General features: G+C 62.4%; 97 protein-coding genes and 3 pseudogenes (2 of these 100 running past the window's edge). 69 read left to right on the top strand and 31 right to left on the bottom strand.

The features are described from left to right. The 7 genes and pseudogenes from FFM81_RS30680 to FFM81_RS30650 form a co-directional block, all read left to right on the top strand. Positions 1 to 1,217: the 3' portion of a glycosyltransferase family 4 protein gene (locus FFM81_RS30680; RefSeq protein ID WP_138385815.1), read on the top strand. The gene continues 31 nt to the left of window position 1, outside the view; 1,217 of the gene's 1,248 nt are visible here — the last part of the coding sequence; its start codon lies off the left edge, out of view; the stop codon is at positions 1,215 to 1,217. Next, positions 1,214 to 2,362 carry a glycosyltransferase family protein gene (locus tag FFM81_RS30675; protein WP_138385816.1) on the top strand — a complete coding sequence of 383 codons (1,149 nt, stop codon included), beginning with the start codon at positions 1,214 to 1,216 and terminating at the stop codon, positions 2,360 to 2,362. The genes FFM81_RS30680 and FFM81_RS30675 overlap by 4 nt, the downstream gene beginning before the upstream one ends. A gap of 72 nt (positions 2,363 to 2,434) precedes the next feature. Continuing rightward, complete coding sequence (locus FFM81_RS30670; RefSeq protein ID WP_128397608.1) at positions 2,435 to 3,130, top strand: helix-turn-helix transcriptional regulator; 696 nt, start codon at positions 2,435 to 2,437, stop codon at positions 3,128 to 3,130. A gap of 66 nt (positions 3,131 to 3,196) precedes the next feature. Next, positions 3,197 to 3,571: a VOC family protein gene (locus tag FFM81_RS30665; protein ID WP_025419034.1), complete on the top strand. Its 375-nt coding sequence runs from the start codon at positions 3,197 to 3,199 to the stop codon at positions 3,569 to 3,571. A 3-nt stretch (positions 3,572 to 3,574) separates the two neighbouring features. Beyond that, positions 3,575 to 4,027: pseudogene (locus FFM81_RS30660) on the top strand (EVE domain-containing protein). 378 nt (positions 4,028 to 4,405) lie between these two features. Next, positions 4,406 to 7,120: an ABC transporter ATP-binding protein gene (locus FFM81_RS30655; RefSeq protein WP_025419036.1), complete on the top strand. Its 2,715-nt coding sequence runs from the start codon at positions 4,406 to 4,408 to the stop codon at positions 7,118 to 7,120. 98 nt (positions 7,121 to 7,218) lie between these two features. After that, the gene (locus FFM81_RS30650) at positions 7,219 to 7,686 is read left to right on the top strand and encodes a cyclic nucleotide-binding domain-containing protein (protein ID WP_003563501.1); all 468 of its coding nucleotides are present in this window, start codon (positions 7,219 to 7,221) and stop codon (positions 7,684 to 7,686) included. An 8-nt stretch (positions 7,687 to 7,694) separates the two neighbouring features. Here FFM81_RS30650 and FFM81_RS33025 read toward each other — a convergent pair. Together FFM81_RS33025 and FFM81_RS30640 are read right to left on the bottom strand one after the other, a co-directional pair. Further along, positions 7,695 to 7,847 (bottom strand): annotated as a pseudogene (locus FFM81_RS33025) (type II toxin-antitoxin system RelE/ParE family toxin); the annotation flags it as partial. A gap of 264 nt (positions 7,848 to 8,111) precedes the next feature. Continuing rightward, on the bottom strand, positions 8,112 to 9,443 hold the full coding sequence (locus FFM81_RS30640) for an MFS transporter (RefSeq protein WP_138385817.1): 1,332 nt from the start codon (positions 9,441 to 9,443) through the stop codon (positions 8,112 to 8,114). 388 nt (positions 9,444 to 9,831) lie between these two features. Here FFM81_RS30640 and cyoA point away from each other — a divergent pair. The 6 genes and pseudogenes from cyoA (at position 9,832) to FFM81_RS30610 (ending at position 16,185) form a co-directional block, all read left to right on the top strand. Then, positions 9,832 to 11,003: pseudogene (gene cyoA / locus FFM81_RS30635) on the top strand (ubiquinol oxidase subunit II). 42 nt (positions 11,004 to 11,045) lie between these two features. Next, entirely contained in the window at positions 11,046 to 13,049 is a 2,004-nt protein-coding gene (gene cyoB / locus FFM81_RS30630; protein ID WP_097534364.1) for a cytochrome o ubiquinol oxidase subunit I, read from the top strand. 5 nt (positions 13,050 to 13,054) lie between these two features. Continuing rightward, positions 13,055 to 13,675, top strand: coding sequence for a cytochrome o ubiquinol oxidase subunit III (cyoC, locus tag FFM81_RS30625; protein WP_097534362.1), 621 nt, complete (start codon positions 13,055 to 13,057; stop codon positions 13,673 to 13,675). Next, positions 13,672 to 14,073: a cytochrome o ubiquinol oxidase subunit IV gene (gene cyoD, locus FFM81_RS30620; RefSeq protein ID WP_097534359.1), complete on the top strand. Its 402-nt coding sequence runs from the start codon at positions 13,672 to 13,674 to the stop codon at positions 14,071 to 14,073. Before cyoC ends, cyoD begins: the two co-directional genes overlap by 4 nt. A gap of 46 nt (positions 14,074 to 14,119) precedes the next feature. Then, positions 14,120 to 14,875 (top strand): SURF1 family protein, encoded by a 756-nt coding sequence (locus tag FFM81_RS30615; protein ID WP_097534357.1) that lies wholly within the window; start codon positions 14,120 to 14,122, stop codon positions 14,873 to 14,875. Between the two features lie 110 nt (positions 14,876 to 14,985). Continuing rightward, positions 14,986 to 16,185, top strand: coding sequence for an acyltransferase family protein (locus FFM81_RS30610; RefSeq protein ID WP_138385877.1), 1,200 nt, complete (start codon positions 14,986 to 14,988; stop codon positions 16,183 to 16,185). Positions 16,186 to 16,199: 14 nt separating this feature from the next. On the opposite strand, the gene FFM81_RS30605 is transcribed toward FFM81_RS30610, so the two are convergent. From FFM81_RS30605 to FFM81_RS30595, 3 genes are all read right to left on the bottom strand, one after another. Continuing rightward, positions 16,200 to 18,128, bottom strand: coding sequence for a hybrid sensor histidine kinase/response regulator (locus FFM81_RS30605; protein WP_025419040.1), 1,929 nt, complete (start codon positions 18,126 to 18,128; stop codon positions 16,200 to 16,202). 69 nt (positions 18,129 to 18,197) lie between these two features. Then, positions 18,198 to 19,604 (bottom strand): FAD/NAD(P)-binding protein, encoded by a 1,407-nt coding sequence (locus tag FFM81_RS30600; protein WP_138385819.1) that lies wholly within the window; start codon positions 19,602 to 19,604, stop codon positions 18,198 to 18,200. A 302-nt stretch (positions 19,605 to 19,906) separates the two neighbouring features. After that, entirely contained in the window at positions 19,907 to 20,524 is a 618-nt protein-coding gene (locus tag FFM81_RS30595; protein ID WP_003563524.1) for a flavodoxin family protein, read from the bottom strand. Between the two features lie 277 nt (positions 20,525 to 20,801). Here FFM81_RS30595 and FFM81_RS30590 point away from each other — a divergent pair, with 277 nt between their 5' ends. Together FFM81_RS30590 and FFM81_RS30585 are read left to right on the top strand one after the other, a co-directional pair. Beyond that, positions 20,802 to 22,610: an ABC transporter ATP-binding protein gene (locus FFM81_RS30590; RefSeq protein WP_138385878.1), complete on the top strand. Its 1,809-nt coding sequence runs from the start codon at positions 20,802 to 20,804 to the stop codon at positions 22,608 to 22,610. Between the two features lie 87 nt (positions 22,611 to 22,697). Then, positions 22,698 to 24,605 (top strand): ABC transporter ATP-binding protein, encoded by a 1,908-nt coding sequence (locus FFM81_RS30585; RefSeq protein WP_138385820.1) that lies wholly within the window; start codon positions 22,698 to 22,700, stop codon positions 24,603 to 24,605. A 135-nt stretch (positions 24,606 to 24,740) separates the two neighbouring features. On the opposite strand, the gene FFM81_RS30580 is transcribed toward FFM81_RS30585, so the two are convergent. Both FFM81_RS30580 and FFM81_RS30575 read right to left on the bottom strand, forming a co-directional pair. Continuing rightward, positions 24,741 to 26,009 carry an RNA polymerase sigma factor gene (locus FFM81_RS30580; RefSeq protein WP_138385821.1) on the bottom strand — a complete coding sequence of 423 codons (1,269 nt, stop codon included), beginning with the start codon at positions 26,007 to 26,009 and terminating at the stop codon, positions 24,741 to 24,743. Positions 26,010 to 26,040: 31 nt separating this feature from the next. Further along, positions 26,041 to 26,433 carry a YciI family protein gene (locus FFM81_RS30575; protein ID WP_025418725.1) on the bottom strand — a complete coding sequence of 131 codons (393 nt, stop codon included), beginning with the start codon at positions 26,431 to 26,433 and terminating at the stop codon, positions 26,041 to 26,043. Between the two features lie 229 nt (positions 26,434 to 26,662). Between FFM81_RS30575 and FFM81_RS30570 the strand changes: the two genes are divergently transcribed. From FFM81_RS30570 to FFM81_RS30550, 5 genes are all read left to right on the top strand, one after another. Next, entirely contained in the window at positions 26,663 to 27,076 is a 414-nt protein-coding gene (locus FFM81_RS30570) for a hypothetical protein (protein ID WP_244597503.1), read from the top strand. A gap of 207 nt (positions 27,077 to 27,283) precedes the next feature. Beyond that, positions 27,284 to 27,610 (top strand): hypothetical protein, encoded by a 327-nt coding sequence (locus FFM81_RS30565; RefSeq protein ID WP_003563535.1) that lies wholly within the window; start codon positions 27,284 to 27,286, stop codon positions 27,608 to 27,610. Positions 27,611 to 27,987: 377 nt separating this feature from the next. Beyond that, positions 27,988 to 28,308 carry a hypothetical protein gene (locus tag FFM81_RS30560; protein ID WP_003563537.1) on the top strand — a complete coding sequence of 107 codons (321 nt, stop codon included), beginning with the start codon at positions 27,988 to 27,990 and terminating at the stop codon, positions 28,306 to 28,308. A gap of 313 nt (positions 28,309 to 28,621) precedes the next feature. Then, a complete protein-coding gene (locus FFM81_RS30555) occupies positions 28,622 to 29,662 on the top strand; it encodes a LacI family DNA-binding transcriptional regulator (RefSeq protein ID WP_138385822.1) in 1,041 nt (346 codons plus the stop codon). 81 nt (positions 29,663 to 29,743) lie between these two features. Then, a complete protein-coding gene (locus tag FFM81_RS30550) occupies positions 29,744 to 30,781 on the top strand; it encodes a LacI family DNA-binding transcriptional regulator (RefSeq protein ID WP_003563540.1) in 1,038 nt (345 codons plus the stop codon). Between the two features lie 10 nt (positions 30,782 to 30,791). Here the strand turns inward: FFM81_RS30550 and FFM81_RS30545 are convergent, their stop codons facing one another. Then, positions 30,792 to 32,084 carry an MFS transporter gene (locus tag FFM81_RS30545; RefSeq protein WP_138385823.1) on the bottom strand — a complete coding sequence of 431 codons (1,293 nt, stop codon included), beginning with the start codon at positions 32,082 to 32,084 and terminating at the stop codon, positions 30,792 to 30,794. A 138-nt stretch (positions 32,085 to 32,222) separates the two neighbouring features. After that, complete coding sequence (locus FFM81_RS30540; protein ID WP_138385824.1) at positions 32,223 to 33,422, bottom strand: multidrug effflux MFS transporter; 1,200 nt, start codon at positions 33,420 to 33,422, stop codon at positions 32,223 to 32,225. A gap of 227 nt (positions 33,423 to 33,649) precedes the next feature. Here FFM81_RS30540 and FFM81_RS30535 point away from each other — a divergent pair, with 227 nt between their 5' ends. Continuing rightward, positions 33,650 to 34,384 (top strand): TetR/AcrR family transcriptional regulator, encoded by a 735-nt coding sequence (locus tag FFM81_RS30535; RefSeq protein WP_128397593.1) that lies wholly within the window; start codon positions 33,650 to 33,652, stop codon positions 34,382 to 34,384. Here the strand turns inward: FFM81_RS30535 and FFM81_RS30530 are convergent, their stop codons facing one another. Then, the gene (locus FFM81_RS30530; protein WP_128397592.1) at positions 34,385 to 34,825 is read right to left on the bottom strand and encodes a response regulator; all 441 of its coding nucleotides are present in this window, start codon (positions 34,823 to 34,825) and stop codon (positions 34,385 to 34,387) included. A 274-nt stretch (positions 34,826 to 35,099) separates the two neighbouring features. On the opposite strand from FFM81_RS30530, the gene FFM81_RS30525 reads away from it, so the two are divergent. Then, a complete protein-coding gene (locus tag FFM81_RS30525; protein ID WP_128397591.1) occupies positions 35,100 to 35,639 on the top strand; it encodes a L,D-transpeptidase family protein in 540 nt (179 codons plus the stop codon). 6 nt (positions 35,640 to 35,645) lie between these two features. Here the strand turns inward: FFM81_RS30525 and msrA are convergent, their stop codons facing one another. Then, the gene (msrA, locus tag FFM81_RS30520) at positions 35,646 to 36,347 is read right to left on the bottom strand and encodes a peptide-methionine (S)-S-oxide reductase MsrA (protein WP_128397590.1); all 702 of its coding nucleotides are present in this window, start codon (positions 36,345 to 36,347) and stop codon (positions 35,646 to 35,648) included. 209 nt (positions 36,348 to 36,556) lie between these two features. Between msrA and FFM81_RS30515 the strand changes: the two genes are divergently transcribed. The 5 genes from FFM81_RS30515 (at position 36,557) to cueR (ending at position 49,841) form a co-directional block, all read left to right on the top strand. After that, positions 36,557 to 42,025, top strand: a complete 5,469-nt coding sequence (locus FFM81_RS30515; protein ID WP_138385825.1) for an alpha-2-macroglobulin family protein — start codon at positions 36,557 to 36,559, stop codon at positions 42,023 to 42,025. Continuing rightward, entirely contained in the window at positions 42,025 to 44,106 is a 2,082-nt protein-coding gene (pbpC, locus tag FFM81_RS30510; RefSeq protein ID WP_138385826.1) for a penicillin-binding protein 1C, read from the top strand. Before FFM81_RS30515 ends, pbpC begins: the two co-directional genes overlap by 1 nt. A gap of 83 nt (positions 44,107 to 44,189) precedes the next feature. After that, positions 44,190 to 46,799: a malto-oligosyltrehalose synthase gene (treY, locus tag FFM81_RS30505; protein ID WP_138385827.1), complete on the top strand. Its 2,610-nt coding sequence runs from the start codon at positions 44,190 to 44,192 to the stop codon at positions 46,797 to 46,799. Between the two features lie 123 nt (positions 46,800 to 46,922). Then, positions 46,923 to 49,442 carry a heavy metal translocating P-type ATPase gene (locus FFM81_RS30500; RefSeq protein WP_138385828.1) on the top strand — a complete coding sequence of 840 codons (2,520 nt, stop codon included), beginning with the start codon at positions 46,923 to 46,925 and terminating at the stop codon, positions 49,440 to 49,442. Positions 49,443 to 49,451: 9 nt separating this feature from the next. Next, positions 49,452 to 49,841: a Cu(I)-responsive transcriptional regulator gene (gene cueR, locus FFM81_RS30495; protein ID WP_003563555.1), complete on the top strand. Its 390-nt coding sequence runs from the start codon at positions 49,452 to 49,454 to the stop codon at positions 49,839 to 49,841. A gap of 28 nt (positions 49,842 to 49,869) precedes the next feature. Here the strand turns inward: cueR and FFM81_RS30490 are convergent, their stop codons facing one another. After that, positions 49,870 to 50,178 (bottom strand): hypothetical protein, encoded by a 309-nt coding sequence (locus FFM81_RS30490; RefSeq protein WP_138385829.1) that lies wholly within the window; start codon positions 50,176 to 50,178, stop codon positions 49,870 to 49,872. A 187-nt stretch (positions 50,179 to 50,365) separates the two neighbouring features. Between FFM81_RS30490 and FFM81_RS30485 the strand changes: the two genes are divergently transcribed. Genes FFM81_RS30485 through FFM81_RS30475 form a run of 3 tightly spaced genes read left to right on the top strand, consistent with a single transcriptional unit; the run spans position 50,366 to position 52,390 of the window. Then, positions 50,366 to 50,905, top strand: coding sequence for a sigma-70 family RNA polymerase sigma factor (locus FFM81_RS30485; protein ID WP_138385830.1), 540 nt, complete (start codon positions 50,366 to 50,368; stop codon positions 50,903 to 50,905). Beyond that, on the top strand, positions 50,892 to 51,659 hold the full coding sequence (locus FFM81_RS30480) for an anti-sigma factor family protein (RefSeq protein ID WP_025418735.1): 768 nt from the start codon (positions 50,892 to 50,894) through the stop codon (positions 51,657 to 51,659). Before FFM81_RS30485 ends, FFM81_RS30480 begins: the two co-directional genes overlap by 14 nt. A gap of 20 nt (positions 51,660 to 51,679) precedes the next feature. Continuing rightward, a complete protein-coding gene (locus FFM81_RS30475) occupies positions 51,680 to 52,390 on the top strand; it encodes a Bax inhibitor-1/YccA family protein (protein WP_138385831.1) in 711 nt (236 codons plus the stop codon). Positions 52,391 to 52,532: 142 nt separating this feature from the next. Here FFM81_RS30475 and FFM81_RS30470 read toward each other — a convergent pair whose 3' ends face one another. From FFM81_RS30470 to repA, 4 genes are all read right to left on the bottom strand, one after another. Next, complete coding sequence (locus tag FFM81_RS30470; protein ID WP_025418736.1) at positions 52,533 to 53,666, bottom strand: RHE_PE00001 family protein; 1,134 nt, start codon at positions 53,664 to 53,666, stop codon at positions 52,533 to 52,535. A gap of 180 nt (positions 53,667 to 53,846) precedes the next feature. Then, positions 53,847 to 55,058, bottom strand: coding sequence for a plasmid replication protein RepC (repC, locus tag FFM81_RS30465; protein ID WP_025418737.1), 1,212 nt, complete (start codon positions 55,056 to 55,058; stop codon positions 53,847 to 53,849). 153 nt (positions 55,059 to 55,211) lie between these two features. Then, positions 55,212 to 56,207, bottom strand: a complete 996-nt coding sequence (gene repB / locus FFM81_RS30460) for a plasmid partitioning protein RepB (RefSeq protein WP_025418738.1) — start codon at positions 56,205 to 56,207, stop codon at positions 55,212 to 55,214. Next, a complete protein-coding gene (gene repA / locus FFM81_RS30455) occupies positions 56,204 to 57,400 on the bottom strand; it encodes a plasmid partitioning protein RepA (RefSeq protein ID WP_025418739.1) in 1,197 nt (398 codons plus the stop codon). The genes repB and repA overlap by 4 nt, the downstream gene beginning before the upstream one ends. Before the next feature lie 201 nt (positions 57,401 to 57,601). On the opposite strand from repA, the gene cobF reads away from it, so the two are divergent. The 5 genes from cobF (at position 57,602) to FFM81_RS30430 (ending at position 61,946) form a co-directional block, all read left to right on the top strand. After that, positions 57,602 to 58,366, top strand: a complete 765-nt coding sequence (gene cobF / locus FFM81_RS30450) for a precorrin-6A synthase (deacetylating) (protein ID WP_138385832.1) — start codon at positions 57,602 to 57,604, stop codon at positions 58,364 to 58,366. Positions 58,367 to 58,439: 73 nt separating this feature from the next. Then, positions 58,440 to 59,822: a precorrin-3B synthase gene (cobG, locus tag FFM81_RS30445; RefSeq protein ID WP_138385833.1), complete on the top strand. Its 1,383-nt coding sequence runs from the start codon at positions 58,440 to 58,442 to the stop codon at positions 59,820 to 59,822. Positions 59,823 to 59,824: 2 nt separating this feature from the next. Beyond that, the gene (locus tag FFM81_RS30440; RefSeq protein WP_003563566.1) at positions 59,825 to 60,457 is read left to right on the top strand and encodes a precorrin-8X methylmutase; all 633 of its coding nucleotides are present in this window, start codon (positions 59,825 to 59,827) and stop codon (positions 60,455 to 60,457) included. After that, positions 60,454 to 61,185, top strand: a complete 732-nt coding sequence (locus FFM81_RS30435; RefSeq protein WP_003563567.1) for a precorrin-2 C(20)-methyltransferase — start codon at positions 60,454 to 60,456, stop codon at positions 61,183 to 61,185. Before FFM81_RS30440 ends, FFM81_RS30435 begins: the two co-directional genes overlap by 4 nt. Further along, positions 61,182 to 61,946 (top strand): precorrin-3B C(17)-methyltransferase, encoded by a 765-nt coding sequence (locus tag FFM81_RS30430; protein WP_128397580.1) that lies wholly within the window; start codon positions 61,182 to 61,184, stop codon positions 61,944 to 61,946. The genes FFM81_RS30435 and FFM81_RS30430 overlap by 4 nt, the downstream gene beginning before the upstream one ends. Here FFM81_RS30430 and FFM81_RS30425 read toward each other — a convergent pair. Continuing rightward, positions 61,910 to 62,680 (bottom strand): cobalt-precorrin-6A reductase, encoded by a 771-nt coding sequence (locus tag FFM81_RS30425; RefSeq protein WP_138385834.1) that lies wholly within the window; start codon positions 62,678 to 62,680, stop codon positions 61,910 to 61,912. The genes FFM81_RS30430 and FFM81_RS30425 overlap by 37 nt on opposite strands. Between FFM81_RS30425 and cbiE the strand changes: the two genes are divergently transcribed. Together cbiE and cobM are read left to right on the top strand one after the other, a co-directional pair. Further along, a complete protein-coding gene (gene cbiE / locus FFM81_RS30420; RefSeq protein ID WP_138385835.1) occupies positions 62,679 to 63,911 on the top strand; it encodes a precorrin-6y C5,15-methyltransferase (decarboxylating) subunit CbiE in 1,233 nt (410 codons plus the stop codon). The genes FFM81_RS30425 and cbiE overlap by 2 nt on opposite strands. Before the next feature lie 4 nt (positions 63,912 to 63,915). Further along, positions 63,916 to 64,674, top strand: coding sequence for a precorrin-4 C(11)-methyltransferase (cobM, locus tag FFM81_RS30415; protein ID WP_138385836.1), 759 nt, complete (start codon positions 63,916 to 63,918; stop codon positions 64,672 to 64,674). Between the two features lie 96 nt (positions 64,675 to 64,770). Here cobM and FFM81_RS30410 read toward each other — a convergent pair whose 3' ends face one another. Together FFM81_RS30410 and FFM81_RS30405 are read right to left on the bottom strand one after the other, a co-directional pair. Next, entirely contained in the window at positions 64,771 to 65,583 is an 813-nt protein-coding gene (locus tag FFM81_RS30410) for a TIM barrel protein (RefSeq protein WP_138385837.1), read from the bottom strand. Positions 65,584 to 65,747: 164 nt separating this feature from the next. Next, a complete protein-coding gene (locus FFM81_RS30405) occupies positions 65,748 to 66,776 on the bottom strand; it encodes a LacI family DNA-binding transcriptional regulator (RefSeq protein WP_025418749.1) in 1,029 nt (342 codons plus the stop codon). Positions 66,777 to 66,910: 134 nt separating this feature from the next. Between FFM81_RS30405 and FFM81_RS30400 the strand changes: the two genes are divergently transcribed. The 13 genes from FFM81_RS30400 (at position 66,911) to FFM81_RS30340 (ending at position 79,823) form a co-directional block, all read left to right on the top strand. Then, positions 66,911 to 67,999, top strand: a complete 1,089-nt coding sequence (locus tag FFM81_RS30400) for a fatty acid desaturase family protein (RefSeq protein ID WP_003563582.1) — start codon at positions 66,911 to 66,913, stop codon at positions 67,997 to 67,999. A 21-nt stretch (positions 68,000 to 68,020) separates the two neighbouring features. Next, positions 68,021 to 68,335: a MocE family 2Fe-2S type ferredoxin gene (locus FFM81_RS30395; RefSeq protein ID WP_138385838.1), complete on the top strand. Its 315-nt coding sequence runs from the start codon at positions 68,021 to 68,023 to the stop codon at positions 68,333 to 68,335. An 11-nt stretch (positions 68,336 to 68,346) separates the two neighbouring features. Next, entirely contained in the window at positions 68,347 to 69,573 is a 1,227-nt protein-coding gene (locus tag FFM81_RS30390; protein WP_138385839.1) for an NAD(P)/FAD-dependent oxidoreductase, read from the top strand. Between the two features lie 28 nt (positions 69,574 to 69,601). After that, a complete protein-coding gene (locus tag FFM81_RS30385; protein ID WP_173883892.1) occupies positions 69,602 to 70,414 on the top strand; it encodes a 3-methyl-2-oxobutanoate hydroxymethyltransferase in 813 nt (270 codons plus the stop codon). Positions 70,415 to 70,544: 130 nt separating this feature from the next. Next, positions 70,545 to 71,438 (top strand): NUDIX hydrolase, encoded by an 894-nt coding sequence (locus FFM81_RS30380; protein WP_138385841.1) that lies wholly within the window; start codon positions 70,545 to 70,547, stop codon positions 71,436 to 71,438. 69 nt (positions 71,439 to 71,507) lie between these two features. After that, a complete protein-coding gene (gene nadA, locus FFM81_RS30375) occupies positions 71,508 to 72,479 on the top strand; it encodes a quinolinate synthase NadA (RefSeq protein ID WP_138385842.1) in 972 nt (323 codons plus the stop codon). Then, complete coding sequence (locus FFM81_RS30370; protein ID WP_138385843.1) at positions 72,476 to 74,053, top strand: L-aspartate oxidase; 1,578 nt, start codon at positions 72,476 to 72,478, stop codon at positions 74,051 to 74,053. Before nadA ends, FFM81_RS30370 begins: the two co-directional genes overlap by 4 nt. A 1-nt stretch (position 74,054) precedes the next feature. Then, positions 74,055 to 74,954: a carboxylating nicotinate-nucleotide diphosphorylase gene (nadC, locus tag FFM81_RS30365; protein ID WP_097534313.1), complete on the top strand. Its 900-nt coding sequence runs from the start codon at positions 74,055 to 74,057 to the stop codon at positions 74,952 to 74,954. A gap of 224 nt (positions 74,955 to 75,178) precedes the next feature. Continuing rightward, positions 75,179 to 77,131 (top strand): AfsR/SARP family transcriptional regulator, encoded by a 1,953-nt coding sequence (locus tag FFM81_RS30360; protein ID WP_003563598.1) that lies wholly within the window; start codon positions 75,179 to 75,181, stop codon positions 77,129 to 77,131. 104 nt (positions 77,132 to 77,235) lie between these two features. Next, positions 77,236 to 77,379 carry a hypothetical protein gene (locus FFM81_RS30355; RefSeq protein ID WP_003563600.1) on the top strand — a complete coding sequence of 48 codons (144 nt, stop codon included), beginning with the start codon at positions 77,236 to 77,238 and terminating at the stop codon, positions 77,377 to 77,379. 13 nt (positions 77,380 to 77,392) lie between these two features. Beyond that, positions 77,393 to 78,751 carry a YcaO-like family protein gene (locus FFM81_RS30350; RefSeq protein WP_246401415.1) on the top strand — a complete coding sequence of 453 codons (1,359 nt, stop codon included), beginning with the start codon at positions 77,393 to 77,395 and terminating at the stop codon, positions 78,749 to 78,751. After that, positions 78,748 to 79,491, top strand: a complete 744-nt coding sequence (locus FFM81_RS30345; RefSeq protein WP_025418759.1) for a TfuA-like protein — start codon at positions 78,748 to 78,750, stop codon at positions 79,489 to 79,491. Before FFM81_RS30350 ends, FFM81_RS30345 begins: the two co-directional genes overlap by 4 nt. Positions 79,492 to 79,556: 65 nt before the next feature. Beyond that, positions 79,557 to 79,823: a hypothetical protein gene (locus tag FFM81_RS30340; RefSeq protein WP_025418760.1), complete on the top strand. Its 267-nt coding sequence runs from the start codon at positions 79,557 to 79,559 to the stop codon at positions 79,821 to 79,823. A 154-nt stretch (positions 79,824 to 79,977) separates the two neighbouring features. On the opposite strand, the gene FFM81_RS30335 is transcribed toward FFM81_RS30340, so the two are convergent. From FFM81_RS30335 to FFM81_RS30325, 3 genes are all read right to left on the bottom strand, one after another. Next, positions 79,978 to 80,382, bottom strand: a complete 405-nt coding sequence (locus tag FFM81_RS30335; protein WP_025418761.1) for a helix-turn-helix domain-containing protein — start codon at positions 80,380 to 80,382, stop codon at positions 79,978 to 79,980. Positions 80,383 to 80,587: 205 nt separating this feature from the next. Continuing rightward, positions 80,588 to 81,424: an amidohydrolase family protein gene (locus FFM81_RS30330; RefSeq protein WP_003563606.1), complete on the bottom strand. Its 837-nt coding sequence runs from the start codon at positions 81,422 to 81,424 to the stop codon at positions 80,588 to 80,590. A 254-nt stretch (positions 81,425 to 81,678) separates the two neighbouring features. Then, complete coding sequence (locus FFM81_RS30325; protein ID WP_003563607.1) at positions 81,679 to 82,464, bottom strand: IclR family transcriptional regulator; 786 nt, start codon at positions 82,462 to 82,464, stop codon at positions 81,679 to 81,681. A 295-nt stretch (positions 82,465 to 82,759) separates the two neighbouring features. Here FFM81_RS30325 and FFM81_RS30320 point away from each other — a divergent pair, with 295 nt between their 5' ends. The 5 genes from FFM81_RS30320 (at position 82,760) to FFM81_RS30300 (ending at position 90,098) form a co-directional block, all read left to right on the top strand. Beyond that, complete coding sequence (locus FFM81_RS30320) at positions 82,760 to 83,494, top strand: SDR family oxidoreductase (protein WP_138385844.1); 735 nt, start codon at positions 82,760 to 82,762, stop codon at positions 83,492 to 83,494. An 89-nt stretch (positions 83,495 to 83,583) separates the two neighbouring features. Then, positions 83,584 to 84,861, top strand: a complete 1,278-nt coding sequence (locus FFM81_RS30315; RefSeq protein ID WP_003563609.1) for an L-fuconate dehydratase — start codon at positions 83,584 to 83,586, stop codon at positions 84,859 to 84,861. A gap of 695 nt (positions 84,862 to 85,556) precedes the next feature. Then, the gene (locus FFM81_RS30310) at positions 85,557 to 88,139 is read left to right on the top strand and encodes a caspase family protein (protein ID WP_138385845.1); all 2,583 of its coding nucleotides are present in this window, start codon (positions 85,557 to 85,559) and stop codon (positions 88,137 to 88,139) included. Then, complete coding sequence (locus FFM81_RS30305; RefSeq protein ID WP_343073728.1) at positions 88,103 to 88,819, top strand: tail fiber domain-containing protein; 717 nt, start codon at positions 88,103 to 88,105, stop codon at positions 88,817 to 88,819. Before FFM81_RS30310 ends, FFM81_RS30305 begins: the two co-directional genes overlap by 37 nt. Positions 88,820 to 88,835: 16 nt before the next feature. Next, entirely contained in the window at positions 88,836 to 90,098 is a 1,263-nt protein-coding gene (locus tag FFM81_RS30300; RefSeq protein ID WP_138385847.1) for a methyltransferase family protein, read from the top strand. 275 nt (positions 90,099 to 90,373) lie between these two features. Here FFM81_RS30300 and FFM81_RS30295 read toward each other — a convergent pair whose 3' ends face one another. Beyond that, entirely contained in the window at positions 90,374 to 91,978 is a 1,605-nt protein-coding gene (locus FFM81_RS30295; RefSeq protein ID WP_138385848.1) for an NHL repeat-containing protein, read from the bottom strand. A 148-nt stretch (positions 91,979 to 92,126) separates the two neighbouring features. On the opposite strand from FFM81_RS30295, the gene FFM81_RS30290 reads away from it, so the two are divergent. The 7 genes from FFM81_RS30290 to FFM81_RS30260 all read left to right on the top strand — a co-directional run bounded on the left by FFM81_RS30290 (position 92,127) and on the right by FFM81_RS30260 (position 103,220). After that, positions 92,127 to 92,717, top strand: a complete 591-nt coding sequence (locus FFM81_RS30290) for a hypothetical protein (RefSeq protein ID WP_003563614.1) — start codon at positions 92,127 to 92,129, stop codon at positions 92,715 to 92,717. A gap of 155 nt (positions 92,718 to 92,872) precedes the next feature. Next, a complete protein-coding gene (locus FFM81_RS30285) occupies positions 92,873 to 93,244 on the top strand; it encodes a hypothetical protein (RefSeq protein WP_138385849.1) in 372 nt (123 codons plus the stop codon). Between the two features lie 212 nt (positions 93,245 to 93,456). Next, entirely contained in the window at positions 93,457 to 95,403 is a 1,947-nt protein-coding gene (locus tag FFM81_RS30280) for a DUF4384 domain-containing protein (RefSeq protein WP_097534304.1), read from the top strand. Positions 95,404 to 95,427: 24 nt separating this feature from the next. After that, entirely contained in the window at positions 95,428 to 97,044 is a 1,617-nt protein-coding gene (locus tag FFM81_RS30275) for a caspase family protein (protein WP_128399524.1), read from the top strand. Beyond that, entirely contained in the window at positions 97,041 to 99,590 is a 2,550-nt protein-coding gene (locus FFM81_RS30270) for a trypsin-like serine protease (RefSeq protein WP_138385850.1), read from the top strand. The genes FFM81_RS30275 and FFM81_RS30270 overlap by 4 nt, the downstream gene beginning before the upstream one ends. 14 nt (positions 99,591 to 99,604) lie before the next feature. Further along, a complete protein-coding gene (locus FFM81_RS30265; RefSeq protein WP_138385851.1) occupies positions 99,605 to 100,774 on the top strand; it encodes a serpin family protein in 1,170 nt (389 codons plus the stop codon). A gap of 40 nt (positions 100,775 to 100,814) precedes the next feature. Beyond that, the gene (locus FFM81_RS30260) at positions 100,815 to 103,220 is read left to right on the top strand and encodes a protein kinase domain-containing protein (RefSeq protein ID WP_138385852.1); all 2,406 of its coding nucleotides are present in this window, start codon (positions 100,815 to 100,817) and stop codon (positions 103,218 to 103,220) included. 277 nt (positions 103,221 to 103,497) lie between these two features. On the opposite strand, the gene FFM81_RS30255 is transcribed toward FFM81_RS30260, so the two are convergent. Next, positions 103,498 to 103,851, bottom strand: a complete 354-nt coding sequence (locus FFM81_RS30255; protein WP_128399528.1) for a hypothetical protein — start codon at positions 103,849 to 103,851, stop codon at positions 103,498 to 103,500. 10 nt (positions 103,852 to 103,861) lie between these two features. Next, positions 103,862 to 104,518, bottom strand: coding sequence for a TetR/AcrR family transcriptional regulator (locus FFM81_RS30250; protein ID WP_138385853.1), 657 nt, complete (start codon positions 104,516 to 104,518; stop codon positions 103,862 to 103,864). A 91-nt stretch (positions 104,519 to 104,609) separates the two neighbouring features. Between FFM81_RS30250 and FFM81_RS30245 the strand changes: the two genes are divergently transcribed. Next, entirely contained in the window at positions 104,610 to 105,266 is a 657-nt protein-coding gene (locus FFM81_RS30245) for an O-methyltransferase (RefSeq protein ID WP_003563624.1), read from the top strand. A 361-nt stretch (positions 105,267 to 105,627) separates the two neighbouring features. On the opposite strand, the gene FFM81_RS30240 is transcribed toward FFM81_RS30245, so the two are convergent. Further along, positions 105,628 to 106,128 (bottom strand): GNAT family N-acetyltransferase, encoded by a 501-nt coding sequence (locus FFM81_RS30240; protein ID WP_138385854.1) that lies wholly within the window; start codon positions 106,126 to 106,128, stop codon positions 105,628 to 105,630. Positions 106,129 to 106,345: 217 nt separating this feature from the next. Between FFM81_RS30240 and FFM81_RS30235 the strand changes: the two genes are divergently transcribed. Continuing rightward, the gene (locus FFM81_RS30235) at positions 106,346 to 106,657 is read left to right on the top strand and encodes a DUF982 domain-containing protein (RefSeq protein ID WP_138385855.1); all 312 of its coding nucleotides are present in this window, start codon (positions 106,346 to 106,348) and stop codon (positions 106,655 to 106,657) included. 75 nt (positions 106,658 to 106,732) lie between these two features. Here the strand turns inward: FFM81_RS30235 and FFM81_RS30230 are convergent, their stop codons facing one another. Next, positions 106,733 to 107,503 carry an NYN domain-containing protein gene (locus tag FFM81_RS30230; protein WP_138385856.1) on the bottom strand — a complete coding sequence of 257 codons (771 nt, stop codon included), beginning with the start codon at positions 107,501 to 107,503 and terminating at the stop codon, positions 106,733 to 106,735. Between the two features lie 217 nt (positions 107,504 to 107,720). Further along, positions 107,721 to 108,362 (bottom strand): redoxin family protein, encoded by a 642-nt coding sequence (locus FFM81_RS30225; RefSeq protein WP_097534297.1) that lies wholly within the window; start codon positions 108,360 to 108,362, stop codon positions 107,721 to 107,723. A gap of 625 nt (positions 108,363 to 108,987) precedes the next feature. Here FFM81_RS30225 and FFM81_RS30220 point away from each other — a divergent pair. Both FFM81_RS30220 and FFM81_RS30215 read left to right on the top strand, forming a co-directional pair. Then, entirely contained in the window at positions 108,988 to 109,491 is a 504-nt protein-coding gene (locus tag FFM81_RS30220) for a pentapeptide repeat-containing protein (protein ID WP_138385857.1), read from the top strand. 6 nt (positions 109,492 to 109,497) lie between these two features. Then, positions 109,498 to 109,968: a GNAT family N-acetyltransferase gene (locus tag FFM81_RS30215; protein ID WP_246401413.1), complete on the top strand. Its 471-nt coding sequence runs from the start codon at positions 109,498 to 109,500 to the stop codon at positions 109,966 to 109,968. Between the two features lie 179 nt (positions 109,969 to 110,147). Here the strand turns inward: FFM81_RS30215 and FFM81_RS30210 are convergent, their stop codons facing one another. Together FFM81_RS30210 and FFM81_RS30205 are read right to left on the bottom strand one after the other, a co-directional pair. Then, positions 110,148 to 111,119: a DMT family transporter gene (locus FFM81_RS30210; protein ID WP_025418779.1), complete on the bottom strand. Its 972-nt coding sequence runs from the start codon at positions 111,117 to 111,119 to the stop codon at positions 110,148 to 110,150. A 161-nt stretch (positions 111,120 to 111,280) separates the two neighbouring features. Beyond that, a complete protein-coding gene (locus FFM81_RS30205; RefSeq protein WP_138385858.1) occupies positions 111,281 to 111,466 on the bottom strand; it encodes a 4-oxalocrotonate tautomerase in 186 nt (61 codons plus the stop codon). Positions 111,467 to 111,591: 125 nt separating this feature from the next. Between FFM81_RS30205 and FFM81_RS30200 the strand changes: the two genes are divergently transcribed. Beyond that, positions 111,592 to 112,476 (top strand): LysR family transcriptional regulator, encoded by an 885-nt coding sequence (locus FFM81_RS30200; protein ID WP_138385859.1) that lies wholly within the window; start codon positions 111,592 to 111,594, stop codon positions 112,474 to 112,476. Between the two features lie 12 nt (positions 112,477 to 112,488). Here FFM81_RS30200 and FFM81_RS30195 read toward each other — a convergent pair whose 3' ends face one another. Next, positions 112,489 to 113,508, bottom strand: a complete 1,020-nt coding sequence (locus FFM81_RS30195) for a LacI family DNA-binding transcriptional regulator (RefSeq protein WP_128399739.1) — start codon at positions 113,506 to 113,508, stop codon at positions 112,489 to 112,491. Between the two features lie 170 nt (positions 113,509 to 113,678). Here FFM81_RS30195 and FFM81_RS30190 point away from each other — a divergent pair, with 170 nt between their 5' ends. Both FFM81_RS30190 and FFM81_RS30185 read left to right on the top strand, forming a co-directional pair. Continuing rightward, complete coding sequence (locus FFM81_RS30190; protein WP_138385881.1) at positions 113,679 to 114,938, top strand: ABC transporter substrate-binding protein; 1,260 nt, start codon at positions 113,679 to 113,681, stop codon at positions 114,936 to 114,938. Positions 114,939 to 115,000: 62 nt separating this feature from the next. Continuing rightward, positions 115,001 to 115,343, top strand: partial view of a carbohydrate ABC transporter permease gene (locus FFM81_RS30185; RefSeq protein WP_025418782.1) — the start only. It continues 539 nt past the right edge of the window; only the first 343 of its 882 coding nucleotides appear in the window; its start codon is at positions 115,001 to 115,003; its stop codon lies beyond the right edge, outside the window.

Below are 115,343 nucleotides of genomic sequence, written 5' to 3'. Positions count from 1 at the left end.
TGAAAGGCTATCCCCGCCTTTCGGAAACCTTCATCGCCCAGGAGCTGCTCGGTCTCGAAAAGGCCGGCTTCGACCTCACTTTGATTTCGATGCGCCGGCCAACCGACAAGAAACGCCATCCCGTGCATGACGAGATCAAGGCGCGCGTCGTCTACCTGCCGGAATATCTGCACGAGGAACCGATCCGCGTGCTGAAGGGACTGGTCGCCGGCTTCTCCAAACCCGGTTTCAAGGCGCTGATCAAACGTTTCCTCGCCGACCTCCCGCGCGACATCTCGCGCAACCGCTTCCGCCGTCTCGGCCAGGCGCTGGTGCTGGGACGCGAATGGCCTGATGGCGGTGAATGGCTGCATGCCCATTTCATCCACACGCCAGCCTCGGTGGCGGAATATGCGAGCATCCTCACCGGCACACCCTGGACCTGTTCGGCGCATGCCAAGGACATCTGGACCTCGCCCGACTGGGAGCTGCAGGAAAAACTCGGCAGCGCCCGCTGGGCCGTCACCTGCACACGGACGGGCTATGAACACATGCGATCGCTGACATCCCGCAAGGACGCCGTGCACTTGAGCTACCACGGTCTCGATCTCGCCCGTTTCGGCCATTTTGCCGGGGAGCGTTCGGACCGCACCGGCAGCGACCCCGACGATCCCGCCGTCATCCTCAGCGTCGGCCGGGCCGTCGAGAAGAAGGGCTACGACGTGCTGCTGCGGGCACTGGCGCTGCTGCCCGCCGACCTCCATTGGCGCATGGACCATATCGGCGGCGGCGAGGCGCTGGCCAAACTGAAGGCGCTGGCCGCAGAGCTCGGCCTCTCCAACCGCATCGCCTGGAAGGGCGCCATGGCGCAGGAAGACGTGCTCGATCATTACCGCCGCGCCGACCTCTTCGCGCTTGCCTGCCGGATCGCCGCCAATGGCGACCGCGACGGCCTGCCGAACGTGCTTGTGGAAGCCTCGAGCCAGCGGCTCGTCTGCGTCTCCACGACGGTATCCGGCGTGCCGGAACTTTTGGAGGACGGCGAAAACGGCTTGGTCGTGCCGCCGGAGGATCCGGCGCTGCTTGCCAAAGCGCTGGAGACGGCGATCCGCGACCCGGCGCTGCGCAAGCGCCTTGGCGACGCCGCCGAAAGGCGGGTGCGCGCCGATTTCGACTATCACTCCAGCATCCGGCAGCTCACCGGCTTGTTCGAGGCCGAATGGCAGAAGGCGTCATGACGGCACCGCGTATCTTCTTCTACGTCCAGCATCTGCTCGGCATCGGCCATATCGCCCGTGCCAGCCGCATCGCCAATGCGCTCGCCAAGGACGGTTTCGACGTCACGGTCGTCACCGGCGGCCTGCCGGTGCCGGGTTTTCCCGGCGAAGGCGTGAAGACCGTCGCCATGCCGCCGGTTGTCGCCAGCAATGCCGGTTTTTCCGGCCTCGCCGATGCCGATGGCCGCCCGGCCGGCGAGGATTTCCTCAATGCCCGCCGCGATCTGCTGCTTGACGCCTTCCGTGCCGCCAGGCCCGATGTCGTCATCATCGAAGCCTTCCCCTTCGGCCGGCGGCAGATGCGCTTCGAGCTGCTGCCCCTGCTGGCGGCGATCGACACGGCCGAACCGCGGCCGAAGCTTTTGAGCTCGGTGCGTGACATCCTCCAGGAAAACCGCAAGGCCGGCCGCGACGCGGAGACTGCAGCTCTGGTCAAGGACCATTTCGATGCGGTGCTCGTCCATGGCGACCCCGGCTTCATTAGGCTCGAGGACACCTTCCCGCTGACGTCAGAAATCGCCGACAGGCTGCGTTATACCGGCCTCGTGGCAGCGCCGCCGGCGCCGGAACCGGTTGAAACCTTCGATATTATCGCATCGGCCGGCGGCGGCGCGGTCGGCGCCGCGCTGATCGGCGCGGCGAAAGAGGCGGCGGCCCTGCTGCCGCGCAATCTTCGCTGGCTGCTGATATCAGGCCCGAACCTGCCGGAAGCCGATTTCGCTGCATTGTCGCGGGATGCGGCTGACAACGTGACGCTGGTGCGCTTCCGCAAGGATTTTCCCTCGCTGCTGCGCGGCGCCAAGGTCTCGATCTCGCAGGCGGGCTACAACACGGTCGGCGATCTGCTGCGCACCGAATGCCGGGCGATCCTCATCCCCTTCGTCGCCGGCGGCGAGACCGAGCAGACGGTGCGCGCCGAGCGGCTGCAGGCGCTGGATCTCGCCGACATCCTGCCGGAAACGGGACTGACGCCGGACCATGTGAAGGAAGCGGTCGAAAAAGCGCTCGCCGCGCCGCGCCGCGGGCCGGTCTCGCTCGATCTCGAAGGGGCTGAGAAAACCGCTGGCATCATTCGCTCGATGATTGCCGGCAATTCGAGGTTTTGAGGCAAGGCTCCGGCCCGTCCAAATCGCATCCTGCCACTATCTGGCAGCAGCAAGCCTGTATAAGTTTGCCGCATGTCCCGCTCCGAACGCCTCCTCGACCTTCTTCAGGTATTGCGCCGCCACCGCCGGCCGGTGAGCGGCGGCGTGCTGGCCGACGAGATCGGCGTCAGTATTCGCACGCTTTATCGGGATATCGCCAGCCTTCAGGCCCAGGGCGCGGCCATCGAGGGCGAACCGGGTGTCGGTTATATCCTGAAACCGGGATTTCTCCTGCCACCGCTGATGTTTCCGCCGGAGGAGATAGAAGCGCTCGTCCTCGGCTCGCGGTGGGTGGCGGACAGAGGGGACGATCCATTACGCGATGCGGCGCGAAATGCGCTGGCGCGGATCGCTGCCGTGCTACCGCCCGAACTGCGCGACGCGCTGGATGCATCCGCCCTTCTTGTGGGGCCGGGCGTCAAAATCCCTGTCGACTCGGTCGATCCAGCGCTACTGCGCAAGGCGATCCGCACCGAACGCAAGCTTTCCCTGTCCTATAGCGACGGAGCCGGCGTGGCGTCGGAGCGTTTGGTGTGGCCGTTCGCGCTTGCCTTTTTCGACCAGGTGCGCGTCCTCCTCGGATGGTGCGAACTCCGCCAGGATTTCCGCTCGTTCCGCACGGATCGAATCGTGCATGCGCACGCGCTCGACGCGCGTTATCCCAAGCGCAGGCAGGCGCTGCTGAAACAGTGGCGGGAGATCCAGGGAATACCGCATCGAGACGTATGATACTGCCAGAATTTGGCAGTATCAGGTCATAAGTTTCTGCTGTCCAACGAACAACAGGAGACTTTTATGACCGCCAGCAACAGCATTCTTCTCTACGTAAACGACGCCCCGGCGAGCGCCCGCTTCTACACCAAGCTGCTCGGGAAGGAGCCCGTGGAAGCGAGCGAGACCTTCGCCATGTTCATTTTGCCATCCGGCCTCGGGCTCGGTCTCTGGGGCAAAGCGGGCGTGGAGCCCGCGCCGGCAGTCCCCGGCGGTGGCTGCGAAATAGGCTTTAAGGTCGCGACATCAAGCGAGATCGATGCGACCCACGCCGATTGGCAGGCCAAGGGCGCGAATATCGTCATGGCGCCGACCGATCTCGATTTCGGCCGAAGCTTCGTGGCCGCCGATCCGGATGGGCATCGCCTGCGTGTCTACTCCATGGCCGAGGAGGTTTGACCCATGGCCAAAGCCTGGATCGCCGTTGCTTCCGCAGCGCATGTCCGAATCGGCCGCCAAGCCGGCTTCATGCAGGTCTGTCACGGCAAGGCATCACCTCTGAGGCGAATCTCGCCCGGGGATCGCGTGATCTACTACTCGCCCACCGTCGTCTTTGGCGGCAAGGACCGCTTGCAGGCTTTCACCGCGATCGGCGCGGCACGCGACGGCGCGCCCTAGCAGGTGGAGATGGAAAGCGGTTTCAGGCCCTGGCGGCGGGATGTCGATTGGCGGGCTGCAGAGGAAACGCCGATCCGGCCCCTGCTTGATCGGCTGGCCTTCACACGGGTCGGCCCCAACTGGGGCTACCAGCTTCGCTTCGGCCTGTTCGGCATCAGCAATGAGGATGCCGATATGATCGCGGAAGCGATGAGCTGCTCCTCTGCAAACGCCATGCTGCGAAAGATCGCCGCTTGAGCGCGACCTCTCTTCAGATCTTCAACGACCGGCCCCCGGATTTTCTCCGGGGGTATGTTTTTGTTCGCTGCACCGATCTCTGCATGATTGCCGAGCCATCTGCTGCCGCATAATTCCGTAAATCGGAATCGATTTAAGGATAAAATTATGCAGCAATTCCAAGCGTTATGGTGTCCTTTGGCCGTCTTTTCAGACGCGCGGCGCTGTAATCCAAAATTCCTGTGATATAAGCAATATTCCGGCGAGAATCGGCACATCTGCAGCCGGTCCCTTCGCCTTGTTTTCATTGCGATATCGGCGGTCCGGCTGCATGGTCCTGTTCTCAGAATTGCTCCCCATCCCGGCCCCCGGAATTTCCCAGCACGCTGACGGTTAGCCATGGAAAAAAGCCTCGCCCGCTACATCTGGAAGAACACGCGGCTGCAGCAGCTGTGGATTCTGGCTGTCGTCGCCGCCTCGATGGTGCCCTACTTCCTGTCCTTCGACCTGCCGAAGCAGATCGTCAATGGACCGATTCAGGGCGACGGTTTCGAAGGTCCGGGCGCCAGGCAGACCTTCATGCACATCGCCTACGACATTCCGCTGATCGGACATGTCGAATTCTTTCAAGGCTTGCAGCTCAACCGCTTTCAGATGCTGATGGCCCTCAGCCTGGTGTTTCTGGCGCTGGTGGTACTGAACGGCCTCTTCAAGTTCTATATCAACACCTATAAGGGCCGGCTCGGCGAGCGCATGCTGCGCCGCATCCGCTTCGAACTGATCGACCGGGTGCTGCGTTTTCCGCCCATCCACTTCAAGCGGGTGAAATCGGCAGAGATCGCCACGATGATCAAGGACGAGGTGGAGCCGATGGGCGGCTTCACCGGCGATGCCTTCGTCTCGCCTGCCCTTCTCGGCGGCCAGGCGATCACGGCGCTCGCCTTCATCATCGTGCAGAATTTCTGGCTCGGCATGATCGCGGCCGGCATCGTTGGCGTCCAGGCCGTCGTCATTCCCCGCATGCGCAAGCGTCTGCTGGATCTCGGCCGTCAGCGCCAGCTGACGGCGCGCGAACTGTCCGGCCGCGTCGGCGAAATCGTCGACGGCATCGGCACGATCCACGGCAACGACACATCCAACCTCGAACGCGCCGACATCGCCTCACGGCTCGGCCGGATCTTTTCCATCCGCTACGACCTCTACCAGTGGAAGTTCCTGGTAAAGTTCATCAACAACTTCCTCGCCCAGGTGACGCCTTTCCTATTCTACGCGATCGGCGGCTATCTGGCGCTGCAGGGCCGGCTCGACATCGGCCAGCTCGTCGCCGTCATCTCGGCCTATAAGGACCTGCCCGGACCGCTGAAGGAACTGATCGACTGGGACCAGATGCGCCAGGACGTGCAGGTGAAGTACCAGCAGGTCTACGAGCAGTTCAATGTCGAGCCGCTGATCGACAGCCGAATCCAGGAGCTGGCGACCGCCCCCGTCGGCGCGCTGACGAGCGCACTTGTCGTCACCAACCTCTCGCTCTCCGACGACAGCGGCGCCCGCCTCGTCGACCACGTCTCCGTCGAGATCAAGCCGAACGAGACGGTGGCGATCGTCGGCCCGAACGGCAGCGGCGCGGAAGCCTTCGCCGAAGCCCTCGGACGCATGGTCTGGCCGGATTCCGGCCGTATCACCATCGACGGCCGTGACCTCCTGGACTTGCCGGAATCCATCACCGGCCGGCGCATCTCCTATGCCTCGGCCGATACTTTCTTCTTCCATGGCACGCTCGCCAGCAATCTGCTTTACGGCCTCAAACACGCGCCGATGACGGATCCCGTCTACGACGAGAAGGAAGCGCTGGAGTATAAATGGCATTCCGTCGAGGCGGTGAAGGCCGGCAATCCAACGCTCGACCTCAACAGCGACTGGGTGGATTACAAGGCAGCCGGCGCCAGTGGGCCGGAGGACCTGCTGAAAGCCATCCGCCCGGTGCTCGACGCCGTGCTGATCTCGCAGGACATCCTTGATCTGGCGCTGCGCTCGAACGTCAACACCGAGGTGCATGTGGCGGTCAGCGACCATGTCGTGGCGCTGCGCGCCTCGCTCCGAGACCGGCTGCGTGACGAGGGTCTCGACGGTATCGTCGTGCCTTTCGATTTCGACGCCTATAACGCCCAGGCAACGGTCGGCGAAAACCTGCTCTTCGGCACGATGAAGCGGCCGCTGATGACCAATCGCCGGCTTGCTGCCCATCCCTATTTCCAGCAGCTGTTCCGCGAGACGGGCCTGAGCACCGATCTCTACGCCATGGGCCTCGAAATCGCCGAAAACGCCGTCGAACTCTTCCACGACCTGCCGCCGGACCATCCGTTCTTCCAGCAACTGACCTTCATGACGGCCGACGATATACCGACCTACCAGGCACTGCTGCAGAAGCTGCAAAGCCGCCGCTTCGAGGACGCCACGCCCGAGGAACGTTCGGCCATCATCCGCTTGAGTTTTGCCTATATCGAGCCGCGCCACCGCTTCGGTCTGCTGACCGACGAACTGATGGCCAAGATCGTCAGCGCCCGCAAGCAGTTCCACGAGCATATTCCGGCCGACCTCGCCGAGTTGATCGAGCGCTATGACGCCGAACGGTTCACCCCGTCGGCAAGCCTGATGGACAATGTGCTTTTCGGCCGCATCGCCTATCAACAGGCCGACGCCTCCGACCGCATCCGCGCCATCATGGGCGAGCTCTTCGATGCGCTCGATCTTTACGACGACGTGCTGGCGATCGGCCTCGAATTCGACGTCGGCTCCGGCGGCAAGCGGCTGACCATGGTGCAGCGGCAGAAGCTGAATCTTGCCCGCGCGCTGTTGAAACGCTCGGATTATTTCATCTTCAACCGACCGCTGTCGGCGCTCGACCAGCGCGTTCAGGATCAGATCACCCGCAACATCGTCGAAGACCTGCACGAAGAAGGCAAGCGCCCGTCGATCATCTGGGTACTCTCTAATGCGCGGCTCGCCGAGATGTTCGACCGAATCCTGCTCTTCGACCGCGGCGGCCTGGCCGAAGCCGGAAACTATCCGGAACTTTCCGAGAAAAACGGGATGTTCAAGGAACTGTTATCGTAATATTCTATAGGCGCGGCGATGGTAGGCGTTCCCGGGGGGACGCTCGGAATTGAAGGCGCCTGGTTCCAAGAACCCTGCGTCAGGGGATTGAAACGCTCATGCTGTTGAGAGACGAAGTGGAAATGCTGCGCCGGGTGCCGATCTTTTCAAGGATTGCGCCAGCCAAGCTCAAGCTTTTGGCCTTTACCTCCGACCGCATGACCTACAAGGCCGGACAGAATCTCTTCCATCAGGGCGATGTCGGCGATGCCGCCTATGTCATCCTCTCCGGCACCGCCGATATCATCGTTTCCTCGCCGGCCGGCGAGATCAAGGTCGCCGATGTCGAACTCAATTCCATCGTCGGCGAAATCGCCATCCTCTGCGACGTCTCGCGCACGGCAACGGTACGCGCCACCTCACCGCTCGAGGTGCTGCGCATCAGCAAGGAGCACTTCCTGAAGCTGCTCAGCGACTTTCCGGAGATGGCGGTGGAAATCATGCGGGTGCTCGCCGACCGCCTGAACCACACCACGGCGGAACTGACCGCGGCGCGGGCGGCAAAGCAGCCGCAGATGGCGCAGTAGAAACGCATTCAGCGTTTTGGCCGCCATTGCTGGGCGCCATGAAGAAAGCGCAATATTTCCACTCTCTGTGCTTTTCTGTCGATACGGTAGACCAGCAGAAATGCGGTACGCGGAACGACCAGTTCCCGCGTCCCATCGAGACGACCGCCGCGTCCTGCCTCGTCGGTCGGCCAATTGCGGATCTGGCGATCTGATGAGGGCGTGTAAGCGCTTTTCTTCACTTGCTCTCCGGGCTTACACGCTTCACGACTTCGCACCGACGGCCGCTCTCCCGTAACCTTTACGGGCGCCCAGCGTACGTGCCCTGCGAGAGGTGGGTAGGGAACGGAAACGGTGCGGCATATCCCTTCGCCCCGCGCGCGGGGAGAAGGTGCCGGCAGGCGGATGAGGGGCTCGCGTCGTGGACGCAGGCCCGCTTAATAAACCTACTCGCGCTGCTCCAACGCCTTGCTGAAGGCGAGTGCGGCCAGTGTGCAGATGGCGCCGGAGAGCAGGTAGTAGCCGACGAAGGTGAGGCCGAAGCGGCTGGAGAGGCTGAGCGCCACCAGCGGCGCAAAGCCGGCGCCGATCAGCCAGGCGAGGTCCGAGGTGAAGGCGGCGCCGGTGTAGCGATAGCCCCGACCGAAGCGCGACGAGATCGAGCCGGTCGCCTGGCCGAAGGACAGACCGAGTACGCCGAAGCCGATGATGACGAAGGCGTCATGGCCGCTATTGCCGGAGGCGATCAGGCTCGGCCCGATAAAGCTGAAGACGGCGATGATGACGGCGCAGATGGCAAGCTGGGCGCGCCGGCCGATACGGTCGGCGATCAGGCCCGAGGCGATGATGGTGAGGATGCCGACCGCGGCGCCGATCACCTGCACCACCATGAAGGCGCCGATCGGCTGGTTGCCGTAAAGGCTCATCCAACCAAGCGGGAAGATGGTGACGAGGTGGAACATGGCGAAACTGGCGAGCGGCACGAAGGCGCCGATCAGGATATCGCGGCCGTGAACGCGCAGCACGTCGAGGATCGGTGCTGCTTCCAGTTCATGCTGTTCGAGCAGCGTGCCGAATTCCTTGGTCATCACCAGGCGCAAACGCGCAAACAGCGCCACGACGTTGATCGCGAAGGCGACGAAGAAGGGATAACGCCAGCCCCAGGAAAGGAAATCCTCGCTCGAAAGATTGGCGACGAAATAACCGAACAGAGTACTCGCCAGCGCAAAGCCGATCGGCGCGCCGAGCTGCGGGATCATCGCATACCAGCCGCGGTGATTGGCCGGCGCATTCAGCGCCAGCAGCGAGGCAAGCCCGTCCCAGGCGCCGCCGAGCGCAAAACCCTGGCCGAGGCGGAAGAGCGCCAGCAGCGCGATCGACCAGACGCCGATCTCCTCGTAACCCGGCAGGAAAGCGATCGAGGCCGTCGAGCCGCCGAGCAGGAAAAGCGCGATCGTCAGCTTGGTGCCGCGCCCGTACATCCGGTCGATCGTCATGAAGACGACGGAGCCGACGGGTCGGGCGAGGAAGGCGAGCGAGAAAATGGCGAAGGAATAGAGCGTGCCCGTCAGCCTGTCGGGCGCGAAGGGGAAGACGAGCTGTGGAAAGACCAGGACGGAGGCGAGGCCGTAGACGAAGAAATCGAAGAATTCCGACATGCGGCCGATCACCACGCCGATGGCGATGCTGCCCGGCGAAACCGGCTTGTCGTCGTGAATGCGCCGCGCGTCGCGTTCAAGCGACGATGACGACGGTCCGTAATGCGATGTTGTTGCCATAAACGCCTCCTCGTTAAGGCGCTTCCGGCAAGGCGCCCCAAGCGTGATCTTGATCAAACCTGCAGGCTTATCAAGTCCGTAAGACTGAAATAGTTCATCATCGCGGCGCAAATGAGCGTGGAGGGGAAAAAATTGCGGGATCCGGACAGTGATTTTCCCCTGCAAATGCTGGCCTGGCCGGTTCTTGCGGATATATTGGACTGAACATGCGCTGGCGAAAAATCCTTCTGGATTCCGTCAGGATTTCAACGCTATAGGACACCCGGGTTTACGCCGCACTGCGGCATGCTTGCTGCACTGCGACCAAAGGCCTCATGTCGCGATCCGGTTCAGTGCTTTAGTCGCGGAACAAACGAAACAACAAGAGCTTAGAGACGTGCCAAAACTCATGAAGTTTTCCCGCCTTCTATCCGTCTTGCCGCTGCTTTTCCTGGCAGGATGCAACATGGTGGTCATGGCGCCGTCCGGCGACATCGCCGTGCAACAGCGCGATCTCATCATCATCTCGACGGTGCTGATGCTTCTGATCATCATCCCGGTGATCTTCCTGACGCTGCTCTTTGCCTGGCGCTACCGCCACTCCAACACCGCCGCAACCTATGCCCCGGAATGGCACCATTCGACCCGCCTCGAAATCGTCATCTGGGCGGCACCCTGGCGATTATCATCGCGCTCGGCGCCGTCACCTGGATTTCCACCCATAAGCTCGATCCCTACCGCCCGCTCGACCGCCTCGATGCCGAACGCACCATCCCGGCCGACACCAAGCCGCTGACCGTCGAAGTCGTGGCGCTCGACTGGAAGTGGCTGTTCTTCTATCCGGAACTCGGCATCGCCACCGTCAACGAGCTTGCTGCCCCGGTCGACATGCCGATCAATTTCAAGATCACCGCCTCCTCGGTGATGAACTCCTTCTATATCCCCGCCCTTGCCGGCCAGATCTACGCCATGCCGGGCATGGAGACCAAGCTGCACGCCGTCATCAACAAAGAGGGCGAGTATGAGGGCTTCTCCGCCAATTACAGCGGCTCGGGCTTCTCGCATATGCGCTTCAAGTTCCACGGCCTCGGCCGCGAAGGCTTCGACACCTGGGTGGCTCAGGTCAAGCAAAAGGGCACCATGCTCAACCGCGACGCCTATCTGAAGCTCGAAAAGCCGAGCGAGAAGGAGCCGGTGCGCTATTTCGCCGGCGCCGATGCCGATCTCTATGACGCCATCCTCAACATGTGCGCCACGCCGGGCAAGATGTGCATGAACGAGATGATGCACATCGACATGACGGGCGGCGGCGGCAAGGAAAGTGCCGAGAACCGCGACAAGCTGCAATATGACAACCGCCATGCCGACGAAGGCATCGTGGCGCCCGCCGCCACCGTGCCGGCAACGGGTGCTCCGGCGCGCAGCGAACCGGCCAAGTCAAGCGACGGCAACAGCATGCAGCACGATATGCCCGGCATGCAAAGCACGCCCGGCATGGACATGCAGCATGACGGCCATTCCATGCCCGGCATGACCAACGGCGCCGATCCTGCGCCGGCGCAGCTCAACGACAACAATTAACCTGGCGCTTTGCGTCGCAAGACATAATGAACGGGTTGTTCCATGTTTTCCAATCCTGACCTCCTGAAGTTCGTCTTCGGCCGGTTGACCCTCGATGCCATTCCCTATCACGAGCCGATCCTGGTCGTGACCTTCATCGGCGTCGTCATCGGCGCCATCGCGGTGCTCGGCCTCATCACCTATTTCAAGTTCTGGGGTCCGCTCTGGAACGACTGGATCTGCAGCGTCGATCACAAAAAGATCGGCATCATGTATGTGATCCTGGCCGTCATCATGCTGCTGCGCGGTTTCTCCGACGCGATCCTGATGCGCATCCAGCAGGCGATCGCCTTCAATGGTTCGGAGGGCTATCTGCCGCCGCACCATTACGACCAGGTCTTCACCGCCCACGGCGTCATCATGATCTTTTTCGTGGCGATGCCCTTCGTCACCGGCCTGATGAACTTCGTCGTGCCGCTGCAGATCGGCGCGCGCGACGTCTCCTTCCCCTTCCTCAACAATTTTTCCTTCTGGATGACCACGGCCGGCGCGATCATCATCATGTTGTCGCTGTTCATCGGCGAATTCGCCCAGACCGGCTGGCTCGCCTATCCGCCGCTGTCGGGCGCGGCCTACAGTCCGGGTGTCGGCGTCGACTATTATATCTGGGGCCTGCAGGTGGCCGGTGTCGGAACGACGCTTTCGGGCATCAACCTGATCGCCACCATCGTCAAGATGCGCGCGCCAGGCATGACCTTCATGAAGATGCCGGTCTTCACCTGGACGGCGCTGTGCACCAACGTGCTGATCGTCGCATCCTTCCCGATCCTGACGGCAACGCTCGCCCTGTTGTCGCTCGACCGCTATGCCGGAACGAACTTCTTCACCAACGACCTCGGCGGCAACCCGATGATGTACATCAACCTCATCTGGATCTGGGGTCATCCGGAGGTCTACATCCTGGTGCTGCCCGCCTTCGGCATCTTCTCCGAAGTCGTCGCCACCTTCTCCGGCAAGCGCCTGTTCGGCTACGCCTCGATGGTCTACGCCACTTGCGTGATCATGATCCTGTCCTACATCGTCTGGCTGCACCACTTTTTCACGATGGGCTCGGGTGCTTCCGTCAACTCCTTCTTCGGCATCACCACGATGATCATCTCGATCCCGACCGGGGCGAAGATCTTCAACTGGCTGTTCACCATGTATCGCGGCCGCATCCGCTACGAGGTGCCGATGCTGTGGACGGTCGGCTTCATGGTTACCTTCGTCATCGGCGGCATGACCGGCGTCATGCTTGCCGTGCCGCCGGCCGACTTCGTCCTGCACAATTCGCTGTTCCTCATCGCCCACTTCCATAACGTCATCATCGGCGGCGTTCTCTTCGGGATGTTCGCCGGCGTGAACTATTGGTTCCCGAAGGCCTTCGGCTTCAAGCTCGATCCCTTTTGGGGCAAGCTGAGCTTCTGGTTCTGGCAGATCGGCTTCTGGTTCGCCTTCATGCCGCTCTATGTGCTCGGCCTGATGGGTGTCACCCGCCGCATGAGCCAGTTCGAAGACCCGTCGCTGCAGATCTGGTTCATCATCGCCGCCTTCGGCGTCGGACTGATCGCGCTCGGCATCGTGGCCTTCCTGATCCAGATCGCCGTCAGCTTCATGAAGCGCGAGGAACTGCGTGACGATAGCGGCGACCCCTGGGACGGCCGCACGCTGGAATGGTCGACCGCCTCGCCGCCGCCGGATTACAACTTTGCCTTCACGCCGGTCGTGCACGACCATGACAGCTGGTACGATATGAAGAACCGCGGTTATGCCCGGCCGCTGGAAGGCTTCCGGCCGATCCATATGCCGAAGAACACCGGCACCGGCGCAATCCTCTCGGCCATCAGCGTCGCCCTCGCCTTCGGCCTGATCTGGTACATGTGGTGGCTGGTCGTCGTCTCCTTCGTCGGTCTGCTGGTCGTGGCGATCGGCCATACCTTCAACTACCGACGCGACTTCCACATCCCCGCCGAAGAGGTGACCGCAACGGAAGGCAAGCGCACCGCGCTGCTTGCCGAGCAGGTGTAAAGACCATGAGCGATCAGACCATCGACACGGCCGAAAAGCCTGAATTCTACCTGACGGAAGACCATCACCCAGAGAACAGCACCAATCTCGGTTTCTGGCTCTACCTGATGAGCGACTGCCTGATCTTCGCCGTGCTGTTTGCCACGCACGGCGTGCTCGGTCGCAACTATGCGGCCGGTCCGTCGCCGGCCGATCTCTTCGATCTGCCGATCGTCGCCCTCAACACCTCAATGCTGCTGTTCTCCTCGATCACCTATGGCTTCGCCATGTTGCAGATGGAGCGGAATGCCAAGGCGGAAACGCTGTTCTGGCTCACCGTCACCGGCCTGTTCGGCGCAGCCTTCATCGGGCTCGAGCTCTACGAGTTCATCCACCTGATCCATGAGGGCGCCGGGCCGACGCGCAGCGCCTTCCTTTCCTCCTTCTTCACGCTGGTCGGCACGCACGGCCTGCACGTCACCTTCGGCATCATCTGGCTGATCACGCTGATGGTGCAGGTGTCGATGCACGGGCTGGTCGAGGCCAACCGCCGCCGTCTGATGTGCCTTTCGATGTTCTGGCACTTCCTCGACGTCGTCTGGATCGGCGTCTTTTCCTTCGTCTATCTGCTCGGAGTACTCGGATGAGTTCGCAAGCACCCGCACATGAGGATGCCCACGAGGCCCATCACGGCCACAGCCACGGTCACCAGGCCGGCCATGGCACGTTCAAGAGTTATATGACGGGCTTTGCGCTCTCCGTCGTCCTGACCGCCATTCCGTTCTGGCTCGTCATGGCAGGCGTGTTCGCCAGCCCGCTGGTGACGGCGGTGCTGGTGATGGGCATCGGCGCCATCCAGATCGTCGTCCATATGGTCTTCTTCCTGCACATGAACCCGCGCAGTGAGGGCGGCTGGACGATGATGGCGCTGATCTTCACCATCATCATCGTCGCCATCGCTCTCTCCGGGTCTCTCTGGGTCATGCATCATCTCAACACCAACATGATGCCGATGAGCCCCGAGATGATGAAGAACATGCCGTGATGGTCACGGGGCGCCGGCGGCAGCGCCGGCGGCATCGGTTCAGCCCATGAGCGTGGCTCCGGACAAATCGGCAAGACGGCCCTCTCGGGCAAAACGCGCGTTCTTCTGCGTCTGCCTGGCGCTGCTTGCCGCAATTCTCGCAGCGCTCGGCACCTGGCAGGTGCAGCGGCTCGCCTGGAAGAGCGGCCTCATCGCCCGCGTCGACCAGCGTGTGCATGCGCCACCGGTTCCGGCGCCGGCGCAGGCCGATTGGGGCAAGGTCAATGCCGCCGACGACGAATATCGGCGGGTGAGTGCGACCGGAGCTCTGGCAAACGACAAGGAGACGCTGGTCTATGCGTCGACGGCGCTCGGTCCGGGTTATTGGGTAATGACGCCGCTAACACTCGCCGACGGCACGGCCATTCTCGTCAATCGCGGCTTCGTGCCGATCGATAGACGCGATCCGGCGACCCGCCGCGGGGGCGAATTGTCAGGCCCCGTCGAGATCACCGGCCTCATACGGATGACCGAGCCGAAGGGATCGCTGCTGCAAGCCAACGACGCTGCCGCCGACCGCTGGTATTCGCGCGATGTCGCGGCGATCGCGCAAAAGCGTGGCGTCGCTGCGATCGCGCCCTATTTCATCGATGCCGGCGCCTCGGCCAATCCGGGCGGCTTGCCTGTCGGCGGTCTGACGATCATCCATTTCCCCAACAACCATCTCGTCTATGCGATCACCTGGTATGGGTTGGCGGCGATGGCGCTCGCCTTGCTGCTGTTCATCCTTCGCGGCGAGATGGGAAGAGGCCGCCGGGCTTAATCCGGGTGCGGCAAGCGGTTGCGCCAAGCGGCTCGAGCGCAACCGGATTAAGATCGTGTAAAGCGATGTCCGATACTTCTTATCGGAACGGAATTTTACAAAAGCTGCACATGAACCGGCCGGATTACATTCCCAGTCTCGATGGCCTGCGCGGTATCGCCGCCCTGCTGGTCGTGCAGGCGCATGTCGGACTTATCTTTCCAGGGGCATCCGCGCTTTTGACGACCATGGGCAGCGAAGCCGTCGGCTTGTTTTTTGCCCTCAGCGGCTTTCTGATGGCCCATCTCTACGGCGCGCGGCAGGTGACCCGAGAAAACGTCCTGGATTTTCTGGTGAGCCGATTTGCCCGCATCTATCCGGTTTATCTGGCTGCCGTTCTGCTCGTGGCGATGCTGTCCGGCATACAAAATCTGGGCTTCGTTCAGCCGATCATCGGCGGCACCGATTTTGTGCGCCATGTCTTTCTTCTGGGCTCAAGTGGCGTTTTCTGGTCAATTCCACCTGAAATTCAATTCTATCTGCTCTTCCCGATCCTGTGGCTTTGCCTAGCCCGCCCGCAACGCTACAGCGGGGTGATCGTCGGCTTCGCAGTGGTCGTCGTCGTCGATGGTCTGCTTGAATTGCCTGGGCCTGGAATCATGCTCTTGTCCAAGCTCCCCTATTTTCTTTTCGGCGCACTTGCCGGGAAGATGCATTCCTGCTGGGATCGATGGACGCCATCCCCTCTCACCGGAACTTTCACGCTCTTCCTGCTGGCGGTGTTCTTCACTTACCGGCATCTCGTGCCTGGTTTTTCCCCTGAATTCTGGAGCCTGCAAAGCGCCGTCGCCGCAGCCGTCATTGTCGCGCTGGTTGCTCGGCAGCCTCCGATCGCAGCCTATGTCCTGGCGGCTGCGCCTGCGAGGTTTCTCGGGACGATCAGCTTCTCGCTCTATCTTTTCCACGTGCCGATAATGTTCCTGGTGCATCGGACTTTTGAAACTCTGATGCCGGAATCGGCCGTGATCGCGGTCGCGCTTGTCGTTGCAGTGGGGGGAGCATGGTTCCTTCATGAAACGATAGAAGTTCCGAGCCGACGCCTGCTCGTTACCTTGTGGCAGCATCACCGGTGGCGCGTCACCGCACGCGAAACTCCGGCTGAGCGGATGGAACGGGCGATCCTTGACTTGCAAGAGACCGAAAAACGCCTCCTCAGCGGTGCATCGTCAGCCACGGCGAGTGAACAACAAGTCTTGACGCCGAGCGAACTCCGCGGGGGAACCGACCGCGACGTCATCCAGGATAGTGGCGATGATAAGCGTCGCGCATAGCCGCTCCGCGCCCTTTAAGAAGCGACCCGGCTGATCGCATCGGCGAGCTGCGCCTGCGAGAAGGGCTTGCCGAGGCGGGGCAGATTGGCAATGCGGGTGCCCTCGGGGAGCTCGGCGTAACCGGTTGCGAGAATGATCGGCATCTCGGGCCACTCCTCGCGGATCACCTCGGCGAGCTCGGCGCCCGTCATGCGCGGCATGGCGTGGTCGCAAATGACCAGATCGACCGGCTGCCTGCGCAGGATCTCCAGCGCTTCGGGACCTGCCATCGCCTCGAACACGGTGTGACCGAGATCCTCCAGCATCAGCGTCGTATTCATCAGCACCAGACCATCGTCATCGACGGCGACGATACGCAGCCCGCGCGGCGTATTTTCCGCGCGTTGCGGCGGGTTTGCTGTGACCTCGGCTACCTGCTCGACAGTGACGACCGGGAACCACAATTCAGCTGTCGTGCCTTCGCCGAGGCGGCTTTTCAACATGAGGCGGCCGCCAGACTGGGAGGCAAGACCCTGCACCATGGAAAGGCCGAGACCGGTGCCCTTGCCAACACCCTTGGTGGTGAAGAACGGGGTCACTGCCTGCTCCATCGTCTTTGCATCCATGCCCTCGCCTTCATCGATCACCGCGATACGGACATACCGGCCAGACCGCAGCGGACCCTTGCCTGACGGCACCGATTCCTCGGAGGCGCGAAGCACGATCCGGCCGCCGGATGGCATGGCGTCGCGGGCGTTGACGACGAGATTCAGGATCGCCATCTCCAGCTGGTTGGGATCGGTAAGGATCGTCGGCAGCCGGATGGGGAACGAGGTCTCGATCCTGGTCAGTGGCCCGAGCGAACGGCTGAGCATATCCATCATGCCGCGCATCAGGCCGGAGACGTCGATCGGCTCCATATGCAGTTCCTGCCGGCGGGAAAAGGCCAGCATGCGCTGCGTCAACGCAGCACCCCGCTGCGCACCCTGCATGGCATTGTCGACCAGCGATGTCAGCGATAGATCCTGCGGCATCCGTTTCTTCAGGATTTCGAGACTGCCGAGCACGGCCATCAGCAGATTGTTGAAGTCATGGGCGATACCGCCGGTCAACTGACCGATCGCTTCCATCTTCTGCGACTGGAAGAGCTCTTCGCGCGCCTGCTCCAATGCCCGCTGGGTCTCCATCTTTTCGGTGATATCGCGGGTGATCTTGGCAAAACCGAGCACCTCGCCGTCATCGCCGCGGATGACGTCGATGACGACGCTGGCCCAGAAACGCGTGCCGTCCTTGCGCACGCGCCAGCCTTCCCTCTCGAACCGGCCTTCGGTACGGGCGATCCTGAGCGCGGTTTGCGGAATACCGGCTTCGCGGTCCTCGGGAGTATAGAAGGTCGAGAAATGCCGGCCGATGATTTCTTTAGGCCTATAGCCTTTGATGCGCTCGGCGCCGAAATTCCAGCTGCTGACATTGCCTTCGGGATCGAGCATGTAGATCGCATAGTCCGAGACGCCCTGGACGAGCCGGCGGAACTGTTCCTCGCTCTGGCGGATCGCGTTTTCGGCGGCCCTGCGTTCAGTCAGATCGCGGGTGATCTTGGCAAAACCGATGAGTTCACCGGAGGGACGGCGGATCGGATCGATGATCACATGGGCCCAGAAGCGGCTGCCATCCTTGCGCTTACGCCAGCCCTCGCCTTCGAACCGGCCTTGCTCTTTCGCCGTGGTGAGCGCGCGCTCCGGAATTCCCGCGGCGCGGTCCTCATCCAGATAGAACCGCGAAAAATGCTCGCCGAGAATTTCGGAAGGCTTGTAACCTTTGAAACGCTGAGCCCCGGTATTCCAGCTGGTGATGATGCCTTCGGGGCTGAGCATATAGATGGCGTAGTCGGTGATGGCATCGACCAGTAAGCGAAATCGTCCCTCCTCGTTAAGAGACGTATCATTTCTATTCAATGCTTCCATCGGCCCCTCAGAGTCACCAGCGCTTTATAACGCGGCGGCGGGCGGATGGTTCCGAACCAGCCTCGTTTTTCAGACGGCTTTCACCTGCGGATAGAACCGCTCGCCGACCCGTTCGGCAGCGGCATAGGCCTGCGAGACGATTTCCGGCACGAGATCGATATCGGGCAGGCTGCCAAGGCCGAGCGGACCGACGGCAAAAAGCCCTGCGACCGCCGCGCCGTCCTCGAGGAAAGGCTCTCCGCGCGCATTGACCGCCAGCCCGAGGGAGAGTTCGTCCGGCATGGCGAGACCGGCGGAAAACAGGCTCTGGATCGCCGGTGCCGAAAGATCCGGCGCCTGACAGCGGCAATCGATGATGCGCTCGGCATGGATGATCTCCTCGGTAGAGGAACCGGCCGGCGTGAAAAACAGGCCGCTCAGGCCCCGGCGGCCGGCATGCCCGCGGCGCAACACCGTGCGGCCTTCGGCAAGCTCGCGTTTCAGCCGCAGATGCATGGCCTCCGGCAGGCGGTTGCGATGGCTGTCGTAGATTGCCCTCAAATGCCGGTTGAACTGGTGTTTGTCGCGCGCCGGCAGCGAGCGCCAGAGCGAGCGGGCATGTTTCCTCAGTCCGTTCATCACCGATTGCCAGCTTCGGCCCTCTTCCTCCGCCTCGCGACAGGCCTGGCGGATGAAGCGCACGATGTCGGGCAGGCTCTCGGGCAGCGCTTCGGCCGGAAACACCGGATCGGCCGAATTCGGCGTATGGCTTTGAGGCAGAAAGCCGCGCCGGGAAATGATCGTCACCTGGCCGGCATAACCGCAATCGCGCAGCTGCAGCAACTGGTCGACGACGCGGATGCCGCTGCCGAGCAGCACCGCATGCGGCCTTGCCACCAGGCGCTGGGCCCTGACCGGCGAAACCTCCCGCTTACCGGTATCCTGATCGCCGAGGCCGTAGCCGGTGGCAAGGATTACCGTATCGAACAGCGGGTTGGCGGGATTGGCGCTTTCGAGCAGGTAGCGGTTGCCGTGGCTCCGGCGGATCGCGACGACGGGATCGTTGCAGACCTGAACGGTAATGTCGCGGCGGGCGGCAAGCGCTTCGGAAAAGCGCTGGTAGACATAATCGCTGAAGATTTCCTTCGGCACGAAGATCTGCCGGAAACCCGGGATGGCGGCGGGTACCGCGGCGCGAAAGGCTGTATTGCTACAGAGCCAGTCGTTGAAATCGTCATTGTCGCCGACCGCGACCGAGAGATCGCGCACGCGGGTGTTGAGGATCGTCGAGGCGCGGGCGGAGGCCAGCGCCTGCCCGCCGCTGACCGACGAATTGGGGTCGAACAGCTGCAGATGGAAGGGCGCGCGCACCGTCTTCATCAGCGCGATCGCCGTCATCATGCCGGAAAAGCCGCGGCCGACGATCGCAATGCGCGGCACGGCGGATATCTGCGCCGCCGCATTGGCTCTGGCGGAAAAAAGTCCCTGAACCGTCATCGCAACTCCTTTGCGGCTTCATCCGCACTGTGTGTCGATCGAGGTTTCAACGCATAAAAAAGGCAGATCATGCGTTGATGAGGTTCACACGGCCATTCACGAACATCTGCCGCAGCATCGAGGTCCGAGCCGGAGGCCTCGAAAGTGCACGAGCGGAGCAATCACGCTCATCCGATAGTCTATTAAACTAGTCGTGTATGAAAGCGCTAAACGGCGCCCATGGCAAGAGCTTTATTGTCATGCCGATTCAAGCTATTGAAAGATAATATGATTTTGAAGCGTCAAGGGCGTGTGTTCGGGCGTCAGCCACCCTCGCCCGGATATTGCTCCGCCTTCAGCAAGCCCGCCAGATGTGCCGTATTGCGGGCCAGCATGTCGACGGCTTTCGTCACGACCTTCGGCACCTTGTCGATATCGACGAAATTGGTGGAGCCCATCGCCTCGCCGACCCAGTAGGCGACGGCATTGGCCGGAATGGTGAAACCGACGTCGTTCAGCGCCTGGTAGAGCTCGGCCGACACATGATGGGCGCCGTCCTCGTTGCCGACGACGGCAACGGCCGCGACCCTGCCATATGAGATCATGCGGCCCTGATCGTCCGTCTCGTCGAGAAAGGCATCCATCCGTTCCAGCGCCCGCTTGCAGACACTGGAAGGCTGGCCGAGCCAGATCGGCGTCGCCATGATCAAGATATCGGCGGCGAGCAGCTTGGCGCGAATTTCAGGCCAGTCATCGCCGGCGCCTTCGTCCGATGTGACGCCTGGCTTGACGTTGAAATCGGCAAGCCGGAGCACCTCCGTCTTGACGTCATAGGCCGACAGCGCCTTGTCGATAAGACCGATCATCCGGTCGGTCGAAGACGGCTCCTTGGCATCACTGGTCTTCAGTGTTGCATTGAGAGCGAGGGCTTTCAGCGGCATGGATCTCTCTCCGGTGATGGTTGCCTCAAGGGTTCGCCTGCTGCAACCCACCCGCGCGCCGATTGTTCCCAAGGGGATGCGAGAGGACCTCACGTAAAAATAACCAGTTGGTGAATTGTTTACTTGAACCCCCGGGCGGAATCGGCAAAAGTGACGGTGCTATCAATCCCTTCATGGATTTGCCGTCTTTTCGGGCCAGCGTCCGAGCACCACATCTATTGGAAAAAATACCGTGAGCAGCGATGCGTTAATACGCGCGACGAAGCCTTCGGCTTCGATGGCGCTTGCAACTGCGGCAGGCTGGGGCCGAGGCCTCTACACCTTGGTGCGCATCACCATGATGGCCTTCCGCCACCCTTGGCAATCGGGCTTTGCGATCGGCGCCACGCTTGTCGCTTCCACCTTCCAGCTGATGATCCCCCGCCTTCTCGGCCAGGCGGTCGACCACACGCAGATGGCGATGAGCGGCGGGGCTGCAGGCCAGGCGGCCCAGGACGCGCTTTTGACCACGGCGCTGCTGCTGCTCGGCGCGGCGGTGCTGCGCGGCCTGTTCACCATGGTGCAGAACTATTACAGCGAAGCCGTCGGCCATCACATCGGCTACGAATTGCGGCTGGCCTGCTACGAGAAGATCCAGCGCCTCTCCTTCAGCTTTCACGACACGGTGCATTCCGGCGACCTGATCACCATCGGCCTGCTCGATCTCGAGGGCGTGCGCATGTATTTTTCGACGGCGCTGGTCCGGATGATCCTGCTGTCGATCCTGATCGGCATTGGCGCCTATATGCTGCTGTCGACCGATGTCGTGCTCGGGCTTCTGGCGCTCTCCTTCGTGCCCTTCGTCGGTTGGCGCTCCTCGGTGACGCAGCTCAAGCTGCGCGCCACCTGGCTCGACCTGCAGGAGCGGCTGTCGGTGCTGACCCGCATCATGGAGGAAAATCTCGGCGGCATCCGCGTCGTGCGCGCCTTTGCCGCACAGGACCACGAAATGTCGAAATTCGAGGCGGCCTCGAAAAACGCACTGGCGCTCGCCCATCAGCGCGTCGGCATCCGTGTGACCAATACCAGCGCCATGACCTTCTCCTTCTTCGCAGCCATGGGCCTGGTGCTCTTCGTCGGCGGCGGCAAGGTCATGTCGGGCGAAATCACCGTCGGCACGCTCGCCTCCTTCCTGACCTTCATGACCATTTTGCAGATGCCGGTGCGCCAGCTCGGCCTGATGGTCAATGCCTTCGCCCGCGCTTCCACCTGCGGCTCACGCCTCTTCAACCTGCTCGACCTCGACATCGCGATCAAGGATGCGCCGGATGCGCGCGACCTGAACATTACCGACGGCGTGCTGCGCTTCGAGAATGTCAGCTTCGCCTATCCCGGTGCGGAAAAGCGCACCGTGCTCCATGATGTCTCCTTCGAAGCCAGGCGCGGCCAGACGATCGGCATCGTCGGGCCTCCCGGCAGCGGCAAGTCGACGATCGCCCATCTCATTCCGCGCTTCTACGACGTCAGCGGCGGCAAGGTGACGATCGACGGCCAGGACATCCGCAAGGCGACGCTGCAATCGCTGCGCCGGGCGGTTGCCGTCGTGCAGCAGGATTCCTTCCTGTTCACGACGACGATCGAAAACAACATCGCCTATGGCGACCCCTGGGCAAAGGAAGGCCGCATCGAACGCGCCAGCGAAAGCGCCCAGCTGCACAATTACGTGCTCGGCCTGCCCACAGGCTACGATACCGTCGTCGGCGAGCGCGGCGTTTCGCTGTCCGGCGGCCAGCGGCAGCGTCTTTCGATCGCCCGTGCGCTGATGCTGAAGCCGGCGGTGATGGTGTTCGACGATTCGACGGCGGCAATCGACGCCGCCACCGAACAGCGTATCCGCAGCGCCATGCGCCGCTATGCCGCCGACCGCGTGACTATCATCGTCGCCCATCGCCTGAGCTCGCTGATGCATGCCGACCAGATCCTGTTCGTCGAAGACGGAAAGATCGTCGAACGCGGAACGCATGCGGCGCTGCTGGCGCTCGGCGGACGTTACAAGGCGCTCTACGAGCTGCAGGTCCGGCCGGGCGACGAGGTGTTGAGCGCGTAATGAGATCACCCCTTCTCCCCAGCGGAGAGAAGGGGACGAGCAATGAACGTGCAGGCCACCTGCTGGGATGGCCGCGGGAGGAATAGCATGGCCGAGGAACTGGAAACCGAGCGTCCCGACGTTCGCGAGGATGGGCGCCGCCCGCCGCGGGCAGTCGTCGGTTCGCATCGCGTCGAGGAGGAGATGTTCGGAAAGGCCTTCGACGGCAATATCGTCAAGCGCATCTGGGCTTTCGTTCATCCCTATCGCCGCCAGGTCGGCTGGGCCGTCGTCGCCGTCCTGACCTTCACGATGATGCAATTGCTGATCCCGCTGATCATCCGTTATGCCATCGACCACGGCATGGCGCCGGGCGGCAATCCTTCGGCGCTGATCTGGGCGATCGCTGCCTTCGCGGTCGCCATATCAATCAATTATGCGGCAAGTTACGCCCAGGAGACGCTGGTCGGCGGCGTGGCGGAAGACGTGCTCTTCGATATCCGCAGGGCGATGTTTTCGCATCTGCAGCGCGTCTCGCTCTCCTTCATGGACAAGACCGAAGTCGGCCGGCTGATGTCGCGTCTGCAGGGCGACGTCAACTCGATGCAGGAATTCCTCGAAACCTCGGTACTCTCAGTCGGCGACATCGTGCTGCTCTTCGGTATCGTCTTCGTGATGCTCTATCTCGATTTCAAGCTGGGCCTGCTGACGCTCGCGGTGCTGCCGGTGCTCTTCGTCGTCCGGCTATTCTGGCTGCCGCTCGCCCGCAAGTCCTTCATGGCAGCCCACGAGACCAATTCGGTCGCCAACGGCGCGCTTGCCGAAGCCATTCACGGCGTGCGCGCCGTCCAGAGCATGGACCGGCAGGGCGTCAACTTCACGCTCTATGACGACAAGGCGCGTGCCAACCTCAAGACGCATCTGACGGCGGCGCGTTATGCGCAGGTGATGGTGCCGATCGTCGACAGCCTGACCGGCGTGGCGATGGCCCTCGTCATCGTCGTCGGCGGCGCCCGCGTTCTCAACCAGGCGCTCGATGTCGGCGTCCTCGTCGCCTTCCTGTTCTATATCCAGCGCTTCTTCGACCCGATCCGTTCTCTGACCCTGCAATATTCGGTGATGCAGCGCGCCATGGCGTCTGGCCAGCGGCTGACGGAAGTGCTCGACGTGCCGGTTGACATCAAGGATGCGCCGGATGCCAAGGCCCTGTCGCGCGACATGGACGGCTCGGTCGAATTCAAGGACGTCGTCTTCGGCTACAATCCGAAACATCCGGTGCTGAAACATGTGAGCTTCAAGGTCAATCCCGGCGAGACGGTGGCGCTGGTGGGTCCGACGGGCTCCGGCAAATCAAGCTGCATGTCGCTGATCCATCGCTTCTACGACGTGCAGCAGGGCCAGGTGCTGGTCGGCGGCCACGACGTGCGTGACGTGACGCAGGATTCGCTCGGGGCCGAAATCGCCATGGTGCTGCAGGAACCCTTCCTCTTCACCGGCACCGTCTTCGAAAACATCCGCTACCACAAGCAGGATGCGACCCGCGAACGAGTGATCGAGGCTGCAAAAGCCGTCGGCGCGCACGATTTCGTCATGCGCCTGCCCGATGGCTACGACAGTGTTCTCGGCGAGCGCGGTGGCAATCTTTCGCTCGGCCAGCGCCAGCTTTTGAGTTTTGCCCGCGCGCTTGTGGCGGATGCGAAGATCCTCGTGCTCGACGAGGCGACCGCCAATATCGACAGCTATACCGAGATGCTGATCCAGAAGGCGCTGGTGAAGTTGCTCGAAAACCGCACCGGCCTCGTCATCGCCCACCGCCTGGCCACGATCCGCGAGGCCGACCGCATCATCGTGCTGCAGAACGGCGAAATCATCGAAAGCGGCAACCACCGGCAATTGATGAAGAACGGCAAGCTCTATTCCAGGCTCTATAACCTCAACTATGCCTCCTTCGACGACATTCCAGAAGATGTGTTGGATGCCACTGGCTATGACCTAAAACATACCGGTATGACCTAAACCCGGCGGCCTTCAGTTTGGCAGCATCGATTCCAACGTCCTCCTGCGATAGGAGCGGTTCGGCCTGTCCGGGCAACCCTGGGAAGACCATGTAGGGCGAGCCACCTCAGCCACGAAGACCGAGATACGTTACAATCAACCCTTCGCTGCGGCAGCTTCACCAGCACGGCGCATGAGGAAATCGTGCTCCCTCTTATTTTCGGCAAGGGCGGCCGCCGCTTGAAAGGCTCGCCACGCTTCGTCGTATCGGCCAAGCTTATAAAGAAGATCGCCGCGAACGCTGGGCAGAAGATGATAGTCCTTCAATGCGGGCTCGTCGCGCAGGCTTTCAATGATGTCCAATGCCGCCTCGGGGCCTTCGACCATGCCGATGGCCACCGCTCGATTGAGTTCGACGATCGGCGAAGGCAGAAGCCCGGCAAGCTCCGCATAGAGACCGGCTATATGCCTCCAATCGGTTTCATCGGCCGTCATTGCCCTTGCATGACATGCAATGATCGCGGCCTGCAGGGCATAGATCCCGCCGGCACCGCCAAGCTCTTCGGCCCTCATCAACGCCTTCAACCCCCGCTGAATCTGTAACCGATCCCAGCGGTCACGGTTTTGTTCGAGAAGCAGGATCGGATCGCCGGCAGCATCCGTCCGCGCCGCAGCACGGGACGCGTTCAGTTCCATTAACGCCAGCAACGCATGCGCCTCCGGCTCCAGCGGCGCCACGGATGTCAAGACCCGGCCCAGCCGCAGCGCCTCATTGCACAATTGCAGCCGAAACCAGTTGTCGCCGCGGGCGGCCGTGTAACCCCCGTTGAAGATCAGGTAGATGACCTCCAGCACCGAGGCGAGACGTTGCGACAGTTGCTCGCCATGCGGCGTCTCATAGGCGAGCCCCGAATCCGACAATGTCATCTTGGCGCGGAGGATGCGTTGGGCGATCGTTGCTTCCGACGCCAGGTATGCCCTGGCGATTTCTTGTGTCGTCAGGCCGCAGATCATCCGTAAGGCCAGAGCTACGCGCGCCTCGCGCGAGATCAGCGGGTGGCACGCCGTAAATATCAGACGCAGCATTTCATCGCCGATATCATCATCCAGAGGGGTGTCTAGATCGGGCATGATCTGCTCTTCCTCCTCCATTTCCCGAACGATCATCTGGTGCTTCTGATCCAGCATCCGGCGACGACGAAGATGATCGAGCGCTCGACGCTTGGCAGTTGTCATAAGCCATGCGCCGGGCCGTTCGGGGATTCCCGTCTTCGGCCATCGTTCCAGGGCTACAGTGAGCGCTTCCTGTGTCAGATCCTCGGCAAGCGGCACGTCGCGCAGCAATCGTGCCAGGCTGGTGATCAGCCGCGGCTGTTCGATCCGCCAGACGGCCAGGATCGTTTGATGGGTGCCGGCGGCCGTCACGACCGCCCGCCCAGATTATGGGTCGAAAGGATCATGCCCTTGCTTCGGCGAGCGGGTCGCAGATCCCCTCCGCACCCGGTTCAAAATAGGCGCGCACTTCACACGTGCCATCCCAACCGGGCATGAGATCCTTGTGCAACTGCATGAACTCGACCGCCAGCGCCACGGCCTCCTCCTTGCTCTGCAGCTCGAAGATCGCATAACCGCCGACGACCTCCTTGGCCTCGACAAAAGGGCCATCGATAACGCTCAACTTGCCGTCCCGGATCGTGACACGGGCACCGGTCGCCAGCGGCATCAGCCCGGCGGTGTCGAGCATGCGGCCGGCCTTGATTTCCCGATCAGCAAGCTTGCCTATCGCCTCGATAAGCTCGGGCGTCGGATGCATCGAATCGGTGGACGTGACGATGGACATGAAACGCATGGGAATTTTCCTCCAGGAGCGAGACGCCGGCATCATTGCCGCTAAACAAGCCCGCTCATATTGACAACGAAGCAGCCGTTCGCAAACCGACAATGATCTCGAAAAAATTTGGATCGGAGCAGAGCGCCAGCAGATCCGACTGGACCGCCTTTTTCGCAACAGTCGCCGGCAGAACAAAGGAGCGGCGAATAGTCTTTGAATGCTCTGCTTACCCACGGCGCCTCGCAGGGTGAAGAAGTCGGCGCTGAGCTATGTTCAAACGGCCGCATTCACCTTTTGGTGGTGGGGCCAATCCCTTTTGCCGGATGTGCGCATCGGGGATTTTGCATCAATCTCGCCCTACGACCGGAGGGACGAAATGGCGAGCAATTACCGTTTGGAAGCGAGTGATACCACTTGGGCCATAGTGGACATAGCAACCGATGCACCGGCACGACTGGATGGCATACCACTCGTAACAATGGAGGCTGCGGAAGCCCGACACATGCTTCGTATACTTTATGGCATCGATCAGATCCGAACCAATTCGAGGTGGTGGGCGAAGCTCGCCAAAAAGCGGGCAAAGATGATAACCTCGTCGGAGGATGTGCCGGCGGTGGAGTTCGAGCCGCTGCGGCCGTTTGTTTCAAGCAATTGGACTTGAGACAATGAATCGCATCGCCAAACAGAAAACCTGCTAGCCGGGCAACTAGGTCTTCCCCCGGGAAGAATCGACCGGGTTTTCGATCTTCCAGAATCGAGCGTGTCGAAGCCCTCATCCACACTGATATGTCGAGATAAGCCTTTTGGATAAATATTCGCCGCGCTCTCACGCGGTTACAATCTTCGTTTGAGAAGAAGGGAGTGAACGATGAAAGCGATCACGGTTTCTGGCCTCATTATCCTAGCCTTCGCATCTTGTGCATATGCCGCGACCATGACAGCGGAGCAGATGAAAAGTGAGTTGGTAGGCCACCCAATTCACTGGAAGTCAAAGACTCAATCGGGCGTCACAACCTATAAACCAGACGGAACGATTGAAGCGACTGTCGAGGGGGACAAGGCCACCTACAAGGGCACATGGGCCATCAAAGACAACAAGATGTGCGAGAAGTTCGATAAGGAAAAATGTGCAACGATCAATTCGCTTGGAGGTAAGAAATACTCCAAGGGGGCCGGAACGTTCACGGTGGAATAGCGATGCGCTAGGTCCGTTCCCAAACCGGCGCAACACCTTTCCATGCACCCTAGGCCCCGCGAACTGCGGGGCTTTTTAATCACCGTCGGGAAGTAGCCTCTGCGGCCCACTCCACTCAAAACCCGCCTAGACCGCTAAGGCGGGCTTCCTTTATGGAAGTGGTTCATCAGCATATTGTCAGCCAGTGCCTCAGGCAGCTCACGGCATTGTAGCTTATATAAGCGACAATGCCCAACGACGACCGCTGCGGAATCGGCGACCTGATATGGTCTTCAGCGAAGACATGCATTAATGCATGTCGCAAAGTTTGAACGAACAATCGACTTGCTGCCGCATTTCTCTTTTATCCGGGGCGAGTGCCATTTCAGGAGAACGTCATGAAGAGAGTCATTAGCAGCCTGTTGATCGCCACGGCCCTTGTTGGATCGGCCATTCAGCCTGCTGCCGCACGCGACCACCATCGCCATCACGATAACACCGGCCGCATCATCGCCGGCGGCGTTGCCGCAGGCGTCGTCGGCGGCCTGATCGGCGGCGCGCTCGTCAATGGCGGCCCTCGCTACGTCGATGACGGCCCGCGTTATGTCGAGAGCCCCCGCTATGTCGAACCCGAGCCGAGATGCTGGTACGAGGACCGCGATGTGCGCAACCGCTATGATGGGGGCTATCACGCCGAAACCGTGCGCGTCTGCGAGTAGTCCCTGTTGCGGTGGCGTTCATTGCAACGCCGCCGGTTCGCCTTCAGCCGAGGTTGCGTCCCGCAGCCTCGGTGTTTTTTTGTTCATCAGTGACATCCCGACCGGGGGATCAGCCGTGATTCCCCGGCCGCGCACCCCTCCCCGCAAGGAGGAGGCCTAATGTGCCGCACCGGTTCACATAACCTGCCCTCCCCCTTGTGAGGAGGGTCTTTGACGCCAACCGGCGGTCATGCCGACGATAGCACCTTTGAAAAAAACCTCCGCCGCGCCGCCTGTCATCCAGCTGTCAGAGACGATCAATTGCTGAGAGCCGATGAATGATAGTCTGGTGAACGACGGCAAGACGCCGAAAAAAGAGAGCATGCGTTTCGTCAGCGCCGAGCAGGTGGCGCAGCTGGCGGGCGTTTCGCGTTCCGCGGTGTCGCGCACCTTCACGCCGGGCGCAAGCGTGGCGCCGGCAACGCGCGAAAAGGTGCTGCGGGCGGCTGAAGAGCTCGGTTATCACGTCAATGATCTCGCGCGTGGCGTGCTCGCCAATCAGAGCCGCCTTGTCGGCATCGTCGCGACCCGCCCGGAAGTGGGGTTTCGCGCCCATCTGGCCGCCGCACTCGCCAAAGCCCTAATCCGCCGCGGCAGCATTCCGATCCTTATCAACACCGGCCGGACGGAAGAGGAACTGCTTGCCGCCCAGAAGATGCTGATCGGCCATCGCGCCGAGGCGATCATCATCCTCTCCGGCTCGCCGCCGGCAAGTTTCCTCGAACTCGCCCAGCGAAACGGCCAGCCGCTTATCGTCATCGGCCGCTCGGAGCCCGACGCCGACCACGTGCGCGCCGGCAACATCGAAGCCTCTCGCAAGGCGGCGACGGCCTTTTACGACAGCGGCCGGCGACGGCTGGCGGTCATCGGCTCCAATTCGGGAACGCCTGCGATCGTCGAGCGCGAAAACGCCTTCTTGTCGGCGGCCAAGTCGCTCGGCGCATCCGTCACCGCCGCACGTGGCGACGATTCCGATTATGAGGGCGGCGTCACCGCTGGCCGTGCGCTATTCTCGCAGCGAATGAAGCCCGACGCCGTCTACTGCGCCAACGACCTGATCGCCTTCGGACTGATGGATATCGTGCGCCAGGAAGCGCGGCAGCGCATTCCGGAAGATGTCGCCGTCATCGGCTTCGACGACGTGCCGGAATCCTCCTGGCTGAGCTATCAGCTGACCACTTTCCGCCAGGATCCGCAGACCATGGCGCAGCGCGCCGTCGCGCTGATGGAGCGGCGGCTCGAAGATCCGGATGCCCCGCCGGCTTCCGAACGCGTTATTCCGGAACTCGTCATCCGCCAGAGCTTCAGGCCATAATCCCTCTCCCGACTTTTCGCAGGCGTCATCCTGTGGCAAGAAAGGGCAAATGCGATCCGATCGGGAGGGACATCGTCGGAGATGAAGGGAATTCGCCAGCTCGCCGAGCATCTCGACATTTCGATCGGGACGGTTTCCCGGGCGCTGAACGGCAAGCCGGATGTCAATGAAGACACGCGCCGGCGGGTGCTCGCCGCCGCCGAAGAGCTCGGTTATGTCGCCAACCAGTCGGGCCGCAGCCTTCGCCAGGGCATGACCAATGTCATCGGCCTGATGCTCGAGGTCAGCCGCGAGACGGTGGAAAACAGCGACGACTTCTTCCTTGGAGTCACTGACGGCCTGCAGAGCGTGTTTTCCCGCCACAAGCTCGATCTGGTCATGCTGCCCTGCCCTGACGACGAGGATCCGCACGAATATCTGAAACGCATGGTGGCCCGCCGCCTCGTCGACGCGCTGATCATCTCGGCGACACGCCGTACCGACCGGCGTATCGAGCTTCTGGAAAAGGCCCGCATCCCCTTCGTGACGCTCGGCCGCAGCGCGTCCGGCGGCAGCTACACCTGGATGGACCTCGACTTCGAAGGCGTGGCGGCGCGCGGCGTCGACCGGCTGGTGGCCAAGGGCCACCGGCGGATCGCGGTTGCCGTCCCTTCCTCCGACATCAATCTCGGCTACATCTTCGTCGACAGCTACCGTCAGGCGCTGAAACGCCACGATATCCCCTTCGACCCGGCGCTCGTCATCCGTGTCAAGTCGAGCGAGCAGGGCGGCTATCAGGCCGGCCACGAACTGCTGATGATTAAAGAGAGGCCGACCGCGATCATACTGATCCACGAGTTGATGGCGATCGGGCTTTACCGCAGGCTTGCCGAGGCCGGCATCGTGCCCGGCCGCGACCTCGCCGTCGTCGGTTTCCGCGAGGAGCCGCGCACGCATTTCCTGCAGCCCTCGCTGACCTCCTTCCGCATGTCGCTGCGCGATCTCGGCGCCCAGCTCGGCGAAACCCTGCTCGCCACCATGCCGGCCTATGCCGAGCACTATCCGCAGGGGGCCCGCAACCGCATCTGGCCGCTGGAACTCGTTCCCGGCGAAAGCGACGCTTTCACGCTGACGCCCTGACGCGGATCGCTCAGATCCTGCTCGGGGCCGCCGGCGGCTCCCGGCTCGACAGCTGACGCGTGACGAAGAAGACCAGCAGGGCGCCGGCGGCAAGGCAGGCGGCCAGGAAGAACATCGGCGCGATCGTACTGCCGCTCTCATCCTTGATCCAGGGCACGACGTTCTGGGCGACGAAACCGCCGAGATTTCCGACCGAATTGATGGCGGCAAGACCGGCCGCGGCACCCGCCCCCTTGAGGAAGCGCGAGGGCAGGCTCCAGAACACCGGCTGCGGCGCGAAAATCCCGGCGGCGGCGACGCAGAGGAAGGCGAATTGCAGCGTGTGGTTCGGGATCAGCGCCGAGAGTAGCAGGCAGGCCGCGCCGATAAAGGCCGGGATGACGATATAGGGCGTCTTCGATTGCGCCTTGTCGGCCATGGTGGGAACGACATAAAGGGCGACTGCCACCAAAAGCCAGGGAATGATGTTGAGAAAGCCGTTGACCGTGTTGCTGACGCCGAAGGCCTTGACGATGGTCGGCAGCCAGTAGCTCAGCCCATAGGCCGACAGTGGAAAGGCGATGTAGCAGAGCGCCATCAGCAGCACGCGCGGGTCGATGAGGGCCTTGAAGCCGTCTCCGGCATGTTCGCCCATACCGGCATTTTCCGAAGCGAGCCGCCGTTCGAGCCAAGCCTTCTCGTCGCCGTTCAGAAAGCCAGCGTTTTCCGGCTTGCCGGGAAGATAGAAGAAGGTGACGATGCCGGCGATAACAGCCGGGATGCCGGTCGCCAGGAACACCCACTCCCAGCCGGCAAAACCATAGAGACCGTCGAGATCGAGCAGCACGCCGCCGAGCGGCGCGCCGACGGCATTGGCGATGGCGCTGAAGATCATGAACAGCCCGACCATCCGGCCGCGATAATCCGCGGGGAACCAGAGCGTCAGCAGGTAGAGCACGCCGGGAAAGAAGCCGGCTTCGCAGACGCCGAGCAGGAAGCGCAGGATATAGAACATCGTCGCGTTCTGCGTGAAGGCGAGCGCCACGGTCACAAGGCCCCAGGAGACCAGGATGCGGGCGAACCAGACGCGGGCGCCGAGCCTCTCGAGGAAGAGGTTGCTCGGCACCTCGAACAGAAAATAGCCGATGAAGAACAGCGAAGCGCCGAGGCCGTAGGCATATTCGCTCATCCCGAGCGCATCGACCATCTGCAGCTTGGCGAAGCTGACATTCTGCCGGTCGATATAGGCGATGAGGTAGAGGATGCCGAGAAATGGCATCAGCTTCCAGGTGATTTTCGAGATCAGCCGCTTCTCGTCGACCATGCGTATTCTCCAGACTAACAATGCTTCGTCAGGCCTAGATAGCGCGACACACCGATAATCAATTGCGCGTTGCATTTTCTCTGCAGCGTTGCGCATCTTGGCGGCCGCACCCGGAGACCGGGTGAGGCCTGTCGTCGATCATTCGGCGGCGGCAACTGCGGCGCGGCGGCCGATCGTCGCCTGGGTCAGCACGAAGGCCGCGAAGGCGCAGAGCGCGATGCCGGCGGCCATCGGCACGGCGGTGCCGTCGAAGAACAGGCTCGATATGACCATGGCGACGGCGGCGATGACGAAATGCAGCGTGCCCATCAGCGACGAGGCGGTGCCGGCGATGGCGCCATGATCTTCGAGCGCCAGCACGGCGCTCGTCGGAATGACGAGGCCGAGGAAGCCGTAGCCGATGAAGAGAAAACTCGCCATGACAGGCAGCTGATTGAAGCCGGCAGCCATCACCACCGCCATGACCACCATGGCAAGCGCGAAGGCGCTGACGGCAATCCGCATGACCCGCACCAGACCGAAACGCTCGCCGAGCCAGCCGGTCGCCTGCGACACCGCGAAGAAGGAGACGGCATTGATCGAGAAGGCGAAGCTGTATTCGGTCGGCGTCAGCCCGTAATTCTGGATCAGCACGAAGGGCGAGTTGGCGAGATAGACCAGGAAGCTCGAAATCCCGAGGCCGCCGATGAAGGTCAGCGTCAGGAAATTGCGGTCGGACAGCAGTAGCCGGTAGGCCGCCATGGCGCTGCCGAGGCCGCTGCCGCTGCGCTCCTGGGACGGGCGGGTTTCTTCAAGCTGGGTCGCAAGCAGCACGAGACCGATGAAGGCGGCGATCGTCACCGCCCAGAACACCCCGCGCCAGCCATAGAATTCGATGACGGCGCTACCGGTCAGCGGCGCCAGGATCGGCGAGATCGAAAAGACCAGCATCAGCAGCGACATCAGCCGCGCGGCCTGCACGCCGGTATGCATGTCGCGGACGATAGCGCGCGGAATAACCATGCCGGCAGCACCGCCAATGCCCTGGATGAAACGGAAGGCGATCAGCGTTTCGATATTGGTCGCCAGCGCACAGCCGATCGAGGCGACGGCGAAGACGCCGATGCCGAGATAAAGCGGCAGCTTGCGGCCCCACATATCCGACAGCGGACCGTAGACGAGCTGCGCGAGAGCAAAGGAGATGAAGAAAGCGAGAAGCGTCAGCTGGGTGACGTTGTTATCGGCATGCAGGTCCTGGCCGATGGAGGGCAGAGCGGGTAGATACATGTCGATGGCGAAAGGCCCGATGGCCGAGAGAAGGCCGAGAATGAGGGCCATGCGAAAGAAGGAAGCCGTCATAGGGTGATCTTTCATAAAAACGCAGCGGAGGCGCCGGAACGTCACTCCGTCGCACAGCATCTTTAGAATCGGCGCATCGTGCTTTCCGAAAAGCTTTCCGATTTTCGGCCCGATGCTCTGGGGTCAATGATAGTCGTTCGCGCGAAGACGAAGTTGGGAGCTCATATCTCCAGCGGCGGAACCAAGCGTGTCAATAATTTTGGACACTGATGTAAAACTAGACGCCATTGTCTAAAACGTCAAGACGCCTTATCCTCGCTTTCATGAAAGATCGCATGACACCGGCAGGGATGGCTGGGCATACGCAGCGCGGACAATGCGCCAAGCGCATGTCGATCCTCGATGCCGCCGCGGACGTTTTCTGCCGCCAGGGTTTTGCCGGCGCCAGCATCGACGAGATCGCCGCCGTCGCCTGCGTCTCCCGCCAGACGATCTACAATCACTACCGCGAAAAAGAGACGCTGTTCGTCGCCGTCGTCGAGGACGTCATGAACCGCGCCAATGCCATGCTCTTCTCGGTACTGTCGAGCTTCCCTGAGAAGGCCGACAATCTGGAGGACGGGCTGACGGAATTTGCCGTGCGCCTCAACAAGAATTGCATCTGCAATCACGACGGAAAATTCCTGCGCAAGCTGGTGCAGACCGAGGGTGAACGCTATCCGCACCTGTTCGAAAGCTGGCGCCAGCAGGGCCCGGGCAAGCTGACCACTGCCCTTTCCGCGCTTCTCGCGCGGCTCGCACATAAGGGCGTGCTCGTCATCGACGATTTCGATGTCGCCGCACGGCAGTTCGTGGCGCTCGCCAATGCCGATCTGCAGATGATGACGCTTTTCGGCGAAACACCCACCGATGAAGAGCTTGATAAGGCGGCACGCAATGCCGTGCGTACTTTTCTCAAGGCCTATGGCAGACCGGCAGATAAGGCCGGCCGTCCGCCGGAATTGGCCGCCATAACGGGCTGATCAGGCAAAAATCGTCATCTGCGAGGGCACCACGGCGAACATGCCGACGCGGCGTGCGGCGAGATAATTCACCAGCTGCTGCACGACAGTAGGCATGACCGGTTTCTGCACCACACCGACTGCGCCCTTGACCCCATCGGCCACGACCTCCGGATTGCCGGTCATGAAGACCACCGCAATGCCGTGCTCTTGCGCCAGCCGCCGACCGATCTCGGGCCCGGTCGGGCCGTCGGCAAGATTGACGTCGACAAAGGCGATATCGGCCAGCGGCGCCAGCCGCAGCGCCTGTTCGCGATCGCTCGCAAGACCGGCCACCTGCATGCCCATGCCTTCCACCGTCGCCCCGAGATCCAGCGCGATCAGGAATTCGTCTTCGACGATCAATACTCTCTGTCTCATGAGATCATCTCGTTGCCAGCGCCGCACGACATTTGTGGCCATGATACGTCCCCTTGTTACGCTATAACCCGAAAGAGGGATCCGCTCCGGCAGCTGTCCCTGCTCGAAACTCTTTGTCGTAACGGGCAACTTGACGATATGTTCCGCGGTGGAACGCGATTTTCCTGATTTAAGATGTTGTTAACGTTGATAAATTCTTAACAAGAAGCCGGCAAAGAAAAACTGGCGGCGGACTATTCTCAATCTCAAGCGTACTTGTGGATGATTGCGCAATGACACGATATGATTATTCCGTTGGCTCGATATCGAGGATCACGTGAGAAACAGACTTATCGTGCTGACCATCGTGGTCGTCAGTCTTTTCGCCTATACGAAATTGATGGCCAGGATCGGCTCGGGCTCACCGCCCCCGGATGTGCCGCGGGAGCAACAGGCCGATCTCATTCGCGTTTATAAATCCGAACGGCGCATGGTTCTTCTCAAAGGGGAGGTTCCGATTTCGACCTATCGGATTTCCCTGGGGCAGGCTGCCGATGCCGGTCCCAAACAACGGGAAGGTGACGAAAAGACACCGGAAGGGCGTTATGAAATCGACTGGCGCAATCCCAAGTCGATGGCGCATCTCAGCCTGCACATTTCCTATCCAGGCCCCGATGACCGGCGCAATGCGCACTCCAATGGCTTTCCGCCCGGCGGCAACATCATGATCCACGGTCTTCCCAATGGCTGGGGCCTGTTCGGGGATGCCCATCGGCTGTGGGATTGGACGGATGGCTGTATCGCCGTCACCAACACCGAGATGCGCGACATCTGGGCTCGCGTCCCCGATCATACTCCGATCGACATCATGCCCTGACGGGAGTCATCCCTTGGCCCTGACGAGCACCGGCTCGGTGCGGTAGTCGGCTGGAAAAAGCGACTTCAGATTCTCGATTTTCGGCAGGTCGTTGTAGACGATATAGGGATAGGTCGGATTGAGCGTCAGGAAATCCTGATGATAGGCTTCGGCAGGATAGAAGCTGGCGGTGTCGGACACCTTGGTGACGATCTTGCGCGGGAAGACACGCGCCTTGTCGAGCTGATCGATATAGCGCTCGGCCACCTCCCGCTGCTTTGGCCCAGCGACGAACAGCGCCGAACGATATTGCGTTCCCCGATCCGGACCCTGGAAATTCAGCTGCGTCGGGTTATGCGCCACCGAGAAGAAGATCTGCAGCAACTTGCCATAGCTCACTTGTTTCGGATCGAACTTCACCTCGACGGATTCGGCATGACCTGTCGAACCAGTGCTGACAGTTTCGTACTGCGCCGTTTTGGCGTCGCCGCCGGCATAACCGGAAACGGCGCTCTTGACGCCCTTGACGTGCTGGAAGACGCCCTGGACGCCCCAGAAGCAACCGCCGGCGAAGATGGCGGTCTCGGTCCCGGCCACGGAGGCCTCATCGACAGCAGGTGGCGGGATGGTGACGGCATCTTCAGCCGCGCCTGCGGCACCCGCACCGATTGAAAAGACTGTGGCAGCCAGGAGCGCGACAAGGCTCCGGCGGCGGGACGACGTGGACATGGCGCTACCTCCTGCGATCAGCCAAATCCTTGCCTATCCCTGCAAAAGCCGCAAATCACAAGGCGATCACTCACGCCAATGTGACAACCGGACGAAAGCGCCTGTGCGAAGATGAAACAGCGCGCGAGTGGAGATTGACAATCTCGTGTGGAGTGAGGAGAGTGCCCGCCGGTCAGAGCCTGCATCGCCTGTATCCTTGGGGGGAACCTATGTCCGTGCGCTCGTTCTTTGCTTTCGTGACAATCGCATTTTTTTCCACGATCGCCGTCGGTTTTCCCGCCGCGGCCGCGGAAACCAAGCGCGACATCCAGACGATCAAGGACGCCGATTTCTTCGGTTTCGATCTCCGCACCGAGCAGAACGTCTCGCTCGATCAGTGCAAGACCTCCTGCATCGGCGACAAGAGCTGCAAGGCCTTTACCTACAATCCCAAGGTGAAATGGTGTTTCCTGAAATCTGACTTCAAGACGATGAACGCCTTCCCCGGCGCCATCGCCGGCAAGATCGTCGAAACAGCAGCTCAAAAGGAGCCGGATCTCGGCGCGGCGCCGCGCCTGACCTTCCTGAGCAACGACCTCATTCAGCAGGCGCACGATTACAAGGACAATCTTGCTCTGACCGACGGCCAGCAGGGCCAGGGCGTCGACAGCCTGACGGCCAATGCCCGTCTTGACATGACCGCCAATAATCTGACCGACGCGCTGATCGCCTTCCACGGCGCACTGTCGATCACACCCGACGATGCCGATCTCTGGCTCGAAACGGCCCGCGCTGCAATTTCCTACGGCAGCACCGAGAGCAGCGTCACCGGCCAGGCCGTGGTCGACGCGCTGAATGGCTACGAGCTGACGCGCACCAAGCCCAAGCGCGCCGAGGCGCTCTCCGTCCTTGCCACCGCTCTGGAACGAAACGCCAATTACCGCCCGGCACTCGACGCCTATAAGGCGAGCCTGGCGCTGGTTGCCTCCGACGATGTGCAGACCGCCTACGTGCAGCTCAAAGCGACGCAGGGCTTCCGGATCACCGAACACACGATCGATGCCGACAGCGCCACGCCGCGGGCCTGCGTCACCTTCTCCGAAGCGCTCATCAAGACCACCGACTACACGCCCTTCGTGACGCTGAACGGCGCAGCGCCGAAGGCGCTGGAAACTAAGGACAAGCAGATCTGCGTCGAGGGGCTGACCCATGGCGAGACCTACAAGATCGGCTTCCGCACCGGCCTGCCGTCATCCGTCGACGAGCCGCTCGACGCCCCCGTCAGCATCGACGTCTATATCAAGGACCGCAGCCAGATGGTGCGTTTCACCGGCGACAGCTTTGTGCTGCCCTCGACGGCGCGCCGCGGCATCCCGATCGTCTCGGTCAACATGGCGTCGGCCAACCTCAAACTCTATCGCGTCGGCGATCGCGCCATTGCACCGCTCTTGACCAATTCGCAGTTCCTGAGCCAGCTCGACGGCTACAGTGCCCAGAACATTGAAGACCAGAACGGCGAACTCGTCTGGCAGGGTTCGATCGACATTGCCAACGAGCTCAACAAGGACATCGTCACCAGCTTCCCGGTCGACGAGGCGCTGCCCGAGCGCAAGCCCGGCATCTACGTGATGACGGCAACCGGCCCGAACGGCCCGACGCAGGAGTGGGATTCGCAGGCGACGCAATGGTTCCTCGTCTCCGATATCGGCGTCACCACCTATGCCGGCACCGACGGGCTCAATGTCTTTACCCGTTCGCTCGCTTCGGCCAAGCCGATATCAGGCGTCGAGCTGCAGCTGCTTGCCAAGAACAATGAAGTGCTTGGTACCGCGACCACCGACGAAAACGGCCGCGCCACCTTCACTGCCGGCCTGATCCGCGGCACGGCGGCGCTGACGCCCGCTGTCATCACCGCCAAGAACGGCGCCTCGGACTACGTCTTCCTCGACATGACGCGCGCCGGCTTCGACCTCTCCGACCGCGGCGTTACCGGCCGCGCCGCCCCCGGGGCGATCGATGTCCTGACCTTCACCGAACGCGGCATCTACCGCGCCGGCGAGACGGTGCATGCGCAGGCGCTCGCCCGCGACACCGACGGCAACGCCATCGAGAACCTGCCGCTCACCTTCATCTTCAGCCGCCCGGACGGCGTCGAAGACCGGCGGATCGTCAGCCAGACCAGCAATCTTGGCGGTTACAGCGTCGATTTCGCCACCCAGGAGAACGCCATGCGCGGCACCTGGACGATGAATATCTATACCGATCCCAAGGGCAGCGCGATCGCCAGCAAGAGTTTCCTGGTCGATGATTTCGTGCCCGATCGCACCGACATGGAGATCAAGACCGAAGCCAAGGAAATTGGCCCGGATACGCCGGCGACAATCACCATTGCGGGCAAGTATCTCTATGGCGCGCCGGCCGCCGGCCTGACGCTCGAGGGCAACGTCGTCGTCAAGCCGACGCGTGAAAGCGCCGCCTATAAGGGCTTCCTGTTCGGGCTTGCCGACGAGGAGGCGAGCGAGGACTCGCGCCTGCCGATCGACGGCCTGCCGGAACTCGACGAAAACGGCGAAGCCTCTACCGATCTCACCGTCGGCGATCTGCCGGCAACGACGCAGCTGCTCAACGCCACCGTCTATATCAGCATGCAGGAGGCGGGCGGGCGCGCCATCGAGCGCTCACTCGTGCTTCCGGTGAAGAGCGAGCGCGCTTCGGTCGGCATCAAGCCGGAATTTTCCGACGAGCTGCCCGAAAACTCTATCGCCAACTTCACGGTCATCGGCGTCGATGCCAACGGACAGAAGCAGGAGAGCAAGGGCCTGCGCTGGAAATTCTACAGTCTCAACCGCGAATACCAATGGTATCGCGAGGGAACCGCCTGGAAATACGAACCTGTCTATACCGCCGAGCAGGTTGCCAACGGCAGCGTCGACGCGACGATGGATGGCGGCAAGATCTCCGTGCCGGTGAAGTGGGGCCGCTATCGCCTCGAGGTAGAAAGCCCGGATGCCGACGGCCCGACCTCCAGCGTCGAATTCGACGCCGGCTGGTTCGTCGCCTCGACCTCGACCGAAACACCCGACGGGCTGGAGATCGCCCTCGACAAGGACAGCTACAAGATCGGCGACACGGCCAAGCTGAAAGTCACGTCGCGCTACGGCGGCGAGTTGATGGTAACGGCCGGAACCGAAAAGCTGGTCGCCGTTCAGAATGCGACGATGGGCGAGACCGGCGGCGAAGTCGACATCCCCGTTACCGCCGACTGGGGCGCCGGCGCCTATGTCACAGCCACCCTCTTCCGCCCCGGCGACGCACAGGACAGCCATATGCCGATGCGCTCGATCGGCATCAAATGGCTGAAGGTCGATCCCGAACAGCGCGCGCTGCAGGTCAAACTCGATACGCCGGAAAAAATGCTGCCGCGTGGACCACTTGATATCGGCGTGCAAGTGGCTGGGGCCGGCGCCAATGAAGATGCCTATGTTACGGTCGCCGCCGTCGATGTCGGCATTCTCAATCTGACGCGCTATGAAGCGCCGAATCCGGAGGACTGGTATTTCGGCCAGCGCCAGCTCGGCCTTGAAATCCGCGACCTCTATGGCCGGCTGATCGACGGCTCGCTGGGTGCTACCGGCAAGCTCCGAACCGGCGGCGACGGCGGCGCCATTGCGCTGCAGTCAAGCCCGCCGACACAGAAACTCGTCGCCTTCTTCTCCGGCCCGGTGAAGCTCGACGCCGACGGCAAGGCGCACGTCTCCTTCGACATTCCGCAGTTCAACGGCACGGCGCGGGTCATGGCTGTGGCATGGTCGAAATCAGGCGTCGGCCACGGCGTCAAGGACGTCATCATCCGCGATCCTGTCGTCGTCACTGCGAGCCTGCCGAAATTCATGGCCCCCGGCGACAAGGCCAATCTGCGCCTCGACATCGCCAATACCGATGCGCCGGCCGGCGATTACAAGCTGCAGCTGACCGGCAATGACGCCGTGGGCATCGAAGCAGCCTCCGCCGCCCAGACGATCCGCCTCGAAGCCGGCGCCAAATCCGAGCTGACGCTGTCGCTGATCGGCAAACAGCCTGGCGCCGGCAGCGTCTCGATCAATCTCTCCGACGCTTCCGGCCTTTCGCTCGACCAGACCGTCGATGTGCCGGTGCGCCCGGCATCGCTGCCGATTACCGAACGCAGGGTGCTGGCGCTGAAGCCCGGGGCCAAACTCACCGTCGACAAGAACCTGCTCGCCGACAGCGTGCTGCCCGGCGCCTCGATCAGCGTCAACGTCACGCGGTCGGCCGCCTTCGATATTCCGGCGCTGCTAATGACACTCGACCGTTATCCCTTCGGCTGCGCCGAGCAGACCACCAGCCGGGCGCTGCCGCTGCTCTACCTCGCGGAAGTCGCGAAGCAGGCCGGCATTGCAAATGACGACGACGTGCACAAGCGCGTGCAGGATGCGATCTACCGCGTGCTCTCCTACCAGGCCTCGGCCGGCAGCTTCGGCCTTTGGGGACCGGATTCGGGTGACGTCTGGCTCGATTCCTACGTCACCGATTTCCTGACGCGGGCTCGCGAAATGAAATACGACGTGCCGGAACGGGCTTTCGTGCAGGCGCTCGAAAACCTGCAGAACACGCTCTCCTATACCACCGACATCAAGGGCCAGGGCGACCAGATCGCCTATGCCGTCTACGTGCTTGCCCGCAACAAGAAGGCCGCGATCAGCGATCTGCGCTACTACGCCGATACGATGATCAACGACTTCCCGACACCGCTCGCCAAGGCGCATATCGCCGCCGCATTGGCGCTCTACGGCGATGCCCAGCGTTCGAAGAACATCTTCCTCGACGCGTTGCAAATGTCGCAGCAGTCGATGGTCTCGCGCGTGAACTTCTCGCGCACCGATTACGGCACGATCCTGCGCGACGGTGCTGCAATCCTCGCACTTGCCGCCGAAAGCCGGCCGGTACCGCCCGTCGTCCCTGATCTCGCCAAGGCCGTCGCCAAGGAATGGCAGCGCAGCAAATACAAGAGCACCCAGGAAGAGACCTGGATGCTGCTTGCCGCGCGCGCCATCCAGGGCGGCGACGACGGCTTGAAAATCGATGTCAACGGCGCCGCACACACGGGTGCCTATATGGCCAGCATGGCCGGTGAGGCGCTCGCCGACCATCCGCTGACGCTGACCAACCAGACGAGTGACGCGGTCTCGGCCGTCGTCACCACCGTTGCCGCCCCGGCCGTGCCGTTGCCGGCCGGCGGCGACGGCTTCCTCATCGAGCGCAGCTATTACACGCTCGACGGCGAGGAGGCGAATGTCAGCGAAGCGAAACAGAATGAACGCTACGTCGTCGTCATCCATGTGCGAGAGGCCAACGACTGGCCGTCGCGCATCGTCATCACCGACCTTCTGCCGGCCGGTTTCGAGATCGACAATCCGAACCTCGTCGACAGCGCCCAGATGACGAATTTCGACTGGATCGGCGAAATATCAGCGGCCCATACCGAATTCCGCTACGACCGCTTCGTCGCCGCCTTCAACCGCGCTCAGGGCGATGAGCGCGAATTCAACGTCGCCTATGTCGTGCGCGCCGTCACCCCCGGCACCTACGACCATCCGGCCGCAACCGTCGAGGACATGTACCGGCCGGAGCTTTCGGCCCGCACGGCGACTGGCAAAATGGAGGTCGTGACAGCGCAATAATGAGGCTGTGGCACAAGGTTGCGATTGGGTCCGCCGCCGGCATCCTTCTTGCCGGCGCGGCTATCTTTGCGCTTGACGCCGCCGACAAGGCCTTTCCGCCGCCGCTCGAGAAAGCGGACGTGGTTTCCGCCGAGGTGCTGGATGCCGACGGCCAATTGCTGCGCGCTTTCGCGACTTCGGAAGGCCGCTGGCGGCTGAAGACCACGGTCGCCGACGTCGATCCGCAATTCCTGCGCATGCTGATCGCTTATGAGGATCAGCGTTTCTACGACCACGACGGCGTCGATGCCTGGGCGCTCGGGCGGGCAGCCACGCAATTCATCCGCAACGGCCGCATCGTTTCCGGCGCCTCGACGCTGTCGATGCAGGTGGCGCGGCTGATCGAGCCGCGGGCCGGACGCTCGCTATCGGCAAAACTGCTGCAGCTTGTCCGCGCCGTGCAGATCGAACGGCGGTTGTCGAAAGAGCAGATCCTCGACCTCTATCTCACCCATGCGCCCTATGGCGGTAATCTCGAAGGCGTGCGCGCCGCAAGCCTTGCCTATTTCGGCAAGGAGCCGCGGCGGCTGACGGTCGCGGAAGCCGCCCTGCTCGTCGCCCTGCCGCAATTGCCGGAACGGCGCCGGCCGGACCGCAATCTTAAGGCGGCGCAAGAGGCGCGCAAGCGCGTGCTCGAGCGTGTCGCCGTGGCCGAAGCCGTCGGCGACGGCGAGGCGGAGCGGGCCGAGGCTGTCGCGATCCCGCCGCGGCGCCTGCAATTGCCGGCGCTGGCCGCCCATGTCGCCGAAGCCGCGCTGCGCAAGGAGCCTGATGTCCTCAAGCATCAGACAACCTTGAAGAAACAGGTGCAGCAGGGGCTGGAATCGGTGGCGCGGGCGGCGGCGATGAAGCTCGGGCCGAAGCTTTCGCTCGCCATGGTGATGGCGGATGCGCAGACCGGCGCAATCGTCGGCGAGGTCGGCTCGGCCGATTATTTCGACGCCAGCCGCTCCGGCTGGATCGACATGACACGCGTCAACCGCTCGCCCGGCTCGACGCTGAAGCCCTTCATCTACGGGCTCGCCTTCGAGCAAGGGCTCGTCTCGCAGGAGACGATCATCGAGGACCGGCCGGCCGATTTCTTCGGCTACCGGCCGCGCAATTTCGACATGAGCTATCAGGGCGACGTCACTGTCCGCGAGGCGCTGCAGCTCTCCTTGAACGTGCCGGCCGTCAAGCTGCTCGACGCCGTCGGACCATCGCGGCTGCTGGTGCGCTTCCGCCGTGCCGAGGTGCGCCCGGTCCTGCCGCCGAACGAGACGCCGGGACTGGCGATCGGTCTTGGCGGCATCGGCATCACCCTGAAGGATCTGGTGCAGCTCTATACGGCGCTCGCCAATCGCGGCCAGCCGGCAAGGCTCGGCGACGGCATCACCGGCCAACCGGCCGAGCTCGATGGCGAAGCGCTGCTGGAGCCGGTCGCCGTCTGGAACGTCGCCGATATTCTCTCCGGCGTCATTCCCCCCGCCGGCGCGCCGCAGCGCGGCATCGCCTACAAGACCGGCACGAGCTACGGCTATCGTGACGCCTGGTCGGTCGGTTATGACGGGCGTTATGTGCTCGGCGTCTGGGTCGGACGGCCCGACAACAGCGCCGTTCCGGGTTTGACCGGTTATGGCACCGCCGCACCTATCCTGTTCGAGGCTTTCGCCAAATCCGGCATATCAACCACGCCGCTGCCCCGCCCGCCGGCGGGTGCGGTGCGCATCGCCCAGTCCGAGCTGCCGATCAGCCAGCGGCGTTTTGCGCTGAATGCCAGCGGCCTGCTCGTCGCCTCCGGCCGTGAGCCCGCGCCGCAGATCGTCTATCCCCCTGAGGGCGCCCATATCGATCTCGGCGCCGGAGCAGGCGACCTGTCACCGCTGATGCTGAAGCTGCAGGGCGGCCGCGCCCCATTCCGCTGGCTTGCCAACGGCAAGCCGCTGCCCGATCTCTCCCGCCGCCGCACCCAGCAATGGCTGCCCGACGGCGGCGGCTACTCGAAACTGACCGTCATTGACTCGGCCGGACGGGCGGCCAGCGTGGGCGTTTTCATCGACTAGCGGGTAAAACGCCGGCATCACGAGGGAACAAAAACACGGCCACAACCGTTGAAGAAGGCCTTCCTCCAACGTCAGACGGCCTCATGACACTTCCGACAGCGACCTACCGGATACAATTCCGCAACGGCATGACCTTCGATCGTGCCTGCGGCCTCGTCCCCTATCTCAAGACACTCGGTATCAGCCACCTCTACGCCTCACCGATCTTCACCGCCGTCAGCGGCTCGACCCATGGCTATGACGTCACTGACGCCAATGAAATCGACCCGGCGCTCGGCGGCCGGGCGGGGTTCGAGCGGCTGACGGAGAGTCTCGCCGCGGCTAGCATGGGGCTGATCCTCGACATCGTTCCGAACCACATGGCCGCTTCGCCTGAAAACGGCTGGTGGCGCGACGTGCTGGCCTTCGGCCCGCGGAGCGCCTATGCCAGACATTTCGACATCGACTGGAACGAGCCGCTGACCCTGCCGCAGCTCGGCCAGGATTTCGAGGCGGCGCTCGCCGCCGGCGAGCTGCGCATCGCCCTCGACGAAACCCACGGCAACTTCGCCTTCGCCTATTTCGAAACGCTGCTGCCGCTGACCCCCCGCAGTTACGGCGCGATCGCAAACCGGCTCGACGATCCGGTGGCTACGAGAATGGCGGAGGCCGCAGCCACAACCTCCGGCGAGGACTTCGCCCGCGCCATGCGCGACATTCTCTTCGAAGGCGGCGACCGGGCACTTCTCCGGCAAAAACTCGAGGATGTCTCGGCCGACCGCGATTTCCTCCAAAGCCTGCATGAGGCACAGCATTGGCGGCTCACTTATTGGAAGGAAGCGGCGCGACATCTGAGCTATCGCCGCTTTTTCGAGGTGACCGGGCTGGTCGGCACCCGCGTCGAAGATCCCTTCGTGTTCGAAGATCTCCACCGGTTGACGATCGAGCTGGTGCGCCATGGCAAGGTGCAGGGCCTGCGCATCGACCATGTCGACGGGCTCGCTGAGCCCAAGGCCTATCTCGACAGGCTGAGGGCGGCGGTTGGACCGGACACCTACATCGTCGTCGAAAAGATCCTCGGCCCCGCCGAGGTCCTGCCGGAAAGCTGGCCGGTCGCCGGCACCACCGGCTATGAATTCATCGCTGCGCTGAGCGAACTCTTCGTCGACGGCGGGGGCCTGCGGATATTGGACGATGCCTATCGCAGGCTCGCCGGAGAGACGGGTGATCTCGACGATGGCCGGCGGCTTGCCAAGCGGCTGATGGTCGAGCGTAATTTCGCCGGCGAGACCGGCAGGCTGGTATCGATCGCAGCCGGCATTTTTCCCGATTTGAAAAGCGACGCGATCGCCGCCGCGCTCAGCGAGCTGCTGATTGCCTTTCCCGTCTATCGCACTTATGGCGACGGCGGCCCGCTCGCCTGGCAGGATTCAGCCGTGCTTGCCACCACCGCATCGCAAGTCATGGCGCAGCTCGATGATCGGCGTGCGCTCGACCATGTACTGAAGCTTCTGGAAGGCAAGGTCGAGGGGGATGCGGCCCACGAGTTTCGCATCCGTTTCCAGCAATTGAGCGGGCCTGTGATGGCGAAGGCGACGGAGGATACGCTGTTCTATCGCTACAACAGACTGCTTGCCGCAAACGAAGTCGGCGGCGAACCCGGCAAGGCGCCTGATGGCCCGGAGGGATTCCATCGCCGCATGGCCGAGCGGGCGCGGCTGCAGCCGCATGGGCTGTCGGCAAGCGCCACCCACGACACCAAACGCGGCGAGGATGCGCGCGCCAGGCTCTATGCTTTGAGTGAGGGCGCGGATGTGTTCGTGCAGGCGGCAGAGCGCTGGCGTGAGATGAACCGCTCCTGGCTCAAAGATCTGTCGGATGGCGCGGCACCGGAGCCGAATGTCGAATGGATGCTCTATCAGGCGCTGGCCGGCGCCTGGCCGGAGGATATCGACCGCGGGCAGACGGAAGAATTTCGCGAGCGCTTCACCGATTACGCGGTCAAGGCGGTGCGCGAGGCAAAACTCCACACCGGCTGGATCGAACAGGATGCCGCTTACGAAGAAGCGGTGACGGCCTACGCAGCGGCGCTGGTTTCACCCGAGAATGACGCCTTCCTCGAGGATTTCGAAAGGCAGCTGCAGCCCTTTATCGCGGCGGGTTACCTCAACAGCCTGTCGCAGACACTCCTCAAGCTGACCGCGCCCGGCATTCCCGATATTTACCAGGGCTCCGAGGGTTTCGATTTCAGCCTGGTCGACCCCGACAACCGCCGGCCGGTCGATCATATCAGGCTGGCGGCCTGGCTTTATGAAGCCGGGCCGATCGCCAAGCTTCAGGCGGCGGCCTTGAAGCAGCGCATCGTCGCAATCGGCCTGCAGCTGCGTCAGCGGCAAGCGGCTCTCTTTGCCAAAGGCGATTATCTGCCGCTGAAGGTGACGGGCAGCCGACGCGAGCACGTGCTGGCATTTGCCCGGGTGCACAAGGATAATTTCGCGATTGTCGCTGCACCCCGGCTGATGTTCGGCTGGCTCGATCCCGGCGTGCTTTTTGCCGGCCCGGAATTCTGGGAGGATACCGCAATCGCCGTCCCCTCCCCTCTTCACGGGCTGAAAGCGGATCTGGTGACCGGAAAGACGATCGAGCCCGGCGGAAGCATTGCGATCGCTGCCCTGCTCGGCAGCCAGCCGGTTGCGCTGATCAGCCCGATCTGAGGATCGGGCGCGAGACAGACGGCCTTCGAAAAAACCGTCTTGTCAAAAAATAGCACTTGACCTTCCAGTTGCTGGAAGGTGGATAAGCCTCTCCAACTGCCCCCTGGGGCATAGGAGATAGCCATGAGTATCAAACATGACCACGATCATCATCACGGCCACAGCGACGACCACAGCTGCAGCAGCCATGGCAGGGAAAAGACTGCCGGCGTCATGACCCGTGATCCGGTCTGCGGCATGACCGTTGATCCGGAAGTCGGCAAATTCTCGCTCGATCACGCCGGCCGCCTCTACCATTTCTGCTCGGAGGGCTGCCGGACGAAGTTTGCGGCTCAGCCGCAGGATTACCTGACCGCAAAGGATCCGGTCTGCGGCATGACCGTCGATCGTTCTACCGCGAAACATTTCCTGAAAGTCGAGGGCGAGAAATTCTACTTCTGCTCGGCCGCCTGCCAGACGAAGTTCGAAGCCGATCCCTCCGCCTATCGCGACGGCAAGCGCCCGGTAGCAAAGCCGGCGCCGAAGGGCACGCTCTATACCTGCCCAATGCATCCGGAGGTGGTCAGTGATGGCCCCGGCGACTGCCCGAAATGCGGCATGGCGCTCGAGCCGATGGGCATTCCTCCCGCCGACGAAGGTCCCAACCCGGAGCTCGTCGATTTCAACAGACGGCTTTGGGTCAGCGCCATCCTTGCCGTGCCTCTGCTGGCGCTGGGCATGGGGCCGATGCTTGGCCTGCCGCTGCGGGAAACGATCGGTGAGCCGCTGGCGACCTATATCGAACTGCTGCTGGCGAGCCCGGTGGTGCTTTGGGCGGCGCTGCCCTTCTTCCGCCGCGCCTCATCGTCCGTCATCAACCGCAGCCCCAACATGTGGACGCTGATCGGTCTCGGCGTTGGCACCGCCTACGTCTACAGCCTCGTCGCCACGCTTGCGCCCGGCATTTTCCCAATGAGTTTTCGCGGCCACGGCGCGGCCGTTCCCGTCTATTTCGAGGCGGCCGCCGTCATCGTCGCCCTGGTTTTTGTCGGCCAGGTGCTGGAATTGAAGGCACGCGAGCGTACCGGTTCGGCGATCCGCGCTCTGCTCGACCTCACGCCGAAGACGGCGCGCCGCATTGGTGCCGATGGCAGCGAGAGTGACGTTGAAGTGGACGAGATCCAGACCGGCGACCGGCTGCGCGTGCGCCCGGGCGAACGTGTGCCGGTGGATGGCTCCGTCCTCGAGGGCCAGTCGACCGTCGATGAATCGATGATTACAGGCGAGCCCCTGCCCGTCGAGAAGTCGAAAGGCGACGGACTGACCGGCGGCACGATCAACAAGAACGGCAGCCTCGTGATGTCGGCCGAGAAGGTCGGCGCCGACACCGTGCTGTCGCGCATCGTCGATATGGTCGCCAAGGCGCAGCGCTCGCGGGCGCCGATCCAGGGTGCGGTCGACCGGGTGTCGGCGGTCTTCGTGCCGGCTGTCGTCGTCGCGGCCATCCTTGCCTTCATCGTCTGGGCCGCGGTCGGCCCGGAGCCAAGTCTGGCCAATGCGCTGCTTGCCGCCGTCGCCGTTCTGATCATCGCCTGCCCCTGCGCGCTCGGGCTGGCGACGCCGATGTCGATCATGATCGCGACGGGGCGCGGCGCTCACGAAGGCGTGCTGATCAAGGACGCCGAAGCGCTTGAGCGTTTCTCCAAGGTCGATACGCTGATCGTCGACAAGACGGGCACGCTGACCGAGGGCAAGCCGAAGCTTACCGACATCGTCGCAGTCAGCGGGGTCGCTGAAGACCGGTTGCTGTCGCTGGCGGCAAGTCTGGAGCGCGGTTCCGAACATCCGCTCGCCGAAGCGATCGTCTCAGGCGCCGAGGAGCGCGGCGTTACCTTCGTCGAGGTCACCGGTTTCGACGCAAAGACAGGCAAGGGCGTTCAAGGTCTTGCCGGCGGCACGGCGGTGACGCTTGGGAATGCGGCAATGCTCGGGGATCTCGGCGTCGATCCGGCAGCGCTGACCGAAAAGACCGAAGCCCTGCGCGGCGACGGCAAGACGGTGATGTTCGTGGTGGTCGACGGCGCGCTTGCCGGCCTCGTCGCCGTTGCCGACCGGATCAAGCCAACGACATCAGCCGCGATCAAGGCGCTGCACGACAGCGGCCTGAAGATCATCATGGCGACGGGCGACAACAAGCGCACAGCGGATGCGGTGGCAAAGAGCCTCGGCATCGATGAGGTCCGCGCCGACATGCTGCCGGAGGGCAAAAGCGCGCTGATCGACGAATTGCGTGCCAAGGGTGCCGTCATCGCCATGGCTGGAGACGGCGTCAACGACGCGCCGGCGCTCGCCGCCGCCGATGTCGGCATCGCCATGGGCACCGGCGCCGACGTTGCGATGGAAAGCGCCGGCATCACCCTGGTGAAGGGCGATCTCACCGGCATCGTCAGGGCGCGGCGGCTGGCAGAGGCAACGATGCGCAACATTCGTCAGAATCTCGGCTTCGCCTTCGGCTATAATGCGCTCGGAGTTCCGGTCGCAGCCGGCGTGCTCTATCCCGTCTTCGGGCTGTTGCTGTCGCCGATGATCGCGGCGGCGGCGATGAGCCTCTCGTCGGTCTCGGTGATATCGAATGCGCTGAGACTGCGTTTTGCAAAACTGTAGGAGACGGCGATGAATATCGGCGAAGCATCGGAACGTTCCGGCCTGCCTTCCAAGACCATCCGCTATTACGAGGATATCGGCCTCATCCGCCCCGAAAGAGGCGGAAACGGCTACCGCGATTATGCCGCGACCGACGTTCATAAGCTGCGCTTCCTGCAGCGCTCGCGTGGCCTTGGCTTTTCCGTCGAGGAATGCCGGCAATTGCTGGCGCTCTACGAGGACAAAAGCCGGGCGAGCGCCGACGTCAAGGATATCGCCGAGAGCAAGCTTTCCGAGATCGACCGCAAGATCCGCGAGCTCTCCGAACTGCGGCGCACACTCGAACATCTCGTGCATGCCTGTCACGGCAATGACAGGCCGGACTGTCCGATCCTCGAAGAGCTTTCGCACAGTGCCTGAGCATTTCGGAAGACGCAGACGGCGCGCTTCAGGTAAGCTGCGGCATGTTCTGGTTGGCCGCCAGAGAGGCGCAAGCCCGCGCGTCGGGCTCCTCGTCCTCGCCATCATCCAGCACGCCGTCATCCAGCCGATGCTTGATCGCCAGCGCGTAGATTACGTCAAGAATATTGCGGTCCCTGAGATGAGGATCGGTGAGCGCGAGAAGCGAGGCCCGGACGATCTTCTTGCTGGTGGCGTTTGGACAACGCGCCTTGACGAAATCATAGAGCGCCTGATCCGTCAGCCCTTCCATGGCGCCGTCTACGAGAGCTTCGTAGAGCCGCTTCTTTTCCTTCATTCTTGATTTTCCCCTACAAATCAGCGGCGTCATGATCTGTCATGTAATTGTCATAAACAATCGCCGATTTAAGGTGCACGTCCGCTGGAGAAGCATATTTTGATCATTTTTCAGGCAGCGATCTTCGGCTCGTACATATTTTTGCGTCGGTTGGAATAAAATCCACCGCGCTTGCGTATACTCAATCATGGAACGCAAACACCGCCCCTTCGACGTCATCGGCCAGCTTGCAGCGCTTAGGCGCTACGCTCGCTCGCTGGTGCGTAATTCGGACGAGGCGGAGGATCTGGTGCACGATGCGCTGGTGCGCGCCCTCGAGAAGAAAAAAAGCTTCCGCAGCGGCGGCAATCTGCGCACTTGGCTGCTCTCCATCCTGCACAATGCTCATATCGACCGTCTGCGCCAGAACCGGTCGCTGACGCGCCGCCATGACGAGGCGGCTGTCGAGGCCGAACAGTCGCTGCCGGCCGGCCAGGAGCATGCGGTACGGCTGCAACAGGTGCGCGACGCCTTTTTCGACCTGCCGGAGGAACAGCGCGAAGCGCTGCATCTCGTTGCGATCGAAGACCTTTCCTACCAGGAAGCCGCCAATTCGCTCGGCATTCCTATCGGGACGCTGATGTCGCGCATCTCGCGTGCCCGCGCGCAACTGCGCGAATTCGAGGAGAAGAGGCCGCGCAAGTCGCATCTGAGATTAATCGGAGGAGACGGCAATGAAAGCAATTGATCCGATCCTCGATGCCGATCTCGACGCCTATGTCGATGGCGAGCTCGATGTCGCCCGCCGCATCCAGGTGGAATCCTATCTTTCCGACCACCCGGCGATTGCCGCAAAGGTCATGGCCGACCTGAGCGTCAAAGGCGAGCTGCGCCTGGCGCTTGCCGGCGAAAGCGCCTTCGGCCGCCCCGAGACCCGCGATGCTGCCCGCCGGCTGGAACGGGGCCTTTCCTATGGCCGGATTTTCCATTCCATGCAGCGCATTGCCGCTGTCGGTATTCTGGTGACCGCCGGCTGGGTGGCGCACAATTCCTTCGGCGCTTTCTCGGCGACCGAAGTGTCGGCTTCCGTGCCGGCCCCCGCCTATGTCGAGGATGCCGTCCGCGCCTATCAGACCGCGGCGCTGCGCCAGTCGATGCCTGCGCAACGGCCAAGCATTTTAGGCGCCGACGATATTCGCGCCGCCACCGCGATCGTGATGCCGGAACTGCCTGGGGATTGGAAGGTTGCCGACGTGCAGATCTTCCCGTCCGAATTCGGTCCCAGCGTCGAGATGGCGATCGTGCAGTCGGATGGTAAGCGGCTGTCGCTCTTCGCCGTCCGCCCGGGCGCCTTCGAGGTGAAGCCGGTCAGCCATCTCACACTTGAGAAAGCAGAAGCCGCCTATTGGCAGATCGGCGAGGTTGCCTATGCGCTCATCGCCGCCGATAGCGGTCTCAATCTCGATCAGGCGGCCGAACGGCTCGCCCGCTCGCTCTATTAGTTCAAACCGAGGAGATCAGCATGAACCCGATCAATTCCCGCTATGGCGCCGTCGCCGGCTCCCAGGCCGTCTTCGACGAAGGCCTGCGCCAGCACATGCTGCGCGTCTACAATTATATGGCTCTCGGCCTAGTCATAACGGGCCTCGTCGCCTTCGTCGTCGGCTCGACGCCAGCCCTCTACGTCCCGATCTTCGGCTCGCCGCTGAAGTGGGTGGTGATGCTGGCGCCGCTCGCCTTCGTCTTCTTCTTCTCGTTCCGTATCCAGACGATGTCGGCCAGCACCGCGCAGATCACCTTCTGGGCCTTCTGCGCCGTGATGGGCCTGTCGCTCGCCTCCGTCTTCCTGGTCTTCACCGGGATGAGCATAGCGCGGACCTTCTTCATTACCGCGACGATGTTCGGCGCCACCAGCCTTTACGGCTATGTGACGAAACGTGACCTCTCGCGCATGGGCTCGTTCCTGATGATGGGTCTCATCGGCGTCATCATCGCCAGCGTCGTCAACATCTTCCTGGGTTCGTCGGCGCTGCAGTTCGCCATCTCGGTGATCGGTATCGTCGTGTTCGTCGGCCTTACCGCCTACGACACGCAGAACATCAAGGAACAATATTCGGAAAACTACGATCAGGAATCGAACCAGAAGCTCGCCGTCTTCGGCGCACTCTCGCTCTACCTGAATTTCGTCAACATCTTCCAGCTTCTGCTCAACTTCACGGGCGAGCGGGAATAGGACCGCGCTTCCGGGGGCAAAGGAAGCGCAAGAGCGCCCGGTCTGCAATCTGTGACAGGACGGCAGATCGGGTGTTCACTCTTAGGCTCGTATAAAACAAGAGCCAACCAGACGGCCGGGTCGACGCCCGGCCGTTTTTATTTCAGATGATGCCCCAGGCGCGATAACGGCCGCGGCCGGTGATTTCACGAATGCCGATCTCGTTGACGAGGTTCAGCGCGCCCCGCGGCGTGATGCGCAGATGGCGGGCGATCATCGCCGCCGAGACCATCGGCCGCGACAGAATGAAATCGGCGAGTTCGGGCAGGCTGCTGTTCGAACGGCGGCCGCGAAAGCGCAGCTCCATCTGCGTGCGCGCCAGCGTCAACCGGTCGAGTTCCTTCAATCCGGCCGTAGCCCCCAGATGCATTGCTTCCAGGAAGGCTTGCAGCCGCGTCGCCCGGTCGCGAGCCCGGCGACGCTCGTGGCGCACCAACTTCAGCCCTCCGTAGAAAGAAAAGAGATGCGAGGCGACCTTGCCGCGGGCACGCAGATGGCCGGCGACCAGAAGACCGCCGAGCCACTGCTGGCGCCGCAGCGGCTCGATCCTTTCCCAGGCTTCGAAAAGGATGACGGCGCCGAGAACTGGCGGCAGGCTGTCGGCTAGCGGCAGCACACTGCGCCACTCCGCCAGCCGCTGCTCCTCGTCCCATTCGTCATCCCCGAGCAGACCGAGAGGATCTTCGTTTCGCCGTGCCGCCGGGACTGCGACCTGTTCGCTTGCCGGCGCCTTTCCCGTGTGGATATCGATGAGCTTCTGCGAGCGCGCGAGAATGGCGTCGATCTCGGCCATTTCGGCGGCGAGCGGCCCGTCCTCATCCTCGCCCTCCTCGTCGGTCTCGACCGGAGCCTCAGGACGCTTCGGCTCCCCCGCATCCCCCTCCCCTTCCCCGAGTGTTGCTGTCAGCGTAGCGAGCCCCGGCGCTCCAAGCGCCCAGGAGGGTTCGCCGGTCCAGATGCGCCGGCGGGCCCGCAGCACCGAATGGGCGATCGTTAGCTCGTGGCTGGGGGCGCGGCTATCCATGTGCGCATCGTGCAAGACCAGATCCTCGACATGCACCAGTTCGCCGGCCACCCACAGCGCGCCGGCGGCATCGAAGAAATGACTGCGTTCGGCAAATCCCTCACCGACCGGCGAGCGCAACACTCGCTCGTCCAGCCGCGCCGCCGCATCCTCCGCCGCGGCAAGCGAGGGAAGCAGGGCCTGAAGCATGACACCGTCAATATCGTAGCGCATTGTTAAGCTTTACGGTTTCTCACAAATGGAAGCAAAACGCATGTTTTCTTCCGTCATCTATGACATGGTTAACGGCATATTTCAACAAAGTGCTGGGGAAGGAAGCAGGCAAGCTGGCTGCTTGCCCGGCTGCACCTCGTTCTAGCCGCCGCAACTGGCGCGAAGCTTTTTCTCGTCCGTTCACCCGGTTTTCGCTATCGGACCATTGGCCCGCATCAACGCCATCAGCATCGGGCCGAGCGAGAACTCGCCACGCTCCGCCCGCCGTGTCAGATCGCGCAGGTAGCCGCCGGCCGAGTTGATATGTCCGCCCCTTTCCAGAATGCAGGCGATCACCGTGGCGGCGTTTTCCGGCCCCATGACCTCGCAGGCCACCTGATAGGCGCTCGGGCTGACGCCCAGCGTCGAACGGACGATGACGGCCGCGGCCATCAAATCCCGCCAGTTGTCAATCCTGCCGCCCGGTCCGTAAGCCACGACCTCCGGGCACGCCTGCAGCACCATGGCAAGCGGGAAGGATTTCGGCGGCTCCCGCCACGGCCGTGGTTCGTCCTCCGGCTTTGCGCCCTGCTTCGTTTCGAAGCTTGGTTCAAGTTCAGATAAAGGGTGTGGGTTTGAATTATGTATGTGCCGACCGTTTTGGATGTCATTGGCGTCTGTTTTTTCTGTTTTCGTCTTCAGTTCCAGCGTCTTGACGATCAATTCGCGGAAAGCTTCGAGATCGGCAAGCAGATTTTCCATCTCGGCGGTCGACGGGCGGCGCGGCAGGCTTGCCGAAAGCAGATTGAAATGCTTCTGCATCTCGATCCATTCGCCGGCAATTTCCTCTTCCAGTGCGATTTCGATGAGCTTGGCGATGTCGCGCCGGCACAGCGTCAATCGCTCCCGCAGGCGCTTCCATTCCAGCTTGCCGGCGAGCACCTCAGCCGCCTGCGCCTCGATCTCGCGGGCACGGACAACCAGGGGCGCCAGGCTAAAGCCGAAGGCCTCTCCAAGCCCGCCCTCGCCGTTACGGCGGGCAAAACGTTTGCCGTTCGGGCTATCCCTGCGGATGATCAGGCCAGCCTCCACCAGCATCGCTAGGTTCCGCCGTAGCGTCGTGCCGGCCATGCCGTGCGTGCGCAGTGACAATTGCTCGTTCGAGGGGAAGACGACGAAGCCGTTGGCCTCGGCAATCTCGTTCTTCGGGTAGAAGGTCAACAGCGCGTTGAGAACCGCGAGCGCACGATCGGATACGCCGACCAGCTCCTTTGCTTCGCAGAGCGAACGAAAGATCTTCCACTTGTCGACCGATGCGTCCGGATCGACCTTGCTGGCATTTTCTTGGCTTGCCAGCATGCCAAGCGTCATCGATCGCCGCCCAAAGGGCGTCGACACATATTGAGGCTCCATGTCCCTCACCTTTTTCAAGGCAAAAGAAACCTACCACCCGAAAGGATGCCGAAGACGCTTGACAGTGATTCGAGGAAGTGCGATTCTCAGATTGTCCAGATATGAGAAAGGCTTCCGCGGCGGCAACGTTCGGAGGCTTTTTTCTTTTGCGGCCTACTCTCCTGCTTGCAACTTGCCGGCCCGATAGGCTTCGTAAAGCTCATCGAGACGACGTGAAATGTAAGCGCCGAAATCCGGCGCATCGCCGGTTTTCAACGCGATCGTGAAGGAATTACCGGCGCTCTTGATTCGGCCGGCAATCTTGCCGCCGCTCTTCGGCTTCCAGTCATATTCCGTGGGTTCGGGCTTGGCCTCTTTCCTGGCGAGCTCGGCAACCAAAAGCTCGAAGCGGCGGTCGCTCTCCTCAGCCATGAAACCTTCGGAGCCGACGAGCTTGGCAAGCCGCGCCGCCGTCATCCCGTTCCAGTCCTGGGCAAGCGCCATCCACTTGCGTCGCCCGATGCCGGGCGCAGCCCCGACCGACCTGACGATCTCGGCCGGGATAGCCCTGGCGACGGAAAGCAGCTTCGACAGCTCCGTCTTGTCAGTCGACAGCGCCTTCATGATCACGGGACGTTCGAAGCCCTTGAGTTCGAGATTGAGGGCAAAGACCGCCCGCTCAATATAGGAAAGATTGCGGCGCGCCGAATTTTCAATGCCCTGCGCGATGACGACGTCGGTATCGTCGAGCTTGCGGACGATCGCCTGCACCTTGCGGCCGAGCAGCTTGACGGCCTGCAGGCGGCGATGGCCGTAGGCGATCTGATAGCGGTCTTCATCCGCAGGATGACGGCGCACGAGGATCGGCACTTCCTGGCCATTTTCGGCAATCGACTGCACCAGTTCGTCCTCGATATCGATCGGCTGGTCGGCAAGGCGGTCGCGGACGAAGGAGGAATCGATCAGATCCGGATCGAGTTCGACGATGCGTTCACCGGAGAGCAAGGCCTCCTGCATCGCCCTGCTCTCTTCCTCCATGCGCCCGAGGGTCAGCGCCATCGTCCGGACCGGGCCGGCCGATCCACGCGAAGACGTCTCCTCGTAGTTGGCCGCGGCCAACTCCTGCGCCGTATCGTCGAAAAGACCTTTCAGGCGATCACGTCTGCTCATGTGCGGCCCCAGGCTTTGTGAATGCCGGCGAGAACCTCGCTGTTGGCGGCAGTGACCGACTCCAGCGCCCGATCATAGGTCGAGCGGCGCACCTGCCCCTTCTCGATCTCATAGAGCGTCTGCTTGGTCAGGCCGGCATCGGCGATCGCCGTCGATTTAAGAATGGTCGCCGTCAATACGTCGTCGCTGAACAGGCTGCGCAATAGCGCGACGATCTGCGACTGCGGCGCATCGAAGGGTTCGTGACGGGTGACGACATATTTGATGAAGTCGTGCTGCAGATCGCCACCGGCCTTGCGCACGACCGAGAGCAGATCCGAAGTCATCAGCAGGAACTGCGACATCGAGGCAACATCGACCATCTGCGGATGGATAGTGATCAGCAGAGATGTGGCGGCACAGACGGCGCCGAGCGTGAGGTAACCGAGCTGCGGTGGGCAATCGATCACCACGACGTCGTAATCGGCCTCGACCTCGGCGATCGCAATACCGACGCGGCGGAAGAACAGCTCAGCCGGCTTCTGGCGATCATTCAGCGCCCGCGGCGTCTCGTGCTCGAACTCCATCAGTTCGAGATTGCCCGGCACCAGATCGAGCCCGTCGAAATAGGTCTTTCGAACAATGTCCTTCAGCGGCTTGCGGCCGGCATCGTAGCGAATGGCGCCATAGAGTGTATCGCCGTCGGCAAGATCGAATTCCGGCTGGACGCCGAGCATCGAGGAGAGCGAGGCTTGCGGGTCGAGGTCGATGGCGAGCACTCGATACCCCTCCAGCGCCAGATATTGCGCCAGATAAAGTGTCGTCGTCGTCTTGGCCGAACCGCCCTTGAAATTGGTGACGGCAACCGTCTGCAGCTTCTCGCCGGGGCGCCGCCATGGAAGATAGGAAAGCGCATCCTTCGGCTTCAGCTTTGCCATATAATGGCGCAATTCATTGATCTGACCGAGCGTATAGGAACGTCGACCATTCTGGGAAAGCTCTGGCTGCGGCCCCTTGCCATCGAGCGAGAGCTGGCGAAGATAGCCGTCGGAAACGCCGATCATATGAGCCGCTTCGCCGGACGAAAATGTCCGCAGCGTCTTCTGGGACAGCGGCGGAAACAGCTTTTCGCGCAGCAGCTTCAATTGCCGCGAAAGCTGAGTCGCATGCCGCTCGATCCGCACATCTGTCGTCGATACGCTAATGTTGTCCAAAACACCCAATCCTTTTCGATGCGCTTTTCTGTCAACATAGCGTCAAAAAGCGTATCGAAAGTGACACGATTCGGGATTTGCAGCAAGAATAGGGCTCGGGCGCTGTCCACAGGCTCGGTTGGCCGCGGCCAACTCTCCGCCCAGCCCTTGCGGCGAACCGACTTTTTCGGCAAGACCGCCTGGAATCGCGGGAGTATCGGCTTGAAGCATATCCATATCATCGGCATCGGCACAGGCAATCCGGAGCACGTCACCATACAGGCGATTAACGCGATGAACGCCGCCGATGTGGTCTTTCTGCCGGTCAAGGGGACCGGCAAGGAAGAGCTCGCCGAAATCCGGCGAGACATCTGCGAACGATACCTCACACGGCCCGGCGTCAGGATTTTAGAATTCGCGGTGCCACAAAGGCAGACCGCGGAGAGGACCTATCCGCAAAGCGTCGACGCCTGGCATGGCGAGATCGCCCGCATCTATGAAGAGCTGATCGCCGGCCTGCCGGATGATGGCAGCGGCGCCTTTCTGGTCTGGGGTGATCCCAGCCTCTACGACAGCACGATCCGCATCATCGAACGCGTGCGGCAGGAAGCAACACTGGATTTCGACTACAGCGTCGTTCCCGGCATCACCAGCATCCAGGCGCTCGCCGCCAGTCACAAGATCCCGGTCAACCTCGTCGGCAAACCTGTCGAGATCACCACCGGGCGCAGGCTGGCGCGAGAGGGACTGACGACCGACAGCACGATCGTCATGCTCGACGGAGAACAGGCCTTTGCGAAAATCGACGATCCCGATGCCGAGATCTTCTGGGGCGCCTATCTCGGCACCGGGGATGAGATCGTCAGATCCGGACGGCTCGGCGATATCGCCGCCGATATTCTGGCGCTGAGAGCCGAGGCCAGGCAACGGCATGGCTGGATCATGGATATCTATCTGCTGCGCAAGGGACGGGATTTCGAGGAATAGCCGGCCGGAACCGTTTCCATCGTGTTTTGCCGCACCGGCTGCGATCATGTAAGACACGGTCAGAGGATCGAGAATGAGCATTGAGGCTGCAACGGCGATCGACAGGATAGGCGAGGCGGCTTTGCACGGGCGCCCGGCGGCGAAGATACGCGCGCGCGGCGCCTGCCCCACACTGGCAGCACCCATGCCGACCGGCGACGGCCTGCTGGTCCGGCTGCGGCCGGCTGGCGGCGCCGTAACGCTGCCGCAACTCGCCGCACTTGCCCGCTCGGCCGCAGTGCACGGAAACGGCATTCTGGAGATTACCGCGCGCGGCAATCTGCAGATCCGCGGGCTGCGGGCCGAGAGCGTGGAAAAGTTCGCTGCCAATATCGATGTCGCCGGGATCACCGTGCCGGCCGGGCCGGCGATCGAGATCTCGCCGTTGCACGGCATCGATCCGGAAGAGACGATCAATCCGGCCGCCATGGAAATGGCAATGCGCAGCGCGCTTCACGATCTCATCGCCTCGCCGCGGCTCGCGCCGAAACTGTCGATCGTCATCGACGGCGGTGGAGCATTCGGGCTGTCGGCGCTTTCCGCCGATATCCGCCTCGCCGCGTTATCCCCGACGGATTGGCTGGTCGCGATCAATGGTGACGGTGAGACCGCAAAACCGGTTGCGATCGCTCCCACAGAGGCGGCGATAGCGGCCGTCGGCGAAATTCTGAGCCTGCTCGAAGCACTCAGGCAGGGCAGCCGGGCGCGAGATATCGATCCGGCGCTTCTGCGGGCGCGTTTTCCCACTATGGATAGCCTTCGCGCCGTTCCGTCACGCGCGGTAAGTAAGCCGCTTTCCGGCCTGCATCGGCTTGCAGACGGCAAAACCGTACTCGGCATCAGGCCGGAATTCGGACAGATGTGGGCAGCCGATCTGACCGCCCTCATCGATCTCGCCAGCGCCCGTGGCGCAACCGCCATCCGGCTTGCACCCGGCCGCGGTTTCTTCCTCATCGGGCTGCCCGCAGATACAGTGCCGGCTATGCAGATCGCAGCAAGCAAGTATGGTTTCAGCGCGCAGGCCGGCGAGAGCAGCGAGCATTTAGTCGCCTGCGCCGGCGCCGGCGCCTGCGGCTCTGCCTTCTACGAGACAAGAACGCTGGCGCGCCGCATCCTTGCCGCGGCACCCACCCTCTTCGACGGTTCGCTGACACTGCATCTCTCCGGCTGCGCCAAGGGCTGCGCCCATGCCCGGCCGGCGCTGACCCTATCGGGCACGGCGGAGGGTTACGACCTCATCCTCAACGGATTGGCAGGGGATCGCCCGGACGAACGGATCGCTGGCGGTCGGATCGATTTCGCTATAGAGAGGCTCGCCCGGTCCATCGAAGACAACAGAAGCGCTGGCGAATCGGCTGCCGCCTGCCTTACACGGCTTGGCGCAACCGGCGTTCTAGAGGCGCTGCGACAGGAATAAGAATGCCAGACTACGATTATATCCGCAGCGGCGACGCGATCTACGAGCGTTCCTTTGCGATCATCCGCGCCGAGGCCGACCTCACGCGCTTCACCGAAGATCAGGCCGAAATCGCCGTGCGCATGATCCATGCCTGCGGGCTGGTCGAGGCGGCAGAGCATTTCGTCTTCTCCGCCGATTGCGTCGGTGCGGCGCGCGACGCATTGAAGGGCGGGGCGCCGATCTTCTGCGACGCCGAGATGGTCTCCCATGGCGTCACCCGGGCGCGGCTGCCGGCACTGAACGAGGTCATTTGCACGCTGCGCGATCCCGCCACGCCGGAACTGGCGCGTCAGACCGGCAATACACGCTCCGCCGCCGCCATGCATCTCTGGCTCGATCGGCTCGGCGGCAGCGTCGTTGCGATCGGCAATGCCCCGACGGCACTCTTTCATCTGCTCGAACTGCTGCGTGACGGCGCGCCGAAACCGGCCGCGATCCTCGGCATGCCCGTCGGCTTTGTCGGCGCGGCGGAATCGAAGGATGCGCTGGCGGAGAATTCCTACGGCGTGCCTTTTGCCATCGTCCGCGGCCGGCTCGGCGGCAGCGCCATGACGGCGGCTGCCATCAATGCATTGGCGAGGCCCGGCCTATGACGACACCAGGCCGTCTCATCGGCGTCGGCACCGGTCCCGGCGACCCGGAGCTTCTGACCCTCAAGGCCGTCCGCGCCATCGAAGGCGCCGATGTCATCGCCTATTTCGCCAAGCAGGGCAGGGGCGGCAATGGCAAGGCGATCGTCGAACCGCTGCTGAAACCCGGCGTCACGCTGCTGCCACTCTATTATCCCGTCACCACCGAGATCGACAAGAACGACGAACGCTACCGGAGCCTGATCACTCAGTTCTACGATCGCTCGGCCGAACGTGTCGCCGGCCATCTCGATGCCGGACGGACCGTCGCGGTGCTCAGCGAAGGCGATCCGCTGTTCTACGGCTCCTACATGCACCTGCATGTCAGGCTGTCCCAGCGCTACCCGACGGAGGTGATCCCCGGCATCAGCGCCATGTCGGGCTGCTGGTCTTTAGCGGGCATGCCGATCGTCCAGGGCGACGACGTGCTTTCCGTACTGCCGGGTACGATGGCCGAAACCGAGCTGACGCGCCGTCTTGCCGATACGCAAGCCGCCGTCATCATGAAAGTGGGCCGCAATCTGCCGAAGATCCGCCGGGCCTTAGCGGCGGCCGGCCGGCTTGCCGAAGCCGTCTATGTCGAGCGCGGCACGATGGCGAATGCGGCGATGGAAAAACTTGCCGACAGGACCGATGGCGATGCGCCGTATTTTTCGCTCGTCCTGGTGCCGGGCTGGGAGGGCAGCCGATGAGCGGGCGGCTTTTCGTGATCGGCACCGGTCCCGGCAATCCCGAGCAGATGACGCCGGAAGCGCTCGCCGCCGTCGATGCGGCGACGGATTTCTTCGGTTACGGGCCCTATCTCGACAGGCTGCAGCTTCGCCATGATCAGCTGCGGCATGCCTCGGACAATCGCGAGGAGTTGGATAGGGCAGGGGCCGCACTTTCCATGGCGGCGGATGGCGCCAAGGTCTGCGTTGTCTCCGGCGGCGACCCCGGCGTCTTCGCCATGGCTGCCGCCGTCTGCGAGGCGATCGAGAACGGGCCGGCGGCATGGCGCGCGGTCGATCTCACCATTCTGCCGGGCATCACGGCGATGCTGGCGGTGGCGGCGAGAGCCGGCGCGCCGCTTGGCCACGATTTCTGCGCCATATCGCTTTCCGACAATCTAAAGCCTTGGAATATCATCGAAACACGTCTGGAACTGGCGGCCAAGGCAGGCTTCGTCATCGCCCTTTACAATCCAATCAGCCGGGCGCGCCCCTGGCAGCTCGGCGACGCCTTCAAGCTGTTGCGCGAGCATCTGCCCGCAGCAACGCCGGTCATTTTCGGGCGGGCGGCCGGACGGCCGGACGAACGCATCACCCTACAGGCGCTGTCGGATGCCGATGCCTCGATTGCCGACATGGCGACCTGCATCATCATCGGTTCGGCCGAGACGCGGATCGTTGCGCGGCCCGGCAGGCCGGACCTCGTCTATACCCCGCGTTTCATGGCGGGGGAAAAGAGGTGATCGATCGCCGCCAGCGCCGCCTCGACAGTATCGACCGTCCTGACCGCGGACGCCGGCGCGCGCGCCACCATCATCACCTCGATGTCGAGCAGGCGGGCGGCCTCGATCTTCGCATAGGTGGCGGCCCCGCCGCTGTTCTTGGCAATGATGGCGTCGATGCCGTGCTGCTTCAGCAAGGCGCATTCGCCTTCCAGCGTGAACGGGCCGCGATCGAGGACATAGTCGACATTGGCAAGCGCCGGTGGCGGCTCGACGGGATCGACGCTGCGAATGAGATAGAAATGCTGCGGCGCCGCTTGCGCATGATGCGCGCCCTGCCGACCCGTCGCCAGAAAGACATGGCGAGGGGAGGGGCCAAGCGCTTCGATGGCAGCCGAAATGCTCCGCACGTCGCGCCAGCGATCGCCCGGCAGCCGCTGCCATTCGGGACGGCGCAGAGCGATCGTGTTTATCCCGGTGGCCTCGGCGGCAAAGGCGGCATTGGCGGAAATGCGCTCGGCGAAGGGATGCGTGGCGTCGATCAGCAGGTGATATCCGTCGGCCTTCAGAAAATCGGCGAGCGCCGCCGCACCGCCGAAACCGCCGACGCGAACCGGAACCGGCTGCGCGGCCGGTTTCTCCGTGCGTCCGGCAAGCGACAGCAGAACATTGCAATCTCCCCGTGTCGCCAGCGCTTCGGCCAGCTGACGCGCCTCGCCGGTGCCGCCGAGGATCAGAATGCGAGGTCTTCCCATGTCTGATCTCTCCCCTGCTGACGGCCCGCGCTGGCTGACTATTATCGGCATCGGCGAAGATGGTCCAGAAGGGCTCGGCGAAGAGGCGAGACGGCTGATCGCCAGCGCATCCGCCGTCTTCGGCGGCGCGCGGCACCATGCGCTCGCCGCGCCGCTGATCACAGGCGAGAAATTTTCCTGGCAGAGCCCGTTCGAGCGCTCGGTCGATGCCGTGCTTGAACGGCGCGGCACGCCCGTGGTCGTGCTCGCCTCCGGCGACCCGTTTCTCTACGGCGTCGGCGCAACCCTTTCCCGTCACGTCGCGGCGGGAGAGATGCACACCATCCCCGCGCCCTCAGCCTTCAGCCTTGCCGCCTCCCGCCTTGGCTGGCCGCTGCAGGATGTCACAACAATTTCGCTGCATGGCAGGCCGATCGATCTGATGCGGCCGCATCTCCACCCCGGGCGGCGCATCATCGCCTTGACCTCGGACGAGAAGGGGCCGGGCGCCCTGGCTGCCCTGCTTATCGCCGCCGGGTTCGGTCAGTCGAAGCTTACCGTGCTCGAAGCGCTCGGCGGCGATCGGGAACGGCAGAGAAGTGTGCTGGCGGCGGATTTCGATCTCACGAACATCGATCCGCTGAACGTCTGCGCACTCCAGATCGCAGCAGGGGAGGGGGCTCGCATCTTGCCTCTCGCTTCCGGCCTCGAGGACGCGCTGTTCGAACATGACGGACAGATCACCAAACGTGAAATCAGGGCGATGACGCTGTCGGCGCTCGCGCCGCGCCATGGTCAACTGCTCTGGGATATCGGCGCCGGTTCGGGATCGATCGGCATCGAATGGATGCTGGCCGATCCCAGCCTGAAGACGATCGCCATCGAGCAATCGCCGGAGCGGGCCGCCCGCATCGCCCGCAACGCATCGGCCTTCGGCGTGCCGCATCTTGCCGTCATCGAAGGTGCTGCACCCGCTGCGTTGGCGGGCTTGCCGCAACCCGACACGATCTTCCTCGGTGGCGGCGGCAGCGAGCCCGGCGTCATCGATGCCGCGATCGCCGCGCTGAAGCGGGGAGGGCGGCTGGTCGCCAATGCCGTGACGCTGGAGATGGAGGCCGTGCTGCTCCTGGAACACGCAAAACGCGACGGCTCGCTGACACGCATTGAAATATCGCGCGCCGCGCCGGTCGGCAGCATGAGCGGCTGGCGGCCGGCCATGCCGGTGACGCAGTGGCGCTGGACGAAGGGATAACGGCATGAAGGTGCATTTCATCGGCGCAGGGCCAGGGGCTGCGGATCTGATCACGGTGCGCGGCCGCGATCTCATCGGCCAATGCCCGGTCTGCCTCTATGCCGGCTCGATCGTCTCGCCGGAACTGCTGCAATATTGTCCGGCGGATGCGCGTATCGTCGATACCGCGCCGATGTCGCTCGACGAAATCGAGGCGGAATATCTCCGCGCCGCAGCCGCCGGCCAGGATGTCGCCCGGCTGCATTCCGGCGATCTCTCGGTCTGGAGTGCGGTGGCCGAGCAGGTCCGCCGGCTCGAAAGACACGGCATCGCCTATACGATGACGCCTGGTGTGCCGGCCTTTGCGGCGGCCGCCTCGGTGCTCGGGCGCGAGCTGACGATCCCGGCCGTCGCCCAAAGCCTGGTGCTCACCCGCGTTTCCGGCCGTGCCTCGCCGATGCCGAACGACGAGACCCTTGCCAAATTCGGCGCGACCGGCGCCACACTGGCGATCCATCTGGCAATCCATGCGCTGAAGCAGGTCGTGGAGGAGTTGACGCCGCTTTACGGCGCCAATTGTCCGGTCGCGATCGTCGTCAAGGCCTCCTGGCCCGACGAACGTGTCCTGCGCGGTACCCTTGCCGATATCGAGGCGAAGGTTGCGGCCGAACCGATCGAACGCACGGCGATCATCTTCGTCGGCCCGTCGCTCGCAGCGGAAGATTTCCGCGACAGCTCGCTCTATGATCCCGCCTATCAGCGCCGTTTCAGAGGCCGGGAATAATTTCAAAGATTGGCCGCGCTGGTGGCGCGGCCCAATCGTGACAATCGTCCCCCAGTCCCGACACCAATGGCGGTATCAGGACGTTTCTCTCAGGTCTCAAACGCGCGCGGACAAATACTCCATGCTGGCGCGAAGAGCGCCGGCTGGGTCCTTGACCGCATGAACTTCGGCGGCGAAGGGCTCGAAGGAGAACGGGCCGGCATAACCCGCCTGCAGCAGCGCCTTGATCTGTCCGGCATTGTCGAGCCGGTCGTCGTCGCCGACGAGCACACGATGGGAATCGCGCATATCGGCGACGGAAACGGCAGGGTCGCTGACGCCCGAGATGTGCACGAGTCCGGAAAGCTCCGGGAAGGTCGCGGCTTCACCGGCGAGATGATGATGGAAGGTGTCGTGGACGAGTTTGAAGGTCGATTTTGCGCCGAGCTCCCTTATCGCCTCGACCGCCTCGGTCTTCGAGCGCAGCGAGCAGATCTCGAAACCGAGCGGCTCGACGAGGCCTGTGATGCCGGCTTTATCAAGCATCGGCTTCAGCGCCGACAGCGATTGGCGCAGGTTGGCCTGGCGCTCGCCGTCGGCGCAGCCGGTGCCGTCGTTCTTCGGAACGAGGACCAGCGCCTGGGCGCCGCAGGCGGCGGCATAATCGATCAATTCCTGCGCTTCCCGAGCCCGGGTTTCATTCCACTCGTTGAAGCGCTGCAGGGCGTTGATCGAGATGATCGTCAGCCCGTGGCGGGCGGCGGCCTCTCTGATCGCTTCGGGCCTTGTGCCGTCGAGAATGGCATTGCCGGAAAGGTCGTTGCGGATCTCGACCGCATCGATGCCGAGCGACTTTGCCAGCGCGAAGAAATCATCGATTGGGAGCGACGGCGCGGCCATATGGTTGAGCGCAAAGCGGATCGAAGTCATGACGGATATCTCCTCCCTCATCTCCGCGACATCAGCGGAGCGGTTCCTCGTGAATGAATGAGCGAATCTCTATCGGAATTCCCAAGGCAATCCATCCGTCATCGCCGGTGGCGACCCTCATTGCTGAAAGAATGTCCGGCCGGAATGATAGTATTCCATCATTCCTAGATATTCTCGGAAAGGTAGATGTCGAAGGGCAGGAAGGACTGACCGGGGATGGCAGCTTCGCTGTTTTCAATCGCATCCTTCATCAGGACCATCAATTCCTGACAGAGCCCGGGCAGGGGAGTGCCGATCGCCATGGCGACGATGTCATCGGCAAGGCCTGCCTTGCTGTCGGGCGTCAGTTCGTTGACGACGAGGACGACCTTGCCGCCGAGGTTCTCCTCGCGGAACGCCGAGATCGCCCCTTCCATGCCGCCGCCGCAGATATAAAGCCCGACAAGATCGGGATGCTTCTGCAGCAATGTCAGCGTCGCCTCATGCGTGATCTCGGGCGTATCCAGGTTGATCAACGTGTCGATGACGTCAAATTCCGGCGCATTCTCGCGGAAATAGGAGCGGAAACCGATTTCCCGCAGCTCATGTCCATGGAAACGATGGCTGCCGACGAAACAGGCGACCTTGCCGGGCTTGCGCGCCGTTCGCGCGATCAACCAGGCGGCAGTGCGCCCGACCTTGCGGTTGTTGACACCGATATAGCCGGTGCGCACGCCCGACGCGAAATCGGAGAGCAGCGAGAAGACCGGCACGCCTTTTTCCTTCAGCTCCTCGATAGCGGCCGTCACCGCGGGGTAATCAGGTGCAACCAGGGCAACGGCCTGGTTGCGGGCACCGAGAGCCTTTAGCTTCTCGACGATCGCAGCCGGCGTGGCGGCTGACGGAAAGTCGATCTGCGTCTGGATGCGAGCGTTCGTGACCCCCCGCGCCGCCGCTTCGATCTCGCGGGCGAACGCCTGGTAGAACTGCTGCGTCGGCTTCTGCAGCAGGAAGGCGAGCTTGTATTGCGGCAGGTCCTCGAAAACACGCTGCCGGATCAGGCCGACGGCGTGATAGCCGATCGACTGCGCCGCATCATAGACCCGCCGCGCCGTTTCCTCCCGCACGCGGTGGCGGGCATTGAGAACCCGGTCGACGGTGGCGACGCTGACGCCGGAGGCACGGGCAAGATCGGATATGGTGGGACGGCGCATGAGTTTTCCTGATGGATTCGATCATTGTTGCAAGCCGCTTCTGATGGCTTTTGATAGAATATATCAAGCCTGCATTGAGCCTCTTCCGAAGTCAACCTATTCTCTCGGCAACGGCATAACGGGAGGTGTGGATGATGGCGCTCGAGGCAAAGAAACGGGATTACGATCTGCTCGGCGAAAGCGGCCGCACCGCCGTCGAGACGGGGCTGGCGGCAGCGCAGTGGTATCACACCGATATTCCGCGCAAGGAGATGAAGGCGCTGATGCAGCGCTCCGACGCTCCGGCGATCCGTGACACCGTCATCTGGCTCGGCAGCATGGTCACCCTTGCCGGCCTTGGCATTTATTTCTGGGGCTCGTGGATCGCGCTGCCCTTCTTCCTCGCCTATGGCGTGCTCTACGGCTCGGCCTCCGACAGCCGCTGGCACGAATGCGGCCACGGCACCGCCTTCAAGACCCGCTGGATGAACGATGCCGTTTATCAGATCGCCTGCTTCATGATCATGCGCAATCCGGTGACCTGGCGCTGGAGCCACACGCGCCATCACACCGATACCGTCATCGTCGGCCGCGATCCCGAGATCGCCGTCATGCGGCCGCCCGATCTCGTCCGGCTGGTCCTTAATTTCTTCGGCATCCTCGACGTCTGGCATGCTGTTATCGACATGCTGCGCAACGCCGCCGGCATCGTCAGCCCGGCGGAAAAGACATTCATTCCCGAGATGGAACAACCGAAGGCGATCCGCTTCGCCCGCATCTGGCTGGCAATCTATGTCGTGACGATCACCGCCGCGATCGCCATGGGTTCGATCCTGCCGCTGATGCTGATCGGCCTGCCGCGCCTCTACGGCGCCTGGCACCATGTGTTGACCGGGCTCTTGCAGCATGGCGGCCTGGCCGACAACGTCATCGACCACCGGCTGAACAGCCGCACCGTTTACATGAACCCGATCAGCCGCTTCATCTATTGGAACATGAACTACCACGTCGAACATCACATGTTCCCGATGGTGCCCTATCACGCGCTGCCGCGGCTGCATGCGATGATCAAGCACGACCTGCCGGCGCCGAATCCGTCGATCTGGTCCGGCTACCGCGAGATGATCCCGGCCTTCCTGCGCCAACTGCGCAACGAGGATTATTTCCTGAAGCGCGAACTGCCGGCGACCGCGCGGCCCTACCGCGAAGAATTCCACAACGAGCTGGCCCCAGCGGCACAATAATCACCATTCAGGGAGGATAAGATGAGCGGAAACTGGATCGAAGTCTGCGGCAAGGACGAGATCGACGAAGAGGATGTCATCCGCTTCGATCATGACGGGCGCACTTTCGCGGTCTATCGCAGCCCCGACGACGAATTCTTCGCGACCGACGGGCTCTGCACCCACGAACATATCCATCTCGCCGATGGGCTTGTGATGGATGAGATCATCGAATGTCCGAAACATAACGGCCGCTTCAACTACAAGACGGGCGAAGCCAAGGGCGCGCCGGTCTGCGTCAATCTCAAAACCTATCCTGTGAAGGTCGAAGGCGGCGTCGTCTTCATCTCGGTCTGAGGGAGGCGGATGTGGCTCATTTCGTTATTTTAGGGGCGGGCGAATGCGGTGCCCGTGCCGCCTTCGCCTTGCGAGAAAAAGGTTTTGACGGCGCGATCACGCTTGTCGGCGCCGAACCCCTTCATCCCTACGAACGGCCGCCGCTCTCGAAAGCCAGTTCTGCCGATGCAAGCAATCCGAAATACATTGCGACGGTGGAAAAATACGCCGAAAGCGGCATCCGGCTGCTGACCGGCCTGGAAGCCAGGGATCTCGATACATCCTCCAAGGCTGTCACGCTTTCGGACGGAACGACGCTCTCCTACGACAAGCTCCTGCTGGCGACGGGCGCAGCCGCGCGTTCGTTCCCCGGCGCCCCGGAGGGCAGCGCCCATATTCGCTCGCTGCGGACCCATCACGACGCGGCGGCACTGCGCGACGTGATGAAGCCCGGGAAACATATCGCCATCATCGGCGGCGGTTTCATCGGCCTGGAACTGGCGGCGACCGCGCGGCTGCTCGGCGCCGAGGTGACCGTCATCGAGGGACTGGAGCGGGTGCTGAAGCGCGGTGTTCCGGAGGAGATCGCTGATCTGCTGACCGAGCGCCATCGGACCGAGGGCGTCGATATCCGCTGCGGTGTCTCGATCGCGGCGCTGACAGAGGAAGGCGGGAAGGCCGTCATCAAATTGTCTACCGGCGAGCGGGTAGAAGCCGATCTCGCTCTTGTCGGCATCGGCGCCCGGCCGAATGTCGAGATCGCCGAAAGGGCAGGGCTCGCCATCGACAACGGCATATCGGTCGATATCCATCTGCAGACCTCGGCACCGGATATTTTTGCCGCCGGCGACTGCTGCTCCTTCCCGCTGTCGATCTATGGCGGCCGGCGGGTGCGGCTCGAATCCTGGCGCAACGCCCAGGAGCAGGGCACATTGGCCGCGGCCAACATGCTCGGCCTCGATGAAGCCGTTTCATCCGTGCCGTGGTTCTGGTCTGATCAATACGACATGACGCTGCAAATAGCCGGCCTTGCCGAAGGGGCCGCCACGCATCAGCGCCGCGACCTCGGTGCAGCCGCCTTCATTCTGTTCCATCTCGATGCCGGCGGACGATTGATCGCCGCCAGCGGCATCGGCCCCGGCAATGCGGTGGCGCGCGATATCCGCCTCGCCGAAATGCTGATCGCAGCCGGCGCCCGTCCGGATCCAGCCGCACTCGCAGCCAGCGACATCAAACTGAAATCCCTGCTCGCCGCCTGAGCCGGCCGATAAATATTCAAAGGAATTGATGATGAAGAAACATAGACGTGCGACCGTCGCCGATCTGCTTGCGGAAAAGGGCAAACGCCAGCTCACCATGCTGCGCGTCACCTCGCTGGAGGAGGCGGAAGCCGCCGAAAAAGCAGGCATCGATATCGTCTCGGTGCCGCCCTCGCTGCTCGGTCCGGTGTTCCGCGAGATCGCCCCGACGCCCTTTGCCATTCCGGGCCTCGAATATGGCGATCACGTCTCGGCCGAGGACTATATCAGGGCCGCCTTTGCGGCGCTAAAAGCCGGCGGCGATGCCGTCTATTGCGCCGCTAGCCTGCAGACGATCCGGCGCATGCGCGATGAGGGCATCCCGGTCTGCGGCCATCTCGGGCTGATCCCGTCGAAGGCGACCTGGACCGGTGGTTTCCGCGCCGTCGGCAAGACGGCGGCCAGTGCCGCCGAAATCTGGCGGCAGACCAAAGCGCTGGAAGAGGCCGGCGCCTTCGCCGCCGAAATCGAAGTCGTGCCGGGCGATATCGCTGCCGCCATCAGCAGCAACACCGCGATGCTGATGATCTCCATGGGGGCGGGCAGCGGCTGCGACGCCCAATATCTCTTCGCCGACGACGTGCTCGGCGCCAATCGCGACCACACTCCTCGCCACGCCAAGGTCTACCGCAACTTCGCCGCTGAACACGACCGCCTGCAGCGCGAACGCATCGCCGCTTTCACCGAATTCGCCGCCGATGTAAGAACCGGCGCCTATCCGGAAAAGCGTCATTGCGTCGGCATCGACGAGGCGGAGCTGAAGATTTTCCTGGATAAGCTGGCGGGCGAGACTGGCAAATAGCTGAAGGCTCTTGCTCGACCCCTTCTTCGCACCCCGCTGGGGAGAAGGGGGAAGCCTCCATTGGCTTCCGCCTTGGCCTGTGTCAGGAATGATCCGTTCGACCCAACCGGAACGGAGTATTCGGCCCCCTGTGACGATCGGCTTTGCGCATGCGGAATTGATTGCGGTGCTCGTCGCGGTGACGGGGGACGAGCCGCGCGTGATGACCATCCGCTCCGGCAATGCGCTGCCGTCCGGCCCCTTCGAAATGGGCCATCGCACCCTGCAATCCGGCCTGCGCGAATGGGTGCAGGAGCAGACGGAGCACCCGGTCGGTTATCTCGAACAGCTCTATACTTTCGCCGACCGTGACCGCAACAACGACATCCCGGGCGGTCGGACGATCTCGATCAGCTATCTCGGCCTGGTCAACGAGCAGTCGGGCGGTAGGCCGGGCTGGCACGGCTGGTACGAATATTTTCCCTGGGAAGACCATCGCCATGGCCGCCCCGTCTTGCTGGACGAGATCGTCGCCCGTCTGAAGAGCTGGGCCGACGCCGATCCGGCCCGGCGCGGCCACCGCCATCGCCGGGCGGATTTCACCTTCGGTCTCGATGGCGGCGGCTGGAACGAGGATCTGGCGCTGCAACGCTATGAGCTGCTTTATGAAGCCGGGCTCGTCGCGGAAGCCGGATGTACCGTCGAGGCCAATCTCGGCCGGGCGATGTTTGCCGATCACCGCCGGATCCTGGCGACCGGGATCGCAAGGCTGCGTGCCAAAATCAAATACCGCCCGGTCGTCTTCGAGCTGATGCCGGAGAGTTTTACGCTGCTGAGACTGCAGCGCACCATCGAGGCGCTGGCCGGACTGACTTTGCACAAGCAGAATTTCCGCCGCCTGATTGAACAGCAGGAACTGGTCGAGGAAACCGGCGGCACCGAAAGCGAAACCGGAGGCCGGCCAGCCAAGCTCTTCCGCTTCCGCCACACGGTGCTCGAAGAACGGGCGCTCGCCGGAACGAAATTACCGCTCTCCCGCAATTGACATATGCTCATGGCGAGAATATCTATTTGGCCATGATATGCTCAAATAGAGCATAATTAGGAGCCGGCCATGAACCATCTCGTTTCCGCATCCTCGCTCTACGAACGCGTCAGCCGCGTCATTCCCAAAGCCGAATGGATGACGTTCGAAAATGACGTCGACGCCATCCTCGAGCTCAAGCGCCGCCGCAACGCTGTCATTCTCGCCCACAATTACCAGACGCCGGAGATCTTCCACGGCGTGGCGGATATCGTCGGCGACAGCCTAGCGCTTGCCCGCAAGGCGATCGAGGTCGATGCCGATGTGATCGTGCTCGCCGGCGTGCATTTCATGGCCGAGACCGCCAAGCTGCTGAACCCTGAGAAAACCGTGCTGATTCCGGATCTCGGTGCCGGCTGTTCGCTGGCCGATTCGATCACGCCGGAGGATATTGCGCTGCTGCGCCAGGCCCATCCCGGCGTGCCTGTTATCACCTATGTCAACACCTCGGCGGCGGTGAAGGCCGCATCCGATATCTGCTGCACCTCGGGCAATGCCAAACAGGTGGTGGAATCGCTCGGCGTGCCGAAGGTGCTGATGATCCCGGACGAATATCTGGCCCGCAACGTCGCCCGCGAGACCGATGTCGAGATCATCGCCTGGCACGGCCATTGTGAGGTGCATGAGCTCTTCACCGCCGACGACGTGCGCCAGTTGCGCGAAAACCATCCGGGTGTCACCGTGCTCGCCCATCCCGAATGCCCGCCCGAGGTGGTGGCCGAGGCCGATTTCGCTGGCTCGACCGCCGTGATGTCGGATTATGTCGGCAGGCAGAAGCCGGCCCGCGTCGTGCTGCTCACCGAATGCTCGATGAGCGACAATGTCGCCGTGCATCATCCCGACGTCGAGTTCATTCGCCCCTGCAATCTCTGCCCGCATATGAAACGGATCACCCTGGCCAATATCCGTGCAGCGCTCGAGGAAAACCGCCACGAGGTGACCGTCGATCCGGCGATTGCTGTCGCCGCCCGCCGTGCCGTCGAAAGGATGCTGGCGATATGACCGAAATTCTAAACCATCTTTCGGGGCGCACCGTCATTGTCGGCAGCGGCCTTGCCGGGCTAATGACCGCGCTGACGCTGGCGCCCGAACCTTCCGTCATCGTCACCCGTGCCGCCCTCGGCGCCGAGACATCGAGCGCCTGGGCGCAGGGCGGCATCGCCGCCGGCATGGGTGCCGACGACAGCCCGGCGCTGCATCTTGCCGATACGCTGGTCGCCGGCGACGGCCTTTGCGATCCGATCGCCGCCGCCGGCATCGTTACCGAGGCGCCGGCGGCCATTGCCGCGCTGGAACGGGCCGGCGTGCGCTTCGACCGCAATGCTGCCGGCGAACTTTCGTTCGGGCTGGAGGCCGCTCATAGCCGCCGTCGCATTATTCATGCCGAAGGCGACGGATCGGGTGCGGCGATCATCGCCGCGCTGGTGCGGGCCGTGGCGCAAACGCCTGCCATATCAGTGCTCGAAGGTTTCGAAGCCCGGCGGATCTTGATGGATGGCGAGCGCGTTGCCGGCCTGCTCTGCGCGAGCGCTGATGGCGCTGCCATCCTGCCGACCGCGAAAGTGGTGATCGCCACCGGCGGCATCGGCGGGCTTTACGATGCGACCACCAATCCAATGGGCAATTTCGGCCAGGGGATCGCGCTTGCCGCAAGGGCAGGTGCTGATCTCGCCGATATGGAATTCGTCCAGTTCCATCCGACGGCGCTCGATTCACGCCGCAGGCCGTTGGCGCTGGTCAGCGAGGCGGTGCGCGGCGAGGGGGCTTTGCTCGTCAACGAACGCGGAGACCGGTTCATGGACCGCATCCCAGGCGCCGAGCTTGCGCCACGCGACGTCGTGGCGCGCGCTATCAGCGCCGAAATCGCCCGTGGCGGCAAGGTCTTCCTCGATGCCCGCGCGGCACTCGGCAGCCGCTTTGCCGCTCGCTTTCCTGTCATCGCGGCCCTTTGCAGCGAGGCCGGCATCGATCCGGCGACAGACCTCATTCCCGTGCGCCCGGCCGTTCACTACCACATGGGCGGCGTCGCCACGGATGAAAACGGACTGAGCTCGGTCCCGGGCCTCTGGGTGGTGGGCGAGGCAGCCTCGACCGGCCTGCACGGCGCCAATCGCCTCGCCAGCAATTCGCTGCTGGAGGCGGCTGTCATGGGCATGCGCGCGGCGCGCGACATCTCGGCCACACCGGCACGCCCTGCCGGCGCCATCCTCGCCGCGAGGCTGCCGGCACCGGCCGATGCATCGCTCGTCCGGCCGATCGTCTCGCGCCATCTCGGCGTGCTGCGCAATGCCGGCGCCGTTGAGGGCGCGATCGCCACCCTGCTGCCGCTGGCCGAAGGCGACGGGCCTGCCGCCGATCCTGGTATCGTTGCGCTGCTGATCGCCGTCTTTGCCAGCCTGCGGCTGGAATCGCGCGGCGCCCATGCCCGCACCGATTTTCCGCTGAAGCTTGCCCAGGCGAACCGGCGACAGATGCGCCTTTCCCAAGCGCTGGAGATCGCCCGCGACACGCCGACCTATACTCTTGCCCCGCTCTATACTCTTGCCCCGCTCTATACTCTTGCAAGGAGTGCCTGAGATGAACCTCGTTCCGCTTCCGCGCCTGATCGTCGAACCCTTGGTACGGGCAGCCCTGCTCGAAGATCTCGGTCTGGCCGGCGATATCACCTCGGCATCGGTCATCCCCAGCGACCATCGCTCGACGGTCATCATGGCCGCCCGCCAGCCGGGGGTGATCGCCGGTCTCGACGCGGCCGAACTCGCCTTCGCCCTTGTCGATCCGGAGATCGGCATGCGCCGGCATCTCCAGGACGGCCATGCGGTCAAGCCGGGCGACGTCATCGCCACCATCGAGGGCCCGTCGCGCGGCCTCTTGACCGCCGAGCGCACCGCGCTGAATTTTCTCGGCCACCTCTCCGGCATCGCCACGGTGACGGCAGAGATTGCCGTCGCGATCCGCGGCACCAAAGCTTCGGTCGCCTGCACGCGCAAGACGACGCCGGGGTTGAGGGCACTGGAGAAATATGCGGTGCGCGCCGGCGGCGGCATGAACCACCGTTTCGCGCTGCATGACGCGGTGCTGATCAAGGACAATCACGTCGCCATATCAGGCGGCGTCGCCGAGGCCATCCGCCGGGCTCGCGCCGGCATCGGCCATCTGGTGAAGATCGAGGTCGAAGTAGACACCCTTGATCAGCTGCGCGAAGCGATGGAGACCGGCATCGACGCCGTCCTGCTCGACAATATGACCCCGGATCAGCTGCGTGAGGCCGTCGCCATCGTCGCCGGCCGGGCGATCACCGAGGCATCCGGCCGGGTGACGCCGGCAACAGCGGCCGCAATCGCCGCCTCCGGCGTCGATCTCATCTCGGTCGGCTGGCTGACACACAGCGCACCGGTACTGGATATCGGGCTTGATTTCGTCGAGGCCGCGGCCGCGACGGAAACAGGCTCGAAACGGATTGCGCAGGTGCTGTAACGGTGACAGTTTGAATAACGCGCCGCCTCGGAACTTAAAAAACGGCGGTCGCCGAAAGTGTCGGCAAAGCATCTTCTCGGCGAGCGACACACGAAAATGCAAATATTCGCTGAAATTTTGCCTTTTTATAGCAAAACCGCTTTGCGCTGCGGCTTTATAGCTCTAACATGATCTCTGGACCGCCGGCGCGTTTGCGCGCATTGGCTTCAGGGGTGAGAACCGGGATGCAGCGGACATCCGGACATGTGTCGACGAACAGGCTCTGCCTGCTCGGTAGACCGCGATTGCTGGCGGCGGGGAAGGAACTCCCCTTGCCGGAGAAATCTTATTTTCTCCTCGCCATGCTTGCCGCCGAAGTCAATCTCGAACTCGACCGCGAAACCGTCAGGCGGCAGCTCTGGCAATCGGAGCTGCCGGAAAAGCGGGCAGGCAGCCTGCGGCAGCTGTTGGCGCGCATCGAACAGAGCATTCCCGACGACCTTCCGCCGCTGCTTGCCGCAACCAGAACCCATATCGGGCTTGCCGATGGCTGGGAGGTCGACGTCCATATCCTGAAGCAGAAAGGGGCGCTCGCCCCCGACGACAGCGATATGCTGAACGGTGAATTCCTTGAAGGCGTCAAATCGCCGACGCAGGGCGCCGAGGATTGGCTGACCTTCGAGCGCCAGCGGATCGACGAATTGCGCTCCGCCCATCTCACGCGGCTGATCGAAACATCGGAAGACAGATCGGACGAAGAGCAGGTCGCACTTGCCCGGCGCCTCTTGGAACTCGACTCTGCCAGTGAGACGGCTTATCGCGCCCTGATGCGCACCCATGTCAGGATGAGCGACCCGGCCGCCGCCCGTCAGGCCTATTTGAAATGCAAGAGCCAGTTGAAAGATGATTTCGACACCGAGCCGGAGGAAAGCACCACGGCGCTTGCCCGCGAGCTCGGCCTGATCCCCCCGGCCCAAGCCGCCACGCCGGAGCGCCCCTCGGCGCCTGGCATGTCTGCCAATCTGCTTGGCCAGCCGCGCATCATCATCCTGCCGCCGGAAAGCATCTTCACCGATCCGCTAATGGAACGCGTCGGCAGGGCGCTTCTAGAAGACGTCACCATCGGCCTCAGCCAGCAGCGCGGCTTCAAGGTGATTGCGGCGCATACGAGCCTGGAGATCCTCAGCCGCTCGATCGATCCGGCGCGTGCCGTGCCCGGCCCGCTCGACCTCAGCTTCGACTATGCGGTCTATGTTACCATCCAAGGCCGCGACGAGGATGTCTATGCCACATGCCGGCTGACGCGGACGACGACATCGGAGGTGATCTGGGCGCTGGAACTTCCGCTGGTCATGCAGAAGATCAGCGAATCCTTCGCGCATCTGACGCGGCGGATCGTCTCCTCGCTCGCAGACACGATCGAGCGCCACGAACTGGCGATGCCGATCGGCGAGGCGCCGGCGTCTGCCTACCGGCTTTACCTGGAAGGAAAGCGGCTGATCGCCCAGACCGACCTGCAGCATCTGCGCCAGGCGCGCAAATGGTTCAAATCCTCGCTCAACCGTTATGAGCATTTCTCCGCCGCCCATGCCGGCGTGTCGCGCGCGCTCGGCATGGAATGGCTGATCCGCGGCATGCGGGACAAGGAACTGCTCGATGAGGCCAATGGTGCTGCCCGGCTGGCGCAGCAGTCCGACCCCAATAGCGGCCGGGCTTACCGCGAGCTTGGCTTCGTCGCACTTTATCGCCGCCGCTTCGACGAAAGCCTGGACTATTTCCAGCAGGCCCAGGATCTCAATCCCAACGACGCCGACATTCTTGCCGATTTCGCCGACGCGCTTTCCCATGACGGCGATTTCGACCGGGCGCTGGAGCTCAGCCGTGCGGCCTTCAAGCTCAATCCGCTGCCGCCGGACTATTATTATTGGAATCTCGGCGGCATCCATTTCATGCGCGAGGAATATGAAAAAGCGATCGAGGCGCTGGAGCCGGTGAAGACGAAACAGGCGACGGCGCGCCTGCTCGCCGCCTCGCATGCGATGGCGGGCGATACCGGCAAGGCCGGCACCTACGCCAGGACGGTTCTGGAAAACTTCCCGGATTTCCGCAGCGAGGACATTCGTCATTTCGTCCCCGATCGCGATCCCGCTTTCACCGAACCGCTGATAAAGGGCCTGCAATTGGCCGGTCTTCCCTGATTGCACCGCCTTTTAACGAAGCCTGTAACGCTTAAATGACGCAGGTAATGTTTTCCTCCGATGGTTAACGGCAGCAAGGGCTGCCCAATCATCGGAGATAGAACATGAAGGCGAATGCTGAAACCACCGCAGTTCAGACACAGTCCCTGCGCTTCTCTGCAGCTGCCAGAGCAGCGATGAAACAGGACGAACTCACCGTATCCGCCAATGCGCTCGAAAGCCTGACGCATGCGCTGAGATTCCGCTAAGGACAAGATCGGTATGTCCGCTTTCGCCGATCTAGAGCAATTCCAGCAAAAATGCGAAGCGGTTTTGCGTCCGCAATTGCGTGAAAACAACGAGCATTTTCGTGTATCGGAGAAAAACGGAAATGCTCTTGAAGCGCTTGCCGATGACCTCGAACGATCATCGGCCGGCGTCAGCGATTATCATGACCGCGCTGTCACGCCGGCTCAGACACTTGCCGCCATCAGGCCTCATCTGCGCGAGTTCGGCATCACCCGCGTCGGCCTGCTGACCGCACTCGACATCCTGAACATCCCCGTCGCCTTCGCCACCCGGCCGAACAGCCATACGCTCTCGGTCTTTCAGGGCAAGGGTATCGACAATGATTCCGCCATGACCTCTGCCGCCATGGAAGCGATCGAGACGCGGATCGCCGAAATAGCGCCCGCCGATCTGACGCAGGCGAGCGTTGCCGGCATGCGGGCGGAGCATGCCGCCACGATCGATCTCGACAACGTCGCACGCTGCGCGCCCGACGAAATCGGCGGCGGTCCCATCCCCTGGTGCTCCGGGCTCGACATCCGTTCCGGCAGCAGCGTTTTCGTGCCCTGGTGGCTGGTCGGCCTCGACCATCGCGGTGAACGGCCGCCGGGCTTCGAGCAGTCGAGCGATGGGCTCGCCTCCGGCAACACGCCATCCGAAGCGGTGCTGCACGGGCTCTGCGAACTGGTGGAGCGCGACGCCTGGGCCCTGACCCAGCTGAAATCGCCTGAGCGGCTGAAGGAAAGCCGCATCGATCCCGCCTCCTTCGGCGATGCGGTCATCGATGTGATGACCGACCGGATCGCGCGGGCGGGCATGCGGCTGCTGCTCATCGACATGACCACCGATATCGGCGTTCCCGCCTTTCTCGCCGTCATCATGCCCGGCAATCTGTCCGACCGCGTCGATGCGCGCTGGGCCCATGTCTGCGGCGGCTGCGGCTGCCATCCCGATCCCGTGCGCGCCGCGTTGCGCGCCATTACCGAAGCGGCGCAGAGCCGGCTGACCGCAATTGCCGGCAGCCGAGACGATTTTTCGCCGCGCGTCTATCAGCGGCTCGACCAGAGCGCGGCGATGCAGCAGGTGGTCGAACTCTGCGAGGGCGGCGGCCGGATGCGCGCCTTCCAGCCGCGTCATCGCCGCCCGGCAACGATCCAGGAAACCATCGCTCTTATCGCCGGCCGGCTGGCGGCGACCGGCATCGAGCAGATCGTCGTGGTGCCCTTTGCGCACCGGGCTCTGCCGGTCTCGGTCGTCAGGGTGATCGTGCCCGGCCTGGAGGTCGATATCTCGGGCCAGTACATCCAGCTCGGCATGCGGGCGGTCAACACTATGAGAGGAGCCCAGTCATGAAGGTGCTGTTCGTCGGTCCGAGCCTTGGCAGCGATCTCACTGCAGCGAGAGCCATGTCCCCGCGCATCGATTTCCGGCCGCCGGCTGCCTGCGGCGACATCCTGAAGGCCGTTCACGACGGCGCCACCGCCATCGGCCTCGTCGATGGCTATTTCGGCGACCTGCCTTCGGTCTGGCACAAGGAAATTCTGTTCGCGCTTGAACACGATGTCGCGGTTGCCGGTGGCGCCAGCATGGGCGCCTTGCGGGCGGCCGAATGCGCGCCTTTCGGCATGGTCGGGATCGGCTCGATCTTCGAGGATTACGAAGCTGGGCGGTTGCTCGACGACGAGGCCGTAGCGCTGGTGCATGCGCCGCAGGCGCTCGGCTGGCTGCCGCTCTCCGTGCCGTGGGTCGATTTCGAACCGACGATCGACGCGCTTCTTGCCGGCGGCGACATCTCTTCCGGTGAACGCAAGAAACTGCTGCTTGCCGGCCGTTTCCTGCATTTTTCCGAGCGCACCTATGCCAAGGTCGTCGACGAGTGCCATTTCCGCAAGCCGCGCCGCGACACCATCCTCGCCGCTATCCGCGGGAATCGCGTCGAGCGCAAGCGCAACGACGCCCGGCTGGTGCTGGACTGGCTGCGCCGGGACGAATTCCAGCCTGTCAACCGTGACTGGCGCTTTGCCGCAACCTCGCATTGGCAGCTGCTGCACGCCGAAGTCACGCGCAATGCGGTTCCTGTAACGCTTGAATAACGGTAACGGCAGGAAAATGCAGTGGTGATGGAATCGCAGGGTTTCACGGCCAAAGGGGCGGGATGATGTTTGAACAACGCAACGAAGGTACCGGCAGCGAATACGCAAGGCTCTTCCGGCTGCTGTCGGCGGCCAAGGAGGAGGCTGAAAAACTTCAGCTGCGTAATCTGATGCACCTGACGAACATGGCGCTGCTGCAGGTCGTCATCGATTGGGACGGTATAGATCCCGACAGGGAGCTAGACGTCAATCTCGAGAAGCTGCTCGGCAGCAAGGCCAAGATCGCAATGAAGGATGCCAGCGAGAATCTGATCCTGATCGATCGCCATTGAAATTGGTGACCGTCAAGCGCGTTGATCCCCATCGATCTCGATGAGTCACCATCAAGCTCGATCAATCTCCATTGATCCGGATCGATCCCCATCGATCTAAATCAATCGCTATATCCTCATGCGGTCCGCCCCGGTCGCGTGAGGGACAACCAGCCTATTCGGCCGCGTCGCCTTCCAGCTGCTCGGTGTTGGCAATTGCCTGGACGAGCTTCAGGATCTTCTTGCGAAGAGCTTCGTTCTTGATCGAAAAGAACGCCGCATTGAGAAGCACGCCTTCGCGCGAAATGATGAATTCCTCGCTGGGGGCCGGATTGTCGTTGGCCGTATCGGGTGTCGACAGATCGTCGAAAAACGTCCGGACGTCGACCTTCAGAGCGCCGGCGATTTCAACCAGCATGCTGGCGGAAACGCGGTTGGAGCCCTTTTCGTATTTCTGGATCTGCTGGAACGTTACGCCGACACGATCGCCGAGTTCCGTCTGGGAAACCTTCCTCAGCAAACGCTGTATACGGATGGTCTTTCCGACGTGAACATCGACGGAATGCGGTTCTTCTTTCATTTGTTTTCCCTCCTGAGGACATCGGATTGAATAATTCGCCAAATCCGTGTCTGACAACTTTTACCTGAGATGGCTAAAGCTAGCAATTGCTTGGTGGTAAGTCGTCCCAAACCGAAACATTTACGTTGCTTCATGCTTACACAAGCAAAAGACATGCCAAAGTAGCACTTTTGCTAGGCACAGCACATCCTTTGATTTCGTGACGTCAAAGCGACCAGAGGCGCTGTGCATTGGCGAAAAGCAGCTTGGACCGCTCGGCCTCGCTGCTGCCGGAAAGCACGGCATGGGTCGCCGCGACCCAGGTGGAGAGGCCGCCGCCTAAGGTGCAGACCGGCCAGTCACTGCCCCAGACGACGCGATCCCAGCCGAAACTTGCTGTGACATGCTCGATATAGGGCCGCAGCGTCTGCGCTGTCCAAGTCTCGGCATCGGCATAGGCAACGACGCCGGAGACCTTGCAGACGACGTTCGGCCGCCGGGCAATCTCCGACAGGCCTACCTTCCATGGCTCGAAGGCATCCGAGCGGATGTCAGGCACGCCGCAATGGTCGAGCACGAACTGCACATCCGGCGCAAGATCGATAAGGGCGGCCACACGGCCCGCCTGATGCGGCAAGGTGCAGAGGTCGAAGGTCAGCCCGCTGCCGCCGATGCGGCGGATGTTTTCGCGAAACAGGGCGCCTTCCGATACGTCATCGGGCACCACATGCAGCACTCGGCGGAACCCCTTGACGAAGCGGTCGGCCTTTTGCCTCTCGAGATAGGCGGCAAAGCCTTGCTCCTCAGGCCGGCAGGAAACGATGGCCCCGGCAATCAGGCTGCCTGCCTTTCCGGCGATGCCGGCGATATGATCGGTCTCGGCCTGCATGGCGGCAGGGTCGACGTCGACCTCCATGTGCAGCGCCGTGGTGATGCCGCAGCGCCGCGCCTCGGCAGCATAGGTCTCGTAGAGAAAATCATGATCGAGAGCAGGCACGTCGGAGAGCCAGGGATAGGGCAGCGCCGAGCGATCGATGATATGCAGATGGGTGTCGATGAGCACGCTTTTCTCCTCCAGGATTGGCCTCGCCGCAGCCTATTTCTGGTGAATGGATTATTCAAATAGAAATTCCCGGCTCGTGCTCTAACCCTCTCCCGTGAACGGGGCGAGGGGACGTGCCCTGCGAGAGGTCGTTGCGGAACGGAGAGGTTGCGGCACATCCCCTTCGCCCCGCAAGCGGGGGTCCGAAGGACGGGTCGAGACCCGTGGCTCGACCCCGGTCGGTGCCGGCCAGCGGATGAGGGCGGCTCCCCCAGTCAGACGGCATTACCGATATCCGCCCCGGCCAGCAGCGAAAGCTCGGCGGCGGTCTTCTGCACCAGCATGATCGTTTGGGTGATGTCAGGCGCCGACGGCGCATTGACCAGCGCGATGAAGGGGCAGGTGAGGGCGGCGATGCAGCGGCCGTCCGGACCCAGCACCGGCGCGGAAAGATTGTAGACGCCAGCGGTCTGGGCGCTCGCCATCATCTCGTAGCCGCGCTCGCGGATCTGGTCGAGACGATCGTAGAATTCGGGCCCGAGTTCGAGATCGGCGCGGCTGCGCACATGTTCCGAAATCATCATCTCCCGCTCCTCGGCGCTGCGGAAGGCGAGCAGCACGTGCCCCGAGCCTGTGTCGAACAGGCTGATATGGGCGCCGATGCGGATCGAGAATCCCCAATAGTCCGGCGCCTCCTGTTGGGCGATGACGACGGCAGCACCCCGATCGAAGACCGCGAGATGATTGGCTTGGCGCGTCCGCTGGGCAAGGTCGCGCATCAGCGGCGTGGCATAGGAGGCGAGCCGGCGCACCGGCGCGTGCAGTTGGGCAAGACCGAAAAGCTTCAGCGTCAGCGAATAGCGGTCGCCATCCAGCCGGGTGACGTAACCGCGGCGCACCAGGCGGTCGAGCATGCGGTAGAATTCGTTGGGGCTGCGATCGAGCCGTTTGGCGATATCGGCCTGGGTGAGACCGCTGTCGACGCCGGCGAGCAATTCCAGGATATCGAGGCCCTTGTCGAGCGCAGGAGCGCGATAGCGGTCTGACTCCTCGGTCTCCATTGCTTCCTCCTGTAAATATCATTCTGCATATACGCAGAACCGCAGCCGGAAAAGGAAAAGTTTGCGCTTGACCCTTGGCCAATCGTCTGTTTGTCTATAAACAGACAAATCATCACTGAAGATCGCCTCGGTAAGTTGAGATATCGCACGCTCGAGAACTAGACCAGGCGGCAGGTTGTATCTTGCCGGAGGGTGGTTAGAGCGCGCAAACTGGGAAAAAGCGCATGCTCAGCCCTCGTCAAGACAAACAGCATTTCGATCGTTCGGCATAGACATTCCAGAAAAGGCCCGTGACATGACAAACAGACTTTCCGGCAAGACCGTTCTCATCACCGCCGCCGGCCAGGGCATCGGCCGGGCGACGGCGGAAGCCTTTGCCGCGGTCGGCGCCAAGGTCCACGCGACCGACATCAATACCGGCGCGCTGGCGACGTTGGCCGCGGAAACCGGGGTTTCCACCCATCAGCTGAACGTGCTCGAGGAGGATGAGGTCAAGGCCCTCGTCGCCGAGATCGGCGCTGTCGACGTGCTGTTCAACTGCGCCGGTTTCGTGCATGCCGGCTCGATCCTGGAGATGAAGGATTCCGATTTCGAATTTGCGCTCGACCTCAACGTCAAGGCGATGATCCGCACTATCCGCGCCGTGCTGCCCGGCATGCTGGAGCGCAAGGACGGGTCAATCATCAACATGGCCTCCGTCGCCTCAAGCATCAAGGGCGTGCCGAACCGCTTTGCCTATGGCGTCACCAAGGCGGCCGTCATCGGCCTGACCAAATCCGTCGCCGCCGATTATGTCGCCGAGGGCATCCGCTGCAACGCCATCTGCCCCGGCACGGTTGAAAGCCCGTCCCTGCAGGACCGGATGCGCGCCCAAGGCGATTATGACGCGGCCCGCGCCGCCTTCATCGCCCGCCAGCCGATGGGCCGGCTCGGCTCGCCGGAGGAGATTGCCGATCTCGCCGTCTATCTCGCCGGTGCCACCTACACCTCCGGCCAGGCAATCGCCATCGACGGCGGCTGGACGATCTGAGCTCAGTTAATGACGCGGCCGGCAAGCATTGCCTGCCGGCAAGATAATCGGCCGATATAACAGGCTTTAAGGAATCGGGAGGAACAACCATGACCCGCATCACCGACCTTCGTGTCTTCGATCTCCGCTTTCCCACGTCGCAAAGCCTGGATGGATCCGATGCGATGAACCCCGATCCGGACTATTCGGCGGCCTACGTCATTCTCGATACGGATACCTCAGGCCTGGCCGGCCACGGCCTCACCTTCACCATCGGCCGCGGCAACGACATTTGCTGCATGGCGATCGAAGCGATGCGCCATCTGATCGTCGGCGCCGACCTTGCCGACGTGCTCGCCCATCCCGGCAAATTCTGGCGGCATCTGACCAGCGACAGCCAGTTGCGCTGGATCGGCCCGGAAAAGGGCGCCATCCATCTGGCGACCGGTGCCGTCGTCAATGCCGTCTGGGATCTGCTCGCCAAACAGGCGGGAAAACCGGTCTGGCGACTCGTCGCCGACATGTCGCCGGAAGAGATCGCCGACATCGTCGACTATCGTTATCTCACCGATGTGCTGACCCGCGACGAGGCCATCGAGATCCTCAAGCGCGCCGAAGCCGGCAGGGCCGAACGCATCGCCATCCTCGAAAAGGAAGGCTACGCCTGCTACACGACCTCGGCCGGCTGGCTCGGTTATGAGGACGAGAAACTGCGCCGCCTCTGCCAGGAGGCGATCGACGCCGGCTTCAACCATATCAAGATGAAGGTCGGCCGCGACCTCGAAGACGATATCCGCCGCTTGAGGATCGCCCGCGAGGTGATCGGTCCCGATCGTTACCTGATGATCGACGCCAACCAGGTCTGGGACGTCGGCCAGGCGATCGACTGGGTCAAGGCGCTTGCCCCTGCCAAGCCCTTCTTCATCGAAGAACCCACCAGCCCAGACGATGTTGCCGGTCACCGCAAGATCCGCCAGGCGATCAGCCCGGTAAAGGTCGCGACCGGCGAGATGTGCCAGAACCGCATCATGTTCAAGCAGTTCATCGCCGAGGGCGCAATCGACATCGTGCAGATCGATTCCTGCCGCATGGGCGGCCTGAACGAGGTGCTTTCCGTGCTGCTGATCGCCGCCAAATTTGGGCTGCCCGTCTGGCCGCATGCCGGCGGCGTCGGCCTCTGCGAATATGTGCAGCATCTGTCGATGATCGATTACATCGCGATATCCGGCACCAAGGACGGCCGCGTCATCGAATATGTCGACCACTTGCACGAACACTTCCTCGACCCCTGCCGGATCGACAACGCCGCCTATATGCCGCCCACCCTGCCGGGCTTCTCCATCGAGATGAAACCGGCCTCGATCAGCAACTATACGTTCCGAGGTTAGGAAAACTCCGCCGCGGCGGCAGAGCTTTCATCAAGGCGTTGAAGCAGAAATAGTACCGCCAGTGAGATAGTCATTGAACACGAGAAATCTCTATTGGGCAGGCGCATGCGCGCACTGCCATCAGGGACGGCTGATTTTCCAAAATGACATGACTCATCGTAGACTCTACGTACATTGTGAAGAGTGCGAATGGGGATGGTTACATCCCTCGGATGTCGGAGACGCCGAGAAAGGCTTTCTTACGCTACTCCAAAATTTCGATACCGGCGATCCGACGTTGGAAGAGATACAGCAAAGCGAATGGCGTAATTATCTTACAGGATCACTGCGTCTATAGGCTCGACGATTACGCCGCATCCCTACCGGATTTGACCGACGTGCTCCGCGTCTTTCGCAACGCGCAATCCATCGATTACGACAAGCCGTGAAATCCCTATGCAGGCTTTCCGCTCCGTTGCTACCATAGGTCAACGTATTCATTGTTGGCCGTAGAATAATTTCCTGATTTTTATAGTCTTTCTCGCCGCCGATTGACTTCCAATCTGAGAGGACTGCTCCAATTCACTTGGAGGCGGCGAAGCTTGCTTTTTACGGCGCTGAGGAATATTTTCGAAGGGTGAATGCGGAGGGGGCCAAGCACCAGCAGGCCAGCAAATTTTATTGAACTTAAACAATAGAATGTTTGCGATCGAGCCATGCCCAAGTTTCACCATGTCAGGAGACTGTGTGCTTATCTGCTGATCCTGGCGGCAATGCTGCTGTCGATCGGCACGGCACATGCCGCCATCAGCGAAGGTGAGAGCGGACGCCGCGTCGCCCTCGTCATCGGCAACTCGGTCTATAAGACGCTGCCGTCGCTTCCCAATCCCGCCAATGATGTCGAAGAGGTGGCAGCCACGCTGCGGGCCGCCGGTTTCGACGTGACGATCGGCGTCAATGTCGACCGCATCGGGCTCGAGGATACGGTGCGCCGCTTCCTGCGATCGACCAGCAATGCCGAGGCCGGCCTGATCTATTATTCGGGCCACGGCATCCAGGTCGGCGGGCAGAATTTCCTCGTGCCGGTCGATGCGACGCTGGAGACGCCCTACGACGTCGAGACGCAGACCATGCCGCTCGACCTGATCCTCAACCATCTCAAGCAGAATTCGCGGGTGCAGCTGATCTTCCTCGATGCCTGCCGCAACAATCCCTTCAACGCTCAAAAATTCTGGATGGCGGAAAAGCTGGAGCCGGTCGGCGCCACCCGCGGCCTTGCGCGCATCGACAGCGATCTCGGCAGCCTGATCGCCTTCTCAACCGAGCCGGGCCAGGTGGCGCTCGACGGCACCGGCGCACTCAGCCCCTATTCCGAATCTTTCATCAAGCGCGCTAGCGAACCAAATAAGGAAATCCGCCAGGTTCTGACCGATGTCCGCCGAGACGTAATCGCCATGACCAATGGCAAGCAGGTCCCCTGGGAAAACTCCTCGCTGATGGACAGCTTCTATTTCATCCCGGCGCCGCCGCCGCCGAGCGTCGAGCCGATGCAGCAGGTCAGCGTGCCGGAAGACGCGGCGAGCACCAAGCTGCCGATCGCGCCGCCGCATGACGAGACCGGCTCGACGCTGCTGGTCACCCTCAACCAGCTTCCGCAGACCGGCAAACTAAGCTTCGACGGCAAGCCGGTCGCCCAGGGCGACAAGATGCCCGCCGCGGCGCTGACGGCGCTGAGCTATGATTCCTCCGGTGTCGCCGCCGGAACCGTCGGCCTGATCGGCTATACCGTCAGCGATCCCTATGGCCAGGCGACCCAGGGCGTGGTCGCCATCACCGTCTCGGCCGATGCCGGCGCCAAGCTCGCCCAGCTCGAACAGCAAAAACAGGTGCGGCTTGCCGATGCCGATGCCTATCTGAAGACGCTGTCGCGCGACATGGATACGCCGATCGGCGTCGGCCCGGTCAAAACAAGCCTGCCGGTCGTTCCGGCATCGGCGGCGGAAATGACCTTCAAGGTCGCGGCCCTGCCCGACAAGGGCACACTGCGGGCCGGAGACCGGGTGATCGGGCTCGGCCATGTGCTGGAGGCCGCCGATATTCCGGCCCTTTCCTACGAGCCGCAGATCGGCACCGAAAACCAGCCTTTCGCCCTGACGCTGCAGGCCGCCAATGACGATCTCCAGCCCGCCACCGTCACCTTCAAGCCAGTGCTTGACGCCTGCGACACCGCTGCCGCAGCACCACTCGACCTGCAGGGCGTGACCGCGGGCAAGCTGCCGAACGAGATCGACCCGAGCATCGCGGTACCTGCCTGCGCCGAGGCGATGAAAACCTATCCCGAGGTGGCGCGCTTCGTCTATCAGCTCGGCCGCGCCCAGCTCGCCAACCGTGACACCAAGACGGCTTTCGCGACGATCAAGAAGGCAATGGATGCCGGGCATGTGCGGGCGATCTACGAACTGTCGAGCCTCTACGAGTTCGGCGCTTCCGTTCCGCGCGATGCCGCCAAGGCAAGCGAGATCGCCAAGAGCGGTGCGGCCAAGGGCGATCCCTTCGCCCTGCACAGTTACGGCAAGGCGCTCTACTACGGCCGCGGCACCAAGGCCGATCAACAGCTGGGATTACGCCTGATGCTGCAAGCCGCTGATCTTGGCCATACCTACGCGATGAACGAACTCGGCTATATCTTCCTGAACGGCGTCAACGTTCCGGCCGATCCGGATCGCGGCATTCGCTTCTACGAGGCCGGCGTCCAGCGCAACGACATCTATTCGCTGAACAATCTTGCGCTCGTCTACCGTTTCGGAAAAGGCGCGCCGGAGGACCTCCCGAAAGCGCTCGACCTTTTCACGCGGGCGGCGGAAGGCGGTCAGCCCTATGCCCCGACAAATCTCGGCCGCATGTACCGGGACGGCGTCGGCGTTGCCGCGGACAAGGCGGAAGCTGTGAAGTGGCTGGAGATGGGCGCCGAACGTGGCGACTATTGGGGCGCGCTGGACCGGGCGATCCTGGCCAAGGAAGACGGTGCCGATGCTGACGGCCTGGCAACGGCCGCCCGTTATTTCGCGCTGGCGACCGCCGTCAACATGCCGGGCAGCGGCGATCCGAAGAACCAGGCAAAGGCGGCGCTCAAGACCTTGCCCAATGCTGCCAAGAAGAAAGCGGAAGAGAGCTTTGCCGCCGAGCTGACCGCTCAGGAGAAAAAGGCGCTTCCAAAAACCAAGTCGCTCGACGACAGGCTCGTTCAGCTCGCCAAGGCGACATGGGTCAAGCGAAATCCGAGGTACGATCTCTTCTAAATGGCGGTCTGGGGGCGCCTTACATGAACAGCAAACTCATCATTCGTGTTCTCATGTGCTCAACCTTCATCGCGGGCTCAGGCGCAATCCTGCAGAGTTGTATCTTCGACCCGGGCGCCAGGACGCTGTTTGCCAGCGAAGAGCCGACGGTCAACAACCAGCCGACGGTAAAACGAACGCCGGCCGTCAAAAAGGTAGCGGCAACGAGCAGTCAACCGGCTTTTGCCCGCTCTGATAATGGAGCCGGCGGGAACTCCGGCTCCAGCTCCGGTGGCATGGGCGGCTCCTCGGGCGGCATGGGCGGTTCTTCCAGCTCAAGCAGCTCATCAAGTTCCAGCAGTTCCTCTAGCTCCAGCGGCGGCACGTCCTGGTCGGATCGCCGCCTGAAGACCGACATCCGCCGGCTTGGCACTTCGGCTGAGGGTATTCCAATCTATGCCTTCCGCTACATCTGGGGCGGGCCGATGTTCGTCGGCACCATGGCGCAGGACCTGCTGGCGATCAGACCTGATGCGGTCGTCGCCACCGGATGGGGCTATTACATGGTCGATTATGACAAGCTCGATATTGCGATGATCTCTGTGCCAGATCTGTCACCGCTGACAGCTGAAGCAGCATTGGCGCAAGCGGCGAAGGCAGCGCGGAAACGCTCTCCGGTCCCCATCCAGCCGGCTATCTGATCGAGAGGCCGAGCGCGTGCCGATATCGCAGGACAGGGATATCCTTGCCGGGAGTCCGCTGATCATTCAGGCTGCGACCCTTGTCGGCGCCCTCGTCGGCATTGCGCTCTCGACCTATCTGCAGCTCGAGCCCGGCAAGGCGATGGCGCTTGCCGTTACCTGTCTTCTCCTCGCGTGGATCGCCGTCGACGGCATGCCGGCCGTTCGTCGCGCCTGGTCATCGCAAGACAGGCGGCACGAATCTGCCGCCGCTTGCTGGCGGCGCATCGGAACCAAGCTCGCCGGCCTCGCTGCGCTTTTGGGCGCGGTCGTCATCGCCTGTTCCGTCTTTCCGTTTTTCACGCAATCGTCGGCGGTCCAATGGTTCATCGAAGCAGGCCACACGACCATTCCCATCTCCATTGCAGTTGCCGGCGCCACCATTCTCTACGTCGCGGTCACCGATCTCGTCGCCGAGGAGCCCGACGATTATCTCCATCAGGTCGGGCGTGCAGTGCTGATGCAGGATTTTCGCGAAGAAGACGTGCTCTTCGCACTACGCCTTCTTACGATCAAATGCTTCTTCCTCGTGCTGATGTTTTCAGGCGGCATAGCGGCTCTTTCCGATCTTGCCGACAAGCCGGCCTGGGTCTTTCCTCCCCTTTCAGCGGCCTGGTTCGAAGGCTTGATGCGGCTTGCCATTCTTCTTGACGTTATCCTTGCAGCCGGCGGCTACATCGCCACCTTCAAGCTTTTCGGCTGGCATGTCAGGGCGACCGAGACGACGGCGCTCGGCTGGCTCGTCTGCCTCGTCTGTTACGAGCCGTTCTTCCCGGCGATCTCGCATGCCTTCCTGCCCTATGGCGACGGGCCGGGTTGGCAGAGCGTGATCCGGGAGGGCTCGGCCGTCTTCATCCTCTGGAGCGTCGCGACGCTCTCCTGCACGGTCATCTACGTCTGGGCGACCGTTGCCTTCGGGCCGCGTTTTTCCAACCTGACCCATCGCGGCATCATCACCTCCGGCCCCTACCGCTTCGTCAAACATCCGGCCTATGTCTCAAAGAATATCTCCTGGTGGCTGTTTGCGGCCCCGAGCTTTATCGCGAGCGGGTTTGCCGAAGGACTGGCGCGGGCCGGCATGCTGGCGATCGTCAGTCTCATCTACCTCATGCGCGCCCGCGCCGAAGAGCGCATGCTGAGCCGGGATCCCGCCTATCGGGATTATGCCGAGACCATTGCCGCGCACGGGCTTCTGGCGATGGCCAAGCGGCGGCTGGCGCCGACAGCGCCACGCGTCTGAAAAGACGCGCAGGATGTAGGCGAGGGTGAGTTTGGCGGAACAGCGTCCCCCACTCCGTCGTCCGCGGGCTTGACCCGAGGACCCATGACGCGGCTGTTGGTGGGTGCCGCCTGGATGCTCGGCGCAAGGCCGAGCATGACGGAGGACGAGGTGGGCGGAAGTGGCAAATCTTAGCGTGGACACCCACGTCGGGACTGTGGTCCGAATGCCTCAGACAGCGGCGGCCGCTATAATACTTTGAATGCAGCAGACAGCCGGCGCGAAGCTCCGGTCGATCAGCCATCCAACCCCCTGAAGCGCACCGGCTGATAGCCGCGCATCAGCAGGCTGCCGAGCGAATAGGTGTTGCGGCAGACGCGGCCCTTGCAGGCGTTCGGCGAGGCCTCCATCACCTCCACCTTGCGGTCGTCGGTGAAGCGCATGAACAGCAGGACGTGCGAGCCCGGCTTGTTCAGCGCGTCGCCCGGACGCAGCGACCAGGGGTCGGAGAGGCGCTTGGTGATGCCGGGAAGGGCGCGCGTCGAGACATGCATCTTCAGGCCCCAGGCGTCGCTGACGAAGCCGGAGCAGTCGACGCCGAGGATATTGGATTGCGGCGCGCTCTTGGTGCAGACATTGCCGGCGGTCTGGCCCTTTTCGACGCCACCGATGAAATTCTCGAGCGGCGTCTTGCAGCCCCAGCAATAGGGAACGCCCTTGACCGTCTGTCCGCGCTTGCCGATCAGGTAGATCGGCCGGCGCAGCCGGTTCATGTTGAGGCAGCCGGGCCCGGGATCCCCGCCGTAGGCGGTTGACGTCACCAGCCAGTTCAGCGTCTCGAAGCCGATCGCCCGCTCGATGACATCGCTGCGCGACTTCGGCACGATCGCCACCTTCGGCGTCCTGCCGGGCTTGCCCGCAACCAGCGGCTTGGCGGGCCGCGCGACGGCAAGCTTTCGGCCAGGGTCGCGGCCGTCGAGCCGCAGCACCTGCGCCCGGCTTTCCTGCGATCTCAAATAGAGCACGTCGCCGCGCGGGCCGATCGCCACGAAGCGTCTGGAGAAAACCGTGCCGGGGTCGATCGGCAGATCGTAGACCCGGTCCATCGCCCCATTCGGCGTGAAGCGCACCACCAGCATGCCGGTGCGCTCCGGCCGGTCGGCCGGCACCAGTTCGACCAGCGCATAGGGGCGGCCCGTCGTGTCGATGTCGAGAAGTTCGACGGTGCCGATCCGCCCTTCCGAGGCGAGCTGCAGCGACAGGAAATTCTCCTCCGAGCTCTCGCGCCGCAGCAGGATCTCCGCCTTGTCGTTGGTAGCCGCGACTTCGGCGACGATATCGCCGAGCCCGCGGCTCGGCACATATTGGATGACCGGCGGGCGGGCGTCGGGCCGGCTGGTGCTGCGGCCGATCTCGTCGACGATGCTGTTCAGCGGCCCCGGCGGCACCGAGCCCATCGAGGCGAAGACCGAGCGGGTATAGTCGTCGGCATCGCCGCCATCGACGGCGCGAAGCGTCTGCGACCGGCCGTCGGCTTCGGTGGAACGCGCAAGCGGCACGACGCCATCCGACCAGAGGTAGAGTTCGTTATGAACGACGGCGAGATCCTCCGGCGTCGCATTCTCCGGCAGGGGCAGGATCTCGGGCTCGGCCTGCGAGCGTTCGGCGTCGACGGCAAGCACGCGGCCGTTGTTCTGGTCGAGAATATAGAGGGTGCCGTCGTCGCCGACGGTGATCGCCGCCGGGCCGGATGCCTCGACTTCCTCATTGGCGGAAATAATGCCGACCGAACGCCCGCCGTCGCCGCCGGGAAGCTCGATCATCACAGTGTCTTTGGCAAGAACCGGCGAAGCAACCGCAAGTGCCGCGGCAATCAGAACATGCGACGCTAAACCACGCATTGCCTCGACCCCCAAAAGACCGTCAAGTCTTTAAAATGGTAGGACAGATGTGGCTTGTCAGCAAGCTGTTGCTTTCCAAACGATTTGGAGATCGGCGCGGGGAATAGTACAAGAACATCGTCGCGAAGATTACTGGCAGGGAATGCTTATGCTGGAATGGAACGGTGACGAACTGGCGCTCGATATCAGCCTGCTGGAGCAGGTGCGCGCAGCCCGGATAGGCTTCTCCGATCGCGTCTGCGCGGCTTCGGCCAGCTCCGACGACAAGCATCTGGCGCAGTTGCGTTCCGAGCCGACCTATCTGATGGCCGAGTTCCTCTATTCGATGAAGGTGTTCGGCATCAGCACGGCTGCGGATATCGAGCGCTTCGCCGATCTGCACAATGATTATGTGGTGTCGCTGACACGCGATCCGGCCAAGCTGCAGCGCCTCGGGCTGTCGCAGGATCGGGCGCTCGCCTCGATGTTTACCGCCGATACCAAGCCGCGGCTGATCCAGAACTGGGCGGAAAAATCAGGCGCGATCGACCAGTCCAATCTCGCCCGTTTCCTGGTTGCTGTCATGTCGAGCGAGACCTGCCGCAAGACGCTGATCGATTTCGAGACGGCCGGCTTCATGCAGCGCAAGCGCTCGCCCTACGGCACCATGGTCGTCTGGTCGACGGGCATGATCGAGGAGATCTTCGGCGAGATGCTGCGCGATCTCCGCCTCGGCCTGCAGCAATTGAAGATCCTCTGACGACAGCGCCTCCAATCCTCGCGCTGGCGCTCGCGGCCAGCCGATTTCGACCCTCCCAATCGATTGCCACCGAGCGCCGTTGCCATCTTTCCGGCCGCTGCCTATTGTTTCAGCGATTGCCGCGCAATAACGCCCCTAAGACGGATGTGACGACGATGACGAAATCCCGGCTCATAACCTTGTCGATCGGCCTTCTCATGGCGCTGCCGCAGCTCGGCCATGCCGGCCCGGCCGAGGATGCGCTGGCGGCGCGCAACCCCGCGCTTGCCGCCCTGCGCCAGCATGACGAAAAGGCCTTTGCCGCGGCAACTGCGATCATTGCTGAACACGAACGCGCCAAGGGGCTGACACCCGGCGAAACCAAGTTGCCGGACGCGACTTCGCCCGGCCGCGACATGGGCTCCGGCCCCGGCAAAGAATTCACATCAGACAATCCGGATATTCTCTGGCTCTACAATTCCTCGCCCGAGGGCATGAGCGACCTGATCTCGATTTTGAAATCAGCCGGGCAGAAACCCAAGAACTAACCACGACTTCGAAGTCAAAAGGATTGCATCGGACGGCGGATATTGCCGAACCAGAGTCATGCGCAGGTCTTTTCCGGGACGGTTTCTTCCAGGCTCCAAATAATTTGTAACCCTCCCTCAAGCAAGACGGGCAAAGCCATCCCAATTTCGCCGGTCAGTGCTATTCTCATCTTCGACACAGTGTGAGATTGTTCGAAAGAGGAGGTTTTCCAATGCCGAACCGCAAAGCCATCCTAGCCGCAGCCACCTTTCTTTCGTTCTTTGCGGTGGTTCCCGCCGTCGAGGCGCAGAACGAACGCACACTGACCGAAGCCCCGGCCCAGACCGGCCCCGTCAGCATCACCTTCGATCGCGCCGAGGCCAAATACGCCATCGGCGAAGTCGTCGGCCTCTTCATTCAGTCGAGCGAGAATGCCTATGTCACGGTACTGAACGTGTCGCCGAACGGTTCTGTCGTCAAACTTTTCCCGAACAAATACCAGACCGATGCCCTCGTCGGCGCCGGCAAACGCGTGCAGGTTCCGGATCCGGCCAGCGGCGCCCGGCTGCAGGTCTCCGGCCCTGTGGGTCAGGAGCAGATCAAGGTCTTCTATTCCTCCAAGCCGCTCAATATCTTCGCCGATCTCGGCGGCAGTGGCAGCGGCATGTTCCGCTCGATCGACGGCGGCATGGATGCCGTCTCCCGCAGCCTCGAGGAAGCCCGCAGCCTCGGCACCAAGATCAGCAGCAAGACACTGATGCTGACGACGGTCGACAGCCCGGCGGCCCTGCCGCCCGTCACAACCCCGCCGGTTGCAGCCGCCCCCGCGGCAAAACCGGTCGAACAGGCTGCAAAGCCGCCGAAACCGGCCGCCGCTCCGAAGCCGAAGCCGGTGATCAAACAGGAGGTCGCCAAGAAACCGGAGCCGGTGATCGAAAAGCCGAAAAAAGTCGCGCCAAAGCCTGTGGAGCAGGCGACGACGCAGCCGCCGAAGAAATACAAGATCGTCACCAATCTGGCCCCCGGCCAGGAGCTTGCCGCCGACGAGTTGCAACTGATCGGCCCGGCCGACACCACATCATCCACCCGCCCCAGCCAATATAAACAACCGAGCCAGTATAAGCAGCCGGCCCAGTCATCCCAGACCAAGATGCCGAAGATGCCGATGCCGCAGCTCAAGATGCCGCAATTCAAGCTTCCCGGCGGTTTCAGCATCAAGATGCCGCAGCTCAACCTCGGCCGTTCGGCAGAGCCCGGCCAGGCCGGCGAAGGCGAACAGATCGAGGTGGCGAATGCCGATACGCCTGCCTGCACCGCCCTTCTCGACAAGCTGAACACGGCCGTCGCCGCCAAGGATATCAATGCCGCCGCAACCGAGGCCGATGCGATCGCCGTCAGCGCCGAATGCGGCCAGTTCCAGGTGAATGCCCAGCGTCGGGTCGCCGCGCTCCGGCTCTCCGCCGCCCAGGAGATGATGGCCGCCAACCAGCCGGTTGCCGATTACGAGCCGCTGCTGGTCGCCGCAGACAGTCCGCAGGTGCTCTGGCAGGCTTCCGCCACACTCGGCGAGATCTATTTCTCCGCCCGCCGCTTTGCCGATGCTGCCGCCGATTACCAGCAGGCGATCGAGATCATCAAGAACGAGACCCGCACGCCGAAAGCGCCGCCGGCCGATACCATCTCCGATCTCATCCAGCGCGCCGCCCAGGCCCGCATCCTTGCCGCCAACCCTTCGAGCGACAATCCGCAGGGCAGCTTCGTGCCGGCCGAGAAGGATCACCGCAGCGGCGTGCTCGGCGGCATCTATTCGGAAAATGTCCGCGGCATTGTGCCGGTCTCCATTCCGGTGCCGATCACCTTCGATTTCGACAAGTCGAGCTTCACTTCGATCGGCACCGAGGCCGCCGAGGAATTGCTGGAGGCGCTGAAGGAGCAGAAGCCCGGCCGCGTCATCCTCGTCGGCCACACCGACCGCCGCGGCGGCGACGACTATAACCAGAAACTCTCCGAGCGCCGCGCCCAGGCCGTCGCCGACTTCCTGAAGAGCCACGGCATCGACGCCACGATCGACGCCGAAGGCCGCGGCGCCTCCGAGCCGGTGGACGTCACCGCAACCGCAAACCTCACCGAAGACGATGTCGATGCGCTGAACCGCCGCGTCGAATGGCGTCGCGAATAGCTGGGGCGAGGGGGGAGCTCGGCCATGTCCACATCCGTTTCCATGGCCGCAGCTTTTGCCTTCCTCACCCTGGCGGCCACCACTAGCCTGGCAAGGACGATCGAAGCGCCCGAGCGCGGCGCCGTCCGGGCGGTGCTGATCGGCATCGATCTCTATCGCAACGTCCCGCCGCTGCACGGCGCTGTTGCCGATGCCGAAGACCTTTCGCTGTCGCTTCGTTCGGTCGGCGTCGAGGACATGACGCTGCTGAAGAATGGCGCTGCCGACCGCGAGGGCATCTTCCACGCGATCGAAGCCGTCACCGAACGGGCAGGGGCCGGCGATCTCGTCGTGCTCGGCATTGCCGGCCACGGCTCGAGCGAGCCGGAGCGCGTCAAGGGCTCGAAGCCGAGCGGCCGCGACGAGGTCTATGTGCTGGCCGGTTTCGATACCCGGCTACCGGGATCGCGCGAGCGCATCTTTGGCGACGAATTCAAGGTGCTGATCCGCAATCTCGAGGCCAAGGGCGCCGATGTGTTGTTCATCGCCGATACCTGTCATGCCGGCGGCATGACCCGCGAGGTCGATCCGCGCGGCGCCGAGATCAGCTGGCGCCAGGCGCCGTCCTATACGATCGAGGAGGACGATCTCGCGCCGATTTCGACCACCGCGGATGCGCTCTCCACCGGCTTCGATTTCAAGCGGCTGACCTTTCTCGCCGCCGTCGACGACAACACCAAATCGCCCGAAATATCCATTCCCGGCATCCCGCAGAAACGCGGCGCGCTGAGTTATGCCACCGCCCGCGCCTTCGAAGGGGCCGCCGACCGCAACGGCGACGGCACTGTGACCCGCCGCGAACTCTTCGAATATGTCCGCCAGGCGGTCTATCAGTTCACCGACCAGCGGCAGAACATCTTTACCGAAAGCCCGCCGGGAACCGATCTCGACCGCGCTATCGTCTATGATTATGGCGGCGCCGGCACGCCGGCGGCGGCAGCGAAATCAACCACTCCGCCGCCGGCCGAACCGGCGCCGATCGGTATCGCCGCCCTCGGCGCCGAGCCGGTGCTGCAGGGCATCGAGCCGGCCGTCACGCCGTTCAAGCTGACGGATGGCGCCAATGCCGAACTGGTCTTCGATCCGGAAAAGCGCGAGGCGATTGCCGGCGGCGATGTCGTCGCCTCCGGCATCGGCGCCGGCGACATGCCCTTCGTCGTCGACCGGATGGCCGCCCTCGACACGCTGAAGCGGTTATCCGAAGTTAATCCACAGACCGTGCGCGTCACGCCGTCCGACACCGTCCATCGCGAGGGCGAACGGGTCGGCGTCGCGATCTCCGATCTATCGGGCCGCAAGCTGGTGCTTTTCGACGTCACCGGCGATGGAACCGTGCAGTTCCTCTATCCCGGTGAGAAAGACGTCGATGCCGGGATGTCTCAGAATTTCGATCTCGATCTCTCCGTCGTTGCCCCCTTCGGCACCGACCTGCTCGTCGCCGTCAGCTCTGAAAGCCCGATGCCCCAGCTTGTGGAATTCCTGAAGCAGAACGACCGGCGCCGCACCGCCGGCAATATCGCCAGGCGCCTTGGTGACGTCCTGCCCAAGGGCGCCCGCGTCGGATTTACCGTCCTTTATACCTCCGCCGGAGCCAAGCTATGAGCAGGTCGATCAGCAGGGTCCTGAATATTGCGTCCGTCATGCTGCTTCTGGCCACGCCTGCGCTGGCGCAGCAGGATACCGATTTCGCCGGCGAGGATGGCGGGCGCGTCATCGGCGGCCAGACGGCGAAGAAGGGTGAATGGCCCTGGCAGGTCAAGATCCTGGCGCCCGATCCCGAACAGCGCGGCCGCTTCGGCGGCCATTGCGGCGGCTCGCTGATTGCGCCGCGCTGGATCCTGACCGCCGCCCACTGCGTCACCAGCGGCCGCTCCGGCAAGCAGGATCTGTTCGCCCGCGATCTCTTGATCGTCGAGGGCAAGTCGAAGATCGACAAGGTCATCGCGGTCGACGGGCCCGACAAACCCGGCCTTGCTGTCGAAGACGTTGTCATTCACGAGGATTTCGACCGCAAGGTCTTCGCCAACGACATCGCCCTGATCAAGCTTGCCGAACCGGCCGTCTCCAGACCGGCAATTCTCGCCTCAGCCTCAGACGACGAGGTCGAAAGCGCCGGCCACAAGGCCGTCGTCACCGGCTGGGGCTACACCAAGGCCGATCACGGCTGGGACGACAAATACCTGCCGACCGAGCTGCAGGAGGTCGAGCTGCCGATCGTCCCGCGCGAGGATTGCCGTGCTGCCTATCGCGACAGCTCGATGCGGATGAACCCGATCGACGAGCGCAATGTCTGCGCCGGTTATGCCGAAGGCGGCAAGGATGCCTGCCAGGGCGACAGCGGCGGACCGCTGGTCGCCCAGCGCCCGGACAAGCGCTGGATCCAGCTCGGCATCGTCAGCTGGGGTGCGGGCTGCGCCGAGGCCGAACATTACGGCGTCTATACCCGTGTGGCCGCCTTCCGCGACTGGATCGCCGCCAAGACCGACGGTGACGTGCCAAATGTGGAAGGGCCTGCCGCCGGCGATCAGGTCGCGTCGACCACCACCAGTGAGGGAACGAAGCAGAGGAAGTCCGGGCAGGAAGAGGCCAACCTCGCCATCACCTCGCCGACAGGTGAGGCCTCGCCGACAGGTGAGACCTCGCCCAACGGCAACACCCCGCCCGCTGGCGCAACCGAAACGCCGAACCCCGACGTGCCGGCCGCAGATACTCCGGCCGACAATCAGCCCGCCGTCCAGCCGGCACCCGTTCAAATCCCCACGATGCAAAGCTCCCCTGGCGACCGCGCGTTGCTGATCGGCATCGACGATTACGACATGCGCGAGGCGAAGCTGACCGGCTCCGCCAGCGACGTGAAGGCTATGCAGGTCTTCCTCGCCAAGACGCTCGCCTATCGTCCGGAACAGATCCACACGCTGACCAACCGCAAGGCGAGCCGCGAGGCGATCCTTGCCGAGATCGACGACTGGCTGGTGCGCCAGTCGACGCCGGGCAGCCGGGTCTTCCTCTATTTCAGCGGCCAGGGTTCGGAGGAAATGGGCGCCGAGGCGACGACGAGCCCGACGCTGGTGGCAGTCGATGCCAAGCTGACACGCGAAGGCGGCAAGGTAACGGTCACCAACCAGATCCGCGAAACCGAGATCGCCGCCCGGCTGAACAGCCTCAAGGACCGCCGCGTGACGCTGCTGATCGACGCCTGCCACGTGGGCCCCGGCAGCCGCAGCGCAGTGGCAGCCCCCGCGGGCACCGTGCGTTGCCTCGGCCCGGCGCTGGCAGCGCTCGAACCGCCGAACAAATCGGGCAAGGAAGCGAAGTTTTCCTTCGGCGGCGAAAACGCCATGGTCTGGTCGGCCGTCAACGCAGGCCAATGGGCGCTCGTCGACCGCGAGGCCAAGGCGCCGGTCGGCGTCTTCACCCGCAACTTCATCGAAGGCGTGCAGGATGGCGTGGCGCGTGCCGCTGATAAGCCGAATGTTAGCAACGCCGCCCTGCTCGATTATGTCCGGCGCAAATCGGACGAATATTGCCGGACGCATGCCGCGGACTGCCGCTTCACGCCGGTGCCGCAATTTTACGGCCAGCCGGATGCGCTCGGCCGCGACGTCATCACCGGCGAGGAGGCAAAGACGCCGGTTGCCGCCGTCGAGAATACGCTGAAAAGCGATAACGACGCCGGTGTCGCCGTCGACATGCTGCCCGGCACCTCGGTCAGCATCGGCGACAAGGTGGCGATGCGCGTCTCCACCAAAAAATCCGGTTACCTGATCCTGGTCGATATCGACGCGTCGGGCAAGCTGACCCAGCTTTACCCGAACAAACGCTCGATGGGCCTGAAGCCGACGGCCAAAAGCGGCGACAACCGGCTTGATCCGGCAAGGCCCGTGGTCGTGCCGGATGCCCGCAACCCGTATATCGGCTTCGAATATCAGGTGGAGGGGCCGGCCGGCGTCGGCATGGTCGTCGCCATCCTCAGCGACAAGCCGATCGAGGTGCTCGACCTGCCGGATGTGCCGACTCCGCTCGTCGGCCAGCGCGCCGCCTTCAACTATGTCTACGATCTCGCCCGAAGCCTCAGGATCGTCGGCGACGACGAGAACGGCGCCCAGGGCAAATGGTCGTTCGATTCCAAATTTTATCGCATCCGCTAAAAGAGGAGGGAACCATGCCGAAATCCACTCTGCTGGCGGGTTTTGCCGCTTTTCTGATGACGCTTGCGCCTGCTCATGCCGGAGACGGTAAGACGATGCTTGCCGCCCAGGCGGGGCTTGCCGTCGAACTGCTCGACCGCACCCTGGCGATGGAAAAGGCGGCCAATATCATGGTATCGCCGGCAAGTCTTGCCGCCGCCCTCGGCTTGGCAGGCCTCGGCGCTTCGGATCAGGGCAAGGCGGCGATCGCCAAAAGTCTGGGTTTCCAAGCGCCGAAGGGACCGGCGACGGTGCTTGACGCCATGGTTCCGGAGAAGCCGGCAGCGTCGGATGCACCTTTGGCGACGGCGGTCGCGATCGTCTTCGACGACCGGCTGGTGCTTGTCCCCGGCGCACTTCCCATGCTCGCCACCCATCACGTCAAACCGACGATCGAGGATCTCGACGGACCGGCATCGGTCGAACATATCAACGGCTGGGTCAAGGACGCCACAAGAGGCGCCATTCCGTCGATCCTCGACGCTCCCCCCGGCGGCGGCTTCATCAGCCTTGGCGCACTCTCCTTCAAGGCGCGCTGGAAGACCTCCTTCGATCGGGAAAGCCCAGCCGCCGCCTTTCAGCGGCCGGATGGTTCGACGATTTCGGTGCCGATGATGCATCTTGCCGGCGATGGTCAAAAATTCCGCTCCGACGAGAAATTTTCCGCCGTCGACCTTGCCTATACCGGCGAAAGCTACAGCATGGTTGTGGTGACGGCGCGCTCCGGCAAAGGTGTTGGCGGCGCCGACCTGAAGACGCTCACCTCCTGGCTTCAAGGAGAAAAATTCGAGGCTGCCAAGGGCGAAATCTTCCTGCCCCGCTTTTCCCTGAACGACGGGCGTGATTTGATGCCGGTCCTGAATGCGATCGGCCTGGCGCCGGAGCAGGCAAAGGTTGGAGCCTTTCCGGGTTTCACCAAGGAAAACATCCGCTTGTCGCGCGTCCTGCAGAAGACCATGATCAAGGTTGACGAAAACGGCACGGAGGCGGCGGCAGCCACGGCAGCGATCACCGAACGCAGCATCGATCCGAAACTCGTTCGCGTCGTCGCCAGTGCCCGTTTTGCCTTCGCACTCAGGGATACAAGGACCGGCCTGCTGCTCGCCGCAGGCCTGATCGGCGACCCTCTTCTGGCCGGCGAATAGGAATTCGGTTTCATGGAAAGTTATGCAGGGGGACACGTGCATGAGAAGTGATCTGATCGCCCGCTACACGATCGGCGAGCCGATCTATGAGAACGAGTTCATCGTCTATCCCGCTCAGGACAAGCGGATGGACCACGCGGTCTTCATTGTCGCCCCCGATGTGGCGTTGAAACTCGACAAGGCGCGGTTCGAGCGGGTCTGGACCTCGATCAACGAGGCCAAGTCGCTGACCGCGCGGCGCTTCGTCGAAATCGAGGACCTCATCCCGCCGTCGCCGGAAGACGACAATTTTTATATCGTCGAGAAGCGGCCATCGAAGACGCTGCGCCAGTATCTCGACGAAACCGAAATGGTGGCCTATGAGCGCGCCGCCGAGATCGGCCGCCACATCCTCGAAGGCCTGGCGACGCTGCACGGCGCCGGTTACGCCCACAATGCCCTGACGGACCAGTGCATCTATGTCTCCGAGGATTATTCCGGCCTGTCGGTCCGGATCGGCAACCTGCACCTGATCTCGAAGATCGGCGAACACATCATCCCGCCTTATGTGCCGGAATTCGGGGCGCCGGAGATCTATGCCAGCGGCACCTTCTCCGCTTCACCGGCCCTCGATATCTATGCCATGGGCATGATCGCCTACAAGCTTTTCCTGCCGCGCCAGACCTATGCCAGCGTCTTCGACAGCGTCATGGTCTGGGAAGACGAACACCAGCGCGAGCAGAGCTGGAAGAACATCCATCTCGATCCTTCCAACGTCTTTCCCCGCCTCGACGTGCTGATCCCCGGTTTTCCCGAGGGTCTTGCGAGCCTGGTCGAAAGGATGCTGAGCCGCGACCCGACCGGGCGCCCGCGCACCGGCGCCGATGCGCTCGGCGAATACACGCGGGTGACAACAGGCATCCAGCCGATGGCGTGGGATCCGCGCGGCGGCATGCAGCAGCAGCCGGAGGCGGCAAAACCGAAAAAGTGGACGCCTGTCAAAATCTCCATGATCGCAGCACTGCTGCTGATCTGCATCGGCGTCGGCGTCGTCACGATCCCCAAGCTATTGCGCCCGGATCCGAAACTCGTCGCCGATGTCGGCACCTGGAAGAAGGAGGCCGAAAACCGCAAACAGAAGGCGGTCGCCGCCAAGGCGCCGGAGCGCCCGGCCGGCGACCAGGCCAAACTTTCCTATGACACGGGTGCTGCGGCGCTGACGTCGGCCGATGCCCTGCTCAAGGACGAAGATTACGACAAGGCGCTTCCGGGCTACCAGACCGCCGCCATCAATCTTGGCAATGCACTGATCGCCATATCAAAGGAGGGCGCCGAGAAGGCGAAATCAGCCGCTTCAGCTGCCGGCGGTGACAAGGCGCCGGCTTTTGCCGAGGCCGACGTCAAGATGAAGGCCGCCGCCGACGGTGCCGCCGCCAAGCAGATGCACGCCGCCGTCGACAATTACGACGCCGCGAAAACCGCTTACGACGATCTCGCCAAGGCGCTGACCGCGCTGACGGCGGCCGAAAAGGACGCGACGGCCAAACACGAAACCGTCAATCGCATCGGCGCCGGCGACAGCCCCGATGTCGCCAAGGCGAGCGGATTGATGACCGAGGCCAAGGCCAAGGCCGAGCAATGGCAGCTTCCCGTCGCGACATCGGGCTATGGCGACGCCGCCAAACTGTTCGACGCTCTCATCGCCGATGTCATGGCGGCGAAGGACGAGGCCACCGCGCTGAAGCAGAAAGTCACCGATCTCAACGCCTCGATCGCCACTCGCGCCGGGGCCGCCGATCCGACGCTTGCCGCCCTCGCACCGAAGATCGGCGAGGCCGACGGGCGCTACAGCGCCGAGGCCTACAAGCTCGCGGTATCAGCCTACCAGCCGATCCTTGCCGATCTCGAGGCGCTGTCGGCGCGCGGCTTCTGCCCGGTCTCGCCGACCCTTGCCTTCGAGACCGTGCCTGCGGGCAGTTATTCGCTGGATAATGTCCGGCTGATGACCGCCTCGATGAAGGAGCTCGGCGGCATGCTCGGCGTTGCCAATGGCGCCGTGAAGATCGACAAGTCCTTCTGCATGCAGACCAAGGCCGTCACCCGCGCCGAAATGGCGCAATATTACACCGCCAATTCCGATCCCGCCGCCGCCCAGGCCTATGCCGACAGCCCTGAGCAGCCCGCCGACGACGTGCCGCTCGCCGTCGCGCAGAACTATACCGCCTGGCTGTCGAAACAGCTGAACGCCCCCGTCCACCTGCCGTCGGCAACCGAATGGATGGCCAGTGCAACGAAGATCGCCACGGAAAAACTGCCCGACAATGGCGACATCATCCTGCAATGGAGCGCCACCCCCTGCGAAGCCGGCGGCAACGTCGCTTTCATGGCGCAAGAGGGCTCCACCTTCGTCGTCTGCTCGGATGCCTCGGCCGGCGGGATTTTTCGGGTGAGTGCGGAGTTGCGGTGAGGGGCGGAGGCGTCAGGACCGAGCAGAGAAAGCTGTATGCAGCGTAAGTCTGTGCGAGATGAATTCGGAATTTGGTATCAAGCCGCACCTTTCTTACAGGGTTATAGAAACTACGCCTCAGAAGGAGACATTGAAGGCATCATTTAAGAATGCCCACTTGACGCAGCGGGCGATTCGACCGCTTTTTGCGAGGTAGACACCGCGGCCGGAGGTCTGCAAACGTTAATGACGCTTCCCTGTCGCGCTTTCTTGATTTCTCTTTCGCCGCTCGTATGCTTCAAACGGAATACGCTCGAATAGCCCCTGCCAAAGCTTCCTCTTTGGCTCGAGCGGCGGCAGTGCGACCGAACATCACGCCTGCTGCAATGCTGCACCAGCCAGAGAACCATGGTAGGGCGAAGAACAACATCGCGAGGGCCGACATTCCCGCGACCATGGGACCAAGCGGACCCAAGTTCTCCGAAACAAGGACAACCGGGATCAAGATCGGCAGTGGTGCAACGCACCACCAAAAATGAAGCATTGCTCCAATCAGAAGCGGGGCAAGGAGCGGCACTCGCAATGCCAGACGAAGCGCGAACAGCTCGCTCCGATGGCGATAATATGTGATTTTCTGCCAGATTTTGCCCATTGCGTGCTTTCTATTTCGTCCCCGCCGCCGCATCAATCCCATTCACCAGGCTTTGCAGATACGCGCAAAACATCTGCGCCATCGCCGCCGAGAAAGTGGCGATCTCCTCCTCTGTCCTCGGCGTTGCCGAGAAATCCTGGCCGACCGTACTCAGCGTCGTCATGATCAAGTCACAGGCGACATTGCGAACCGGGTTCGATGCTGCAGGCAGCACCTCGCGCATGAATCCCTCCATGACCGGCTCGGTCGCGCGCTTTGCGGCTTCCGCCTCCGGGGCGTCGCGGTAGAGTGGCGCGGCATCGCTGAGCGCGATGCGAACCGATGCCTCCTCGCATTCCGAGCGCAGGAACTCATGGACCAGCGATCGAAGCCTTTCGAAAGGAGGCCTCGATCGGTCGCTGAGGATTTCCGCCAGCATATCGGTGGTCTGCTGCCATTTCTCGCTTTGCAGCCGGAACAAGATCGACGCCTTGTTGGGAAAGTATTGATAGAGCGAACCGACGCTGACGCCGGCCCGTTCGGCCACGCGCGCGGTGGTGAAGCGGTGCGCTCCTTCTTCCGCCAGAACGCGAACAGCCGCCTGAAGGATGGCGCCGACGAGGTCGTTCGAGCGTGCCTGCTTCGGCGATTTTCTCGTGGAAACCCGGGGGCTTGTAACCTTGCTCATCTCGACGGGCCGCAATGCGATTAGCGAATGCGACGAATTATTCGTATTTTCCATGGCGACGCAAGAGACGTTGCCAACAAGGATTTCGACGATGACAACATTGACAACCGGACCGCTCGCACCGCTGCTCGCTCGCCTATTCGAAGAGGCCGCTTCGGCATCAAGCCCGGTCCTATCGAGCGTATCCGGGGAGGAACGGCGGCGCCTCCTGACAAGCAAGACCGAATATCTCGACCTCTACACCAGCCTGAAGGACCTCTGGCTGCCCGTGTCTCGCGAGGCGGGCAATCTTCTCTATATGCTGGCGCGCAGCAGGCGGGCACAAGACATTGTCGAGTTCGGCACGTCGTTCGGCATATCGACGCTTCATCTCGCCGCCGCGCTCCGCGACAACGGCGGCGGCCGGCTGATCACCACGGAATTCGAGCCTTCGAAAGTGGCGCGGGCACGGCGGCATTTGACCGAAGGCGGCCTGATCGACCTCGTCGAAATGCGCGAAGGCGACGCCTTGAGAACCCTTGCCGCCGATCTCCCGGAGACCATCGACCTTGTGCTGCTCGATGGCGCAAAAGCGCTCTACCCTGAAATTCTCGCCTTGCTCGAGCCGCGCCTTCGCCCAGGTGCACTCGTCATCGCCGACAATGCCGACGATTGCCCGGAATATCTCGAACACGTCCGCTCTCCGGCGAACGGCTATATCTCCACACCGTTCGCTGGGGATATCGAACTTTCCATGCGTGCCAGCTGACACGCTGGCCTGGCGTGCCGGTGCGTGGCCGCTCTGCGTCACTGTCTTTACAGGCAGCGTCGCCGATCGGCCCGCCGGCGATCGTGCCGGCCGCCACCACTCCAGAACACTAACTGGTAGACCTGCGCGTCCCAGGTGTTCCCGCAATTTTTTGCAGCGCGATCGGCAGCGGGCAGGGCGGTGTCCATAACCGCCGCGATGGCATCAACGCGCGTGAGCCGGCGGCAACGTCGCCTTCATGGCGCAAGAGGACTCGACCTTCGTCGTCTGCTCCGATGCCTCGGCCGGCTGGATTTTTCGAGCTCGTGCTGAGTTGCGGTGAGGGAGCGATCGGACTGCGCTGGCCTTGCTCCGTGAATCTTTAATCTAGCCCGGAAAGGCTTTCGCCGCGGGCAAACGCCGCCAACGTCTCTCCCGCCATGCGATAGCGGATCCATTCCTTCTGCGGCGCCGCGCCGATCGCCTCATAGATGCGGATCGAAGGTTCGTTCCAGTCGAGCACGCTCCATTCAAAGCGGCCGCAGCTCTTCTCCAGCGCGATCTGCGCCAGGCGCCGCAGCAGCGCCTTGCCGGCGCCTGAGCCGCGCGCCTCCGGCGTGACGTAGAGATCTTCCAGATAAAGGCCGTTCTTCGCTTGCCAGGTGGAATAGCTGAAGAAATAGACTGCCATGCCGATCGCCTGGCCGTCGCGTTCGCAGATCAGCGCATGCGTGACGGAACCGTCGCCGAAGATCGCCGCACGCGTGCTCTGCTCGGTCGCCTCGACCTCGTGGATCGCCTTCTCATAATCGGCCAATTCACGGACGAACCGAAGGATCGTTGCAGCGTCCGAAGGCGTTGCGGGGCGTATCGTAAGGTTCATCAGACAGGCTCCCGATCTGGCGCTTGGCGCTCCAGATGAAAGATCCAACCCGGCCTGTCAACCGTATGAAGTACAGAGCGCATCTGTAGAAAGGGTAATTTCCGCAGCCTCGCGTTCAAGCAGTGTCGTTAAAATAAATTTCAATTCCCAATTACAAAATACGCGTATATATTGCAGATGGGGATTGCATTATCCGTGCCTTGAGGGGTCGAGGACAATGTGCTGGAATACGTCGTCTGCATTCACGCCGGTCGGCCTTTCTTTAGGCGGTCCGGCATCTCACAGGATCGTACGAACGCTGGGTGACGCCGCGTATCTGCTGCTCAACGACTGGCCTTTCGATGACGGCGAGGAATATGTCGCCGCCGTAAAAGCCTGCGTCGACGCCATCAGCGGCAAAATCACCCCGCAGCAATTCCAGCAAGCGCTTTTGCGCGCGGCCGATGAGGCGGGTATTGCCGCTCTCACCGTCGTCCAGCAGGGAGCTGGTGAGCGGTGGCCGGACCTGCCTTCGAGCGCGCAAGGATAGTCCTTATTTCAAAAGTCGCATTGAATTGCGCAGAATTGAACCAGTGATAGGATGTCAGGTGGCTTCTGCGTGCCGCTAAGCCTTCTTGAGGCGAACTAGAATTGTTTTCGGGTTGTCAGGTGCTCGCTCGACATCGACGATACCGGAAGACTTCACGAGATCGCTTAACCTGGGGAAGCCGTAGTTGCGTGCATCAAAGTCGGGCGCTTGCTTCGCCAGATGTGCGCCGACCTGAGCCAGATTGGCTCGGCCGTCTTCATCGGCAGTTGCGACAATCGCTTTGGTCAGCATGTCGCGTGCCGCTTTATTCAAGCCCCCCTTTTTAGGCGTCGCCTTCGCGGCGGCAGGTTTGGCCTGAGCTGGGTTTTGGGCCGGGGCCGCCGCTTCTTCCGCCTGCGCAGCCTGAGCATTGAGCACGTCGAAATAGACGAACTTGTCACAGGCAGTGATGAAGGGGCGAGGAGTCTTTCGCTCACCGAACCCATAGACGGTAACACCTTGTTCCCGGATTCTCGCCGCCAGCCGCGCAAAATCGCTGTCGCTGGAGATAATGCAGAATCCAGAGAAACGACCCGTATACAACAAGTCCATGGCGTCGATGATCATTGCGCCATCGGTCGCGTTCTTTCCGGTCGTATAGGCGAATTGCTGAATTGGCTGGATGGAATGTTCGAGCAGGCATTCCTTCCAGCCCTTGAGGTTGGGGCCGGTCCAGTCACCGTAGATGCGTTTGACGCTAGCCGTTCCGTAGGTGGCAATCTCAGCCATGAGGCCAACGACGATCTTTGACGAAACGTTATCGCCATCGATAAGCAACGCTAAGGTTCCGGAATTTTCTATTGCCATTTACTCCCTCCAAAAATCCAGGAAATACTATACGTTGCGCAGACTATACTGCAACTACGACTATGTGCGAACATGACATTGATAAGGGATTACGGGAACGGTCGAACGCATTAGCTCTCAGGTACGGCTTCTCAGTTCCTTACCTGATGGTGAAGTGAACCGGCGACTGCCGATCGAGCCTCCACTCGACGGTGGTCGTCGAGCGATTTTTTCGCCGTCAATGTGCGACCTGGGAAGCGACCGACATCAATTCCTGCGAATTCGGTGCCTTGTATGTTTGGAACCCAGGCTCCAGAACTTCAGTGAAGCTCCAGCGTACGATGCCCTCCCGGTCGATGAGGAACTGACCGACAAGCTGCCCATGGTCGGCAGTCATCATCTGCTGGTCGGCTTCCGTAACTTGATATCCTTCCTTCTCGTTGAGAAATTCGTCCATGTCCATCACGCTCATGGGCTCGGGCAACTCGCCCGGAAGATCAATCCGTATCGCCATGGCGGCGTCGATCCCGATCTCGGGTAAGCCGAAGGCTTGGTGCGAAGCCCGTACCGGGTCGGAAGCAGCAAGAAGATCGGGTATCGGATGGTAACGGAAATAGAGCCGCGCGCGTTCGACCGGGGTGTTGACCACCGCCAGGGATTGGACGCCTTTCTCACGCAGCATCGGGTTGAGATAGGCCATGGCCGCGACATGGCGCCGGCAGAACGGGCAATGCAGGCCTCGAAACAAGCCGATCAGCAATGGGCTGCGGCCACGGAAATCATCAAGGGCGATCTTGCCCTCGCAGGAGATCGCATCAAACACAACGTTCGGAACCCGGTCGCCGGGTTGCAGCGGATGATCGACAGAGGGCGTGGACATGGACAACCTCCTCGCTCGGGGATCGGTCGAGCAAAGGCGCCACGTTAGGGCTTCGAGGTCGAGATTGAGCGTTGCAGGGCCTGACCTCTCGTCTTACCGCACCGCCAGGATCCGACCTAAGAATGGCCCCACATTGGCCCGCGGGCAAGCGATAAACAGCGAATCGTGAACGGAAATGCGCGTTTTCTGCAAACTCCGATGTTTTTCGCGGCCGTAGAGGCCGACACAGAAATTGAGCTGGGACCAGCCGATTTTGCGATCAAGCAGCTTCGGGCCGCTAGCGGATGTAAAACGGCATCGAGCGGCAACATTCGCTCAAACTACGAATTGGCTGACTCTTCGGCCTGGACTTTCGACTTTTTCAACACTAGCCGCAATGAGCGGACGCCATGGCGACACTTCCCCCTACGGCTAGTTGTCGCGGACACCCAGAGACCGAGATTTACGACCTCGTTGACAGCGCGAAAATGGTATGTAGAGATACACCCAGGCCTTGTGCAGCCTGCCGCTCACGCCACCTGTGGCATGGTGAATTGCATTGAAATGATACCGTTCGATGTCCAGCCCTTGCGGCAATCGGTCAGCAATGTGAGCTCTGATGCAATGATTGCCTGGAGGAACTGGGATGCTGAGAACGCATGGTATCAAAGGCATGGCGAAAGCCCTGCGGCAGGCTCTGAGAGATCGGAACATTGATCTCTCCCACAGCGATTGCCTGGAGCTGATCGCCAAACAATTCAATATGAGAGACTGGAACGCGCTCTCCGCGGCACTCGGCCAGGACGGCGCGGAAAAGCCGCTTTCCTTCTCGATCTCAGGCGAAGAGATGAAGCTTCACCGGATGACCGAAAGGCTTGATGTCAACGATACCGACCTGTCGGGATCGCGGTTCAACGATGCCAATCTCTCGGGCACATCCTTCAACCAGATCAATTTTTCCGGCGCGAGATTCAACGACAGCAACATGAGCGGCTGGTTCGTCAATGACGTGAACCTCTCCGGCTCGCGGTTTCAGAACATCAATCTCTCCGGCGTCGCTTTCTCCAACTGCAGCATGCCGGGCGCCATGCTGGACGGGGTGCCGCTCGAAGAGATCGTCGAAGCCTATCGAAAATCACAGCTGGCCTGATCTGCCATGAAGCATAAGAACAAGGAATTTCCCCTGCTCGTCACCGACAGGCTGAAGCTGCGCGCACCCGATCTCGCCGACGGTGACGATCTCCACGCGCTGCTGCTCATGCCGGAGGTGACACGTTTTTCCAGCTGGCCGGAAGCACCGGCACGGCCCCACGTCAAGCGCGCGATGAAATGGATGTGCGAAGTCCATGCCAAGGGAAAGGGCTGCGCCTGGATCATGGAAGATCGCGTTTCCGGTCGCTACCTTGGAGCGATCCGCTTCAGCAGCATCGAAAGGCACTCCAACTGCGCCGAGATCGGCTACGAGCTGCACCCGTCAGCCTGGGGAAAAGGGCTGATGACGGAAGCGGTGACGGCCGTCAGCCGATGCGGCTTCGAGCAGTTCTCCCTCAATCGCATCGAGGCCTGGACCCTGTCTGGAAACGCGGCATCGGACCGGGTTCTGGAAAAAGGCCGGATTCCGATATGAAGGCACGCTTCGCCAGAAGGCCTGGTTCAAAGGCGTCTTCCACGACTTTCGCATGTTCGGCCTCATAGCCGGCGAAGCGCCTGCGCCGTCGCAACCCGGCTGATTTCCGTGACAGGTGCTGAAAGCGCGTAAGGAAACATTTCCGCCGGAAGCGGTCACGGGAGCCATTGCGCCCGTCCTCAGGCTTTGGTCGCCTCCGCTCCGGTCGTTGGCTTCAGCAGGATGATGAGAAGCAAGCCGGCAACGATGAGTGCTGCGCCTTCGAGATGATAGCGCTGCAGCTGTTCGCCGAGGAAGAGATAGGCGAGCACCGCGATAAAGATCGTCTGGATGTAAAGCAGCACGCCCGCCCGTGCCGCCCCCAGGGCCTCGATGCTGCGATTGAAGAGATAATACATAATCGCGCCGCCGGGGATCGCGACATAGCCAAGCGCAATCAGGCCACTGGCGTTCAGCGTCGAGCGCTCGTCGGAGATAAGCTCAAACAGGTAGAAGGGCAGCGCCGTCAGCACCGCCGCACCGAGGAGGAGGACCAGGAGCGCAAGGCGATTGAGATCGAATTTCGCCCGGCGGAGCAACACGGTATAGAGGCTGAAACAAAAGGCGCCAGCGACGATCCACAGTTCGCCGGGATTGAGGTCGAGACGCAGGAGCGCCGCCGGGCTGCCCTTGATGATGATGACGACGATCCCGAAAAAGGCGAGGATCGATCCGATCACCTGCCAGTGTCCCATCGGCTCAGCCAGCATGAAACGGGCAAGAATCATGGTGATGATCGGGATCAGGGCGATGATGATGCCGGCGGTGGTGGCATCGGCATGGTGGAGCCCGACAAAGATCAGGCCCTGGCAGATCGCAAGCCCGATACCGCCGATGGCGAGCAGCTCGAGGCCGCGAGCCCTCACCAGCGCGGCCATGGCGCCGAAATGCCGGGCGACGATCGGCATCAGGATCGCCCAGGCGATCAGCACGCGCCAGAAGCAAAGCGCCCAGGGCGGCATCTCCGAAGAAACCCATTTCGCGGCGATATAGACGCCGGCCGACAGCAGCCAGCAGAAAACCCCCACGGAATAGGCGGCTGCCAGCGAACCGCCCGCCGCCTGTTCCGTCCCGACCGTGTCGCGATGGACCGCCAAGACATGTATCGCCATGGCTCACTTATGCCACAACTCTCGAGCGCTGCACAGATGATGCGGCAGCACTTCCCGATTGCGGAAGGACGACCTTCAGCAACGGCGGGCCGGCTCCCGACCCTGCGGCCAATACCATGGCCGCGGTGCCAGGTAGCCCTCTCGTCGACACTGCCGGCCTCTCAGGCCTCCGATTTGAGCTTGCCGCCGACCGCCCAGGAATCCTTGGCAATCTCGGTGATCAGGATTTCCAGCGATTCCGGCGGGCACGCCAGGGTTTCGACGGCGGCCTTGGTAACTTCGCGCGCAAAGGCGCGTTTCTGACCGTCGGTGCGGCCGGGATGCATCTGCAGGTGAAGAATGGGCACGTTTTTCTCCTTGATCATGTAGGAATGTCCGTCGCCGTGGCGCGGGCAGGGGGACTATGTTGTAAATTCCTAGGTTGATAAATAAGCTGCTGGTGTCGTCATTCGAAACCAACAGGTAGGCAATCATGGACAAGCTGGCCGGCATGGCGATGTTTGTCAGGGTCATCGACAATGGCAGTTTCGCCGCCGCCGCGGAGATCGCGCATGTGTCGCCCGCCATGGTTGCCAAGCACATCAAGACGATCGAGACCCGGCTCGGGGCGAAGCTGATCCATCGCACCACGCGGCGCCATCAGCTGACGGAGGTCGGCCAGCTCTATTACGAGCGCTGCAAGCGCGCACTTGCCGAAGTGGCGCTGGCCGAGGCTTCGGCGAGCGAGCTGCAATCGGCGCCGCGTGGCCGGCTTCGGCTGGTGGCGCCCGTCAGCTTCGGCACGCAAATCCTGGTGCCGGCGCTGGTCGAATACCAGAACGCCTATCCCGACGTCAGCATTGAGCTGTCGCTCGACAACAATGTCCATGACCTCGTCGGCGAGGGTTTCGAACTCGGCATCCACATCGGCCCGCTATCGGACAGCAGCCTGGTCGCCCGCCCGCTCACGCCCTATCGGCGGATCCTCGCTGCCTCGCCGGAGTACCTTGCGCGCCATGGCCGGCCGGCCGCGCCGGAGGATCTGACGAACCATCTCTGCCTCGGCCATTCCTATTGGCGCCTGCATGACCGCTGGCACCTGGTCGGGCCGGGCGGCGAAATGCGCGACGTGCCGATCTCCGGGAAATTCTCCACCAACCAGGGGGCAGCACTGCGCATGGCAGCGCTCAGCGGCGCCGGAATTGTGCTGCAACCGGAACTGCTGCTCGCCGCCGATATCACGGAAGGACGGCTGGAGCATGTACTGCCGGAATGGTCCTACAGGCCGGTGCCGATGTCCCTCATCTACCCGCCGAACCGGCGGCCGACAGCGATGTTGCGGACGGTGATCGATTTCCTGGTGGAACAATTTGGCTGACGATATCGGGGGTCACACCGAACGTACGGATGTGCGCTCGACCAGCTTACAGGAGATGACGCGGGTGCTCGGTCGAACATTGCCGCCGGCCACCACGTTGTTCAACCATTCGGCTCCCTGAAAGCCGAGGTCATAATAGGGTAAAGCGGCTGTCGTCAGTTCGGGCTTCAATGCCGTTGAAACCGTCCGAAAGTCGTCGAAACCGACGATGCTGACATCCTCGGGAATTCGCAATCCCAGCGCCAATGTCGCAATGTAGACCTGAATCGCCATCTCATCGTTCCCGCTCATAATTGCGGTGGGACGATTCTTTTGTCGAAGCATTTCGGTTGCCGCGGCAAAGACATAGTTCTCTTCGGCCCCGACCGGTCCCTCCATGCCAAGACGAATGGAGAGATCGTCCTCTCCAAGTCCGACTTCCCCCGTGGTTTGACGGAAAGCCTTCAGGCGAAGTTCGGCGCCCAGCAGAACGGGATTGAGCTTGATATATCCAATTCTGCGGTGCCCCCGTTCGATCAGATAGCGGGTGAGATCCTGCGCTCCCTGAAAATCGTCCGGCTCGATCGATGGCAGGAGTTCGTTCGTTTGCGATCTGCAGTTGATCATCACGGTGGGAATGCTGACATCGCCCGCTTCGGGGTCGACAATGCGGTGGTACATCGTCACATAGAGAACACCATCAATGCGATGGGATTGGAATATTTTCCAAATCTCCGCCTCCCGCTCGCAAGAACCGCCTGTGTTGGCCATCAGGATGGTTTTTCCATTCGCATTTGCCCAATCCTGAATCCCGCGCACGATGTCGACCGAATAAGGCGTGGTGGACACATAGTCCGTAATGATGCCGAAGGTGTTCGACCGGCTGGAACGTATCAGCCGCGCAGCCATATTGGGGATGTAACCGAGGTCTCGGATGGCCTTTTCCACGCGCTCCCGCGTCTCTTCGGTTACATAGGGCTCACCGTTTATGACCCGAGAAACTGTCTTATTCGAAACCCCTGCTGCTTTTGCGACGCTGACAATGCTGACCATGCCGGTGAAATCTCCTATCCGGCCTCATGTCTAACCCAGACGCATGACAACGTCGACATTTTTCTCTGACAACGTCGACAATGGTGATTGACAACGTCGTCATAGCGCGATTATTGTTCAGGCAATGCAGGCTGGCGGTGAGTGGCGCGGGCCTAAACAGGGAGGAAACGATGAAGAAACTATTTAGTGCCAGCGCGCTTGCGCTTGTGTTCATGGCGGCCTCCGCCCGAGCCGAAACGATCAACGTCCTGGTGGAGGGCGGCGGCGAGATGCTCCAGAAGGCCGTGGCCGAGAAGTTCACCGCCGGAACCGGCATCGAGGTGAAATTTACTGTCGTTCCTTATCAAGGCGTATTCGACAAATTCTCGGCCGAGATTGCCTCAGGCTCATCCGCTTTCGACGTCGTGACAATCGATGTGGTCTGGAATGCAAAGTTCGCTAAACATGTCGAGGACCTCTCTCCCCTTTTCACCGAGGCTGTTCGCTCCGACCTGCCGCCTGCCTTGCTCGCCGACGCCAAGGTCGGAGACAAGCTCATCGGGATGCCGGCATGGGCAAACGCCGAGATTGTCTTCTATCGAAAGGATCTGTTCGATAAGCCCGAGGAAAAGGAGGCCTTCCAGGCGAAGTACGGCTATCCCCTTGCTCCGCCCAAGACCTGGCAGCAATGGCGCGATATGGCTAAATTCTTTACACGCGACACTGATGGCGATGGCAAGATTGACTTCTGGGGCACCGACACCATCGGCACCTTCTCGGAGGAGTGGATGGCACATGTGCTGCAGGCGGGCTCGCCCGGCGTGATCCTCGACAAGGACGGCAAGGTCATCATCGACAACGAGGCGCACAAGAAGGCGCTGGAATTCTACATTGCCCCGCACTGCACCGATCATTCCGTCCCGGAAAACGTCAACGAGATCGGTTGGGGTGAGGCGCAGAACCTGTTTTATCAGGGCAAGACGGCGATGATGAAATTCTGGGCGCACGCTTACAAGATGACGCCCGAGGATTCAAAGGTCAGCGGCAAGGTCGGCGTCGCTCCGATGCTCGACGGCGATGCAGGAATCGCAGCCATTCCCGGTCCCTGGTATAATGTCGTCCCGTCGACCTCGCAGCACAAGGAAGCAGCGAAGAAGTTCATCGCTTTTGCAATCGCCAACAACGCGTTGGGCATCGAAGCCCCGCTTGGCCTCGCCGTGACGAATTCCGCCTATCGCAGTTACGCCGGCAAGCCCGGCTACGAGCACTTCACGCCGCTGCTTGAGACGCTCAGTGCGCCTGCGACCCAAGGTCGGCCGATGAACGAGAAATATCAGGAAATCGTTGATGAAGCGGTCCTTCCGGCCGTGCAGCAGGCCCTGACCTGTCAGGCGGATGTCGGCAAGATCCTGATGGATGCCAAAGAAGCGATCGAGGACATCCTGAACTAACCCGCTATCCTCAACGTCGGCGGAGGAGAAATCCTCCGCATTTCATCAGTTCGGAGACAGCCATGTCGGGTGAAGACCGATTTGTGCTTTACATGCTTGCGCCGGCGCTTGCCATTCTGGGCCTGCTGGTCGCCTACCCGATTGGGCTGCTGGTGTTCGATTCGTTTTTCAAGGTCGACACCATCACCCCCCACATACGCGAGTGGGTCGGGCTGAGGAACTATATCGACGCGCTCACCTCTAGGCGCGTCGCCGAAAGCGCACTGAGAACGATTCAGTATTCTGTCTTTGCGTTGTTCTTCGAGTTTACCTTCGGCTTCTGCGCCGCTCTCCTGTTTTCGGCACTTCCTGGCCAATCGCGCTGGCATCGCACTGTGTTCACGCTGCCCCTGATGGTGCCACCGA

Origin of the sequence: Rhizobium hidalgonense, assembly GCF_005862185.2 — a bacterium.
Taxonomy (GTDB): Bacteria; Pseudomonadota; Alphaproteobacteria; order Rhizobiales; family Rhizobiaceae; genus Rhizobium; species Rhizobium hidalgonense.
Note: the sequence above shows the minus strand (reverse complement) of the source record. Positions and strands in the feature narration are given on the sequence as shown.

What these genes read in the sequence shown, in the direction of transcription:
- FFM81_RS30360 (WP_003563598.1), top strand. Translation starts at nt 75,179, where the DNA reads ATGCAGCGGACATCCGGACATGTGTCGACGAACAGGCTCTGCCTGCTC.
- FFM81_RS30315 (WP_003563609.1), top strand. Translation starts at nt 83,584, where the DNA reads ATGACCCGCATCACCGACCTTCGTGTCTTCGATCTCCGCTTTCCCACG.
- FFM81_RS30230 (WP_138385856.1), bottom strand. Translation starts at nt 107,503, where the DNA reads ATGGCAATAGAAAATTCCGGAACCTTAGCGTTGCTTATCGATGGCGAT.
- FFM81_RS30320 (WP_138385844.1), top strand. Translation starts at nt 82,760, where the DNA reads ATGACAAACAGACTTTCCGGCAAGACCGTTCTCATCACCGCCGCCGGC.
- FFM81_RS30310 (WP_138385845.1), top strand. Translation starts at nt 85,557, where the DNA reads ATGCCCAAGTTTCACCATGTCAGGAGACTGTGTGCTTATCTGCTGATC.
- FFM81_RS30475 (WP_138385831.1), top strand. Translation starts at nt 51,680, where the DNA reads ATGAACCCGATCAATTCCCGCTATGGCGCCGTCGCCGGCTCCCAGGCC.
- FFM81_RS30245 (WP_003563624.1), top strand. Translation starts at nt 104,610, where the DNA reads ATGACAACATTGACAACCGGACCGCTCGCACCGCTGCTCGCTCGCCTA.
- treY (WP_138385827.1), top strand. Translation starts at nt 44,190, where the DNA reads ATGACACTTCCGACAGCGACCTACCGGATACAATTCCGCAACGGCATG.
- cyoB (WP_097534364.1), top strand. Translation starts at nt 11,046, where the DNA reads ATGTTTTCCAATCCTGACCTCCTGAAGTTCGTCTTCGGCCGGTTGACC.
- FFM81_RS30215 (WP_246401413.1), top strand. Translation starts at nt 109,498, where the DNA reads ATGAAGCATAAGAACAAGGAATTTCCCCTGCTCGTCACCGACAGGCTG.
- FFM81_RS30470 (WP_025418736.1), bottom strand. Translation starts at nt 53,666, where the DNA reads ATGCGCTACGATATTGACGGTGTCATGCTTCAGGCCCTGCTTCCCTCG.
- cueR (WP_003563555.1), top strand. Translation starts at nt 49,452, where the DNA reads ATGAATATCGGCGAAGCATCGGAACGTTCCGGCCTGCCTTCCAAGACC.
- FFM81_RS30530 (WP_128397592.1), bottom strand. Translation starts at nt 34,825, where the DNA reads ATGGCCACAAATGTCGTGCGGCGCTGGCAACGAGATGATCTCATGAGA.
- repB (WP_025418738.1), bottom strand. Translation starts at nt 56,207, where the DNA reads ATGAGCAGACGTGATCGCCTGAAAGGTCTTTTCGACGATACGGCGCAG.
- FFM81_RS30405 (WP_025418749.1), bottom strand. Translation starts at nt 66,776, where the DNA reads ATGCGCCGTCCCACCATATCCGATCTTGCCCGTGCCTCCGGCGTCAGC.
- FFM81_RS30190 (WP_138385881.1), top strand. Translation starts at nt 113,679, where the DNA reads ATGAAGAAACTATTTAGTGCCAGCGCGCTTGCGCTTGTGTTCATGGCG.
- FFM81_RS30560 (WP_003563537.1), top strand. Translation starts at nt 27,988, where the DNA reads ATGAAGAGAGTCATTAGCAGCCTGTTGATCGCCACGGCCCTTGTTGGA.
- FFM81_RS30195 (WP_128399739.1), bottom strand. Translation starts at nt 113,508, where the DNA reads ATGGTCAGCATTGTCAGCGTCGCAAAAGCAGCAGGGGTTTCGAATAAG.
- FFM81_RS30640 (WP_138385817.1), bottom strand. Translation starts at nt 9,443, where the DNA reads ATGGCAACAACATCGCATTACGGACCGTCGTCATCGTCGCTTGAACGC.
- FFM81_RS30610 (WP_138385877.1), top strand. Translation starts at nt 14,986, where the DNA reads ATGAACCGGCCGGATTACATTCCCAGTCTCGATGGCCTGCGCGGTATC.
- FFM81_RS30270 (WP_138385850.1), top strand. Translation starts at nt 97,041, where the DNA reads ATGAGCAGGTCGATCAGCAGGGTCCTGAATATTGCGTCCGTCATGCTG.
- FFM81_RS30655 (WP_025419036.1), top strand. Translation starts at nt 4,406, where the DNA reads ATGGAAAAAAGCCTCGCCCGCTACATCTGGAAGAACACGCGGCTGCAG.
- FFM81_RS30485 (WP_138385830.1), top strand. Translation starts at nt 50,366, where the DNA reads ATGGAACGCAAACACCGCCCCTTCGACGTCATCGGCCAGCTTGCAGCG.
- FFM81_RS30400 (WP_003563582.1), top strand. Translation starts at nt 66,911, where the DNA reads ATGGCGCTCGAGGCAAAGAAACGGGATTACGATCTGCTCGGCGAAAGC.
- FFM81_RS30260 (WP_138385852.1), top strand. Translation starts at nt 100,815, where the DNA reads ATGAGAAGTGATCTGATCGCCCGCTACACGATCGGCGAGCCGATCTAT.
- FFM81_RS30410 (WP_138385837.1), bottom strand. Translation starts at nt 65,583, where the DNA reads ATGACTTCGATCCGCTTTGCGCTCAACCATATGGCCGCGCCGTCGCTC.
- FFM81_RS30295 (WP_138385848.1), bottom strand. Translation starts at nt 91,978, where the DNA reads ATGCGTGGTTTAGCGTCGCATGTTCTGATTGCCGCGGCACTTGCGGTT.
- FFM81_RS30220 (WP_138385857.1), top strand. Translation starts at nt 108,988, where the DNA reads ATGCTGAGAACGCATGGTATCAAAGGCATGGCGAAAGCCCTGCGGCAG.
- FFM81_RS30350 (WP_246401415.1), top strand. Translation starts at nt 77,393, where the DNA reads ATGTCCGCTTTCGCCGATCTAGAGCAATTCCAGCAAAAATGCGAAGCG.
- FFM81_RS30650 (WP_003563501.1), top strand. Translation starts at nt 7,219, where the DNA reads ATGCTGTTGAGAGACGAAGTGGAAATGCTGCGCCGGGTGCCGATCTTT.
- cobM (WP_138385836.1), top strand. Translation starts at nt 63,916, where the DNA reads ATGAAGGTGCATTTCATCGGCGCAGGGCCAGGGGCTGCGGATCTGATC.
- FFM81_RS30670 (WP_128397608.1), top strand. Translation starts at nt 2,435, where the DNA reads ATGTCCCGCTCCGAACGCCTCCTCGACCTTCTTCAGGTATTGCGCCGC.
- FFM81_RS30575 (WP_025418725.1), bottom strand. Translation starts at nt 26,433, where the DNA reads ATGCGTTTCATGTCCATCGTCACGTCCACCGATTCGATGCATCCGACG.
- FFM81_RS30355 (WP_003563600.1), top strand. Translation starts at nt 77,236, where the DNA reads ATGAAGGCGAATGCTGAAACCACCGCAGTTCAGACACAGTCCCTGCGC.
- FFM81_RS30200 (WP_138385859.1), top strand. Translation starts at nt 111,592, where the DNA reads ATGGACAAGCTGGCCGGCATGGCGATGTTTGTCAGGGTCATCGACAAT.
- FFM81_RS30210 (WP_025418779.1), bottom strand. Translation starts at nt 111,119, where the DNA reads ATGGCGATACATGTCTTGGCGGTCCATCGCGACACGGTCGGGACGGAA.
- FFM81_RS30480 (WP_025418735.1), top strand. Translation starts at nt 50,892, where the DNA reads ATGAAAGCAATTGATCCGATCCTCGATGCCGATCTCGACGCCTATGTC.
- repC (WP_025418737.1), bottom strand. Translation starts at nt 55,058, where the DNA reads ATGGAGCCTCAATATGTGTCGACGCCCTTTGGGCGGCGATCGATGACG.
- FFM81_RS30240 (WP_138385854.1), bottom strand. Translation starts at nt 106,128, where the DNA reads ATGAACCTTACGATACGCCCCGCAACGCCTTCGGACGCTGCAACGATC.
- FFM81_RS30395 (WP_138385838.1), top strand. Translation starts at nt 68,021, where the DNA reads ATGAGCGGAAACTGGATCGAAGTCTGCGGCAAGGACGAGATCGACGAA.
- FFM81_RS30600 (WP_138385819.1), bottom strand. Translation starts at nt 19,604, where the DNA reads ATGACGGTTCAGGGACTTTTTTCCGCCAGAGCCAATGCGGCGGCGCAG.
- FFM81_RS30595 (WP_003563524.1), bottom strand. Translation starts at nt 20,524, where the DNA reads ATGCCGCTGAAAGCCCTCGCTCTCAATGCAACACTGAAGACCAGTGAT.
- FFM81_RS30605 (WP_025419040.1), bottom strand. Translation starts at nt 18,128, where the DNA reads ATGGAAGCATTGAATAGAAATGATACGTCTCTTAACGAGGAGGGACGA.
- FFM81_RS30385 (WP_173883892.1), top strand. Translation starts at nt 69,602, where the DNA reads ATGATGAAGAAACATAGACGTGCGACCGTCGCCGATCTGCTTGCGGAA.
- FFM81_RS30615 (WP_097534357.1), top strand. Translation starts at nt 14,120, where the DNA reads ATGAGCGTGGCTCCGGACAAATCGGCAAGACGGCCCTCTCGGGCAAAA.
- FFM81_RS30280 (WP_097534304.1), top strand. Translation starts at nt 93,457, where the DNA reads ATGCCGAACCGCAAAGCCATCCTAGCCGCAGCCACCTTTCTTTCGTTC.
- FFM81_RS30665 (WP_025419034.1), top strand. Translation starts at nt 3,197, where the DNA reads ATGACCGCCAGCAACAGCATTCTTCTCTACGTAAACGACGCCCCGGCG.
- FFM81_RS30305 (WP_343073728.1), top strand. Translation starts at nt 88,103, where the DNA reads ATGGGTCAAGCGAAATCCGAGGTACGATCTCTTCTAAATGGCGGTCTG.
- FFM81_RS30370 (WP_138385843.1), top strand. Translation starts at nt 72,476, where the DNA reads ATGACCGAAATTCTAAACCATCTTTCGGGGCGCACCGTCATTGTCGGC.
- FFM81_RS30225 (WP_097534297.1), bottom strand. Translation starts at nt 108,362, where the DNA reads ATGTCCACGCCCTCTGTCGATCATCCGCTGCAACCCGGCGACCGGGTT.
- FFM81_RS30515 (WP_138385825.1), top strand. Translation starts at nt 36,557, where the DNA reads ATGTCCGTGCGCTCGTTCTTTGCTTTCGTGACAATCGCATTTTTTTCC.
- FFM81_RS30540 (WP_138385824.1), bottom strand. Translation starts at nt 33,422, where the DNA reads ATGACGGCTTCCTTCTTTCGCATGGCCCTCATTCTCGGCCTTCTCTCG.
- FFM81_RS30675 (WP_138385816.1), top strand. Translation starts at nt 1,214, where the DNA reads ATGACGGCACCGCGTATCTTCTTCTACGTCCAGCATCTGCTCGGCATC.
- FFM81_RS30565 (WP_003563535.1), top strand. Translation starts at nt 27,284, where the DNA reads ATGAAAGCGATCACGGTTTCTGGCCTCATTATCCTAGCCTTCGCATCT.
- FFM81_RS30500 (WP_138385828.1), top strand. Translation starts at nt 46,923, where the DNA reads ATGAGTATCAAACATGACCACGATCATCATCACGGCCACAGCGACGAC.
- FFM81_RS30235 (WP_138385855.1), top strand. Translation starts at nt 106,346, where the DNA reads ATGTGCTGGAATACGTCGTCTGCATTCACGCCGGTCGGCCTTTCTTTA.
- FFM81_RS30290 (WP_003563614.1), top strand. Translation starts at nt 92,127, where the DNA reads ATGCTGGAATGGAACGGTGACGAACTGGCGCTCGATATCAGCCTGCTG.
- pbpC (WP_138385826.1), top strand. Translation starts at nt 42,025, where the DNA reads ATGAGGCTGTGGCACAAGGTTGCGATTGGGTCCGCCGCCGGCATCCTT.
- FFM81_RS30425 (WP_138385834.1), bottom strand. Translation starts at nt 62,680, where the DNA reads ATGGGAAGACCTCGCATTCTGATCCTCGGCGGCACCGGCGAGGCGCGT.
- FFM81_RS30265 (WP_138385851.1), top strand. Translation starts at nt 99,605, where the DNA reads ATGCCGAAATCCACTCTGCTGGCGGGTTTTGCCGCTTTTCTGATGACG.
- cyoC (WP_097534362.1), top strand. Translation starts at nt 13,055, where the DNA reads ATGAGCGATCAGACCATCGACACGGCCGAAAAGCCTGAATTCTACCTG.
- FFM81_RS30250 (WP_138385853.1), bottom strand. Translation starts at nt 104,518, where the DNA reads ATGAGCAAGGTTACAAGCCCCCGGGTTTCCACGAGAAAATCGCCGAAG.
- FFM81_RS30440 (WP_003563566.1), top strand. Translation starts at nt 59,825, where the DNA reads ATGCCAGACTACGATTATATCCGCAGCGGCGACGCGATCTACGAGCGT.
- FFM81_RS30490 (WP_138385829.1), bottom strand. Translation starts at nt 50,178, where the DNA reads ATGAAGGAAAAGAAGCGGCTCTACGAAGCTCTCGTAGACGGCGCCATG.
- FFM81_RS30340 (WP_025418760.1), top strand. Translation starts at nt 79,557, where the DNA reads ATGTTTGAACAACGCAACGAAGGTACCGGCAGCGAATACGCAAGGCTC.
- FFM81_RS30335 (WP_025418761.1), bottom strand. Translation starts at nt 80,382, where the DNA reads ATGAAAGAAGAACCGCATTCCGTCGATGTTCACGTCGGAAAGACCATC.
- FFM81_RS30430 (WP_128397580.1), top strand. Translation starts at nt 61,182, where the DNA reads ATGAGCGGGCGGCTTTTCGTGATCGGCACCGGTCCCGGCAATCCCGAG.
- cyoD (WP_097534359.1), top strand. Translation starts at nt 13,672, where the DNA reads ATGAGTTCGCAAGCACCCGCACATGAGGATGCCCACGAGGCCCATCAC.
- FFM81_RS30325 (WP_003563607.1), bottom strand. Translation starts at nt 82,464, where the DNA reads ATGGAGACCGAGGAGTCAGACCGCTATCGCGCTCCTGCGCTCGACAAG.
- nadC (WP_097534313.1), top strand. Translation starts at nt 74,055, where the DNA reads ATGAACCTCGTTCCGCTTCCGCGCCTGATCGTCGAACCCTTGGTACGG.
- FFM81_RS30285 (WP_138385849.1), top strand. Translation starts at nt 92,873, where the DNA reads ATGACGAAATCCCGGCTCATAACCTTGTCGATCGGCCTTCTCATGGCG.
- FFM81_RS30590 (WP_138385878.1), top strand. Translation starts at nt 20,802, where the DNA reads ATGGCGCTTGCAACTGCGGCAGGCTGGGGCCGAGGCCTCTACACCTTG.
- FFM81_RS30550 (WP_003563540.1), top strand. Translation starts at nt 29,744, where the DNA reads ATGAAGGGAATTCGCCAGCTCGCCGAGCATCTCGACATTTCGATCGGG.
- FFM81_RS30585 (WP_138385820.1), top strand. Translation starts at nt 22,698, where the DNA reads ATGGCCGAGGAACTGGAAACCGAGCGTCCCGACGTTCGCGAGGATGGG.
- nadA (WP_138385842.1), top strand. Translation starts at nt 71,508, where the DNA reads ATGAACCATCTCGTTTCCGCATCCTCGCTCTACGAACGCGTCAGCCGC.
- FFM81_RS30545 (WP_138385823.1), bottom strand. Translation starts at nt 32,084, where the DNA reads ATGGTCGACGAGAAGCGGCTGATCTCGAAAATCACCTGGAAGCTGATG.
- FFM81_RS30255 (WP_128399528.1), bottom strand. Translation starts at nt 103,851, where the DNA reads ATGGGCAAAATCTGGCAGAAAATCACATATTATCGCCATCGGAGCGAG.
- cobG (WP_138385833.1), top strand. Translation starts at nt 58,440, where the DNA reads ATGAGCATTGAGGCTGCAACGGCGATCGACAGGATAGGCGAGGCGGCT.
- FFM81_RS30555 (WP_138385822.1), top strand. Translation starts at nt 28,622, where the DNA reads ATGAATGATAGTCTGGTGAACGACGGCAAGACGCCGAAAAAAGAGAGC.
- cbiE (WP_138385835.1), top strand. Translation starts at nt 62,679, where the DNA reads ATGTCTGATCTCTCCCCTGCTGACGGCCCGCGCTGGCTGACTATTATC.
- FFM81_RS30275 (WP_128399524.1), top strand. Translation starts at nt 95,428, where the DNA reads ATGTCCACATCCGTTTCCATGGCCGCAGCTTTTGCCTTCCTCACCCTG.
- msrA (WP_128397590.1), bottom strand. Translation starts at nt 36,347, where the DNA reads ATGTCCACGTCGTCCCGCCGCCGGAGCCTTGTCGCGCTCCTGGCTGCC.
- FFM81_RS30345 (WP_025418759.1), top strand. Translation starts at nt 78,748, where the DNA reads ATGAAGGTGCTGTTCGTCGGTCCGAGCCTTGGCAGCGATCTCACTGCA.
- FFM81_RS30435 (WP_003563567.1), top strand. Translation starts at nt 60,454, where the DNA reads ATGACGACACCAGGCCGTCTCATCGGCGTCGGCACCGGTCCCGGCGAC.